General features: G+C 44.8%; 102 protein-coding genes and 4 pseudogenes (1 of these 106 running past the window's edge). 22 read left to right on the top strand and 84 right to left on the bottom strand.

The annotated features are described in order from the left end of the window. Positions 1-104 precede the first annotated feature (104 nt). The 5 genes from ACZQK9_RS06095 to pnuC form a co-directional block, all read right to left on the bottom strand. A complete protein-coding gene (locus tag ACZQK9_RS06095) occupies positions 105-398 on the bottom strand; it encodes a hypothetical protein (RefSeq protein ID WP_004853536.1) in 294 nt (97 codons plus the stop codon). A 192-nt stretch (positions 399-590) separates the two neighbouring features. Then, positions 591-1,358, bottom strand: a complete 768-nt coding sequence (locus ACZQK9_RS06100) for a CPBP family intramembrane glutamic endopeptidase (protein WP_483269988.1) — start codon at positions 1,356-1,358, stop codon at positions 591-593. A gap of 71 nt (positions 1,359-1,429) precedes the next feature. Beyond that, positions 1,430-1,879 (bottom strand): RhuM family protein, encoded by a 450-nt coding sequence (gene rhuM, locus ACZQK9_RS06105; protein WP_483269989.1) that lies wholly within the window; start codon positions 1,877-1,879, stop codon positions 1,430-1,432. A 92-nt stretch (positions 1,880-1,971) separates the two neighbouring features. Next, positions 1,972-2,274, bottom strand: coding sequence for a hypothetical protein (locus ACZQK9_RS06110; protein WP_483269990.1), 303 nt, complete (start codon positions 2,272-2,274; stop codon positions 1,972-1,974). 38 nt (positions 2,275-2,312) lie between these two features. Next, complete coding sequence (gene pnuC, locus ACZQK9_RS06115; protein WP_483269991.1) at positions 2,313-3,011, bottom strand: nicotinamide riboside transporter PnuC; 699 nt, start codon at positions 3,009-3,011, stop codon at positions 2,313-2,315. A 475-nt stretch (positions 3,012-3,486) separates the two neighbouring features. Here pnuC and ACZQK9_RS06120 point away from each other — a divergent pair, with 475 nt between their 5' ends. Continuing rightward, positions 3,487-3,681 carry a hypothetical protein gene (locus ACZQK9_RS06120; RefSeq protein WP_483269992.1) on the top strand — a complete coding sequence of 65 codons (195 nt, stop codon included), beginning with the start codon at positions 3,487-3,489 and terminating at the stop codon, positions 3,679-3,681. Positions 3,682-4,116: 435 nt separating this feature from the next. Here the strand turns inward: ACZQK9_RS06120 and ACZQK9_RS06125 are convergent. Together ACZQK9_RS06125 and ACZQK9_RS06130 are read right to left on the bottom strand one after the other, a co-directional pair. Next, positions 4,117-4,266, bottom strand: a pseudogene (locus ACZQK9_RS06125) (DapH/DapD/GlmU-related protein); the annotation flags it as partial. Positions 4,267-4,686: 420 nt separating this feature from the next. Next, the gene (locus tag ACZQK9_RS06130; RefSeq protein WP_483269993.1) at positions 4,687-6,033 is read right to left on the bottom strand and encodes an MATE family efflux transporter; all 1,347 of its coding nucleotides are present in this window, start codon (positions 6,031-6,033) and stop codon (positions 4,687-4,689) included. Positions 6,034-6,265: 232 nt separating this feature from the next. On the opposite strand from ACZQK9_RS06130, the gene ACZQK9_RS06135 reads away from it, so the two are divergent. The 3 genes from ACZQK9_RS06135 (at position 6,266) to ACZQK9_RS06145 (ending at position 8,127) form a co-directional block, all read left to right on the top strand. Then, a complete protein-coding gene (locus tag ACZQK9_RS06135) occupies positions 6,266-7,228 on the top strand; it encodes a helix-turn-helix transcriptional regulator (protein ID WP_483269994.1) in 963 nt (320 codons plus the stop codon). A gap of 113 nt (positions 7,229-7,341) precedes the next feature. Further along, positions 7,342-7,488: a hypothetical protein gene (locus tag ACZQK9_RS06140; protein ID WP_483269995.1), complete on the top strand. Its 147-nt coding sequence runs from the start codon at positions 7,342-7,344 to the stop codon at positions 7,486-7,488. A 147-nt stretch (positions 7,489-7,635) separates the two neighbouring features. Next, positions 7,636-8,127, top strand: coding sequence for a flavin reductase family protein (locus tag ACZQK9_RS06145; protein WP_483269996.1), 492 nt, complete (start codon positions 7,636-7,638; stop codon positions 8,125-8,127). Between the two features lie 222 nt (positions 8,128-8,349). Here the strand turns inward: ACZQK9_RS06145 and ACZQK9_RS06150 are convergent, their stop codons facing one another. From ACZQK9_RS06150 to ACZQK9_RS06230, 17 genes and pseudogenes are all read right to left on the bottom strand, one after another. Continuing rightward, positions 8,350-8,943 (bottom strand): DUF3267 domain-containing protein, encoded by a 594-nt coding sequence (locus ACZQK9_RS06150; RefSeq protein WP_117781736.1) that lies wholly within the window; start codon positions 8,941-8,943, stop codon positions 8,350-8,352. 133 nt (positions 8,944-9,076) lie between these two features. Next, a complete protein-coding gene (locus ACZQK9_RS06155; protein ID WP_483269997.1) occupies positions 9,077-9,481 on the bottom strand; it encodes an LptM family lipoprotein in 405 nt (134 codons plus the stop codon). Between the two features lie 254 nt (positions 9,482-9,735). Then, positions 9,736-12,306: a chitobiase/beta-hexosaminidase C-terminal domain-containing protein gene (locus tag ACZQK9_RS06160; protein WP_483269998.1), complete on the bottom strand. Its 2,571-nt coding sequence runs from the start codon at positions 12,304-12,306 to the stop codon at positions 9,736-9,738. Positions 12,307-12,922: 616 nt separating this feature from the next. Continuing rightward, complete coding sequence (locus ACZQK9_RS06165; protein WP_483270115.1) at positions 12,923-13,036, bottom strand: DUF4160 domain-containing protein; 114 nt, start codon at positions 13,034-13,036, stop codon at positions 12,923-12,925. A gap of 15 nt (positions 13,037-13,051) precedes the next feature. Next, on the bottom strand, positions 13,052-14,275 hold the full coding sequence (locus ACZQK9_RS06170; protein ID WP_483269999.1) for an ATP-binding protein: 1,224 nt from the start codon (positions 14,273-14,275) through the stop codon (positions 13,052-13,054). A 237-nt stretch (positions 14,276-14,512) separates the two neighbouring features. Continuing rightward, positions 14,513-14,872: pseudogene (locus ACZQK9_RS06175) on the bottom strand (PPC domain-containing DNA-binding protein); the annotation flags it as partial. Beyond that, positions 14,863-15,396 (bottom strand): nitroreductase family protein, encoded by a 534-nt coding sequence (locus tag ACZQK9_RS06180; protein ID WP_483270000.1) that lies wholly within the window; start codon positions 15,394-15,396, stop codon positions 14,863-14,865. The pseudogene ACZQK9_RS06175 and the gene ACZQK9_RS06180, both read right to left, overlap by 10 nt. A 32-nt stretch (positions 15,397-15,428) precedes the next feature. Continuing rightward, the gene (locus tag ACZQK9_RS06185; protein WP_181985551.1) at positions 15,429-15,590 is read right to left on the bottom strand and encodes a hypothetical protein; all 162 of its coding nucleotides are present in this window, start codon (positions 15,588-15,590) and stop codon (positions 15,429-15,431) included. Positions 15,591-15,699: 109 nt separating this feature from the next. Next, complete coding sequence (locus tag ACZQK9_RS06190) at positions 15,700-16,098, bottom strand: bacteriohemerythrin (RefSeq protein ID WP_216507567.1); 399 nt, start codon at positions 16,096-16,098, stop codon at positions 15,700-15,702. A 107-nt stretch (positions 16,099-16,205) separates the two neighbouring features. Further along, complete coding sequence (locus tag ACZQK9_RS06195) at positions 16,206-17,462, bottom strand: HD-GYP domain-containing protein (protein WP_483270001.1); 1,257 nt, start codon at positions 17,460-17,462, stop codon at positions 16,206-16,208. After that, complete coding sequence (locus ACZQK9_RS06200; protein WP_012740305.1) at positions 17,463-17,618, bottom strand: rubredoxin; 156 nt, start codon at positions 17,616-17,618, stop codon at positions 17,463-17,465. Between the two features lie 90 nt (positions 17,619-17,708). Then, positions 17,709-17,966: pseudogene (locus tag ACZQK9_RS06205) on the bottom strand (desulfoferrodoxin family protein); the annotation flags it as partial. Then, entirely contained in the window at positions 17,967-18,509 is a 543-nt protein-coding gene (gene rbr, locus ACZQK9_RS06210; RefSeq protein ID WP_117947600.1) for a rubrerythrin, read from the bottom strand. 18 nt (positions 18,510-18,527) lie between these two features. Further along, a pseudogene (locus ACZQK9_RS06215) lies at positions 18,528-19,148 on the bottom strand (flavin reductase family protein); the annotation flags it as partial. Positions 19,149-19,301: 153 nt separating this feature from the next. Beyond that, a complete protein-coding gene (gene cbiB, locus ACZQK9_RS06220; protein ID WP_483270002.1) occupies positions 19,302-20,291 on the bottom strand; it encodes an adenosylcobinamide-phosphate synthase CbiB in 990 nt (329 codons plus the stop codon). Between the two features lie 109 nt (positions 20,292-20,400). Then, positions 20,401-21,201, bottom strand: a complete 801-nt coding sequence (locus ACZQK9_RS06225; protein WP_483270003.1) for a histidine phosphatase family protein — start codon at positions 21,199-21,201, stop codon at positions 20,401-20,403. Position 21,202: 1 nt separating this feature from the next. Next, complete coding sequence (locus ACZQK9_RS06230; RefSeq protein ID WP_483270004.1) at positions 21,203-21,550, bottom strand: bifunctional adenosylcobinamide kinase/adenosylcobinamide-phosphate guanylyltransferase; 348 nt, start codon at positions 21,548-21,550, stop codon at positions 21,203-21,205. Positions 21,551-21,834: 284 nt separating this feature from the next. Here ACZQK9_RS06230 and ACZQK9_RS06235 point away from each other — a divergent pair, with 284 nt between their 5' ends. Further along, positions 21,835-23,202 (top strand): hypothetical protein, encoded by a 1,368-nt coding sequence (locus tag ACZQK9_RS06235; protein WP_483270005.1) that lies wholly within the window; start codon positions 21,835-21,837, stop codon positions 23,200-23,202. Here ACZQK9_RS06235 and ACZQK9_RS06240 read toward each other — a convergent pair. The 12 genes from ACZQK9_RS06240 to ACZQK9_RS06295 all read right to left on the bottom strand — a co-directional run bounded on the left by ACZQK9_RS06240 (position 23,195) and on the right by ACZQK9_RS06295 (position 39,043). After that, on the bottom strand, positions 23,195-24,052 hold the full coding sequence (locus ACZQK9_RS06240) for an adenosylcobinamide-GDP ribazoletransferase (RefSeq protein WP_483270006.1): 858 nt from the start codon (positions 24,050-24,052) through the stop codon (positions 23,195-23,197). The two genes, ACZQK9_RS06235 and ACZQK9_RS06240, sit on opposite strands and share 8 nt — an antisense overlap. A 247-nt stretch (positions 24,053-24,299) precedes the next feature. Continuing rightward, positions 24,300-25,028, bottom strand: coding sequence for a bifunctional adenosylcobinamide kinase/adenosylcobinamide-phosphate guanylyltransferase (locus ACZQK9_RS06245; RefSeq protein ID WP_483270007.1), 729 nt, complete (start codon positions 25,026-25,028; stop codon positions 24,300-24,302). A 56-nt stretch (positions 25,029-25,084) separates the two neighbouring features. Beyond that, entirely contained in the window at positions 25,085-25,858 is a 774-nt protein-coding gene (locus ACZQK9_RS06250) for a hypothetical protein (protein WP_483270008.1), read from the bottom strand. Positions 25,859-25,867: 9 nt separating this feature from the next. Then, positions 25,868-27,007 carry a nicotinate-nucleotide--dimethylbenzimidazole phosphoribosyltransferase gene (locus tag ACZQK9_RS06255; protein WP_483270009.1) on the bottom strand — a complete coding sequence of 380 codons (1,140 nt, stop codon included), beginning with the start codon at positions 27,005-27,007 and terminating at the stop codon, positions 25,868-25,870. A 6-nt stretch (positions 27,008-27,013) separates the two neighbouring features. Beyond that, positions 27,014-27,661, bottom strand: a complete 648-nt coding sequence (locus ACZQK9_RS06260) for a precorrin-8X methylmutase (RefSeq protein ID WP_177981300.1) — start codon at positions 27,659-27,661, stop codon at positions 27,014-27,016. 61 nt (positions 27,662-27,722) lie between these two features. After that, entirely contained in the window at positions 27,723-29,114 is a 1,392-nt protein-coding gene (locus tag ACZQK9_RS06265) for a cobyrinic acid a,c-diamide synthase CobB (RefSeq protein ID WP_483270010.1), read from the bottom strand. Between the two features lie 30 nt (positions 29,115-29,144). Further along, the gene (cbiE, locus tag ACZQK9_RS06270) at positions 29,145-30,449 is read right to left on the bottom strand and encodes a precorrin-6y C5,15-methyltransferase (decarboxylating) subunit CbiE (RefSeq protein WP_483270011.1); all 1,305 of its coding nucleotides are present in this window, start codon (positions 30,447-30,449) and stop codon (positions 29,145-29,147) included. A 160-nt stretch (positions 30,450-30,609) separates the two neighbouring features. Further along, a complete protein-coding gene (locus tag ACZQK9_RS06275) occupies positions 30,610-31,470 on the bottom strand; it encodes a precorrin-6A/cobalt-precorrin-6A reductase (RefSeq protein WP_483270012.1) in 861 nt (286 codons plus the stop codon). Beyond that, positions 31,467-32,219 (bottom strand): precorrin-3B C(17)-methyltransferase, encoded by a 753-nt coding sequence (gene cobJ, locus ACZQK9_RS06280; RefSeq protein WP_483270013.1) that lies wholly within the window; start codon positions 32,217-32,219, stop codon positions 31,467-31,469. The genes ACZQK9_RS06275 and cobJ overlap by 4 nt, the downstream gene beginning before the upstream one ends. A 150-nt stretch (positions 32,220-32,369) precedes the next feature. Beyond that, positions 32,370-34,361 carry a precorrin-4 C(11)-methyltransferase gene (gene cobM, locus ACZQK9_RS06285; protein WP_483270014.1) on the bottom strand — a complete coding sequence of 664 codons (1,992 nt, stop codon included), beginning with the start codon at positions 34,359-34,361 and terminating at the stop codon, positions 32,370-32,372. Positions 34,362-34,528: 167 nt separating this feature from the next. Then, the gene (cbiD, locus tag ACZQK9_RS06290; RefSeq protein ID WP_483270015.1) at positions 34,529-35,818 is read right to left on the bottom strand and encodes a cobalt-precorrin-5B (C(1))-methyltransferase CbiD; all 1,290 of its coding nucleotides are present in this window, start codon (positions 35,816-35,818) and stop codon (positions 34,529-34,531) included. 477 nt (positions 35,819-36,295) lie between these two features. Beyond that, positions 36,296-39,043, bottom strand: a complete 2,748-nt coding sequence (locus ACZQK9_RS06295) for an autotransporter outer membrane beta-barrel domain-containing protein (protein ID WP_483270016.1) — start codon at positions 39,041-39,043, stop codon at positions 36,296-36,298. A gap of 208 nt (positions 39,044-39,251) precedes the next feature. Here ACZQK9_RS06295 and ACZQK9_RS06300 point away from each other — a divergent pair, with 208 nt between their 5' ends. Genes ACZQK9_RS06300 through ACZQK9_RS06310 form a run of 3 tightly spaced genes read left to right on the top strand, consistent with a single transcriptional unit; the run spans position 39,252 to position 42,455 of the window. Beyond that, positions 39,252-39,998 carry a LytR/AlgR family response regulator transcription factor gene (locus tag ACZQK9_RS06300; protein WP_483270017.1) on the top strand — a complete coding sequence of 249 codons (747 nt, stop codon included), beginning with the start codon at positions 39,252-39,254 and terminating at the stop codon, positions 39,996-39,998. Beyond that, a complete protein-coding gene (locus ACZQK9_RS06305) occupies positions 39,995-41,368 on the top strand; it encodes a sensor histidine kinase (protein ID WP_483270018.1) in 1,374 nt (457 codons plus the stop codon). Before ACZQK9_RS06300 ends, ACZQK9_RS06305 begins: the two co-directional genes overlap by 4 nt. 22 nt (positions 41,369-41,390) lie before the next feature. Continuing rightward, positions 41,391-42,455 carry an asparaginase domain-containing protein gene (locus ACZQK9_RS06310; RefSeq protein ID WP_483270019.1) on the top strand — a complete coding sequence of 355 codons (1,065 nt, stop codon included), beginning with the start codon at positions 41,391-41,393 and terminating at the stop codon, positions 42,453-42,455. A gap of 112 nt (positions 42,456-42,567) precedes the next feature. On the opposite strand, the gene ACZQK9_RS06315 is transcribed toward ACZQK9_RS06310, so the two are convergent. The 7 genes from ACZQK9_RS06315 to ACZQK9_RS06345 form a co-directional block, all read right to left on the bottom strand. Next, on the bottom strand, positions 42,568-43,416 hold the full coding sequence (locus tag ACZQK9_RS06315) for a patatin-like phospholipase family protein (protein ID WP_483270020.1): 849 nt from the start codon (positions 43,414-43,416) through the stop codon (positions 42,568-42,570). 5 nt (positions 43,417-43,421) lie between these two features. Continuing rightward, positions 43,422-44,156 carry a lysophospholipid acyltransferase family protein gene (locus ACZQK9_RS06320; protein WP_253292221.1) on the bottom strand — a complete coding sequence of 245 codons (735 nt, stop codon included), beginning with the start codon at positions 44,154-44,156 and terminating at the stop codon, positions 43,422-43,424. Between the two features lie 67 nt (positions 44,157-44,223). After that, the gene (locus ACZQK9_RS06325) at positions 44,224-45,165 is read right to left on the bottom strand and encodes a magnesium transporter CorA family protein (protein WP_177971172.1); all 942 of its coding nucleotides are present in this window, start codon (positions 45,163-45,165) and stop codon (positions 44,224-44,226) included. Between the two features lie 86 nt (positions 45,166-45,251). After that, positions 45,252-46,010: a YlmH/Sll1252 family protein gene (locus ACZQK9_RS06330; RefSeq protein WP_483270021.1), complete on the bottom strand. Its 759-nt coding sequence runs from the start codon at positions 46,008-46,010 to the stop codon at positions 45,252-45,254. A gap of 89 nt (positions 46,011-46,099) precedes the next feature. Beyond that, complete coding sequence (locus tag ACZQK9_RS06335) at positions 46,100-46,894, bottom strand: ABC transporter ATP-binding protein (protein ID WP_021984572.1); 795 nt, start codon at positions 46,892-46,894, stop codon at positions 46,100-46,102. 5 nt (positions 46,895-46,899) lie between these two features. Continuing rightward, positions 46,900-47,835, bottom strand: a complete 936-nt coding sequence (locus tag ACZQK9_RS06340; RefSeq protein ID WP_178018222.1) for an ABC transporter permease — start codon at positions 47,833-47,835, stop codon at positions 46,900-46,902. 114 nt (positions 47,836-47,949) lie between these two features. Beyond that, entirely contained in the window at positions 47,950-48,918 is a 969-nt protein-coding gene (locus ACZQK9_RS06345) for an ABC transporter substrate-binding protein (protein ID WP_216507586.1), read from the bottom strand. Positions 48,919-49,148: 230 nt separating this feature from the next. On the opposite strand from ACZQK9_RS06345, the gene ACZQK9_RS06350 reads away from it, so the two are divergent. From ACZQK9_RS06350 to ACZQK9_RS06360, 3 genes are all read left to right on the top strand, one after another. Beyond that, positions 49,149-49,634 (top strand): RNA polymerase sigma factor, encoded by a 486-nt coding sequence (locus ACZQK9_RS06350; protein WP_483270022.1) that lies wholly within the window; start codon positions 49,149-49,151, stop codon positions 49,632-49,634. After that, entirely contained in the window at positions 49,618-50,295 is a 678-nt protein-coding gene (locus ACZQK9_RS06355; protein ID WP_483270023.1) for a hypothetical protein, read from the top strand. Before ACZQK9_RS06350 ends, ACZQK9_RS06355 begins: the two co-directional genes overlap by 17 nt. A 121-nt stretch (positions 50,296-50,416) precedes the next feature. Then, positions 50,417-51,217 carry a BspA family leucine-rich repeat surface protein gene (locus ACZQK9_RS06360; protein ID WP_216507589.1) on the top strand — a complete coding sequence of 267 codons (801 nt, stop codon included), beginning with the start codon at positions 50,417-50,419 and terminating at the stop codon, positions 51,215-51,217. A gap of 504 nt (positions 51,218-51,721) precedes the next feature. On the opposite strand, the gene ACZQK9_RS06365 is transcribed toward ACZQK9_RS06360, so the two are convergent. The 3 genes from ACZQK9_RS06365 to ACZQK9_RS06375 are packed head-to-tail and all read right to left on the bottom strand — an operon-like array spanning position 51,722 to position 54,978. After that, positions 51,722-53,374, bottom strand: a complete 1,653-nt coding sequence (locus ACZQK9_RS06365; protein WP_216507590.1) for an EAL domain-containing protein — start codon at positions 53,372-53,374, stop codon at positions 51,722-51,724. Between the two features lie 57 nt (positions 53,375-53,431). Continuing rightward, the gene (locus ACZQK9_RS06370) at positions 53,432-54,070 is read right to left on the bottom strand and encodes a zinc dependent phospholipase C family protein (RefSeq protein WP_483270024.1); all 639 of its coding nucleotides are present in this window, start codon (positions 54,068-54,070) and stop codon (positions 53,432-53,434) included. A gap of 11 nt (positions 54,071-54,081) precedes the next feature. Next, complete coding sequence (locus ACZQK9_RS06375; RefSeq protein ID WP_483270025.1) at positions 54,082-54,978, bottom strand: serine O-acetyltransferase; 897 nt, start codon at positions 54,976-54,978, stop codon at positions 54,082-54,084. Between the two features lie 217 nt (positions 54,979-55,195). Between ACZQK9_RS06375 and mnmA the strand changes: the two genes are divergently transcribed. Beyond that, on the top strand, positions 55,196-56,287 hold the full coding sequence (mnmA, locus tag ACZQK9_RS06380) for a tRNA 2-thiouridine(34) synthase MnmA (RefSeq protein ID WP_483270026.1): 1,092 nt from the start codon (positions 55,196-55,198) through the stop codon (positions 56,285-56,287). A 202-nt stretch (positions 56,288-56,489) separates the two neighbouring features. Here mnmA and ACZQK9_RS06385 read toward each other — a convergent pair whose 3' ends face one another. The 5 genes from ACZQK9_RS06385 to ACZQK9_RS06405 all read right to left on the bottom strand — a co-directional run bounded on the left by ACZQK9_RS06385 (position 56,490) and on the right by ACZQK9_RS06405 (position 62,369). Then, entirely contained in the window at positions 56,490-59,192 is a 2,703-nt protein-coding gene (locus tag ACZQK9_RS06385; RefSeq protein WP_483270027.1) for a DUF4125 family protein, read from the bottom strand. Between the two features lie 30 nt (positions 59,193-59,222). Beyond that, positions 59,223-59,939: a lysophospholipid acyltransferase family protein gene (locus ACZQK9_RS06390; protein WP_483270028.1), complete on the bottom strand. Its 717-nt coding sequence runs from the start codon at positions 59,937-59,939 to the stop codon at positions 59,223-59,225. Between the two features lie 91 nt (positions 59,940-60,030). Next, complete coding sequence (locus ACZQK9_RS06395; RefSeq protein ID WP_483270029.1) at positions 60,031-60,663, bottom strand: hypothetical protein; 633 nt, start codon at positions 60,661-60,663, stop codon at positions 60,031-60,033. Between the two features lie 133 nt (positions 60,664-60,796). Beyond that, the gene (locus ACZQK9_RS06400; RefSeq protein WP_483270030.1) at positions 60,797-61,426 is read right to left on the bottom strand and encodes a TIGR04100 family radical SAM protein; all 630 of its coding nucleotides are present in this window, start codon (positions 61,424-61,426) and stop codon (positions 60,797-60,799) included. A gap of 1 nt (position 61,427) precedes the next feature. Beyond that, a complete protein-coding gene (locus ACZQK9_RS06405) occupies positions 61,428-62,369 on the bottom strand; it encodes a 3'-5' exoribonuclease YhaM family protein (RefSeq protein WP_483270031.1) in 942 nt (313 codons plus the stop codon). Positions 62,370-62,519: 150 nt separating this feature from the next. On the opposite strand from ACZQK9_RS06405, the gene ACZQK9_RS06410 reads away from it, so the two are divergent. Genes ACZQK9_RS06410 through ACZQK9_RS06435 form a run of 6 tightly spaced genes read left to right on the top strand, consistent with a single transcriptional unit; the run spans position 62,520 to position 69,619 of the window. Continuing rightward, on the top strand, positions 62,520-63,230 hold the full coding sequence (locus ACZQK9_RS06410) for a zinc ribbon domain-containing protein (RefSeq protein ID WP_483270032.1): 711 nt from the start codon (positions 62,520-62,522) through the stop codon (positions 63,228-63,230). A gap of 24 nt (positions 63,231-63,254) precedes the next feature. Next, positions 63,255-65,690, top strand: a complete 2,436-nt coding sequence (locus tag ACZQK9_RS06415; protein WP_483270033.1) for an endonuclease MutS2 — start codon at positions 63,255-63,257, stop codon at positions 65,688-65,690. 42 nt (positions 65,691-65,732) lie between these two features. Continuing rightward, the gene (locus tag ACZQK9_RS06420) at positions 65,733-66,458 is read left to right on the top strand and encodes a response regulator transcription factor (RefSeq protein WP_178018236.1); all 726 of its coding nucleotides are present in this window, start codon (positions 65,733-65,735) and stop codon (positions 66,456-66,458) included. Position 66,459: 1 nt separating this feature from the next. Next, positions 66,460-67,896: a HAMP domain-containing sensor histidine kinase gene (locus ACZQK9_RS06425; RefSeq protein ID WP_483270034.1), complete on the top strand. Its 1,437-nt coding sequence runs from the start codon at positions 66,460-66,462 to the stop codon at positions 67,894-67,896. A 57-nt stretch (positions 67,897-67,953) separates the two neighbouring features. Beyond that, on the top strand, positions 67,954-68,706 hold the full coding sequence (locus ACZQK9_RS06430) for an AIM24 family protein (protein WP_483270035.1): 753 nt from the start codon (positions 67,954-67,956) through the stop codon (positions 68,704-68,706). Positions 68,707-68,722: 16 nt separating this feature from the next. Next, positions 68,723-69,619: an AIM24 family protein gene (locus ACZQK9_RS06435; protein WP_483270036.1), complete on the top strand. Its 897-nt coding sequence runs from the start codon at positions 68,723-68,725 to the stop codon at positions 69,617-69,619. A 451-nt stretch (positions 69,620-70,070) separates the two neighbouring features. On the opposite strand, the gene ACZQK9_RS06440 is transcribed toward ACZQK9_RS06435, so the two are convergent. From ACZQK9_RS06440 to ACZQK9_RS06490, 11 genes are all read right to left on the bottom strand, one after another. Further along, a complete protein-coding gene (locus ACZQK9_RS06440; protein WP_483270037.1) occupies positions 70,071-70,973 on the bottom strand; it encodes a DUF3137 domain-containing protein in 903 nt (300 codons plus the stop codon). 199 nt (positions 70,974-71,172) lie between these two features. After that, positions 71,173-71,574, bottom strand: a complete 402-nt coding sequence (gene atpC, locus ACZQK9_RS06445; protein WP_177981267.1) for an ATP synthase F1 subunit epsilon — start codon at positions 71,572-71,574, stop codon at positions 71,173-71,175. Between the two features lie 20 nt (positions 71,575-71,594). After that, positions 71,595-72,989 (bottom strand): F0F1 ATP synthase subunit beta, encoded by a 1,395-nt coding sequence (gene atpD, locus ACZQK9_RS06450; RefSeq protein WP_021984545.1) that lies wholly within the window; start codon positions 72,987-72,989, stop codon positions 71,595-71,597. Positions 72,990-73,003: 14 nt separating this feature from the next. Then, positions 73,004-73,867: an ATP synthase F1 subunit gamma gene (atpG, locus tag ACZQK9_RS06455; RefSeq protein ID WP_483270038.1), complete on the bottom strand. Its 864-nt coding sequence runs from the start codon at positions 73,865-73,867 to the stop codon at positions 73,004-73,006. A gap of 27 nt (positions 73,868-73,894) precedes the next feature. Next, positions 73,895-75,397, bottom strand: coding sequence for a F0F1 ATP synthase subunit alpha (gene atpA / locus ACZQK9_RS06460; RefSeq protein WP_483270039.1), 1,503 nt, complete (start codon positions 75,395-75,397; stop codon positions 73,895-73,897). A gap of 20 nt (positions 75,398-75,417) precedes the next feature. After that, positions 75,418-75,957 (bottom strand): ATP synthase F1 subunit delta, encoded by a 540-nt coding sequence (gene atpH, locus ACZQK9_RS06465; protein WP_483270040.1) that lies wholly within the window; start codon positions 75,955-75,957, stop codon positions 75,418-75,420. Beyond that, positions 75,942-76,499, bottom strand: coding sequence for a F0F1 ATP synthase subunit B (gene atpF, locus ACZQK9_RS06470; RefSeq protein WP_178018244.1), 558 nt, complete (start codon positions 76,497-76,499; stop codon positions 75,942-75,944). The genes atpH and atpF overlap by 16 nt, the downstream gene beginning before the upstream one ends. 24 nt (positions 76,500-76,523) lie before the next feature. Next, positions 76,524-76,781: an ATP synthase F0 subunit C gene (atpE, locus tag ACZQK9_RS06475; protein WP_177970481.1), complete on the bottom strand. Its 258-nt coding sequence runs from the start codon at positions 76,779-76,781 to the stop codon at positions 76,524-76,526. 37 nt (positions 76,782-76,818) lie between these two features. Continuing rightward, positions 76,819-77,562 (bottom strand): F0F1 ATP synthase subunit A, encoded by a 744-nt coding sequence (atpB, locus tag ACZQK9_RS06480; protein WP_021984539.1) that lies wholly within the window; start codon positions 77,560-77,562, stop codon positions 76,819-76,821. A 425-nt stretch (positions 77,563-77,987) separates the two neighbouring features. Next, the gene (locus tag ACZQK9_RS06485; RefSeq protein WP_483270041.1) at positions 77,988-78,461 is read right to left on the bottom strand and encodes a hypothetical protein; all 474 of its coding nucleotides are present in this window, start codon (positions 78,459-78,461) and stop codon (positions 77,988-77,990) included. A 61-nt stretch (positions 78,462-78,522) separates the two neighbouring features. After that, complete coding sequence (locus ACZQK9_RS06490; protein WP_216507611.1) at positions 78,523-78,756, bottom strand: AtpZ/AtpI family protein; 234 nt, start codon at positions 78,754-78,756, stop codon at positions 78,523-78,525. A 156-nt stretch (positions 78,757-78,912) separates the two neighbouring features. Between ACZQK9_RS06490 and ACZQK9_RS06495 the strand changes: the two genes are divergently transcribed. Together ACZQK9_RS06495 and rpiB are read left to right on the top strand one after the other, a co-directional pair. Then, positions 78,913-80,052: an L-threonylcarbamoyladenylate synthase gene (locus ACZQK9_RS06495; protein ID WP_483270042.1), complete on the top strand. Its 1,140-nt coding sequence runs from the start codon at positions 78,913-78,915 to the stop codon at positions 80,050-80,052. 230 nt (positions 80,053-80,282) lie between these two features. Continuing rightward, positions 80,283-80,711 (top strand): ribose 5-phosphate isomerase B, encoded by a 429-nt coding sequence (rpiB, locus tag ACZQK9_RS06500; RefSeq protein WP_021984535.1) that lies wholly within the window; start codon positions 80,283-80,285, stop codon positions 80,709-80,711. 149 nt (positions 80,712-80,860) lie between these two features. Here the strand turns inward: rpiB and ACZQK9_RS06505 are convergent, their stop codons facing one another. Next, complete coding sequence (locus ACZQK9_RS06505; RefSeq protein ID WP_483270043.1) at positions 80,861-81,292, bottom strand: zinc finger Ran-binding domain-containing protein; 432 nt, start codon at positions 81,290-81,292, stop codon at positions 80,861-80,863. A 15-nt stretch (positions 81,293-81,307) separates the two neighbouring features. After that, positions 81,308-82,387, bottom strand: a complete 1,080-nt coding sequence (locus tag ACZQK9_RS06510) for a tetratricopeptide repeat-containing glycosyltransferase family 2 protein (protein ID WP_483270044.1) — start codon at positions 82,385-82,387, stop codon at positions 81,308-81,310. A gap of 272 nt (positions 82,388-82,659) precedes the next feature. Here ACZQK9_RS06510 and trpS point away from each other — a divergent pair, with 272 nt between their 5' ends. Then, entirely contained in the window at positions 82,660-83,724 is a 1,065-nt protein-coding gene (gene trpS, locus ACZQK9_RS06515) for a tryptophan--tRNA ligase (protein WP_021984531.1), read from the top strand. A gap of 69 nt (positions 83,725-83,793) precedes the next feature. Here trpS and ACZQK9_RS06520 read toward each other — a convergent pair whose 3' ends face one another. The 10 genes from ACZQK9_RS06520 to ACZQK9_RS06565 all read right to left on the bottom strand — a co-directional run bounded on the left by ACZQK9_RS06520 (position 83,794) and on the right by ACZQK9_RS06565 (position 100,139). Beyond that, a complete protein-coding gene (locus ACZQK9_RS06520) occupies positions 83,794-84,981 on the bottom strand; it encodes a PDDEXK family nuclease (protein ID WP_483270045.1) in 1,188 nt (395 codons plus the stop codon). Positions 84,982-85,054: 73 nt separating this feature from the next. Then, positions 85,055-86,356: a hypothetical protein gene (locus ACZQK9_RS06525; protein WP_483270046.1), complete on the bottom strand. Its 1,302-nt coding sequence runs from the start codon at positions 86,354-86,356 to the stop codon at positions 85,055-85,057. Positions 86,357-86,390: 34 nt separating this feature from the next. Beyond that, positions 86,391-87,737 (bottom strand): replicative DNA helicase, encoded by a 1,347-nt coding sequence (gene dnaB / locus ACZQK9_RS06530; protein ID WP_021984528.1) that lies wholly within the window; start codon positions 87,735-87,737, stop codon positions 86,391-86,393. Positions 87,738-87,820: 83 nt separating this feature from the next. Continuing rightward, the gene (gene rplI, locus ACZQK9_RS06535; protein ID WP_178018253.1) at positions 87,821-88,267 is read right to left on the bottom strand and encodes a 50S ribosomal protein L9; all 447 of its coding nucleotides are present in this window, start codon (positions 88,265-88,267) and stop codon (positions 87,821-87,823) included. Between the two features lie 19 nt (positions 88,268-88,286). Then, on the bottom strand, positions 88,287-90,335 hold the full coding sequence (locus ACZQK9_RS06540; protein ID WP_178018254.1) for a DHH family phosphoesterase: 2,049 nt from the start codon (positions 90,333-90,335) through the stop codon (positions 88,287-88,289). 42 nt (positions 90,336-90,377) lie between these two features. Continuing rightward, positions 90,378-93,056 carry a valine--tRNA ligase gene (locus ACZQK9_RS06545; RefSeq protein WP_483270047.1) on the bottom strand — a complete coding sequence of 893 codons (2,679 nt, stop codon included), beginning with the start codon at positions 93,054-93,056 and terminating at the stop codon, positions 90,378-90,380. Positions 93,057-93,138: 82 nt separating this feature from the next. Next, positions 93,139-94,425, bottom strand: coding sequence for a hypothetical protein (locus ACZQK9_RS06550; protein ID WP_483270048.1), 1,287 nt, complete (start codon positions 94,423-94,425; stop codon positions 93,139-93,141). Beyond that, positions 94,425-95,258: a hypothetical protein gene (locus ACZQK9_RS06555; RefSeq protein ID WP_178018257.1), complete on the bottom strand. Its 834-nt coding sequence runs from the start codon at positions 95,256-95,258 to the stop codon at positions 94,425-94,427. The genes ACZQK9_RS06550 and ACZQK9_RS06555 overlap by 1 nt, the downstream gene beginning before the upstream one ends. After that, entirely contained in the window at positions 95,258-96,511 is a 1,254-nt protein-coding gene (locus ACZQK9_RS06560; RefSeq protein WP_178018258.1) for a DUF5716 family protein, read from the bottom strand. Before ACZQK9_RS06560 ends, ACZQK9_RS06555 begins: the two co-directional genes overlap by 1 nt. A gap of 61 nt (positions 96,512-96,572) precedes the next feature. Beyond that, entirely contained in the window at positions 96,573-100,139 is a 3,567-nt protein-coding gene (locus tag ACZQK9_RS06565; RefSeq protein WP_216507617.1) for a DUF5717 family protein, read from the bottom strand. A 194-nt stretch (positions 100,140-100,333) separates the two neighbouring features. Here ACZQK9_RS06565 and ACZQK9_RS06570 point away from each other — a divergent pair, with 194 nt between their 5' ends. Beyond that, a complete protein-coding gene (locus ACZQK9_RS06570; RefSeq protein ID WP_178018260.1) occupies positions 100,334-101,389 on the top strand; it encodes a pyridoxal phosphate-dependent aminotransferase in 1,056 nt (351 codons plus the stop codon). Between the two features lie 113 nt (positions 101,390-101,502). On the opposite strand, the gene glf is transcribed toward ACZQK9_RS06570, so the two are convergent. From glf to ACZQK9_RS06620, 10 genes are all read right to left on the bottom strand, one after another. Then, positions 101,503-102,624, bottom strand: a complete 1,122-nt coding sequence (glf, locus tag ACZQK9_RS06575) for a UDP-galactopyranose mutase (RefSeq protein ID WP_483270049.1) — start codon at positions 102,622-102,624, stop codon at positions 101,503-101,505. Positions 102,625-102,635: 11 nt separating this feature from the next. Next, complete coding sequence (locus ACZQK9_RS06580; RefSeq protein WP_483270050.1) at positions 102,636-103,892, bottom strand: nucleotide sugar dehydrogenase; 1,257 nt, start codon at positions 103,890-103,892, stop codon at positions 102,636-102,638. Between the two features lie 85 nt (positions 103,893-103,977). Beyond that, a complete protein-coding gene (locus ACZQK9_RS06585) occupies positions 103,978-106,677 on the bottom strand; it encodes an ABC transporter ATP-binding protein/permease (protein ID WP_483270051.1) in 2,700 nt (899 codons plus the stop codon). A 79-nt stretch (positions 106,678-106,756) separates the two neighbouring features. After that, complete coding sequence (locus tag ACZQK9_RS06590; RefSeq protein WP_483270052.1) at positions 106,757-108,484, bottom strand: phospho-sugar mutase; 1,728 nt, start codon at positions 108,482-108,484, stop codon at positions 106,757-106,759. Positions 108,485-108,507: 23 nt separating this feature from the next. Then, a complete protein-coding gene (locus ACZQK9_RS06595; protein WP_483270053.1) occupies positions 108,508-109,875 on the bottom strand; it encodes a PEGA domain-containing protein in 1,368 nt (455 codons plus the stop codon). Between the two features lie 59 nt (positions 109,876-109,934). Then, positions 109,935-110,924, bottom strand: coding sequence for a protein kinase family protein (locus ACZQK9_RS06600; RefSeq protein ID WP_178018265.1), 990 nt, complete (start codon positions 110,922-110,924; stop codon positions 109,935-109,937). A gap of 77 nt (positions 110,925-111,001) precedes the next feature. Beyond that, on the bottom strand, positions 111,002-112,387 hold the full coding sequence (locus ACZQK9_RS06605) for a CCA tRNA nucleotidyltransferase (RefSeq protein ID WP_216507621.1): 1,386 nt from the start codon (positions 112,385-112,387) through the stop codon (positions 111,002-111,004). A gap of 65 nt (positions 112,388-112,452) precedes the next feature. After that, a complete protein-coding gene (proS, locus tag ACZQK9_RS06610) occupies positions 112,453-113,889 on the bottom strand; it encodes a proline--tRNA ligase (RefSeq protein ID WP_178018267.1) in 1,437 nt (478 codons plus the stop codon). A gap of 32 nt (positions 113,890-113,921) precedes the next feature. Then, positions 113,922-114,632 (bottom strand): RluA family pseudouridine synthase, encoded by a 711-nt coding sequence (locus tag ACZQK9_RS06615; RefSeq protein WP_178018268.1) that lies wholly within the window; start codon positions 114,630-114,632, stop codon positions 113,922-113,924. A gap of 132 nt (positions 114,633-114,764) precedes the next feature. Next, positions 114,765-115,343 carry the 3' portion of a helix-turn-helix domain-containing protein gene (locus tag ACZQK9_RS06620; protein ID WP_483270054.1) on the bottom strand. The gene runs 147 nt beyond the window's last position, so 579 of the gene's 726 nt are visible here — the last part of the coding sequence; its start codon lies beyond the right edge, outside the window; it ends in the stop codon at positions 114,765-114,767.

The following is a 115,343-nucleotide window of genomic DNA, read 5'->3' on the forward strand; positions in this document are numbered from 1 at the left end:
TCAAAGGTGCATATATTTTTGCAAGTCGTTGCCAATAACCCTTGTTTGCCTTGTCTTTCATATCAAAATCTCCATTTTATTCAATAATACAACTTCAAATTTGCTTATTTTAACCAAATCGGACCGACAATAAATATTCCCCAAAAGAGAACTGTAATAATGACTAAGGCTTCAGATACAGACCAGTAAATGATTTTATATTTTTTTACCGTAAGAGGATATATAAAATATATCAGTACAACTAATAGCTGTAAAATGATAAATAGTATTGTTTCCTCAACCGTTGCAGATATGAAAAAGTCAGCAGCGCCCTTTGCTACACCCTTACCTATAAGCCAGATATTGACTGCCAAAAAAGAAACGATTGAAAGAATTAGCTTTACACCAAATCTATTCATGTTATTCCCCTCCAAATCCCGATTTTTCTCTTTAATCAACTATCCACAAAATATGAATTCGCCACTCTATTAGTGATTATATTTTGCTCCTACATAAATTAGCAATACCAAGTCCACAGCAAACCCAAATGCAAAAGCAATAAAACTTAACGCATATTCCGTTATTTCTATTATTACTGCTTTTAGAGTATTTTACTCTCTAACCGGTTTCTTATAAAGAAATACAATCGCCACTATCAGAATAATAGCCAACATCACCCACTGCACATAATTATCAAGAATTATAAAAAGTGGCGAATCATTCCAATCAGATATAAATATATGTATGTTTAAAAATATGTCTGTAAAGAAATGGATAAAGGCAGCTACAAGTATGTTATGTGTGTATAAATACACAGATGAAAATGCAAATCCCCATACTCCTGTCATAATAAATCTGTATATAGCTTGTTCCAAAGAATCACATTCAACGGCATGTGCTATACCAAATATCACCATGCTTATGCCCGCATATAAAAGCCTTCTCTTAAACGTGGCATTTGCTCCTTGATAATACCCTTCACAAACAAATGCTCTAAATGTAAGTTCTTCCCATAATCCTGTCGCAAGTTGCATAAAAATAAGACAGGACACAACTATAGGCATGGTTGTATTTAACCAACTCTTTGCCCCTATCACAACATATGTAATGACATCAAACACCACATAAATAAACATAGCAGAGCAAGCAGGAACAGCATCCTTAAAGCAGTTCATATTGACAATACTTCTCATACTGTCTTTCTTAAACAATTTTACAAATATAATAAGCTCAACAGCGAAAAATAGTATTCTTTGAACGCTTTTCATCATATATCCCAAAGCACCATCAAAGTTGTTATTTATCAGAGGTGATGTGTAGTAAAGCAATAATAAAAACAATATAGCCAGAATAATGCCTATCAACTTTTTGTTTTTCATAATGGTCTCCAATCTTTTTATTAACAATTCCGATTTACCAATTTCATTAAATAATAAATTTCACGAACTAACTACATTGTCAAAAAATTCATTACAAGATTCACCATTATATCTTTTTCTTCTGGTCTTGACTCTGCAATCATAAGTGTAATCGCAACCAATGCTCCATCACTGATTATCTTACTATCATCTGTATACGAGGTAACAGCCTTTAAAATGTCTGATTCTTCAACCTCCAATGTGCACGCAAGCATCTTTGTTTGAATATCAACGGTTCTTTCAAGCGCTTGCAATCGTTTTTCATTAATAGCATAGCCTTGAATCACATATTGCTTTAAAACAGAATTAGCCCATCTACGAAATGCGATGCCTCGTTTTGAATTAACACGATATCCCACGGATAATATCATATCAAGATTATATATCTTGGGTTTTCTTCCTCCAGAACTTTTGTCGGAAAAACCGACAGAAGTTCCATCTAATTCTCCTGAAGAAAGAATATTGGAAATATGCTCACTCACTGTAGCATGCTTAACATCAAATAATTAATCGCATCTTCAACAGTCATACATGTAACACACTCCTGCAAATTCTGATTTCATAGTCGTTAAAATCAAAGTATTACAAACACTGCTACCAAACATGCAACGAATCCCATGAACCAAGGTAATATAAAAGATAGAAAATTTGCCTTATTTTTTCGAAGCAGAATCATTGCGGTTATCATTATGGCTAACCATGCGAACATAATAAAATATCCAAATGGTACAAAAGACATATCCTCTACATAATCTTTTGTGCCGGGAGAAGTTTCAGGAAAAGCAAACGCCCACCCCAGTAATGCTAAGTAACTACCAAGCGTTCCTTGCAGAAGCCCTAGTATTACCAAGCATATTTTTTTGATTACATTGTTCAAAATAAACACCTCCAAGCAAAAGATAAACTTGAATTGTCTTAACACTGTGCTGTTTCTCTTTTCTTCCAACATATGAATCCATACATGTCATTAAGAAAAAATATCAAGAAATTTACAACCACTGGAATATACCCCGGGTCCTTAATTGATGCCAGTATCCATAAGATAATCAGCACGATGTCATTCGATGCATATCCCAAAGCATAATAGGAAGACCGTAACATAGTGAGTGATGCAGCAAAAAAACTTGTTACTACCGAAATGGTACTAAATATCAGATTCGGCGTGTTAAGTTTTTTTAGTAATATATAAAATGCAATTGTCACTGCCACATTGCAAAGAACAAGAACTGCTGCTCCTTTTCTTGTAATTTTTCGTATTTCTACTGTTCCATCACTACTGTTTCTCGCATTTTTCAGCCATGTCACAATCGACCAAACAGACATCGGAAGTGACATAAATAAGTAAGTAAACATCTCTCCCCAGTAGCGAAAACGGTATGATATTATCGCATACTGGATGCAGAAAATCGTCATCAATATCGGTGCCCATACATTTCCCTGTGCGGCAAATATCAGTGAAGTTACACCAATACAAGTTGCAGTAAGTGTCAAAGCATCTACTCTTCCTGCCATAATATTGGACATAACAACAATAGCAATAGACACGAACCAAAGTGCCCATTCTCTTTTGGTCATTCTTTTAAATGGATTATTCATTTTTCTAATTCCCTTCATACGTTGATTTGAGACACCAGGAAATTAGATATTTTTTATACCTGTTGTCTCTTAAAATTGGATACCCTTTATATGCTTCTCTTGCGAAGCAATGGCACCCTTCTGCATATGAAGGATTGCATAATTACTTTCGTGAAATTGATAATATCCCAAAAACATAATTTTATCCTCTATAACGCTCTGACAATTTCCGATTGAAATTTCACCTGGTTTAAGAGATTTAATAACTGTTATATTTTGTTATCAAATATCTCTCAAGCCTTTGAAAACACTAAGTTTGTGGCAGGTGAGCTTTCCCTTATTGTTTCCCTTGTGTTATATCTTCCCATAGGGCATTATGAACCCTGATAAGGGAAAAAACGAGGGAAACAAAATCACATAAAACATTATAACACAAAATAAAACTGACATGGTGAACTGATTGAAATGCTTCTGAATTTCTTATTTTGATTAATTGATTTGAAGGAGACACGATATGAATACCATTTACGCAGAATACAACATGTACCACAACAGCATTGACATTTATACATCTGCCGGATATATGCTTCGCATTAAATGCAATAAAGCCGAGGAAGGACTAAGAACTACACCTAATTCACAATGTTCATTAAATGCTCCTGCTAACACTTTTACATCTGCACCAAACCATACTTTATTTTCAATATGAACAGGTTTGCAAATACAGATTCCTTTTGCCCGTTCATCCGGAACAATCGCATGATTTACAGTATAAATACCTGCATTTGGTCCAATTAACACATCATCTCCAATAATGACTTCTGCATTATCCATTATGATGCTGTTAAAGTTGATTAATACATTATTGCCTATCATTATGTTATGACCATATTCGCAGTGGAAATTAGGCATAATTATTACATTTTCACCTACGTGTTTTAATAACTGCGATAGCAACAGTGACGACTTTTCTGTATCGTCATAGAAAGTTCTGTTATATTCGTCAGACAGCTTTGCTGCTTCATAATACATTCTGTTCATTGGTTCATCAAATATATGAGGTAAACCAAGTTGTGATTTTTCATATTCTGTCATTATCTTCATCCTTTTCTTTATTAGTTTCTAAAATATCATTCTCAACATCCTTAAGTTTCCGGGCTGGCACACCACCAATCACACAATTATCTGGCACATCTTTGGTAACAACAGCACCGGCTGCAATGACTACATTATTACCGATGGTTACTCCCGGCAGAATAGTTACATTTCCACCAATCCAGACATCATTACCAATCGTAACCGGTTTTCCAATGCCAAGATGTTCTCTGCGACCTTTCGGAGTTATCGGATGATTGACTGTGGTAATCAACGTATTTGGTCCAATCATCACATAATCGCCGATATGAACCAGCATAATATCCAGAATCGTCACATTGTAGTTCGCCAGAAACTGGTCTCCGACATGGATATTTTTCCCGCTATCACACATAAATCCGGGACATAAGCACACATCCCGTCCTACGGAGCCAAAATATTTTCCAATCAATACTGCCTGTTCTTCCTCTGTCGCATCAGCATCCTGCATCCGGCGAAGCTCCCTACAAAATTTGATCGCATTCAATTTTCTTCCATTTACACCGGCATCCCAGAAATCATAATAAAGTCCTGCATCTAATTTTTCTTCTTCCGTCATAGTAAACCTCCTGATTTTTGTTCATTCGATATTTGATAGTTTATTCATTTCTTTTACAAATCCACCTAAAACAATAGGAACACATACTGCCCACGTAATCGGTTCGGTCAGACAGATACCAAAATATCCAATTATTTTTGAAAGACAAAAAGCACCTGCAAATTTACCAATAAGCTCTACCATACTGGCTGCCACAGGCAATATTTTGTTTCCAAGTGCCTGTAAGCTATTTCGCATGATGAGCAGGATGTTCAATACTACATAAAATGGTACATTCCAATATAAATATTTCATGGAGACATTGATAACTGCCATATCATTGGAACCAGTCAATGCATGAATCAATTCGGAACCACAAATTAATACAATCATCAAAACCAGAATACTCCAGGCAGTTCCAAGAAAGATACTTGCTTTGATACCCTGATGAATGCGTTCTTTCTTTTTTGCACCATAGTTCTGACTAACAAATGTAGCACTTGATGTACAGATTGTTCCTAATGGCAGCATACAAAGATCATGAAATTTTCTCGCAGCCGTATGTCCGGTAATCGTCGCAGTTCCAAAAGAATTGATACTCCCCTGCAATATAACGCTTCCAACATTCGTTAAAACAAGCATCATTGCCATCGAAAATCCGGTCGTCAAAAGCTCCGATAATATCGTCCTGTCCATTTCAAATCTGCTAAAATCAATATGCAGCAGTGGACAACATTTTATTATATACAATACCAGAAAAAGTACCGAAAATCCTTGTGCTATAACGGTTGCAAACGCGGCACCTCTCACGCCCATATTCCATGTCTTAACAAAGACGATGTCCAAAATCACATTCAATACCGATGCAATCACCAGTGCATACAACGGAATATAGCTGTTTCCAATTGCCCGCAGCATGGAAGATAATAGATTGTACGCAAATGTAATACCGCAAAATAATAGTATAATCAAAATGTAACTCTGCGACAAATTCAAAATATCCATCGGTGTATGTAATAAAATCAGCAACGGCCGCAGAAACAGCAGCGATGCGACTGTCAAAACCAGTGTTGTAATAATCGCTAAACATGCAGACAAATACACAGCCTTACGAAAACGTTCCTGTTCATTTCCTCCAAAATAACGCGCAATCACCACGCAGAACCCATTCGACATTCCATTGATAAACCCTATGATCAAACCATAAATAGATGTAGTTGCGCCCACTGCAGCCAGAGCACGATCCCCTAAAACGTGACCGATAACCGCCACATCAACAACATTATACAATTGCTGGAACAGATTACTGATAAAAATAGGAACGGTAAATAATAAAAGTACACGCATTACATTTCCTTCCGTCATATTCCGTGTATTATTTTCTCTCATAAACGCCTCCTCTAAATCTCCAATGCTTCTCCACATTGTGTATGTTTTCAAGTATCTGTCCTTATTTTAGAGGCTGATTGTATATCGGTCACTATCATTTCTTAATAGTTATAGTGGCATTTTCTAATACATAGTTGTATAATCAAATGAGAATAAAAGTATTTGCCGGATTTTAGAAATCTCATAGCAAACAATAAATCTGCAATATCAGCTTACGAATAGGAGTTCTCTCATGCGAAATAAATATATTGATCTTGCTATTAACAAACTGGGAATCGCTTTTGATTCTCTTGATCTTACCTTTCATCAGATGGATACCGGTGTACCCGGCGATGTAACTTCTTACTGGCCTGGAGATGAAGACGAAGATGTCCTGATATGTGTATTTAAGGGAAAACAGATTCACGAACCATTTCACAGACAGGATTTTTTCTTTATCAATTACGCATACAGAAACAGCTATCAGGCATTATCAGAAAAATACAACAATCTCATCACTATAAATGAGGATGAATGTTATATTGGACAGCCATACAGCGGCTATGCCCTGCGTGCCGATAGCAGCAAAGATGTAGTAATCATCGGTGTACTCATCCGCAAGGATTCATTTTTTCGGGAATATCTGCCGACAGTTTATACCGATTCCGACCTGTTTCGTTTCTTTGTCGAGCCACAGACGAATAAATTTTCAGATGAATATATTCATCTGCCTGTTACCAAAGAGCATGCTATCCGTACGCTCCTTGAAATGATGGTAGTAGAATATGCTGACAAATGTGAAGATACCCAACGTATCTTAAAGTCCATGCTCCAAACACTTCTTCTTGAAATTGCCCGGAGATATCGGATTGAAAAAAGCGGAAGTGCCCCAAAAACACTTGCGGAACAGATTATAGATTATATGGGTGACCACTCCGATGTAGTTACGCTAAAAGATATTGCTGCACATTTTTCCTATCATCCGAATTATATTTCTGCACTCCTTCATAGGGAAACAGGCAGAAAATTTACTGAAATTTTGCTTGAAAAGAGAATGGAGCGTGCCGTTCTTCTGATGAAAAATACTTCACTGACAATCGAGGATATCTCTGTACTGCTTGGCTACAGCAATCATAGTAATTTTTATAAAGCTTTTAAAGAGTATTATCAAATGACTCCGAGAGAATATCTAAAACTCTCATGTAACAAATATTAGAAATCGCCACTAAAATTCTTAATATAGGATAGTGACCGCCATACCTCCTGATTATATAATCTAATCAAATTCAGAGGTAGATCTGAAAAGTCATAAAACAGGAGGTATAAACCATGTATAATTTTAATTTTTATATGCCTACTAAGGTATTGTTTGGTCCCGGTAAACTAAATGAATTACACAGTGAACAGCTTCCGGGTAAAAAAGCACTGATTGCAATCGGTGGTCAGTCTGTAAAGAAATATGGCTATCTTAAATGAGTGATGATGGTATTACCAAAGACGAATTAAAGTTATATCCTGCAAAGGTTCATGAAGTCTTAGGTGGTGATATTACCGCTGATCCACTAGCCATTATCTGATGATGACTATTTAACAATATTTGAAAACGCATGGAGGTAAAATTAAATGAAAAAATTAGCAACTAATACAGTACTTTGTGTACAGCCACTTCCTCAGACAATTGTTTCATGTCGGGACAAAGACGGAAAAAATAACGCTTTAGTGGTTGGATTTGTAGCAAATGTAAGCCTTGATCCTGTTATGGTCATGGTCGGTATCACACCTGAAAGATATTCGCACCATATCGTAAAAGAGTCCGGATGCTTTGTCATCAATTTTCCGAAAAAAAGTTATAAAAAAGAGTATGATTATCTTGGTTCCGCTTCTGGAAGAGATGAAGATAAATTTGAAAAGGCAGATATCAAATGGGAAGATGCAACCTATGTAGATGCACCAATTCTCACGGATTGCCCTGTAAGTATTGAATGCAGCGTTGTAGACAGCACAATGCCTGGTACCCACGAATTATTTATTGGAAAAGTGGAAGCTATTCATGTGGATGAAGAATACCTTGGTGACAACGGAAATATTCTTTGGGATAAAATTGATTTAATGTAATTACTCAAACTTCGCACTTGAATAACTATCGTTATCAATTCTATTCCAATCGAATATTACCCCTTGTAAGAATTGATCATTCATCAAATCACCTTCCTGTAAAGAAACTTTCTAATCTGCATCTCGATTTTCTTTTCTACTCAACTATGCGGCTTATTGAATTTCAAGAATTTCTAATCTTATTAACGTTTCGATTCATCAACTGTACAATCAACCAGAAATTTAAGAAATCTTATACATATCGTTCTTGTAGAACATTATTGAATCGCTTTTTTCAGAATTTCTTAGAACGGCAAGAACATTAAACACATCCGGAAATGGCGAAACCATACCCATACACGCCATACCAAAATTCAATCCATTAAATACTCTAAATTCAGCAGGACTAATTACAAATAATATAAATGGAACTAATCCAAGAACAAATGGCAACAGGCACATCAATATAAACCGATTTCGCTTCAATGGATATGATGCTAATGCGACAAATGTTGTCTTTCCTTTTATTCTTCCTATTGTTACATCTGCTTCCTTAGGATAAACAATTCCATGTAACCACTCATGAATTATTAACAATAAAAAACCGAAAGTAAATCCAACCAGAATAAATATTGGTGAGATTACAACTGTCTTGCATATAATCGTTTTACAAAGCATAGCAATAAAAAGAAAAACGCACAGAATTGCAGCAATCGGCACTGCTTTTTTCATCAGGTCACCAACACTCTGCGGTGTTTCTATCTTTACTGCGTCATCCGGCAAGCTTCCTGTTTGATATTTATTTATATCATTTATTGACCACACAATTTTTATCATATCTACTTCCTGTTCTTTCTGTATAATCCTTTGCATTTACAATATGTACCGTATTATAAAACAATTGCGCCAATTGCTCATAGTCAGTCGTTTTGTATTCTCTAAGTTTTATCCTCATAAGCTTGAATTTATTTTAATATCCATGGTCAACATGTTGCCATTGTCCGCCATTTGTTCTAACTAAAATCCACTTCCAATTATTGTATGTACTATTTGGATTCAGAGAACCATCTCCCCCAGATGAATCAACATCGAATGAAGATAGCAAAACAATGACTTCATCTGCATTGTTCCTATCTGCCCAATCTTGATAGTCTTTAGATCTGTCATCCCCTGCATAATAAATTTCTGTAAGAGTACATCCATTCCAGTTGCTCTTAAACTCTTTTTTTATGGTGTCAATAGCAGCTGCAATGTCCTCTTCAGAATATATTTCAGATTCTACATTATGCGTATTTACTTCATTAACATTTCCGCCACAAGCACCCAAACTAAATACAAGCAGAATACATAGCATTGCACATACAATCTTTTTCATAATTCACACTACCTCCATAAATTCCGAATGAGATTTCCCGTATATGTTCCCTTGTGTTATATCGTCCCACCAGTGTTTACGGACTCTGGTAAGGGAAAAAGTAAGGGCACCAAAATCTTATAAAACAGTATAACACAAAATAAAACTGACATAGTGAACTGATTGAAATGCTTCAATTTTTTGATTTTAAGGAGACACAACATGAATACCCTTTACTGAATATATATGCCTTGTCTAAAGGCGCATATTATTCATTATCCTTTTTTCTTTCTCATATATAACATTGCCAGTAATCCTATTAATGACGCTCCTAACAAAGAAATCCATAAAGTCGGATGACTATTATCTCCTGTCTGTGGGGAAGTTATATGCTGATTATCACCTGTCTGACTTCCGCTATCATCATTTTTGTTTTTGTCATCATCTTTTCGTGTTTCGCTACCGGAATTATTCTTACTTACTGTAAAGTTTGTACTGGCCGAACCATCTGTCCATACAATTTCAAATGTATGTGTTCCTATAGAAAGCGTCTTCAGGTAGTCTGTCGTTAAGGTAATAATTGTAGAGCCTTCCTTTGCGGTATAATTCTTAGCATCAATAGTGTTTCCATCTATTTTTACACCAACAAACTTGGAAAAATCACCATTTCCTCTGATTGTAATAGTTTCCTCAGTATTCTGCTTCCAATCACTGTTTGCGCCATCCAGAATCTTGTAAGATACAGGAGTTGGTACCGGAATCTGAATGGTATAGGTAAATGTCCCTACACTGCTATTCTGCATTATGTCCTTTACTGCAATTGCTTTGATGGTAGTTGTAATACTCTGTCCTTGTGTTCCTGTTACCGCTATCGGTGCTGTGTACTGTGCTGTTGTTCCGGCAGGTACACCACCGGTAATTGTTGGTTCACTTCCATCGGTAGTATAATAAATCGTTGCTCCTTCTGTGGAAGAAGTAAGTGTTACCGACTGATTCTCTGTATAAGTTCCGGCTGTCGGATTTGCTGTCGGTGCACCAACGATGCCTGCCGTACTGATGGTGATGGTAATGGTTGTGGTAAGCGGAATTCCATTATCATCAATACTGTCAGGACATGTTACCGTACCATTTAATTTTACAGTCTGCTCGGTTAATACAGACGGGGTATAACTACCACTTGCCGGTGTAGTGGTATTCCATGTGACCGATGCACTACTTACCGTATTACCCTCTGTCACAATATTTACCTGCTCCGGCAGATTCATGTCACTATAAGCAGTTCCGTTCACTACGGTTATCGCCTGTGGTGTCGTGATACTCATCAATCTATCCTTTGCTGTGGCAGGAAAATCATATGTTACTGTAAGTGCTCCGTCCGTATTCTTTGTAATGCTTGTTGCGTTATTACCTGATACGGTAGCTGTCGTGGAATCAATAAATTCGTAGCCTGTAGTTGCTGTAAGTGTAATACTTGCCGTGTAGCTTGTATTGTAACCTGCTGTGGTATCACTTGATGTCCATGTAATCTGTGGTGTGATACTGCTTACACCTATGGTTGTACATGATGCTTCGGTATCCAACGCAGTATTTGACACCGGAGTTTCAATATCTGTAATTGCTACTGAATGAATTATTTTAATTGTTGTCTCAGTTGCATTGACCGCATAAGTCAGATTTTCCGTACTGTCTGTAGCTTCCAGCCAGATTTTGCAGGCTGATAAATCGATTGATGCCGGTGTATTTGATTCTGCCACAATATCAGATACGTTCACAACATCTGTTCCTGTAATCTTCTTACTGTAATACCAGTTATTTGTTCCGTCATTGCCCTGCACGACAAGTGCCACGGTTTGTGAGGTAGTACCCTTCACCGCCTTAATATCACCTGTTGTGGTGTTATATGTTGCTGTACCAATATCCTTACCTGTTCCGTCCAGTCTTAAAGTCATCGCCGTACCGTCTGCGATTGTTCTTGCCTCTGCTGTATCAGATGATGCTGCTGTCGCAGCAGATGCGAAGAGCACAGATGACAGATTCAGATTGGAAGCGGGCTGAACTGCGAACTTGGTTCTGACAATGCTGCCGTAGACATGCTTGCCCGGATAAGCGAGCATCGCAATGTTATCACTACTATAGTCGCCGCTAGGCGAGCGCAGCCAGAAGAGCTCTCCGCTTCTCCAGTAACTACTCTCGGCAAGTACTGTATTGTTATCACTTCCTGCTTTTATGGTTGTATAGGGAGAACCGGTACCATCTGCCGTCAGTGCATACAGCTTGTCTGTGGTGGTATAGGTTGTACTATTCAGTATGTCATTTGTTCTCACTGTGGTAGGATTCATCAAGCCCTGCTCTGCTGTGGTGAAGTAAGATGTATTCGTAGCCATATTCTTCAACGCCACTCGAAGGTCACTTGCTCCGTAGTGGTTTGGATATACATCTGATGGATTGGTTTCATATACTCCAAAACTTGAAGCAAAAGTCTTATTGTTTGAATAATCATCAAACACCTGTCCTGTCGCTATCGGACTTGCGGCAAAGATGATGGTATTATCTCCTGATACGCCGGTATCCTTTCCTAAGATGTACCATTCCTGTGCATTACTACTGCTATTTTTACCAAATACCAGCTTGCCGATGGTCGTAGCATCACCATTAGAATCCGGATTAAATGCGGTCATTAACTGGTCCTTCGTGGCATATGCTGTCACGCTCGGTTCTGTTCCGGAACCGGTTGCAGCCTGCACCGTATTTGCTCCGCCAGACATAGCAAGAACCAGTCCTGCCACCATAGCAAGGGAAAGAACAAACGCCATGCCTTTCTTAAAATTATGCTTCCATCGTTTCATATCGCTCCTCCTGTGATTGTCCATATTTTTCATAAAAAAGCACCAGCAGATACATACCTAATCAGGCAACATATCTGCTGATGCTTTAAACTTCTTATGATGTAAACAGGAAAAAGGGCGCACTCAACACGCTGTTCTGTGCTGTTAAGATTATCTCTCTGACCGCCATGCCTGCCTACCTCCGTTTCAATATTTCTATAATAGAATAACAGAAAGGTCAGGATTTATCAATCATTTTAATCTGATATAATACCAATATTGACTGGACATAATTCCTGAAGAGGAGGAGTGTTATCTCATTTCTTTGTAAAATGTTCTCAAATCCATAGTTACGAACCATGTTTGAAAGTCCAAGGCATAACATTTTCTCCAATCGATTATATATTTCATATTCATATGATAACAAATCAGCGGTGTATTTTCAGGTTAACGGGGGATAATATTGCTTTTTTGTTTTTTTACGCCTTTAACTTATTGTTTATGCCTTTTTTTATCATTTTCGACATATCATAGCATACAATCTTTCCATCTTCAAAATATACATATACCAAATAATGGTTCATTGGTATTACCTGTACAACTTTTGGAACCATATAAACACATCCCTACATAATCCCTATACCAGCGGATTTATCCTATTCATAAGTTTTCCATCCTTAGATAATTCCCAATTCTGCATTAATTCATCCTGATGAAGTACGCACCAAGCTAATATCAATTTTAAATTTATTCTTAATTTGTGGCTTTATGATAAATTAATATCCTTCTTACCCAAAAGAAAATCAACAATATTAATATGTGCAATTCCATCTCTTGAATAATCAAACCGATCTAATGAAAATACATATTTCGGTGATGCATCACTAATTGGCTTAAACGCGCCAAACTCTCTTTCAATCGTTTCCTTGCCGGTCAAATAATATGCCACCTGAATAAAACATTTCTTTCTTCCATTTATTGCAACAAAATCAATTTCGCCCTTGTATGTTTTTCCTGTAAAGACTTCATAATCTCTTGCTTTTAGCTCGTTATAAATTATGTTTTCAAGAAAAAATGTATCCTCAAAATTCACTAAGTTTGTATTTATCATGCGAAAACCAGTATCTACCGCATACTGTTTCTCTATATACGACATTGCCTGTTTTCCTACAATATTAAATCTTTTTACACGATCAATTAGACAAGCCTTTTCCATTTTATCAAGATATCTGTATATAGTCTTTTTATCCAATGTATCTGCATTTTGATGTATAAAATAGTTCTCTATATTCTTACTGGAAAATTCATTTCCTGCATTTGCCATAATATATGTTGCTACTCTTTCAAAGTTTTGTCTATTAACCTTTGATCTGTCAGTAATAATATCCTTATCTAAGATACCTTCATATGTCTGCTCCAAATATCTCTTAATATCGCTTTCTTTTGTAAACGAAAAACGCAGAGGGAAACCACCCCAATTGATATAATCAATCATAAACTCATCCGGAGACATATTTCTTCCTATAGCGGTAGCGTATTCGTAGCTTTCGGCAAAGGAAAATGGCATTATTCTAAATTCAACACATCTTCCAACCAACAATGTTGCCATCTTGCCTGATAGCAATTTCGAATTACTTCCGGTGATAAAAATTGAGCAATTTAATGTCGCCCGAAAGGAAGCTAAAGCCTTTTCAAAGCTCCTGACATGCTGAATCTCATCTAAAAAAATCAAATATTTGTCATGGTCCTTGATTTGCTCATTCACATAGGAATTAAGTTTTTCTGCATTTCTTATTTTTTCAAATTGCAAATCTTCAAAATTAATGGTAATAATATGTGTTCTATCAAACCCATTTGCAATAAATTCTTCTTTAATCTGTTCTAACAATATAGATTTTCCACATCTTCTAACACCTGTCAGAACTTTAATTAAATCCACATCATAAAAAGGTCTTATTTTGCTTAGATATCTTTCACGCTTTATATACATAATATCATCTCCAAATCAAAATGTATGTTTATTATGCCACAAATCAAGATTTTTTCAAGATTTGTGGCATATGTTTAGAACATTATTGATAATTTTAACTGGTAACAGTCTGATGTCATATATTCTCGGAGTTGTATTTATTTCTACTCAAGTTAAAAAATTCTACTCTGTAAATCAACAATTTATCATTTCAATGTACCCTTTCAAATTCCGATTCATCACATATGTTCAACGCATCTAATCAAACTTAAATACATTAAGCCCTGTTTCTTCATCATAAACTCTGTCAACTTTTCCATCAATGACCGTAATTACCATCTCACAGGTTGCACTCACGACAGCGCTATTCAGATGCCCTCCAAACGCTTCACCTTTCTCATTTCCGACACTCATATGAAGATGCGCATAATATTCTCCATCCATTGTATTGATCGTACCTGTCAGTGATGCAATTTCATAATACCCTTTAAAACTGTTTGAGTAATATTTCTTCTCATCTGTCTTATATACTCCGATTGTGAAAGCATTGATAGCTCCAAGAGCACTGATACTCGCAAGCTTTATATTCTCATTTATAGCAATTGCTTTCAGTTGCTCTGATTGTATGAATTAAACCACGCTCTTTCTTCAAATGTTTTCTTTTGGGGATGTATCGGATTGCTTTCTGCTATACCAATAGGCAAAAAACAGACCAACTCATAGCCCTCAGGCACATTTAGTATCTGTGCCATTTTATCACAGATTTTGTCATCATCGGTTATGTGTCCTTCATACCAACAGCTTTGATAACCAAGCTCCACAATTGCAAGCAGCATATTCTGAATCGCAGCGGAATAATCCTGCACGGCGAAACATTTATCCCGATAAGCATTGACTCTCTGGGTCAAAACGCAGATAGCAGCGGGAGCAGTTTCTCCAACAGGTGGTTCTATCACACTATGGAGTTGCTTCAGTACGTCAGGATTATCAACAGCAATCAATGATGTAGTCTGTTTGTTGCATCCGGACGGAGCATCAAGACCAGCTTGCATGATTTTTATTAAATCTTCCTTTGGTACGGGAATATCCTTATATTTCCCCCTGTAACTATGTCTGTAATGAATAGCCTCTATAACATTCATAACGTTTCCTCCTAAATTCCTCCCCTAACGATTTATGCTTTTTCATTTTCCCGTGCTTCCAGCACTTCCGTTGTAATTGCATCCACATCATATTCTGGTGCATACTTCTTCACAATATCGTACATTGGCTGGATTATTTCAATGGATTCTTCAAGTTCATCTGCGATCTGGTCAAGTGTTTTGTTCTTCTGCATCTTAAATTAATGAATCGAATTTAAAAGCATGAATGTTCAAGAATAAATAATTTGACTATTCGTAGAAAAAAGCTGCTACTCACTAAAAATAACAGCCTTTCTTACTATATCAGCCTTTTGGAATTTGACCATCGACATACAGAATGTGATTAACTAACCACTCTGTGAGATATTTTAAAATTTCCATAATCTGTTCATCTTGATCTTCTACCTCATCATTGTGGTGTTCCATAAATTCATCAAGCTTATGTATAAATTCCTGATGTTGAACTTTCTGTGTAAATATCTTCTTATAATTAATAGATTCCATATACTGCTCTTCATCACTAAAGTGTTTTACTGTATAATTTCGGAGATTTTCTAATATTATATCAATCCTATCATATTTATCCGGTGTAAACTCATCATGAAGCAGTTCATATGCCTCATCTGCATATTTAAATAACTGCTTGTGTTCTTCGTCTATCATATCTATGCCGATATAATATTCTGGTTTCATTTCATACATAAATTAATCCTTCTTTCAGTTTTATTTGTTTTATGAACCTGTTCAATACTATTCATAATAGGCAAATGCATTTCTCATGAATTTCCTATATTTTCTCGTTTTTAATGTTAGATTCCACCAAAACATTCCCTAATTTTCTTGGAAATATCAGAATCAACAAAACCTTTCTGTGCCATGTCATCGAGTATCTCACACGTTTTTTCGTGCGATAAACCTTTCTTATATGGTCTGTCCTCGGTTAGTGCCTGATAAATATCAATACATGCCATAATACGTTCCGGCTCATTTAATTCATCCGCAGTTTTTCCAAAAGGATAGCCTTTCCCATTTAGTTTTTCATGATGGAAAGCTGCCCAGTCTCGTATTTCTTCAAAATCATTAACCTCTGATAATATAAGGTATGTATAGCCAGCATGATTCTTCATTTTTGAAAATTCATCATCCGTAAGCTTATCCGGTTTTTCCAAAATTTCATTGCCAACCGCCATTTTCCCAATATCATGCAGTGCACCAGCCAGATACATTTTTTGCACATTAATAGAATCATATCCGATATATTGAGCAAAAAAAGCTGCTTTTTCAGCCACTCCTATAGAATGTCTGCTTGTAAAAGAAGATTTATAATCTACAATCTTTGCAAAAAAATCTGCGACATTTTTACACGTTTTCCAATCAAAAACCTGTTTTTGTCTTGGGATAATCTCCCATAGCTTCATTTCAAAAGAATTATCACTTAAACATATAAATGATTCAGAATGTGTGAATGCATGAAAAAAGGCATTCACACATTCTGAATCGAATAATCCATCCCTATTTTTTAAAAGGTACTGACATATAAAATTCCAACTGTTATTTCCAGATCCCGTGTTATTTCCTATAATATCAATGGTATCTGCAAGATGAATAATCCTTGCAAACAATGGAATTTCATTCCACTTTTTTTGAAAAGGACCAGTTCCATCGGCATGTTCATGATGATACAAAATCACATTTGACACATCTGTTTTAAATGGAATTTTAGTAATATTTTTTTCACCATAAATACAATGAAGATTTGTTTTTTTCTCGGATAAATCTTTTTTACAATTAATGACGGAATCCTTTTTCAGTTCTTCCGAAATATATTGTGTCAAAGCATTATCATGCAGTAAAGCACACATAGCTAAATCTTGTAATTCATCACCTTGAATTTTCCAATATTCAGCCATGCATATACTTATATAAGCCACTCTTTTTCCATGTTTGTTTTTGATATTTACCAACTCTGCTTCTATACAGTCCAAAGCATAAGAACAGGCTCCTGCAAGTCCGATGATATCTATACTTAGTTCTTCTTTCATTGGTATAATCCTATCATAATACATTTATGCTTCTGAGAACTGGTCTTTTCCTACAGAGCATAACGGACATTCAAAATCTTCTGGAATATCCTCCCACTTTGTACCAGGTGCAATACCACCTTCTGGATAGCCTTTCTCCTCATCGTATTCCCATCCGCAAACATCACATACGTATTTCATTCGTTGTTCCTCCTTGTAAATATATTAATACACAGCCTATATTACTGTTATATTTGTGTTGTTCTGTAACCTTAATATGTATAAATGCTTTTAGCATTTCCATAATCCATGCAGGTTACAATATGCATATACTTCTTCTACCTGTTCACCATCGCAAAGACAAAAATCTGCTACCGGCTCCTGCCCTGGATTTAACTGTTTTCTGTATATTCCCTGGTTTGTATTTAATGTAATCCACTCAATGAAATGCTCTTCAAGCATTGGATGTTTTGTCTCTCCAACCACGACATGAACATGACTGCATTCCACTGTATATACAGGTATATGCTTCTCAACAGCAGCATCTCCTTAATAATTCTCTTCATGTACTTCAAAATAGCTCTGTGGATGATTACATACCGGACATACTTCAGGCGCCTTTGTTCCTACCACGATATGTCCGCAGTTACGGCATTCCCATACTTTGACTTCACTCTTTTCAAATACCTGTGCAGTTTCAATATTCTTAAGAAGTGCACGATATCTCTCCTCGTGATGCTTCTCAATTTCTCCTACTGCTCTGAATTTGGCTGCAAGTTCAGGGAAACCTTCTTCTTCGGCTGTTTTCGCAAAGCCTTCATACATATCTGTCCACTCATAATTCTCGCCTTCCGCAGCTGCTGCCAGATTTTCCTTTGTATCACCAATTCCTGCTAATTCCTTAAACCACATCTTTGCATGTTCTTTCTCATTATCTGCGGTCTTTAAAAATAATGCAGACATCTGCTCATAGCCTTCCTTTTTCGCTACAGATGCAAAATAGGTATACTTATTTCTTGCCTGAGACTCTCCCGCAAATGCCTCCTGTAAATTCTTCTCTGTCTGTGTTCCTGCATATTTGTTTGCTGCCATCTCTTTTACCTCCGTTTTTTTTACTACTTTTTCAAAATCTGATGCCGGGTGCTTGCACAAAGGACATATAAAGTCATCCGGTAATTCCTCGCCTACATATTCATATCCGCAAATTCTGCAACGCCATATTGTCTGACCATCCTCTGTTTTTCCAACTTCCTGTGGTTTAGGCTTAATATTATTCTGATAATAATCATATGTTACTGAAGGAACATTGCTTAAAACTTCCATATCGGTTATCTCACCGATAAACATCGTATGTGAACCCAAGTCCTCTGTTTTAGTAACTGTCACAGAAATGTATGCATTTGTACCTTCTGTAATATAATAAATACCATTTATTCCCCTGGAACACTTTTCAAATGTTTCAAACTTATTGGTATCCCTTCCTGATTGAAAGCCAAAATGCTTAAACAATTCAAACTCTGCATTCTGACTCAAGACTGATACTGTAAATTTTCCGGTTCTTTCAATCATATCATGCGTATAATTTGCCTTATTTACACAGATACTTAACTGGTTTGGTTCCGAAGCTGCCTGAATGGCTGTATTAATGATACATCCGTTATCTTTTTCTGCTTCTTTAGCGGTCAATATAAACAGTCCATAACTCAACTTATACATTGCTTTCCTATCCATATTTTTCTCCTTTACCTTCTCCCTGCATTTCGGGCAAATGCCTTTAAATGAAATCAAAAATTCAATTCCATGAGTGTTATAAATTCATACTATTCTTAATAAGGATTGTATCTCTCTTTTATTCTATTGTCAATATAATAATAGTAATTATTACTACGCGAAGCATCCGCATCCGATCAGCACGCCGACCCCCACGATCACCATCAACACTGCGGTTCCGTACATCAACCGGTTTGCCCGGCGGATATCCTTCGGCTCAATCTGCTTTTTCGCATCGCCAATCGTTGGTTTCTCATATAGCTTTCCAAAATAATATGCATTTCCGGCAAGCTGCAATCCAAGCGCACCCGCACACGCCGATTCCGTCTGTGCGGAGTTCGGACTTGCATGGTTTCGTCGATCCCGCAAATGAATCCGTGCCGCGCCAGCCATATCCATACCCAAAATGCCTGCCGCACCAACCATCAGCCACGCGGAAAGTCGTGCCGGAATGAAATTCACGACATCATCCACACGCGCCGCACACGTTCCAAAATACCGGTATTGGTCGTTCTTATATCCAAGCATGGAGTCCATCGTATTAATTGCTTTGTACACCCACGCACCGACCGGTCCGAACAAAAACATATAAAAAAGCGGGGCGATCACGCCGTCCGACGTATTTTCAGCGACCGTTTCCACCGCGGCCTTCGCGATGCCTTCCTCAGTGAGCGATGCTGTATCTCTGCCGACGATCATGGATACCGCCGTTCTCGCCTGTTCCACATCCCCGGCTTCAAGTGCCTTGCACACCTTCATACTCTCCCGACGAAGCGAGCAGGCTGCCAGCATCTGGTACGACATCCAGATTGCCACGACCAGATACAACGTATGATGAATCCGGTTGCACCCATATAGGATTCCTGCCGCCACAAGCAGTGACACCGTTATCACGATCACAACTGTAAATGTTCCTGCCACCTGTTTTTTACGAATATCCGCGTCGCGATCTTCCCGTATCCGAAACCGCTTGCGCATCCACGTCTCCACATGATCGATCAGCCAGCCCATCCCCTGTACCGGGTGCCACAGCCAGTGTGGATCACCGAATACCAGATCAAGCAAACATGCAATTATAATGATAAATATACGTTCCTGTAACACGGTCACTTTTCATTTCCTTTCATAGCTGCATTGCATATTTGTATTCCGTACTGTTAGTTACCTGACATACCTCACACGACCTTGCCTTTACATAGTGCCTCCATCACATCTATTTCATAGCATCTGGCACCGTTTTCATACCCTGCGGCAATTTCATTTTCTCATAAGATACAATCTGCATCCCATCCGCTGTCACTTCTAACCATCCTGCAATTCCCTCGCCCAGCTTCACCTGCCAGTCAAAATAATCCTTGTGTGGCTCTGACAACTGATCCATCAGTGCCATGATCGTACCTCCGTGTGCGACGATAATGATCGTGTCTGACAGGGATGTGTGCGCCGTCTCTATTCTCGATGAAACGTCACATCGTAACCGTTTTTGTCCTTCCCTGCTTTCCGCATCCACAAACACCTTCTCAAATCCCCGCATCACACGGTCTGTAAACTCCGCTTTCGTCTCACCGCCCGGAAACGCCGTCGTACCGCCACTGTCGATGTAGCGCTGGTAATCGGGATTGCCATTTAATTCCGCATAATTCATGTATTCAAATTCACCGAACCGGCACTCTGCAAGCTCCGGGATTTCCACCTTTCCTGCATCCGGGAACAGAATATCCGCCGTCTGCATTGCGCGCAGATACGGGCTGACGTAGACGATTTGCTCTTTACTGCCGTTTTTTTGACAGTGCTGGTCACATGTGATTTTCCCCGGTGCAATTTCGACTTCGTCATGTACACTATCTGTTGCGGTTCTACGATTCATCGACACCTGTTTCTGCCAGAACTTCTGCATGCCTCGCAGCTCTTCCACGCTCTCCGGAAGCAGCCCTTCATCCGTCGTACCGACATAGCGATGTTCTTGATTTCCCTTCGTCATGCCATGACGGATTAATACAATCTTTGCTTTCATATCACTTAATCCTCGTTCCGATTCCTGCCGTCACGCGGATAACCTGCTCCGCCTGGCTTGCCAGATAGCAGTTTACGCGTCCGTTCTTCTCGCGGAATTCCCGCTCAAATGCATCAATCGGCACAATTCCGCTTCCGACCTCATCGCTGACCAAAACGAGCTTGTCTGCATTTCCGGCGAGAATCGCTTTGTTCATAAGCTGCTTTGCCTCCAGCTCCGGGTCTTTGCCCTGCTGCATTGTCTTCCGCACATATTTATGAAAATTATTGATGATCTGATGTCCTTCTTTGAAATTTGCCTTGGCATACTCGAACTTTCCCTGGTATGCACCACCGATTATTAAGATCATAGCGTTCCCTCTTTATACTTTTTATATTTCTTTATACCTTTTTATACTTTTTCGATTATTTTATACTTCTTTATACTTTTTCTGCAAGATACATTTTCATATTGCATAATTTTTTTTATTTTTCCCAACCTTTTCCTCTTCTCGTCCGTCTATATATTGAACGGACGGATTGCAAAATTGTTCCGTATCATTTATATTCAATACATGATTATGTGCAGCAGACGATTCTGTCTGCGCATAACACGTATCTTATTAAATATTTACTTAAAGGAGAGACTATCAAAATGAAGAAAAAACTTACAAAGACACTGGCACTTGGACTGTCACTGGCAGCCGCCCTTACACTGACAACCGGTTGTGGCAAGAAAGAAGATACCACGTCGGACACTCCTGTTCCGGCAGTAACAAGCGAAAGCAGTTCCGATAATTCCGGAAGCGAAACAGCAGCCGGTACGATCGACTACACCATCTGCCCATGGGTGTTCAGCCGTGCGCTTTCCGATGAAGAGACATTGGAATTGCCAGAGGGTGCCGGTCTGTACGGAATGACATTCCCGGTTACGACGGATACGCTTTTTAACATGTCTTACAGCACATCCGACGTGCCACTTACGGATGCACTGGATGAATCCGCATATTCCGTATCTTTTTATGAGGATAATTACTCCCTTCCCCAGCTGTTGATAGACGAAGACGATATGACCATTGACGAAGCCCTTGACAAGAATCTCTGGTCACTGTTCAGTACATATTTAGATTACGATGCTTTCGGGGTTTCCGAGGATTCTTACAACGACGTCTACAACTTTTACGACGATTCGAATCCTGCATATATCTATATGGATATGCTGACAACCATGTTTGGTGCCCCAAATTATATCTGTTTCAGCAACGACTATGATGCAGAAAAGTCCGTCGAAGAAAATACCCAGTACTTTGTTGACACGTTCCTGCATCCGGAAAAATCGGATGACCAGTTCTCATCATATCTAATGTACATTGGCTGGCAATTTGAAGATTTTGGAATTGCGGTAGACTTCTTTGACACTTTTCGTTACAGTGAGACAAGCGGATATTACGTATATCCGGAGAATGAAGTTGGATTTACATACGTTCCAATCCAGAAAGGAACCCTGGAAGACTATTTCTTAGACACCTTTGATGGTCGCTATGGAACAAACATCGTGAAAGAACTGATGGCAGAGAAAACGGCTTTGTTCGGCGATGTCGAATACCTGACACCTGAGGACAAGATCGTGAACCTTGTCAAGTCTGCCAACAGCACCGCTTCCTCAACCGATGCAGAAACAACGGAAAGCACAACTGATTCTTCCAACTATGTGGATGTTGACCGTGATTTCAGTGAAGCTGCAAATGATGTCTATATGGCAATCACCGACTGCTTCAAGCTCGGCGGCGAAGATACACTCGTCTTAAATGGTACAACCAATAAGGGCATATTCAAGACAGGCGATCCTGTCTATGTACAGCTCACAAACGGCAAGGTTGTAGAAGGCACGATCAGCCGCATGGAGCAGCTCCGTCAGGATGTCACGGAATCTACCCTCGGCGAAAGCATTGGTATCATGGTCGATGGACTTAGCTTAAGCGATCGGGATTATGTGACTGGTGGTGTCATCGTTGTTAAATAACATGCACCAAAACGACGGTTCCAATTAACATCCAGAGTTCGCACATCTGCAGGAAATATCCAGCCAGATCGCCGGTGATCCCGCCAAAGGTGCGATACGACATGAACCGATAATAGAAAAACATCAGTATGGCGATGCCTGCGACCACAAGTGCTGCAACCGGCTGTATCACACAGCCTGCGGCAATGCAGGCAATGAGCCAAACGAACATGATCACCTTCGAGCGATTATTTACAAGGCGTGCGGTATCTGCCAGCATGCCTTCTTTTTTTGCTTTCTGAAATGTAAGTACCGAAAGTCCGGACAAGGTACGTTCCAAGATGAATCCGATGGCAAAGACCGCCAGCATCTGCATAGGATTTCCATCCTTCCCGATCGTTGTCAAGCTGCCATTCACAGCAGCCTCCCCCGTTCCTGCCGTCTGCACTCCGGCAGCAAGCTTTACAGAACTTGCAGCTACAAGCTCATACATGCATCCAAAATAAATCAGGAAATACAGACAGCCGCGGATAATTGCAAATGCCCCGGTATGCGGATCCTTCAGGATCTGCAGCTTCTCCTCCTTGGATTTATAAGAAGATTTCGCATCCACGGTATCTAAGAATCCATCCATGTGGATGCCGCCTGTGATCAGGATCGGGAATACCGTAAGAAGTGCCGCTGTGAAGACCTCCGACCACTGCAAGAGAAAGCCAAAGAGATACCAGATCGCAAACTCGCCCGCACCAATCACAGCCCCAACCAGCGGGAACGCACACATGCTGTACTGCAAGGCTTTCGGGTCCCATTTGAAATGCGGCATCGGTATCTTGGAATATGTCGAAAATGCAATTAAGATTGCTTTCATCATAGTTGCTTGTCTCCTCTGATCAATTTACTCGAACTTTTTGTTCTTATTTCTCCTACTTGCTGTTGTTCCTACATGGGGATTTTTTGATAATTCTAAACTTTTTACCCAATTTTGACTTACCCATTTCTCTGAAATTGGGGATGTTTTTCATATTCCAATTTTCTCCCCAATGATTTCTCATTTTTCTGCATTATGATTGGGGAATTTTCTTCCATTCACAATTTCTACCCAATTCCTACTCTTAACCTTACTTCCCCATTGGGTGATTTTTCTTGACTATGACCGGAATCCCACAGACAACCTCCGTTATGGTTGCCGCCTCCCATGCAAGCGCGCAGTTAATCTCTGCCAGATTCCTCACATACTCCCTCGTGCTTTCATCGTAGGTCAGGCTTCCGCCATCGGAGAACACATCATTGGTGACGATCACCACATCCTGCACGCGTGTAGATAAATCAACGAGCGCCTGTACGATTTTCTTGCTCACCGGTGACAGTGTCTTTGACATACCGGAACCGGCATTCGTATCGGTTCCAGCAGTTTCTGTATCCACCTCTGCTTTACCGGCCATTCCAGCCTTTTCTGTATCCACCTCTGCTTTACCGGCCATTCCAACCGTTTCTGTATTCACCTCTGCTTTACCGGCTATTCCTACCGCTTCTGCATCCGGTTCCAGATACATCTCATTGGCAAGCAGATTTGACATACATTCAAGCAGCAACACATCTTGTCGCTTCGCCACGATATGTTCCACATGCCGGTAACATTCGACCGTATCAAACCCTTTGTCGGCACGCATCGCACGGTGGCGCTCTATCCGCTGCATCGTCTCCGGATCAAGCTCCGTGGTATTCCATTTATACGGATACATCGTCGCAATGTAGAGCAACCGCCCATCGCCCTGCAAGGACAAGGCAAAACTTTCCGCATACGATGATTTCCCACTGGCACTTCCGCCATATACTATATGTAACATCGAGTATTTTCCTTTCTTTAACACTTGCACCATATACCATATGGATCTATTTCCCTTTAGAAGCCCATATCCGCAAGGTCACTGCTTGTAGCCGCCCGATCCGGATCATAGATTAAACCAATGTGTGAAACCGTCAGACTTTCATCAACCTGAACCATCAGATCATATGTATCAAAATTAATGATGTAATTGATCGTATTTCCTGTCTTCAAATATTCCTCTGGCGTCTTATATTTCTCCAGCTCCTGCAATCCGGTAAATGGTTCTTCGTGAAACGTGATCACGCCAAGGTTACTGTCACATGTGTAATATTTCCGGTTATTTTTCTCCTCCAGTTCTCCATATTTCTTGATCTCATCTACATGAAGATACTTGTATACCTGCTCCAGCGAATCCCCGATCTGAATCGGTCCCTTATAATATGTATCATACTCCGGCTGTGCCTGATCAATGCTCATGTAGATTCTTCTGTCATCTTCACTCTCTTTCGAGACAATATACACGGAAGCTCTGTAGTTTCTATCCCCGTCAATCTCATACGGACACATCAGAACCTGCGCCTTCATATTATCAGCATAGTACACAAAATAATCCCTTGTATCATTCACGCTGTTTGCCATGCCAATATTGTTCTCCATCATAATCGCACTCATTCTGTCACCCTCGGACAGCGTATGCTTCATAAATGTAAACTCATCAAATCCAAACGTAAATTCAATCGAATGCGGTCCCGTTTCCTTTGAATTCTGTCTTGTAAATACAAATCCAAGCACGCCCGCCGCAAGGATGACTACACATGCTATAATTATCCATATTGTTCTACGCTTCATCGTCCACTCCTATTCTTCCGGCTTTCCATCCCGGCTGTATGCTTCGATTGACAGATCATCAAACGTTCCCATGTTTTTATAGATGGATAATGTCATATCCAAAAGCGGAAATAACATCATTGCGCCGCTGCCTTCGCCCAGACACAGTTTGCCATGAATCACTGCCGGAAGTCCAAGCGCGTCCAGTGCCAGCCTGCCACTCGCTTCCTCCGATATATGCGATGCCAGAAGATAATCTACAATCTCGGCATCCATCCGCATCGCAGTGAGTGCTGCTACACAGGTGATCGCACCATCCAGCACAACCGGAATCTGATATTGTCTGGCTCCTAAAAATACACCAACCATTCCGGCGATCTCCAGCCCGCCAAGCTCGGCAAGCAACTGCTTCGTATCTGGAGTTCCCTGTACATCCGTCCTGCCACATTGCAGTTTCACGTCAGTCTGCTCCTGTCCAGCAGATTGCTTCGTATCGGGAGTTCCCTGCACACGCGCAAGTGCCTGCGTGATCACCTGCACCTTTCTTGCAAGTCCGGCATCATTGAGTCCGGCGCCGCGCCCGGTCACCGTCTCCGCCGGCAGATCAAGCAGTGCCGCAAGCAGCGCAGAGGTCGGAGTTGTATTTCCGATTCCCATCTCACCGACGGCTAATATCTCATAACCTTTTTCTTTGCATTCCCGCACAAGCTCTTTTCCGGTTTCAATTGCCCGGTCGCAAACCTCCATCGGCATCGCGGGTTCCTTCGCAAGATTCCCGGTTCCTGCCTGTACCTTCCGGTTTATCATATGTCCCATGCCAAATGACGCATCCGGATATAGTTCGCCCAGCATACCGATATCAACTGCATACACATCCACGCCTGCCATCTGCGCCATATAATTGACACCGGAACAGCCGTGTGCAATATTCTCCGCTACGACCTTTGTCACGCCGGAATCGGTCTGCGTCACGCCCTCTGCCACAACGCCGTGATCGGCACACAGCGTCAATAATGCCCGCCGCTTATAGTCTCCGGGATTCTCTGTCCCGGCAATCGCGCAAAGTCTGGCAACCATATCCTCGAACACGCCGAGACTGTCAATCGGCTTTGCGATTGCATCCCATCTTTCCTTCGCCTGTATATAGATTTTCTGCTGTGTTTTATTCATAGTTTCTTACTTCTCCATATCCCGCAGCTCATAGAGCAGTGCATTGCAGATTGCCGCGGCGATATTGCTGCCACCCTTCCTGCCGCGCGCCACAATATATGGCACAGGTGCCCGCATGATAAGCTCCTTCGCTTCCACCACGTTCACGAATCCAACCGGCACACCGATGATACCGCATGGATGCAGCTTTCCCTCGTCGATCAGCTCATACAGACGCACCAGCGCGGTCGGTGCATTTCCAATCGCAAAGATAAGCGGCTTGTCTAACGTACACGCCTTCTCCATACTTGCTACCGCCCGTGTCGAGCCCTGTTTCTTCGCGATTTCTGCCACGTCGTCATCACTCATGAAGCAGTAGACCTCGCCACCGTATTTCGCAAGTTCTTTCTTGTTGATACCGGATTTTGCCATCTGCGTATCCGTGACAATACAGGCACCATTTTTTATTGCATCATGGAATTTCAAAACCGCCTGTTCTGAAAATGTCAGATTCTCCAGATAATCAAAATCAGCCGACGTATGGATTGCCCGCTTGATGATCGGTGCCTGAAGCGGATCTAATTCGACATTTCCAAGCTCCTCTGTGATAATCTCGAAGCTTCGTTTCTCAATTTCCTGTGGCAGCACCTGCTGTAACTGTATCTCTTCTAACATAATACCCTCTTACTCTTCTCTTCCCTCATTACTAACCAAAAACTATATTATCTATTTTCATTTATCTTCGCGTCTTTGCACCATCTAAAAACAGATGATAGAAAAACGCCTCTGCGCCCGCATAATACAGATGCGGAAATCCCGCGAATGTCCCTTTCTTTTTCACCATGCATGGATATGTCTTCTGCTTGGAAAGCGGCTTCCACGCCAGACAGGCATCGCCACAATCCGTGCTGTCCCAGTAGTGAAACTCATGTCCGCGCAAAATCGTTTTCACGGCAAATGCATCCTCTTGCTGCGGTGCCAGCTCCACATACCCAAACCGCTGTAACCGCTCTGTCCGAAATCCCGCACCATCTAAGAAACCGACCATCTCATATACATTTCCTTCTGCATCGGCAAGCGACTTACCAAGATATAAGAATCCGCCGCATTCCGCATGGCACGGCATCCCGGATTCCAACGCCCGCCAGACAGATGCGCGCATCGACCGATTCTCATACAGCTGCTTTGCGTAAAGCTCCGGATACCCGCCGCCAAAGATCAACGCATCCACCTTAGGCACATGTGCATCTGCAAGCGGGGAAAAGTACACAAGCTCCGCTCCCATATCTTCTAACATGCGCAGATTCTCGCGATAGTAGAAAGAAAATGCCGCATCTCTTGCTACACCGATGCGATAACCGGACGGGAATTTGCAATCCTGTCTTACGTCAGCCGGCTTCTGTATCTGCAGCATCTCTGCCTGTGCCGCAATTTCAAAAATCCCATTGATATCGATCGTCTTCATAACAGCTTCCGCAACCGTTTCCACCCAGTCTCTCTGTTTCTGCATTTCGTCCGGTTGCAACAGCCCAAGATGTCTGGATGGCACTGCAAATGACGCATCTTCCGGCAGATATCCAAGCACCGGAATACCGCATTCCGTCTCAATTACCTGTTTGAGCCGGCTGTAAAACATCGGTGATACACGGTTTAAGATCACCCCTGCAATCCGGCTGTCCTTCTTATATTCCATAATTCCGCGGATCGTCGCCGCAAGCGTGACACTTGCGCCCTTCGCATCCACGATCAGAACGACCGGCGTCTTCGTAACCTTGCTTAATTCATAAGAGCTTGCCATCGTCGTTGTGCCGCCGACACCGTCGTAATATCCCATGACGCCTTCCATCACGCACATTTCTGCATCCCGCAGGTCACGCACCAAAATATGTCCAATCGCATCAGCCCCCGCGAAGAACGTATCCAGATTTCCGGTGTCGATTCCGAGCACCGTCCGGTGAAACATCGGATCGATATAATCCGGGCCACATTTATACGCCTGTACCTTTATATTCTGTTTTTTTAATGCTGCCAGCACACCACACGTCACGGTTGTTTTTCCGCTGCCACTCCGCATCGCTGCGAACATCACGCGTGGGATATTTACCTGGATATTATTCTTGTGTTCCATTGTTTCTCCCCGGTCGCTCCTGTGCATTTTCTATCCCATCGTCACAATCCACACCGGATTTTGTGCCTGCATCATATGATACGGACCAGCTGCGCGGCTGCGCGTCACCGCTATCTGTACCATATTAAAATCCACGTTACGCCACTTCGCTATATCTGCCAATGTAAGCATTTCTGCCTGCGTCTCCAATGTGACCGCAGTCAGAACAATGCGTGCGTTCGGATTTTTCGCATAGATCTGATCCATGATCTTGAACAGATTTCCGCCATTTCCTCCGATAAATACATGCGTTGGCGCAGGAAGCGACGGAATCACTTCTGACGCTTCCCCTTCGATAATCTCCATATTTCCCGCATGGAAGCGCCTGCGGTTCGCATACATCAGCTTCACTGCTTCCGGTTTTTTCTCGATTGCATACACTGTTCCACGCTCCGTCAGAAGTGCCAGTTCGATGGATACCGATCCTGTTCCGGCACCTATATCATAAATAACCGGCGTATAATCATTCGCCTGAAGCTTCGAGACCGCAACCATCCGCACTTCTTCCTTCGTCATCGGCACATTTCCACGGATGAACGCATTGTCCTTGATTCCCGGTGCCAGCCGTCTCGCCACCGGATATGGATTGATGAAGATTGCCACTGCCAGCTTGTCAAAGGTGTACGCACACAGATCCTTCGCATACCCCTTAATAATTTTCTCGTCCGGATATGACAGTCGTTCTCCGACAATGACCTGAATATCCTCCATCCCAACTTCCGTCAGCCGTCTGCAGATTGCCGCAACCTGATTTTCATCTCCAAGCAGCGTGCCGACCTTCGCATGGTGCCGCACCTTCGCCGGGATATTCGCATAGACGCCATGGTTACTGATAAGCTCTGCATCTTCCCATGTCTCACCCAGCCTGTCAAGTAAATATATCACCGAGGACAGTCCCGGAATATATTTGATCTGGTATTTGTAGCCTGCCTGATTCGTCTGTGCGATGCTTCCATCCTGACCTGCATCTGTACGATTCTCATTGCATAATACTTCAGAAAGCTTCTTCGCCCCGGAATAAAATCCAATATCCCCGGATACCAATACCGCAATGGTCTCTCCTTCATGACTCCGGATCAGTTCTGCTACTTCTTTGCCCCGATATTCATTATAAAATGTCTGCTCTACATCGCGTCCATCTTCTTCACAGAGGCTCTTCCAGATCGCAAGCATGCGGGGAGCGCCGATGCAGACGGTCGCATGTGCCAATGCCTGCACAGCCTCCCTGGTCAGGCAATCCGCATTTCCCGGTCCCATGCCGATCAAATATACGATTGTTTTTTCGTTATTCCCCATAATTTTGATTCTCCTTTCTGCCTCTTATCCTATCAGACAAATAAAATCCTGTCGTATATTTTCTATCAAATTTTAAAATATAAATACAGCCACCGCGAATTCAGATTATGTGTACATTTCTATCCCGTCTAACTGTGCCTCTGTTCCTACCTGGTTCAGATTATGCATCTGCTTTCTCCCGCAAATATTCTTCTGTCTGCGCGAGTGACATCACCGGTTCTACCTGCTCCTTCGGACGCCCGATCACGACAAGCTGCACGCCTGCGGCAAGCGCGGCCTCACATTTTTCATCATAGCCGCCATTCTTCCCACTTGCCTTTGTCACCATGAAATCCGCATCTGCATAACGCAAGGTTGCCAGATTCATCTCCAGATCAAAAGGTCCCTGCATACAGATCAGATGTTTCCCAGTAAATCCCAGCTCCGTACATGCCTCTACCACCGACCGGGTCGGAAGCACACGCGCCGTACAGCGCGATCCATAGTCCGGAATCTGCGTATACAAATGAAGCTCCTTACTGCCTGTTGTGATCAGAATATTTCCTGTCACACCCTTTAGATAATCTACCGCCGCCTGTATGTCCCCGACATAGATGCTATCCGATGTTTCATCGGTATACCGCTTCCCGTCCGCGTCACCAATATGTGTGCCGCTCATCTGCATGTCCGGATCTGCATTCTCCTGTTCTTCCTGCATGTCCCGCCGCACGCGGACATATGGGACGCCCACAACCTTACAAGCCTGATAGATATTCTGTGTCACAAGCACTGCATACGGATGTGTCGCGTCCACACAGATATCTGCCTGTACTGCCTGCAGGAATTCCTGCATATCTGCCTGCTCCAGCCGTCCGACATGCACTTTGAGTGCATCATCCTCCGGCAGCACCTGCGCTCCATACTCTGATGCTACGCAGACATGGACTTGTATATTTTGCATTTTTTGCTGCTTGTTTAATTGTATCAGATACCCGGCGAGCTGCCGCCCCTCCGTTGTACCTCCAAATATGACTACTTTCATATGTTATCTCTTCTATATCCGCGTGGTGTCACCATCGCATCACCGACTTTTCGTGTCCGGGAATTGCCGACAAATACTGTCGTGAACATATCAACCTGCGTTTCTGCCAGCTCGTTCAATGTCAGGATTTGCTGTTCTTCGCCGTCGCGCCCGATATTCCGGGTGATTCCACAGATTGTCTCCCCGGATTTTTTCTGCAAGAGGATCCGACATGCTTTCTGCAAGTAATCATGCCGCTTATGGCTGGACGGATTATACAGGCAGATTGCGAAATCTCCCTCAGCCGCTGCCGCAAGACGATGCTCGATCAACTCCCACGGTGTCAACAGATCACTCAGGCTAATCACAGCAAAATCATGACCAAGCGGTGCCCCAAGCAAGGCTGCCCCGGAAAGCGCAGCCGTTACCCCCGGAATCACATGGACATCCACCTCTGGAAATTCTACTGCCAGTTCCAGCGTGATTCCTGCCATGCCATACACGCCTGCATCACCACTGCACACAAGCGCTGTCTTCTTCCCACTCGCTGCGGTTCCCAGCGCCAACCGACATCGTTCCACCTCCTGCCGCATACCATTCACCAGATATTCCTTGTCCGGATAGTATGGTTTCAGGAGTTCGATGTATACCTTATATCCGGCAATCACCTCACAGGCTTCCACGACATCGATTGCTTCCTGTGTCATCTTCTGTCTTGCACCGGGTCCAAGCCCGACAATATATAATTCCTTCCTACTCTCTGCGCTCATGTTTCTCTCCATTGTTGCTCTATTGTCTTGTTTTTTATGTTCTTCCGGGATCGTATTGCTCTTCACTTTCTTGTTTCAGCTTCCGGTTTTGGGTTTTTTCGCTTGTTTTTCGGCTTTCAAACACACTTCGTGGGTTTTTCTGCTTGTTTTTCACTCGCTACACATATACGCCAGCGCAACCGTCACGCCCCCATACGCTTGCTTGCGAAGAAGCAATTCTCCATGCTTTGCCTGCCTGCCTAGTAACTGCTCTCCCTGATTCGTGGCATGCTCGCTTGCATACTTCACGGCACTACGCTCACAGACATTATCCACGCCGGTCACGCCAGACACAAATTCTGATGCCGAATATGTCCCCGGCACCGCCTGCAATTCTTCTGCTGCGTATGTCTTAAACGGCACATTCCGTGTCTCACAGAATTCAAGCAATCCCGCTTCTTTCTTCTTCAGATCGATACTTACCACCGCACATAATGCTTCCATCCGCAAGCCTGTTTTCGCAAATGCATCCTGCACCGCATGCTCGATTTTATCCACCGGTGTCCCTTTCTTACAACCGACGCCAGCTACAATACAACGTGGAATAAGTTGTAACGTTTGCGCATCCACAGAAACATCTTTTGGAGTTATAATAACCTGATGCGAACCTATCTGCAACCTTTGAACATTGATTCTGTTCCCGCATCCATCAACTCTGTTCTTGCATCCATCGATTCCATTCTCACATCCATCAACTTCATTCTTGCATCCATCATTTTCTATCTTACCCACATCAATACCGGTTGATTTCTGTTCCTTACGTATCTCACATGCGCGCTTCTCTTCTCCCTGTGTCACCGCAGGTTCCTCTATCCACACAGGCTCCGCCCCGGTCGCCAGCACCTCCGCGCTGATTGCCTTCGCCTTCGTCCAGTCCGTCACTACTAAATTATGTTCCCGCGCATAATCATCAATGGAGAACCGGCCTTCCACATCCGTCGCAGTCGTGATAACCGGTGTTGCCCACATCACATCCGCCAGCATCTGCGTGAGCACATTTGCGCCACCGGCATGTCCACTCACTAACGATATCACATGCTTCCCGCATTCATCCATGCACACAATGGCCGGATCTTTAGATTTATGTGTCAGATGCTCCGCCACACTCCGCACCGCAATTCCGCTTGCTGTCACGAACACAATGGCATCCACCTGCTCAAAATATGTATCAACACACGCCTTTACCGTTTCCCGCATTGAAACCTCTGGAAGCGCTTCGCATTTTACCTTCGTGATAATTTCTGCACCGGAAATGTTTTCCAGCTTCTTCGCCAGCTTCTGCATCGTTGCATACCCGCGCACACTGCATGTAATGAGCAGTACCCGTCGGATTCCTGCCGGAAACGCAATCTCCGTTGCACCGCGATACTCTGTCGCAAATGCCGCGTCATAAAGCCGGGATTTCTCATAGACACTTCCAAGTGCCGGAGATACGATAATGAGTGCCGTCTTCGTAATCCCTGCGGCTTCCATATCTTCCGGAAGCTTAGCCAGTGTCGTGCGGATAATCTTCTCTTCCGGCCAGGTAGCCTTATACACGACAGCAACCGGCGTGTCCTCCGCGTATCCACCAAGCAGCAAATCCTGCCGCACCTTTCGGGCAAGCCCGGATGAGAGATACAACACCAGACTGGCATGGTGTGCAGCCAGACTTCGCAGATTTTCCTTCTCCGGCACAGGGGTTTTCCCTTCCGCTCTTGTCAGAATCAAGGTCTGCGTCACATCCGGCAATGTATACTCACACGCCAGCGACGCCGCGGCACCGAACACCGCACTCACTCCCGGACACACATCATATGTGATTCCATATTCATCCAGCAGATCCATCTGCTCGCGGATTGCACCATACACAGACGGATCACCCGTATGCAGACGCACCGTCCCTTTGCCTGCCGCCTCTGCTTCCCGCATTACAGACACGACATCTTCAAGCGTCATATGCGCGCTATTGTAAATTTCGCAATCTGCCTTCGCATACGAAAGCAGCTCCGGATTTACAAGCGAACCTGCATAGATGATCACATCCGCTTCCTTGATTCGATTCATGCCCCGCACGGTAATCAGATCACACGCGCCGGGTCCCGCTCCTACGAAATGTACCATTTATCTTCTTCCTTTATCTATTATAATCTATCCTATTTTTGCTCAATAAAATTTCACTCGTCACACCCGCATATATTTCTCATCCTGTGTTCTATATCCCAGGTTTATCCACGCATCCATCTTACCCTCACAGTTCACATTCTGTGTTCAATATCCTGTAATCATTCTCACATCTGCAGCTTTCCGCGAAATACATCCAACACTGCTGTATCCGCTGTCTGTCCCAGATATCCGTACTTCTCGGAAAATACAATCACTCCAAACCGCATCGCATCCCCAATCCTGCCAGCCACATGTTTCTCGATTGCCGCAAGGATACTCTGCATCACAGCTTCCCGCAAGCCTTCTCGTTCCACAACATCCAACATCCGGTCGGTATTGATACAGTTATAAATTTCCTGTACCACATCCGCTCCTGCACCTGCCATCGCCGCATGCACCGCAAATATCTCTCCGCGTCCATCCGCGACCTTAGAATGCGTGTTGAAGATACCTGCCGCCAGCTTTACCAGCTTTCCGATATTTCCAACCAACAGGAAATCTTTCATGCAATACGAGATTGCAAGGTCGATCGTATCGCCGATATAATTGCTCGACTTGACACTCTTTGCAAGATCAAGCCCCAGATATTCAGATGCGTATGCCTGTCCGTAGTTTCCGGGTGTCACTAACACTTTCTCCTCGCCAACCGCATGTAACTGTCGGATTTCTGTCTCGATTGTCGCCACAATTGCCTGTTCGCTCATCGGCTCTAGGATTCCGCTTGTTCCAAGTATCGAAAGTCCACCCTCGATACCAAGCTTCGGATTAAATGTACGCTTCGCCAGAGTCTCTCCCTCCGGCATCCATACCGTGATGTGCAATGGCTCACAGACATTTGCTTTCTCACATACATCTGCCACAGCCGCAAATATCATCTGCCGCGGCACACGGTTGATGGCCGCTTGTCCGACCGCCTGCTCCAGGCCTTCTTTCGTGACACGCCCGATTCCGATTCCTCCATCCAGCGTCAGATACGGAAATGATTCGCTGGTAAATGCACAGGACCTGTCTTGGCTTCCATGGTTGTTGCACCGAAGTCCCATTTCCACGCGTCCACTGGACTTCTTGCTTCCCCTTATTCCCACACTTCCATCCAGTTCCGCACTTCCATCTGTCTGCTCACGCACACGCTGCTTCGCATACGCCACTGTCACGCACACATCCGTGCCATTCGTCACATCCGGATCATCGCCGCTATCCTTTACTACCTTATAGCTCGCTTTCCGGCTGTCTGATTCAAGCAGATACACCGGAACGGAAACCATCATCCCCTTCGGTGTGCGCAAGGTTACCGCATGGCTTTCTACGCCAAGCAGAAGCTGCATCGCAGCTGCCTGTGCCGCCGCTGCACTACACGTTCCTGTCGTGATGCCCAGCCGGAGCTTTTTTTGATTTTTGATTACATACTCTTCCATACGCATTTCCAATCTGTAAAATCTTCTTTATTTATACCATTTCATACGGAAATTGTAAATTTATTTCCGTTCCCGCCATGCACCTCTATTTCCAATCTGGGTTTTTCTGTTTTCTTTCTTCCTCCTACGCCCACCGCATGGGTTTTTCCGGTCTTATATTCTCTTCCGCACCCACTCCCCGCCACATTTCTCCACCTCCCGCTTCCAATCTGGGTTTTTCTGCTTACTTTCTTCCCCCTACACCCACCGCGTGGGTTTTTCCGGTCTTATATTCTCTTCCTCACCCACTCCTCGGCACATTTCTCCATCTCCCGCTTCCAATCTGGGTTTTTCTGCTTACTTTCTTCCTCCTACACCCACCGCATGGGGTTTTCCGGTCTTATATTCTCTTCCGCACCCACTTCACTATACCACATGATTTGCTTCCAAAAAAAGAGCAAGACTTTCATCCTGCTCCCATGTGAATTACACAATTAACTATTTTTCTTTTCTTCTTCGGATCATGCCTGTGATACCGACGCCCGCGCCAAGCATGAGCGTAATCATAATCGCTATCGGATATGCATCTCCGGTGGAAACCGCTTTATCCGTTTTCTTGTCTGCCTCTGTTGTCTTCGGGGCACCTGCCTGTGTAGTTGCTCCATCCGGCTGTTCCACGAATGTCTGCTGTGTGGTTGCCTGCTCACCTGTTGTTGTCGATTCTTCTGTCGTCGTCTGCTCGCCTGTTGTGGATGGAGCCACACCCTTTGCAACAACCACCTTGGTAGATGGCGATGCATAGTAATTGTTTGTTTCCTTATATCTTACGTAATAATCACCATCCGGAAGGTTCTCTAAAAGCTGTGTATTCGCATCAATCCATGTGTGGTTATCCACGCTATATTCCATCTTCACAGAGAGATTTGCTATCTTACCATCATTCTTTCCATCAATTGTTTCTGCAGTCGCAGCCAATCCGGTCGGTGCTGCCTGCGGAGCCTTTTGAATTGTAAAGAATATAGTTTTTGTTCCATAGTAGGCGCTGTCGACATCATTTCCCGTCAATGTGATTTTTGCCTGTGTTCCGGCATTCGTATTCTCAGAATAAGACGTTGAGAAATCTACATTTGCTTCCAATTCTTCTGTTCCATATTTAACCGTGAATGTCGGTTTCTTTGCATTGCCATCATAAACAATCGAGCTCGCGTCTACTGTTACATCCGCATCTGCAATATTCTTGTAGCAGAGAACCAGATTCTGAAGCGGCTGTTGTGTATTTTTATCCACAACCATCAGCCCATTATACACTTGTGGGTCATATGGATTTATCTGTTCCAGGATTTCACTTCCCTTTGGAAGCAGATTTTTGATTGAATACAACGTATATTCTTTCAGATCCTTTGTTGCATCTTTTCTGATCGAATATCCTGTTTCCAACCCTTGCGGCACCCCTGACAATTCAATTCTCGAATTTTTATCTCCAAAGGTTATCTTCTGTGTTTTAAAATCTGGAGGAATATAAGTGTTTGAATCTGGTGCTATTTTTACCTGACTTCCGTTTGTTACTACAATTCCATCCAAAGTAGCCCATTGCAGGCTAAGCGTCGATAAATTAACATTATCCAAGGTAAGCAAAGACTCATTTCCAAGGTTTGCCGTCCGCAACGATTTAACTATCAGAGTACCATTTTTTATTGTGGTCTTAGACATATTATCAAAACCGTCAATATTTAATTCATGGTTACATAAATCAATGTTTATCTCCTTGTAACTAGAATATGAATAACCAATCAAATATAATGTTTGATCCTTATAATCCCGCAATATTTGAATTGTATCTGTTGCATTTCTGTTTTGCGGTTCAAATGCCTGAACTAATGATGTATATGTATTTTTTACAGTTCCATTCGCATCCACGATTGCCGCTACCGGTGCCTGATAACCACACGCGATACAAGTTCCTGTACCATCCATTCTCGTATGTGGACAAGTTGCCGTTGGAGTCGCGCTTCCATTGGACATATAGGTTGTATTACTTCCGTTTTTCATAACAATGACATCTGAACTTGTAATCGTTCCGCCAACAAAATTGTTTGTAGAAGAAGTTGCTCTTTCCATCTTTGTAAGCTTTGGTGTGGATAACGCAAGATTGCCTGTTACCATTGGTACTGCACCTATTTGTTTTACCTTTATCTCGTCCTCAGCACTCTTTAAGACCGCATTTCCTGATATAGTAATACCGCTTCCACCATTTTGGATATCAATTTTACTTTTTGCCTGAATATCTGTATTTCCTATCAAGCTTCCGCCATTTATTGCACTTCCACTCACAAACACGTCCCCATTTGAAGCTCTTACAGTCAAATCTCCACTGACTACAGATGTATTTCCTGATGTGCTTAACGTCACATTCCCTTCTGTCGACTCAATATTTGCAGTTCCATTAACAGCCTGTAGAGATGCCTTGATCGTTACATCATTTTTTGCAGTCACATTCAAATTCCCATTTACTCCAAGGCTGCTTCCTGTTCCGGAATTATGAATTAACACACTACCATTTGGTGCTTTCAGCGTAAATACAGCTGTCGGTGTGTTTGTCAAAAACAACGGCTGGTTAAACGCTGCCTGAAATTCCAGATTTCCGCTTGTCGCCGTAATTTCTGCATTTCCAGTCGTTGTAATTGTCGGATTGTTGCTTAGTATTACCGAAGCCCCTTCTAATACTAAACTTCCTGTACTAATAGCATAGGAATTACTGCTCAACGATGATGCCGGTGATTCAATTACAATTGTACCAGTTGTACGGAGCTGCAGGCTATTCAACCCATTTACCGGAGTGGTCACCGGAGACCCAAACGTAATATTGCCCGTATAATCATCTGTTATAATACTCCCCGCTCCGGATAAATTTCCATAAAATGTTAAATTCAGGTTTCCATCTCCCTTCATTGTCAGCGTACCCACAGATACCTGCATTCCACCATACAATGTCCCGGTTACCGAACCATATATTGTCAATACACCATCCTGATATTGCATGTAATCAGAAATCGAGGACACATCAGAACATGGAACAAAATTTCCTGAACTATCAAAATAATAATAACCATTTGCCAGTACGGTTGATCCCATGGTAACACTTACATCTGCAGCTTCCGCATCCTTTCCATCCATCAAACCAAACACAATCGTTACCATCATAATCGCCACCAGTAATAGAAACGACAATCTTCCTTTTTGTTTCATACCTCTCTCCCTTTCCTCTTTATATCCTTTTTACATTTTTTACATTCTTTTTTATTACCATGTGCCACGTTCGCCGTCAACCCATCTGGGATGAAATGCCATTTTCTGGGATGAAATGTTGCAGATGCACATGGAAACTGCCGTCAAACTATGTTAAAATCTGTATAAATAAGTTAAAAATCGTAAATTGAGAAATAGGGGGATATCCATGCATATCGCAGTTGTCGATGACGATCCAAGAGAATTACAGATACTGAAGCAGACGATTCAGGACTATAGCCGCGCACACGATATCGCTGTCGTATGCGATTCCTACACTGCCTGCGCGGACTTTCTTGCTGCCTGTCCGGATACAACTTATGCATTTGTAATCTTTGATATCTATCTGCAGGATGTAACCGGCATTGATCTTGCTGTTTCCTTCCGCAAGGTAGCACCGCGGACACCGGTTATTTTTCTCACAAGCAGTCCGGAACACCGTGCTGATGCATTTCGTGTGCATGCCTTTGACTATCTGGAAAAGCCTGTCACGCCCGACATGATTGCCCGGCTGTTCGATGAGCTTGCTGTCACGCAGGAGAATTTCGCCGATGATACACCTGCGCTCCAGATCACGATTGACCGGAAAACCATCCCGGTTCTTTATTCCGACATCAGTTATATTACATCGGACTCGAATTACCTGCTTTTGCACGGGCGCGATACATACCGGTTCCGTATGCCATTTCGGGAAGCGGAATCAATCTTAACACAGGATACCCGTTTCCGTACGATCAACCGCGGGGTGCTTGTAAACTTCGATGCCGTCACACAGATGGAGGGTACTACGTGTACGATGGCAGATGGCACGCTCTTTACTATCCACCGGAAAAATGCATCTGCGATTACGCAGGCATATATCGCGCACCAGTTTGACCGCCGCACACGGGCATTATCCAAAGGAGGTATCCTATGAAGCTTTTCGACTTTTTCTTCCGCGCTGCCGAATATGGTGTTATCCTGCCCGGTGCCTTTCTATGTCTGATTCCGGTCGCAGACTGGCTTGTTATCCCGCCAAGGAAGCTGTACCCGGTGCTGGTTCCTGTCCTGGTCGCCATCTGTTTCCTGTTATCGTGGCTGGATACGATGGGCGATTATTATACGAACCTGTTCTTTTTCCCGTTGCTCGGTGTCTGTCTGATCGCATATTTTCTGATGGTGCGGCTGGAGAAGCTGAAGCTTGTGTATATGTTTGTATGCACAACCGCTGCGCTTTCCTTCGGCTGTATCCTGAACTACTATGTCATCGCACAGCTTGTTCCGGATTCCAACATTGACGACAACTCCATCCCGGGGCTTATTCTGCAGTACACAGTCAGCCTGGTCACAATGGGCATCCTGCTTGCCATGCGCAAGAAATTCCGATGGCTCTTTGAGAACTTCAACGCCCCTTCCTTCTGGCGGATTGCATGGCTGATGCCCGCCGTTATCACCTTCTGCAACATCTACATGATTCCGATTGATTATGCCAACATCCGGGTCGGCAGAGTTTTTCAGATTGCAATGGTGATCGAAGGTGTGCTGTTTTTGTTCTTCCTGCTGTTTCAGTTTCTGCTCTACACAATTGCGGTTACATCTGCCGAGAAGATCGAAGCATCAACCACTGCCCTGATGTATCAGCTGCAGGCAGATCAATATGAAAAAATGCAGACCTATCTGGATGAAACGCGGCGGATCCGTCATGATTTCAAACACACGATTGCCGTCTTAAATGAGCTTTCCCAGACCGGACAATTCGACAAACTAAGCGACTATATCTCGAACTATTCATCCGAGATTGCAAATGTACAGGCACCGATCGTCTATTGCGAAAACCCTGTTGTAAATGCCACAATCAACTACTATATTGAGCTTGCCAAAAGCTATGGCATACAGACGAAGCTTCTCGTGACACTCCCGGCAGAGCTGTCCATCTCGGATATTGATTTATGCCTGATCTTCGGAAATCTGCTGGAAAATGCGGTCACTGCCTGCAGACAGGTAAAACAAGCTTCCCGCTTTATCCGGCTGTCGGCAGACCTAAGCACTCCCGGCTGCCTGTACATCACGATGGTCAACAGCTTCTCCGGTGAAGTCCACAAGCAAAACGGGAAATATATGTCGACAAAAAAGAAAAAAAGCGGCATCGGTCTGACTTCGATACAGGCAACCACGCAAAAGCATCAGGGGTCATGCAGCTTTTATACAGAAGCAGATACATTTATTTCCAATGTCATGTTGAAGCTACAGACTGGCTCACCAGATAATGACAGTATCCGGCAAGCCGGATCGGTTCATACTAGATAGAAAAACAAGGATGGAACACTCTATGAATATCGCAGTTATTTTTACCGGCGGAACCATCGGTTCCACCATACAAGACCAATATGTATCCACAGACGCACAGGCACCGTACCATCTGCTTTCGATGTACGGGCAAAGCAGGAACTCATGCTTGTCAAAGGAAGCTGTAGATTTTACCACGTATGCCCCCTACACAACCTTGAGCGAATACTTAGATGGCTCCCATCTGAACAGGCTCATTGCATGCATTCGGAACGTACTTGTCACAGACACAGACGGCATCATCGTCACACACGGCACCGACACGCTGCCTTATACAGCAGCGGCACTTGGCATGATTTTCGCCTATGCGAAAGTTCCGATCATTCTCGTATCCAGCAACTATATCCTGGATGATACGCGTGCAAATGGACTCGTGAATTTCTCCGCTGCCGTTGATTATATCCGCGACTGGCAAACCGTATATCCGGCACCTGCCGATCACAAGACAGCCTCCATTCCTACACCGGTGTTTCAGCCGCTTCCAACCGCCGTCGGTATCTCCTACTGCAACACCGGAAGTACGCCGAAGATCTACAATGCGCTCGGTATCTACAACCATTATCCATTTGACGATAGCTTGTACGAACGTCCATATAACGAATATGCGTATGCCGTTGCATCGGTTCTAGAGGAATTTTCCGGTCAATGTCAGACAGTATCTGCAAATCAAAGCACGGACGATACTGCAACGGGTTCCCAAAATACTGTGGCAGCGACAGATTCATATGCATACTTCGATACCGCCAGCCCGGTCTGCTTCTTCCAGTCCATGCCGGGCATGCAGTACCATCTGCCGGATGATGCACGCGCTGTATTAATCCACGCCTACCACTCCGGTACGATTAACACGAAGAATCCATCCCTGCTTGCTCTCACCGAACGGGCGGCCCAAAAAAAGATTCCAGTCTACCTGACCGGAATCTCCACGGAATCCACGGATTACGACAGTAAGGCAGTGTATGAGTCACTTGGAATTATCCCGCTTCCGGAATACAGCCCGCTTGTCGCGTATATGTATCTGTGGTACAAATACAGCCGGGGAGACTAAACTATTCTCACCGTCATTGTTACTGCAGATATAATCCACCGTATTAGATTTATTTACTGAAAAAAAGTGTACGTCTTCATAACAACGTACACTTTTTATTATACAGATTCCGTTATCTTCCCTGCATGAATTCCCGCAGCTTCTGAAGATTCACTTCCATCTGACCGTAACCGTTCTGATAGAATGCTTCCTGCTTTTCTTTATCCTGTTCGAACTTGCTGATACTGTCTAACTCCGGACGAAGCACCAGAAGCTTTCCTTCCTTCTCGTAGCGGTCAATCCGGTCTAACTGCTTCGCGTACATCTCTCTCCTGCGCATCAGTGTATCATAGAACGCCGGATACTTCTTCTTATATGTCCGCATCAGTACACGCATCTTCCCATAGTTTGTCGGTGCTTCTTCCGGTTTTCTGGTCAGTATACAGACTACCCGGTCGCATCCAACCGTAAATGCCCGCTTCACCGGAATCGAATCTGCCAGACTTCCATCCATATAGTGAAACCCATCTAACTCGACCGGATTACACAGTACCGGAACAGAACACGATGCCTTCACTGCTGTCAGCATACGCTTCTCATCGTCTGTCTTCGCGATATATTCCGCTTTTCCGGTCTCACAGTTTGTCACCACAAGCTCCACTTCCGATGGGGACGCAAGGAATTTCTCAAAATCAAATGGGTACTGCTTGTGCGAAAACTCCATCACCATACGGTCTAAATCAAGCATCTTTTTGCTTTTGCGCATCTGTTTGACGCCATAATATGCATTTTCACCGCTTGCGGTAATTGTCCATTTGGTACGGCCTTTTTGCCCTGCCAGATAATTAACCGCGTTTCCAGCGCCGGCAGATACTCCTACCACATAATCAAATACTATCTGATTATCCATCAGGCAGTCCAATGCTCCTGCGGTAAAAAGCCCGCGGAACGCACCGCCCTCTAATACAATACCTGTCTTCACGTTTTTCATCTCCTCGGATCTGCTTCCTTTAATTCGTCCAGCTTCTCCTGTATTCTCTTCTTCACCAACTCACATACATCCGGTTTCCGCAGCTTCCCATATTCTTCATAAGGAATCTGTGGAAGAAAATGCACCTGTGTCCGGACCCTCTCGAAGGTGTTCGTATCCATCGACCGCCACGAATCGTAGATCACAACCGGTACGATCGGTGTCTTTGATTTTAATGAACACGCAAAACACCCGGACTTAAATTCCTGTAACTCATTTTTATTATCGGTGTAACCACCCTCCGGGAAAATCAAATATGGTTTTCCTTCCTTCACACGTTCGGAAATCGTCTTCAACGCCCCGATCTGCTGTTTCGGATCCTCAAACGATATCGTGGTTCCCTCCACCAGACCACATACCTGTCTTGCAACCAGACGGTCTGCGGATTTCTCTTCCCACAACATCGCACACGGCTTTGGATGTGCCAGCATGATCCCAAGTGCATCGTATTTGCCCTGATGGTTCGCATACATGATATAACCGCCATCCTGTGGCAGATTCTCCCTGCCATATACATCGGTTTTCGTACGGGCACGCCTGCGCATATGATTCTCGATTTTCATCGCATATGCATACCGTTGCTGTTCTGTGTATTTTTCTTTGTGTTTTATCATATAATTCGCACGCGGAATATGCGTGGCAACGAACAACGGACTCGTTGCAACAACGAATTTAAATCTCAAATTTTTCAATCTGTCTCAACCCTTATCTCCCCATGCCATCCTGCATAATTCTGTGTCTGCATGCAAACCGGAGCTATCACAACATCTTCTTTTTTCGCAGCACAATTGTCACAACAATGCAGATGACAAGCGTCAGCACACATATAATCATAAATCCCCATGGTTCCTTTGAAAATGGCATACCCTTGCCATTTACATTCATACCATATAATCCCGATATAATCGTCGGTATGGACATGACGATTGTAATCGCAGCAAGCAGCTTCATGATGTTGTTCAGACGGTTATCGATCACGGTTGACATCAGCTCCCGTGTACCCTTTAAGATATCCCGGTAGATCTGTGTCATCTCTATCGCCTGCAGATTCTCGACGATCACATCATCCAGCAATTCCTGATCCTCCGGGAATTTCCGGATTCCGCTATACCGTGTCAGACGGTCTACAACCATCCGGTTCGCACGTAACGATGTATCAAAATACACCAGGTTGGATTCCATCTCATGCAGGTTGACGATATCGGCATCCTCCGTTGCGCCTCCCATACGTTCCTCCATCTCAAGTCTGCGCCGGTCAATAATCCGAAGATACGACTGATATAACATGCTCGTCCGGTACATAATCTGATAAGTAAAACGCACCTGCTTCTTCGTTGTAAAATCCCGTATATTATTGACAATAAAATGCTTGAGCACCGGTGTCTCCGCCGAACACACCGTGATAATTGCATCGTCCGTCCATACAACCCCCAGCGGGATGGTTGTATATGCCTCCTGATTGTGTCGGATCTCAACCGAAGGAATATCAAATAATATCAAAACATAATCATCGTTGACATCCACACGAGATGACTCCTCATCATCGAGTGCAGCCCGGATATCTGCGAGATCTACATTATATCTTCTTGCAATCTCAAGACTCTCGTCCTGCGTTGGCGCTGTCAGATTGATCCATGTACCTGGCATAAACTCATCAATCTGTCTGAATTTTCCATTCTCTGTAATGTACTTACTGATCATATCCTTCTCGCCTCATTGTCTCCCTTTTTCATGGCAAAAGCCTCACTGTCACATATTTTATCACGACTTTTCCCATTCGGAAACCCCTAAATATATTTCTTTAAATAAATATTCACTCTGCCTTTTCGCGTCTCACTTCCGGCACCGCAATACCGGAACTTTCCGTACCCGCGGACCGAGAAACTATCGCCATCTTTTAAGACCAGACTGTTGCGCTCCTCGATTCTGCCATTCCGTGTAACTTTCTTCGACCGGAACATATCCAGCGTCTCGTTGCGGGAGCATTTCGTGACGGCTGCAACGATGGCATCAAACCTCGGTGCACTGACGATCACGTGTATATCCTCAAGTACAGGCTTCAGATCCTCGATTTCACCCTCCACGAGAGAGGTTTTCACGTTCGTATGTTTTATCTTTGTCAGTTGCTCCATAATATATGCAGCGATATTCTCCTGACAGAAAATATATGCCCGCTTTCCATCCTTTACCAGAATGTCTCCGAGCACAGACCGTTCAATCCCCAGATTCATAAGCGCGCCGAGAAAATCGCGATGGCTCAGATCTTCAGCGAATTTGTCCAGCAATGGTTCTACCAGAATAATCGAGATGGGAAACACTCCCGCATACCCAAACAATTCTTCCGAACCAAACTGCACCATCTGCCGTTCGCACTCCGGCGTTCCGCCGAAGCAGATCATCCCCACGAAGGAGAAATCCGCCTGCTTCTCATAGACCACCGCAAGCTCTGCAGGTGTCAGGAATCCGGTGTATGTATAAATATTTTGCCTGTATGCGCGCTTCGCCAGGTCCTGCAAACGCGCAATCAATACCTGTTCTTCATTCATAATTCTATCTTACCTGTCACCACGCCAAAACATGATGACCTGTACGCAACATCCACATCGCTCATTTGCAATCGTTCTGTCACGTTCGACTAGCCAAGAATCGCCTTATCGTTCGCAAATTCCTCGCCGCTTGCCTCTTCAAACTTGTGAAGCAGATCTGCAACCGTCAGCTTCTTCTTCTCTTCACCACGGATATCGAGAATGATATTGCCATCCATCATCATGATCAGACGGTTTCCGTGTGCGATTGCATCCTTCATATTATGTGTGATCATCAACGTGGTCAGATTATCGCGGTTGACGATCATATCGGTCGTCTGCAACACCTTCGCCGCAGTCTTTGGATCAAGAGCGGCTGTGTGCTCATCGAGGAGCAGGAGCTTCGGCTTCTTCAAGGTTGCCATGAGCAGTGTGAGTGCCTGTCTCTGACCACCGGACAGAAGTCCTACCTTCGATGTCATGCGATCTTCCAAACCAAGTCCCAGTGTAGCCAGCATCTCACGATACTTTGCATGCTCCTTCTTCGTGATTCCGGCTTTCAAAGTACGGCTGTCTCCCCGGCGGAGTGCCAGTGCCAGATTCTCCTGAATCTCCATTGTCGCTGCTGTTCCGGTCATTGGATCCTGGAACACACGACCGAGATATTTGGCACGCTTATATTCCGGAAGCTTTGTTACATCGGCATCCCCAATCAGAATCTGTCCCTGATCGACCGGCCATACACCTGCGATTGCATTTAACATCGTAGACTTACCGGCTCCGTTTCCACCGATGACAGTTACAAAATCACCATCCTCCAGTGTCAGATTCAGTCCTCTTAACGCCATTTTCTCATTGACCGTTCCCGCATTGAAGGTCTTATAAATATTCTTCAGCTCTAACATAGTATTTACGCCTCCTTCTTCTCTGCGGTTGCCGCAAGCTTCTTACCCTTGTTGAAATGCTTTCCCTTCCAGTAAGGCACTGCAAGGAATACCGCTACGATCAAAGCCTGGAACAGCTTCAACAGGTCTGTGTCGACGCCGAGCCAGATAACGATCTGCAGCACGATGAAGTAGATTACACCACCGATTCCGACCGACAGAAGCTTCAATGCGAAGTTCTTGAAGATACGGCTGAATATTGCCTCTCCGATGATAACCGATGCCAGACCGATGACGATCGCGCCTTTACCCATATTGATATCCGCAAATCCCTGATACTGTCCGAGACAAGCAGATGAAAATGCAACCAAACCATTTGAGATCATCAGACCGAGAACCTTGTTGAAGTTCGTGTTGATGCCCTGCGCACGTGCCATGTTCTCGTTACAACCCGTTGCACGAAGCGAGCTTCCAAGCTCTGTACCGAAGAACCAGTACAAAATTCCGATGACAACAATCATAAATATAAACACAACAAAGATAGAATTCTTATAGAATGCAACTCTCTTTATGTAACGCAGAGAAACTACCAGATCGTATTTGTCGACATTGATCGGCTGGTTTGCCTTTCCCATGATCTTCAGGTTCACACCCCACAGACCAAGCTGTGTCAGAATACCTGCTAAGATCGCTGGGATTCCCATCGTCGTATGGAACAAACCTGTTACAAGTCCCACGAGCATACCGGCAAGTGTCGCGATTGCCATCGCGGCTGCTACATGGTATCCCTTCTGCATCAACATAATACATACGGCTGCACCGGTACACATCGTTCCATCAACAGACAAATCGGCGATGTCCAGAATCCGGAACGTGATGTACACGCCAATCGCCATAATGCCCCAGATCAGGCCCTGGGCAATCGCGCCCGGCATGGCATTGAATAAAGCACTTACATCCATTTCTTTCTCTCCTTTATATAACAAAAATCGGGTAGAAAAACTCTACCCGACTACTATACTATAATAATACAGCAAAAATCAAGTAAATACGCTTGTTTTCGCTATGCTTTTCCATTACTCGTTTGCGATTGCCTCGTAATCGTCCGGTACGGTTATACCAAGCTCATCACAGATATCCTTATTGTATTTCTTCGTAAACTGTGGTGCATACTCGATCGGCATCTCCTCGATCTTAGACTCACCCTTCAGGATCTTCGCTGCCATCTTACCTGTTGCAACACCTAAATCATAGTAGCTGATAGAAAGTGTAGCGACACCGCATCCCTTACAGATACCTTCCTCACCTGCAACAACCGGAGTCTTTGCCGGCATGCAGATATTCTTGATGATCTCTGTATTGGCTGCAACTGTGTTGTCCGTTGGAACATAGATCACATCACTTGCGTTCGCTGCAGATGTAGTAACTGTCGAAAGGTCATTGGAATCTGAGAATGAATAATACTCACATGTATATCCAAGCTTCTCCAAAGCTGCCTTTACCGTATCTACCTGATACTGTGAATTTGCCTCTGCGGAACAATAAAGAAGACCAACCTTCTTTGCATCCGGGAACAGCTCCTTGATCATATCTGCCTGGCTCTCCAGTGGTGCAAGATCTGATGTACCGGAAATATTTCTGCCAACTGTACCGTTGAAATCAGAAAGCTCGAGTGCAACACCATATTCTGTTACAGATGTACCAAGAATCGGAATCGTGTCTGTACCGGCTGCGGCTGCCTGTAATGCAGGCGTTGCATTCGCAAGGATCAGATCTACATCGCTGCTCACAAAACCGTTGATGATCGTTGCACATGTATTAGCATCACCCTGTGCGTTCTGCTCATCAAACTTGATTCCGTCTTCACCAAACTCTTCTACCAAAGCATCCTTAAAGCCCTTTGTTGCGGCATCGAGTGCCTCATGCTGTACTAACTGACAAATACCTACGGTATAAGTATCATCCTTCTTGCCGCCACAGGCGCAAAGGGAAAGTGTCATTGCAGCAACAGATGCTACAGCAAGGAATTTCTTGAATTTTTTCATACTTCTCATCCTCCTCATCGACATGGGGTGTCTTTGTCCCATCTCTATCTTTTCGTTTCTTTGTTTCTTTCGCACTAATATGTTAACGAGTTAACGGTTTAGTGCAATAAAGTATTTCAGTAACCGATTAAACCACGATTTTTTTTATTTGTCAATATTTTGTAACCTTTTTCCTCTGCCATGTGTATAATCTTTGAAAGGCCTTTTGAAACAAACGGAGGATATGCTATATGAGAATACCAATACGCATATTGATTGACGAGTATCAATCTCATTTATACAGGATTGCCTTCAACATATGCAAGAACAAGGAAGATGCCGAGGATATCGTACAGGACACATTTGTGCAATACCATATCGCAAACAAGGAATACGATGACGAGTCTCACATCCGCGCCTGGCTGATGCGGGTTACGATCAACAAATCCAGGAACACACTCCGGTCGTTCTGGCGAAAGCACCGGCAATCCCTGGAATCCTATATGGAAGAGTTGAATTTTCCGGATTCACAGAGTGAAGAATTATTTGAAGCGGTTATGAAACTTCCTGAAAAACAACGCACCGTAATTCATCTCTTTTATTATGAGGATTATTCCATCAAAGAAATCGCAGATATCCTGAAGCTTAGCGAGAGCAATGTCAAAACCCGCTTAACCCGCGGACGGGCTATGCTGAAGGAACACTTAAAGGAGGCTTGGAATGATGAACAATCATGAGAATTATAAAAAAGCATTTGACGCACTACAGACGGATGCCGAGATCCATTTAAACCGGACAGCCATCCGGCACAGCCGCACCACACGTGTTGTCCGGCACATATGCTATACTGCCGCATGTCTGGTAATGCTTTTTGCCGCATCGAACGGCATCTGTTACGCAGCGACCGGGAAATCTCTCGTGCACACAATCATTGTTATGGCAGATGGCTCGAATGTGGAGATCTCCGAGGACGACAACTCGGTTACATTTACCATTGAAAAAACAGGGGATCTTTCTTACACGACCGCCGAGAACGGACGTCTGTATCTGAATCTGAATGATGAGAAAACAGACATTACCGATCAGTGCAGCGACACAGACTATTTCCGGAAGGATTACACTGATTCCGAAGGAAATAAGCATGTGCTCATCGCAGGCGGAACCGTGGAAAGCTACGGCTGGGCAGAGTATATCTTCAATGCAGAGGGAAAATATATTTTCAACACGATGAATATCCCAACTGACGAGGCGAATCCGGATGAGACGCCTGTATGGTTTGCGAAAGCTGAAAAAGACCTTGGAGTTGACGCAGACACCCTGTTAGAGCAGGGCGGTTCCTACAAAATAGATGAAACCGGCATCGAACAGACCGAAACCGTGACAGAATCTGCACAATAATTGATTTTGTCGTTGCAACTACCCCCTGTATCCGCTATAATCAATACAGACTGTTGTGCAAAATATGCAAATTATCATGCATTTTTTGTACGAATTGATTAGCAGCAGGGGGTATTTTTTTATGATAGCAGAAAAAGAAGAAATCGAACGTCAGAAAATATTCGGTCGTGACCATTTCGTATACGAAGAGAATTCTTATTTTATCGATGTCAATGATGACTCTGAGCGTATGTGGTTCCAGAACCGGATTGGTGTACCAAACTATAAATGGTTTCAGGAAGGTACCGGTGACAAGCACTGGGTATTGTATAACCCGGTCTGCTTCATGCCAACCAAGAACTGGAACGGTAAAAAGATTCTGAAATTTAACTACCGGGAATTCAAAGGGGGACGGCTGGAGGTTCCGATCAATGCAAGCAGCTGCTGCGGTATGTTCTCCTGGGTAACGCTTCCGGAGGGCTTCCAGATCGGCGGACTGTTCAATACGCGTGGCATCAAGGATATGAACCTGATGTTCGCAGGCTGTGTTATGCCGAAGGGCTTCTCGCTCGGTGACCATTTCCACACGAAGGAAGTCGAAGATATGCGCTATATGTTCTACCAGAGTTCTGTATCCGAAGCGTTTGATTTCGGTAAGATCTTTGATACATCGCATGTCACAAATATGGAATACATGTTCTCCGAATGCCGTATTCCGGATGGTCTGAAATTTCCGGAACGGTTCCTGACTGCGCAGGTAACGAACATGGATCACATGTTCTACGAAAGTATATTCCTGGGCAAAGCGGATTTCGGCGACGGATTCGTCGTATCGCCGGGCACGAACACGAACGATATGTTCACGGACTGCATGTTCGGGGACGAGAAGATTGATAACAAGTATAATCAGGATTTCAACTACGTGAAGTCCAGATTAAGTTGACGGTTAACGGAATTTGCATGTACACTAACTAAAAAGAAACCACATGGATACATTCTACGCAGACGCGCTCCCGCTCGGTTCAGCACGTAGCGGTACTAAATTCGCGCTTCGCACTCATTAAGTGCCGACGTGCTTCAACGGTCTGCTTTAGAATTGTATCCATGTGGTTTCTTTATTTACTTTATTGGTTTATGCAAATTCCTTACGCTTTACCTCAACCTTGCAAAGCGAAAGAAACACACCTGTCAAATGCACAGATATCCCGATCGGATTCGAGTAATATACATATGTTTGGAACTTAGAAGTTCTTAATGTTCTGTTCATACTCAGCAATGTTTGAACACGATGTTCAAACAAGCCGCCACTGAGCCACGGATGGCGAATTGGCGGCGGTTGCGTTCGGTATTATGGTGTAAATCAGAACATTTAGAACTTCTTAGTTTCAATACATCGTATTTACTCGAACCGATACTGGATATATGCAGTTGATATGGTGTGTTTCGTTTATTTCACATATTTCCGGTAGAACGTATCGAGTTCGAGCGGCTTGTCGTAGTAGTAGCCCTGGATGCATTCGACGCCTGCGTTTCGTACGATGGAGAGTGCTTCCACTTTTTCGACACCTTCCGCACAGACAGCGATACCAACCTTCTTGCAATATGTAACGATGAATTCGATCAGCGCTTTGTCCTTCGGTTTCTCCGTGATGCTCCGCGTCATCGTGTGGTCGAGCTTCACCATGTCGGCAGGAATGTCTTTGAGCACGGTCAGTGACGCATAGCCGGTTCCAAAGTCGTCAAGCGCAATGCTGACACCCGCATCCTTGAACGTCTGCAGGACGTCCGATAGAAATGACGTCTGCTCCACGCGGCAGCTCTCCGTCAATTCCAGCATAACTGCATCATGTGGAAGCTGATAGTGATCGAGCCGTTCCACGACATAACCTAAGAGCTCCGGATCTTTGAACTGTACATAAGACACATTGATCTGCAGGCGTTTCAGTGGCAAATGCCCGATCTGTTCCCGCCATTCGGCAAGTGTCTGCAGCGACCGGTCGATCACCCATTTTCCAACCCGGATGATCTCCTTGGAATTCTCCAGAATCGGAATAAAATCCATCGGACTGATCACACCAAATTCCGGATGGGTAAAGCGGAGTAATACTTCCGCTGCATCGCAGACCTCACTCTTCGTCTCCACGATCGGCTGCATTACAATACGGAAGCCCTTACAGTCTTCCTCCACGCACTCCCGGATTGCATCCTTCAGGCGTGTCATATATTTCTTCTGTGCGAACAGCTCCTTGCTGTAGAATACAACATCATCGGTATTCGTCAGTTTTGCATGATCAAGGGCGTAGAACAGATTACTCTGAATCTGGTCCAAGAACTCCCCATCCTCCGGGAAGAACGCTGCCGCTGCCTTAATCCGCAGGTGTACCACCTGACCGGATACAACCAGATTCCGCATAAAGTTGTCTACGAATTTCTTGTATTCTACAATACGCTCCACACCTGCATCCTGCATGACAATCGCAAAATTCGCCCCGTCCATCCGGAATACATGGCAGTTGTGGCGCACACCCTCACGCAGCTTGTCTCCGATCAGGGCAAGTACCTTGTCTCCATAATCATAACTGTATTCTGCATTGATCCGCTTGAAGTTCTCCAGTCCGATCATAAGGATTCCTCCCCGCACGCGGTCATCCAGTAAACAGTTTAGCTCACTCCGGAACTGATGAACAGTCCACAAATTCGTAACTGCATCGATTTTTGTCTGATAGCCCATATTCGTTACAATGCCACCAAACCATTCTGCTTTTCCATCCGCATCATAAGTCATGTATCCGCGGCAATTGACCCACACATACTCCCCTTGAGCGTTCTTGATACGATACTCACAGTTGTGATACGGCGTTACGCCATGGAGAAGCTCCATAAGACTATCTGTATATGCTTCCACATCCTCCGGATGAATCCGGCTGATCCATTCCCTCGTGGAATCTCCGAATATCTCCCCCGGCAATCCAAAATATTCCACTGCCGATGCAGACCAGCGTATCATGTCTTCTTTTAAATTGCCATAAAATAAAAATGTTTTGCCCGGTGCTTTGGATACCAGGTCAAAATAACGTGACTCAAATTCTGACTTGTCCACTCATACACGCTCCTTCCCTCATGCTTTTCATTCTCTTGTGTATGCATATCAGAATATTTACATTTTTTGCATATTCTTTCTTATTCCATTATATAGGATATTTTCCAAATAGGCAATACATACTGCCAGAATATGAAAACAATCGTGCAAAACCGTTCCATTTCCCTCCGATTCCTTCCGATACGAACGGTACAAACTGTTGAAGCTTGTCCGGGAAAAGCATTTATCTACCGCATCCCGCATATTCGGCAGGACTGCAAGCATATCCCGCATATAGATATGCAGTTGTTTCTCGTAGGCAATATGTGCAAAAAATCCCCCGGTGTACCGCATCGTATGTGGAAAAGTAAAACGATCCGCCAGATAATGTGTCGCCTTTCCAAGCCGGTAATAGTCATGCACCGACAGCTTCCCGCGCTTTTTTAGCTCATGGTACATCCGGTTGACAAAAAAACGGGAGCCTTCCGCCGTATGTCCACCGATCAGCATACGCCGGTGGTCATTTATCGACAAAGGTCCCGCATCTTTTTGTTGTCTATGGGCGCGTAGCAACTGAAAATATCCGTGGATGTATGAACATTTGTTAACATCCGGCATGATATTTCCAATTACAAATGCGTATTTTTTGGCTGGTTCTTCTATCTCAAATACACGTGCAAGATAATGCCCTAAGGCAAGGTGATCTTTGGTTTGCATAAATCGAATCCCTACTTCTGTTCTTTTATTTCCAGCTCCGGCTGCATCGAAGCGACCTTCGTGTTCGCCGGGATGGATGTTGTGACAAAAGAGTTTCCGGCTACAACAGAATTCTCACCGATCACAGTCTCGCCACCTAAGATAGTAGTATTCGCATAAATCACAACATTATTCTCGATCGTCGGATGACGCTTCACGCCGGAAAGCAGCTGTCCCTTCCGTGTGGAGAGCGCACCAAGCGTTACGCCCTGATAGATCTTCACATGATCGCCAATGGTCGTCGTCTCGCCGATGACGATTCCCGTACCATGATCGATACAGAAATATTCGCCGATCGTCGCACCCGGATTAATGTCGATTCCGGTCAGTCCGTGTGCATATTCCGTCATGATACGCGGAATATACGGTACATTTAACTCATACAGGACATGTGCATACCGATATACAAAAATCGTAAAAATCCCCGGATAAGAGAGGATGATATCCTGGTGATCCTTCGCCGCCGGATCGCCGTTAAACTCCGCATCCACGTCCTTTAGGATCATCGCCTGAATATCCGGAATCTTCGCGATAAATGTTGATGTATACTCCTCCGCTTTCGCACGGATCTCTGCATCAGCAAGCTCCTTGTTATCGAACTTTAACGCGACACGTACCTGCTTAAACAGCCGTTCATAGAGGATTGCCAGCGTGCTTCCCGCGAAATTATCCTTGGAAACATACGCCATATTTTCAGAGCCGAAAAATCCCGGAAATGTGACCGTGCGCAGCTCTTCTATGATTGAAATGATTGCGTCCCGGTTCGGTACACAATCACCGAGTGACATATCAAAAATCTTCTGTGCTTCGTAGTTTTCCTTCAGGCGCGCGGTTGCCTCCTGAATGGTTTTATTTACAATTGTTCCCATAATCTGCCTCCAATATCTATTCAAACCATAACCACCTCACACTATCAGATGCATATGCCGGCCTTGCATTTTATACCGGACGCATATATTGCATTTCTGTTCATACTATATTATGATATAGAAAAATTGCGCGGATGTGCAATGGTTATTTGTATTTTCAATATGTATACTATACTATTATAAAACAAAAAAGTCCAAGGAATTTTTCGGAGGAGCTATGAATAAGAAAGCATTGATTGCAATGAGCGGTGGTGTCGACAGCAGCGTGGCCGCCTTCCTTATGAAGGAGCAGGGCTACGAATGCATCGGTGCCACTATGAAATTATATCAAAACGATGACATCGTCATCAACAAGGAACATACCTGCTGTTCCCTAGATGACGTGGAAGATGCCCGCGCGATAGCACATTCGATGGGGATGGATCACTATGTCATGAACTTCAAGGAACATTTCAAGGAGCAGGTCATGGACAAGTTCGTGCACTGCTACGAATGTGGTATCACACCGAACCCCTGCATCGACTGTAACCGTTATCTAAAATTCGAATATCTGTACAAGCGGGCACAGGAGCTTGGAATGGATTATGTAGTTACCGGACATTATGCACAGATCGCTCAGGATGCGGCAACCGGTCGTTATCTCTTGAAGAAAGCGGTCGACCCGGGCAAAGATCAGAGCTATGTGCTTTATTCCCTGACGCAGGAGCAACTTGCACACACACAGTTTCCGCTCGGCGGCATGCCGAAAAGCGAGACACGTGCCATTGCGGAAGCACATGGATTTGTGAACGCAAAAAAACATGACAGCCAGGATATCTGCTTCGTGCCGGATGGAAACTATGCGAAATTCATCGAACAGCATGCGTGCAGGACGTATCCGGAAGGTGATTTCGTCGATGTCCACGGCAATGTCTTAGGGCGCCACAAGGGAATCATCCGCTACACGATCGGACAGCGCAAAGGACTTGGTCTGGCACTAAAGGAGCCGATGTATGTCATGGATGTTGACATCGAAAAAAATCAGGTTGTCCTCGGGAGAAACGAAGACCTCTTCTCGAAGCGTCTTGTCGCAGATGATGTGAATCTCATCTCAATCAACCATATCGATGCCCCAATCCGCGTCACGGCAAAGGTGCGTTATCGTCATACGGAAGCATCGGCAACCGTGAATCCACTTCCGGATGGAAAGATCGAAGTCATCTTCGACGAACCACAGCGCGCGATCACGAAAGGGCAGGCAGTTGTCCTCTATGATGGGGATATCGTCGTCGGTGGCGGCACGATCTGTGAGACAGAGAAATTATATTGACCTTATTCTCATATATGACGATCAACTACAAGAAAACACGGCAGTTTCCCGCCGTGTTTTCCTTTTATTCTTCAATTGTGATAACATCCTGCAGAATATAATCAAAGGTTGGTGCCGAGCAGTTCCATCAGCGGCAATAACCTCATTTAACTCAAACATCTGTACCCAGTCTTCGTCAATATATTTGAGGCGAAAAGCAACATTACAGCTGACGTTCTGCATCTTCTACTCCACCATACCCATACAGACATGCCATAGAATTCATGATGTCGTAGGTCAGATTGCCACCAGCCTGTGCAATATCGGTCACAAACTTTCCAAACAAGATAAACGTCCGGTCTCCATAAGCTGCAATATCCCTGCGCAATGCAGCCTCGATGGTTTCCTGTGCATCATTTGTATAGATAAACCGTACATAGCCTGCCATCTTCGGATAATTGTCGATAAATTTCTGTAACCAGTCTAACTGGATCTGCACCAGATCCTCCTCAATACCGATTCGTTTCTCACTTCGTTCTACCTGCAAAGCACTCCCCGCCTTGCAATCCTGTAGATAACTTACAAGCAGATCAGCCGACCATGCCAGGTACCGGCTCTTCCGCATAATAAAAAATGTATTCCAGTCATCCGGATAAATCGTACTTCCAAACAGCTTCCACTCCGCATCAATAATCGCTGCTATCGTCTCTTCGCGGTCGAACTGCGGTTCATTGCTCCATTCATGTGCCAGCCCCAGTTCTTCTTCAAGATCATATTTTGATTTCTCCGTTGTCTTTTCTCTTGCCGCCTGTTTTAAGTCGTTCACATACTCGCGGTAATTTGCCTCCATCTCAGCATCCTCCACCGCACCAAAATCACCACGATCCACACGCTGTACCAGGTCCTGCGCATAGACATCCAAAAACGTGTCCGTGCCCTTTACAACGCCCTGCATCTTAAGCTCCATCAACAGATATTCTGCGATATCTTCAAAGCATGACACGATTTCATCCTTATAATTTGTCTCGTAGGCACTGTACGAACGCCCTTCCCATGCCGCTGCCTGATTCGGAATCACCGCAATCCGGTCAAGAATCGGAGCCACACTGTCAATCAGCGACAGGCTCTGCAAGCCCTTTCGCATCCACTTATAATATGGCGCATATTTCTGATTCAGCAGATATATAATCTCCATTGTATACTGCATGCCCTTCGCCACACAGAGATTTGCTGTCACGTAATCCTGACGTGCCATCATACGTGCATAATTGGTCTGCGCCGTCTGCGCAAATCCATGCAGCTTCTCCGCCAGCCGCATCATCCATACCTTCGTCGGATAATATTCGAGCAGGCTTTCCCGAATCTTCGTAAATGCTCCCGCATCATCCCGGAATACCATACCATTCGTTGCAGCAGCAAGCTTCTCCTCTGATATCTGCTGCCAGCTATCCGGAAGAATATAGCCACCCTCTGCTGTTTTCTGTACCTTCACACCGAGCAGGTTCTCATAAAATTCCCGCACAGGCGAAACACCTCTTCTGTGCGACAACACTTTGTTTACGGAATTCGTCGGTGCTTCAATCCCATTTTCACGCAGGAATTCATCCCCGAAATCAATCAGAAGCTGCTCATAGGATTTCTGCAGCATACCGCCGATGCTCCGGTAATCTTCTTCCGATAACCAAAGGCAGAATCCTAGCGCAAAATCATGATCCCGCGAAATGGCATCATCATATCCAAAACATTCCGATCCTTCACCAACAAGACCGACTGCAATCCGCGCCTCATAATTCGGAAATTCCTCATGAATCATCTTCGCCCCATGCATCTCATAGAACCGCCTACAGATATGCAGCCAGTTATTCTCTGCATCCATCTGTATCGTATCCTCTGATAAGGTATCCACATAATCGGCTATTGTCTGTGCGTTTTCATCTGTTCCAATCTCCTGCGGAACATTTTCTGCCTGTGCCTCTCCCATATGAACAATATTTGTAAGATATTTGACGGAAGCGTTCGTTTTCATATCTGCGGTCAGAACCGCGGTCTGTTCTTCTTCCTCTTCTTTTTTCATCTGCTCTGCATAATACTTCGCCTGCTTGTAACGCTCTTCCATCTGTATATATGCATCAGATTTTCCGACATGCTTTTCAACTTCCTGCATTGCCTGCATATAATAATCGGCGCCCTGCACATACGCTTCCCGCATACAGAGTGCATCGCCCATTGCGGCAAGTGCCGTGCTGTAATGATAATCACGTTTTCCATCCCATTCAAAGATTCGAAGTGCACGTTCCAGACACTGCAAAGCTTCCTCATACATGGTAGATGCCGTTGTTCCATCCACACGCTGTCCATTTGCTCCCATCGCTGCCCCACCTGCCAGCTGTAACAACACCTGTGCCAGGTTACAGCGCGTTGTCGCCTGCTCCATCCACGCATTCTGCTGCATATCTACAACCGCGAGTGCGCGTCGGAATGTCTCCTCCGCTTTCTTCAGTTCTCCGCTGCCCTGATAGACAAACGCCCAGTTGTTGTAGAGTGTTGCAAAACGGTAATCTCCCGCCGAAAGCTTCTCCCGGTAGATGACTTCCACACGTTCAAACAGACTCTGTGCTTTCATATAATATCCAAAAATCCGGTACGCATTTGCAACATTTAACAGACTCGTTGCGTATTCTACCGTACCTTCCAGTCCCATCTTTACAAGCGTATCCTCAATATCTGCACAATAGCGAAGCCCTTTCGCATTCTGGTTCGTATCGCGGCATAATCCCATCATTTCATTCAGCAAAGAAAGTGCCGATGCATAATCCCGCTCATCCATCGCCACTTCAATATTGGTTGTCAGGAACTCCTCTATATCCTCCAGAGAATGTGTTCCAAACATATTATCATAATCCATCAACACCTGATTGATATCCATCGGTCGTACCTCCTCTTTTCCCGAATGTTCCTACGCACACGCCTTTAGCTGCATCGCATCGACAATGCGGCTTCGTACCAGCTTCGCAATCTGCTCCGTTGTAAGCCCCTCATATTCTTCCGGATAGATTGCTGGCAGAAAATGTACCTGTGTTCTGACACGCCGCAGTGAATTGATCTCAAATGGTTTATAGGAATCCACCAAAAGCACCGGAACTATCGGACAATTTGCGCGCACTGCACATTTGAACGCCCCCGGCATGAATTCCTTGATCGCATTCCGGTTATGAAAATATCCACCCTCCGGAAACACAATATATCTTCTACCCTTTTTTACTTCTTTTGTCACCTTCCGAACCGCCTCGACCTGACTTTTAATGTCCGTCTTATCAATCCGACAGCCATCAATCAATGTAATAAACTGATCGACAATAATCATCTTTGAACGCTTTGCGTCCATCATAACCGTGCAAGGCTTTTTATGTGCATCCATAATTCCAAGTGCATCATATTTTCCCTGATGGTTGGCATACAACACATAGCCACCCTCCGCTGGCAGGTTCTCCACGCCCGTCACGTTCGTCCGGATTCTGCCATTCCGTTTCATAACATGAATCACACGCAGTGCCACGCGATAGCGATCTGCCTCCGAATAGCGTTCCGCGTTCTTCTCTATATAACTCCCCTTCGCCAGATAATAAATAATATAAGGCAAAGAAATAATAATCACATACCAAAATCGCAGCATTTTCTCTCTCCGTCAAAAAAATAAAAGGATCTTGTCAAAGACCCTTTTATTTTAACACTGAATCGTTAGAAATAGCAAACCTTTTGTGCATTTATTCACTCTGTTTTGACTTGTAATATTCTTCAAACAGTTTATTTGCCGCATCCAATGTTTTGTTACTGATATCCGGCAGATCTCTGCCCCATGCGGAGGTTGCCTGCTTAAAGCCTTTCTCCATCGCGTGCTGCATCTGGCGCATCTTATCCTCATCGTCGCCGGCGAGAGCACTTGCAAAGTCAAACAATCTCTGTGAGGTCTGCTTGACACCCCAATATCCATCTTCAGAAACATCCTCCTGCGCTTGTGCCTTTGCAGCAGCATCCACAGTAAAGTTTCCATTTGCAAAGATCTTCCAGATAGAGTCGTCTCCGTTTGCAATTCCGTACGTTCCAGCCTGCTTACCAAGCATCTGTGATACGAGATTTGTGAAACTGGTCTGTCTGCTCTCCTGGTCCGCTTTGAGTTGCTTTACCAAAGCTGCGCGGTCTTCCTTGCTCATCTTGTTGATGGAATATGGTGCCTTGGCACTTTCCTGCGTGTTCTTCTCGTAAACCGCATCCTTCTTCTCTGTCTCAGCAGGAGCCTTCTTCTCAGATGTCTCCGCAGCCTTCGCTGTTACACTGTAATCAGAAATGTTCTCACTCGCAGCCTGCATACCTGCCATTGCGTTTACCGTCATTCCCATGTTCTTTTCTCTCCTTCCTTAGAATTGTGCGCACATCCTTGTGCTTTTGGAGATAATTCCCATCTCTATTTATACTATCGGTGATTTATCGTGTATAGTTAACCTGCCTGCCACAAATCATTTACCAGACACATTAATGAAATGGCCGAATCCGGTAAGTAACTCCCAATTCATCACAGATTGCCCGGCATTTTGCCTCTTCTTCCCTCGTGATCGTCGTCTCCACAGTACTTAAGATTACCTTTGGCACATAGCGCTTCACATCCTTTGCGAATTTCAACATTGCCTCAAAGGAACCATCCCCGAACTTGCTCCGAACGATCTCCTGATACCGCTTCGCATCCGGCGTGTTCAGACTGATAGAGATTGTGTCGATCAGACCTGCAAACTTCGGCGTGATATCTTCCTTCCAGATCAGGTTTCCAAGACCGTTTGTATTAATTCGGATCGGCTTATCGTAATGCGCCTTCAGATATTTTGCAATTTCAAGCAGTGCATCCAGTCGTTCGGTCGGCTCGCCAAATCCACAAAATACGATTTCTTCATACGGCGCAACATCTGTTTTCTTGAATTCCGCAATCACTTCCTCCACACTTGGCTCATGCTCCAGCCATAGAGGTGCATCATTCACCTCCGATACATGGTCACGGGTCTGTCTCTCGCAGAACGTACATACACACGGACAGCGGTTCGTCAGATTCACATACAGTCCATTATGCACTTTATATAATATTGTCATTGCTTTCCTTACTTCATTACCCATCTTACTCACCAGTCAATCTTACATTACTTTCAAACATCCGGTTAAATCCAAGCCATTCCGTCTTATCCGCATTCTCCCGGATAATCTCGGTAAATGTCTGCAATTTTGCATCCATATTGTCGGCATGTGCAAGTGCCATCGCCTCGATCAGTGCCGGCTTCTTCGGAGATCCATATTCCAGTTCTCCGTGATGCGCCAGGATGCAGTGCTTCAGCTCATTTGCAAGCTTCAACGGGAATCCCGGAATCTCACGAACCTTATCCGCAATCATCATGGTGCCCATCACGATATGTCCAACTAACTGTCCCTCGTCGGTGTAATCATTCTGTGGAAAATCGGAAATCTCATCAACCTTACCGATGTCGTGGCAGATTGCTGCTGTCACAAGCAGATCGTGATTGACAACCGGATAATTGGCGGCAATATACTCACATAATTTTGCAACCGACAATGAATGCTCCAGCAGACCTCCGATAAATCCATGATGGATGGATTTGGCTGCGGAATGCTTCTTGAATTTTTCCGCAAATGTCTTGTCCTCCACAAAGAACATTTCCAATAGTTTATGTAAATACTGATTTTTTACACCCTGAATCAGTCCCAGTAATTCCTGATACATCGTATCAATATCTTTGGTTGAACATGGCATATAATCTGCCACATTATATTCTCCCTCGTCAGCCACGCGCACACGTTTGACATTCAGCTGCAATGCGCCGTTAAAGCTTGTTACCTGTGCATCGACGCGGATGTAATTCATCGGTTCAAAATGTGCAATCGCATTTGAAAGCTCCCAGATCTTCGCGTCCACCGTTCCCGTCTTATCCTGAAGCTGCAAAGAGTAATATGTCTTTCCAGCCTTTGTCTTCGCTACCACTTTATTTTTACAGAGATAGATTTCCGATACCATCTCTCCATCACGCAATTCTTTGATATAATTCATGTTCTTCCTTCCTCCATCCTGCACTTTGCTCCTCCCTATTTATAACACTTATATGTGCTTTTCGCAAGCGTATATACATAGGATAATTCTTGTCAGTCCCCGAAATATATGCTATCTTAAATCTATACTATTTTTAAGGAGTGTGATTCTATGAATTGTCCAACTTGTGGAGCTGCTCTCGCAGACGGTACAACATCCTGCCCTGCTTGCGGTGCACCAATTATTCAACCAGCAAATACAAACAACATGCCATATCAACAACCGGATATAAACTACAATCAGGCGCAATACCAGCAGCCTCAGACAGACTATAATCAGTCGCAGTACCAGCAGCCTCAGGCAAACTATAATCAGGCGCAGTACCAGCAGCCTCAGGCAAACTATAATCAGCCAAATTACAATCAGATGCCATATGCAAATTCTGCTGCCTATGCACCAGCTGGCGCAAAGTTCAAGCGGAAATTCAATGCCGGACATTTTGCAGTGATGGGCGGAAGCCTGTTCTGTCTGATCTCCGTCTTTCTTCCGTTCCTGACTGTTTCCCTTTTTGGATACAGTGAATCCATGTCATTATTTAAGGACGGAGAAGATGGTGTCATCTTTTTAATAACGGCAATCGTGATCATTGCCCTGTCCATGCTACGGGTAAATACATTGAATATTATCCTGACCCTGATTCAGGGAATTTTTGCAGTTTATGAAACTATGAGCGCAAAAGACGAGCTTTCCGATTATGGTTCTATGGTTCAGTACGGCGCTGGTTTCTATCTGCTTCTGATTGGCGGTATTGTTGCATTTGTTGGTGCCATTATCGGGTTGGTGCTGCATATCAATGCAAAAAAATCGTTTAATCAGGTCTAATATACTTTTATAAAGGAAAGAACCATGAACAAACGAAGCTTACGAATCTTAGAGTTCACGAAAATATTATCAATGGTCAATGAGTACGCCGTATCCCCTATGGCGAAACGGCGTATCGACCGCATGAAACCACAGCGCGATATCGACGTTATCCGCAAACTACAGGAGGAGACAAATGACGCCCTGAATCGCCTGAATCGCCACGGAAATATCAGTTTCTCCGGTTTGCGCGACATTGGTGCATCCATCAAACGCCTGGAGGTACAGGGTACACTCACTTCCCAGGAGCTGCTTGACATCGCAGCTGTTCTGCAGGTCGCAAAAGCCGCCAAACAGTACGGCGATGGTTCCGATCTGACCGAGGCACTTGCAAGCCGCAATCAGGAACCGGTGTCACAGACAACCAGCGATTCCCTGACTGAGCGTTTCAACATGCTGCTGCCACTCGAGCATATCTCATCCGAAATCACGCGCTGTATCTTATCCGAAAATGAATACGCGGACGACGCAAGCTCCGAGCTGAAGAACATCCGACGGGAAATTCGTCTTACCAATGACAAGCTGCATCAGCAGTTAGATAAAATTATCAAAAGCGACACAAACCGTGATCAATTACAGGATTCTCTGATTACCATGCGAAATGGCAGATACTGTATTCCGGTCAAGCAGGAATACCGTTCGAAATTCCCGGGCATGATCCATGACCAGTCCTCGACCGGCTCCACGCTTTTCATCGAGCCCATGGCTGTCGTCAATCTGAACAACCAGATCAAGGAACTCGCGAACGAAGAATTACTAGAGATTGAGAAAATACTGGAGACTTTAAGTGCGCAGGCAGCTGCTTATGTCTCCGATATCGCCTATGATCTGGAATTATTGACCGATCTGGACTTTATATTTGCCAAAGCGAAATTCGCCCGCGCAACGAACAGCACAAGACCAATTTTCAATACCGACGGTATCATCGACATCCGGCAGGGACGCCATCCATTGCTGGAGAAGCACTCGGTTGTACCTGTTGATATCCGGCTTGGTGAGACATACAACCTGCTCATTATCACAGGTCCAAATACCGGTGGTAAAACCGTATCCCTAAAGACACTTGGACTGTTCTCCCTCATGGGGCAGGCCGGTCTGCATATCCCGGCGATGGAGGAATCCCGTCTGGCTGTCTTTGACGATATCTTCGCCGATATCGGTGATGAGCAGAGCATCGAGCAGAATCTGTCGACGTTCTCCTCACACATGAGCAACATCGTCTATATCGTACAACACGCAACACCTAACACGTTATGTCTGTTCGATGAACCGGGCGGAGGAACCGATCCGGTCGAAGGTGCGGCACTGGCTGTTTCCATCTTAAATTATCTGAAAAGCATGGGCGCCCGCTGCATGGCAACGACACATTACAGCGAATTAAAAACATACGCCCTTTCCACCGATGGTGTGGAAAATGCATCCTGTGAATTTGATGTGGCAACCCTGCGTCCGACCTATCGTCTGACAATCGGTATTCCGGGAAAATCGAACGCATTTGCCATCGCAAGTAAGCTTGGTCTGCCGGATTATATCATCAACTCCGCAAAAGAACAAATTGACAGCGATGCCATCGACATGGAAACTCTGCTCGCAGATCTCGAAACAAGCAAGCGTTCCATGCAGGAGGACGAAAAGGCAATTGAAGCTTACAAACAGGAAATTGAATCGCTGAAAGAATCGTTACAGAAAAAAGAAGAAAATCTCGATACGAAGAAAGCCGAGATTCTGAAAAAAGCAAGGGAAGAAGCCAGAGATATTATCGAAGAAGCCAAGGATGTGGCAGATCAGACGATACGAGATTACAACAAATGGCGCAACAACCCACATAAGGCAGACATGCGGACGATGGAAGAACAGCGAAGCAGGCTGCGGGGCAAGATCAAGGATTACGAGAAATCCGGAGCCTCTGAGACAAAGAAACAGACCTCGAATCACAAGGCATCTGATTTCCATATCGGTGACACAGTACAGGTACTCAGCATGGGGACGCGTGGCACAATTACAAAGCTGCCGGACAACAAGGGGATTGCAGGTGTACAGATGGGTATCTTAAATTCCATGTTACCAATCTCCGACCTGCTGATCATCCCGGAAAGCACCGTGTCAGTAAATGGAACCAAACAAAAATATGTCGGCAAGCGCGCCGGCGGGGATCATACATCTGTGGGCAAATCTATGACATTCTCACCGGAACTGAATGTCATGGGAAAAACCGTGGACGAAGCATGCTTTGAGATTGACAAATATCTGGATGATGCGGTTTTGGCACACATTTCCCGTGTCACGATCATCCACGGAAAAGGAACCGGAGCTTTGCGCAAGGGCATCTGGCAATATCTGAAGAAACATCCACTTGTACAGTCATATCGTTCTGGCGAATTCGGCGAGGGCGAATATGGTGTTACGATCGTCGAACTATAAACGATCTGCAATCACACAACAGTCTTTAATTTGGAGGGGAACATGGACAAACAACGAATCCTGATCGTCGATGACGACGAAAACATCGCAGAGCTTATCTCTCTGTATTTGCTAAAGGAATGCTTTGCAACTGAAATCGCATACACAGGCAGGGACGCGCTTGCACTTGCAGCAGCCTTCAACCCTGACCTTATTTTGCTCGATATCATGCTCCCGGATATTGATGGCTATGAAGTCTGCACGGAAATCCGCAGGACACGCCAGACACCGATCATCATGCTTTCTGCAAAGGGAGAAGTATTTGACAAAGTACTTGGCTTAAAGCTCGGTGCTGATGATTACATGATCAAACCGTTCGATTCCAACGAACTGGTAGCAAGAGTCAAGGCTGTTTTACGCCGTACTTCTATGACTCCTGTCGTAGCATCCACGGCACCTGCAAGCATCGCAGAAGTGACTGATCATCAGGGGGAATTTGTCGAATACGATGGACTGCTCATCAATATGACAAACTACACCGTAACCGTAGATGGCGAATCCGTGGAAATGCCTCCAAAGGAGCTGGAGCTTTTATATTTCCTTGCCAAGAGACCAAACCAGGTATTCACACGTGACCAGCTTCTGGATCGTCTATGGGATTATGAATATGCCGGTGACTCCCGAACCGTGGATGTACACATCAAACGTCTACGTGAAAAAATAAATGAAAACCACAACTGGTCCATCTCTACCGTCTGGGGCAAGGGATACAAATTTGAGGTAAAGTAACATGACATTACGACACTCTCTTTTTGATAAAATTTTTATGAGTTTTCTGGTGATCTTCACCGTATGTTTTGGATTTATTGTACTCTATGCCTCAAATGTCACAAAAAACATGCTGGTCGATGAGCGTACTGAAGTATTGACAAACGAAGCATTTTTGATTGCAGACCAGACCGTGACCGGATATATCCAGGGGATCTACACCGAAGACGATTTGCAAAAAAGTCTCCGTTATTACAGTGATACTTTAAATGCCAGTATCTGGGTTACAGACGAAAAGGGCATCATCTATGGTTTTGCCAATGCCAAAGGACATCCGGATAACCCAAAAAATATCTTTCTAATCAATCCGGATTTTGATATTGATACCGCACAATCCTTCAATGGTAGTTTTTTTGATACCTTTGATGGAGATGTTATCTCGGTTGCGATTCCAATCCGGACGAACAACCAACCAAACGGCATGCTGCTGATTCATTCTACCGTAGAACAGCTGCACATTATCCAGGAGAAGATCGTCAAACTGATTTATGCTCCATATCTCTTTATGATTATCATTTCCTTTGCTTTGCTTGGTATCATCTCGGGTAAAGTCATGCGTCCAATCCGGAAAATCAACTCCGTAGCAGAGCAATATTCAACCGGTAATTTTGATACGCCGATGGATATTCATTCTGCTGATGAGATCGGACAGCTTGCTTCCACACTGGAATATATGGCTTCCGAGCTGGAAAAGCTGGACGATTACCGAAAAGCGTTTATCTCCAATATATCCCACGATTTCCGCTCTCCGCTCACCTCGATCAAAGGCTATATCGAGGCAATTCAGGACGGAACAATCCCTCCGGAGAAACAAAGTCATTACCTGGATATCGTCGTACAGCAGACCAACCGATTGACGAAGCTTACCTCCAGCCTTTTGGAACTGAACAACTACGATTCCTATGGCATCTGGCTTGTATGCAAGGATTTTGACATCGTCGAGCTTGTTTTATCCGCGATTAATTCCTTCGAGGGACGCTGCATCGAAAAACAGATTGCAATCCGGCTGAATAATCACACGGAACATTCGGTTGTCCACGCGGACAAGACGAAGATCGAACAGGTTATCTATAATCTGCTTGATAACGCGATCAAATTTACGCCGAACGGTAAATCAATTTACGTGACATTATCGGAAAAACATAATAAAATTTTTGTATCTGTAAAGGATGAGGGATGTGGTATTCCGAAGGATTCCCTGAACCGTGTATGGGTTCGTTTTTACAAGGCGGACCGTTCCCGCGGCAAAGATAAGCAGGGCACCGGTCTCGGGCTTGCAATCACCAAGGAAATCATTAAGGCACACAACGAGAATATCAATGTCGTAAGCACGGAGGGTGTCGGCAGTGAATTTACGTTTTCACTGTCAAAGGCGACAACCGATTCTGAACAATCATAAGAATAACCGGTCCTGCGCAACGCGTAAATCTATAAGACCGGATAAGGGGAGGTATTTATGTTTAGTATCAACAATCTTTTCAACAACGCCAACATGCAGTGTATCAACCAGCTCGGACAGTATCGTGTCTTTGAACACCAGAAGGATCTGTCAGTTTCTCCATACAACGCAGAAACTGCATATTTTTCTGCAGAGATGAATGTACGCCGCCGCCAGGTTTTGGTCGAGCTGAACAACACATCCTGCAAATTACAGGCAGGTGCCATGCAGTGGATACTCGGAAATGTATCCATGCAATCCGGTGTAAGTGCTGGTAATTTCCTCGGCAAAGCACTCGGTGCAGCCGTAACCGGTGAGACAATGTCCAAACCGGAATACACCGGTCAGGGTTATGTTATGTTAGAGCCAACCTACAAGCACATCCTGCTTGTCGATGTGGCACAGTGGGGGCAGATCGTACTCGAGGATGGTTTGTTCCTTGCCTGCGACAGCACATTACAGCATAAGGTTGTCAGCCGTAAGACACTTTCCTCTGCTGCGCTCGGTGGAGAGGGCTTATTTAACCTGAGCCTTTCCGGACAGGGTATCGCTGTATTGGAAAGCCCGGTTCCACAGCAGGAGCTTATCATGTTCAATCTGCAGGATGACGAGGTTAAGATTGACGGAAATATGGCAATCGCATGGTCCGGCTCTTTGAATTTCACGGTTGAAAAATCTTCAAAATCGCTGATCGGTTCGGCTGTTTCCGGCGAAGGTCTGGTCAATGTATATCGTGGTACCGGTTCGATTCTGATGGCACCAACCGCATAAGAGGAGGGGGACATATATGGTAAGTCAAAGCTTATTAAATAACACAAATGTACAGGTTACCTCTGCTCTTGGCGGCATGCAGGTACTGGAATATGTGCAGGACATGAGTGTCAGCCCGTCTACCTCGAAGCTGCAGTACTACATGTCCCGCATGAATGTCAACAAGCGTCAGCTTCTGCTTAATCTCAACGGAAATGGTTACACCGTTCAAGCCGGTGCCATGCAGTGGATGGCAGGTCAGATACAGATGGAAAGCGGCGTCAAAGGCGTTGGAGGTTTCTTAAGTGGTATGGCAAAGGCTGCCGTCACAAAGGAGACGATTGCAAAGCCGATCTACACCGGCTATGGGCAGGTCATGTTAGAGCCAACTTATCGTCATATCCTGCTTACGAATCTGCAGGAATGGGGTGGCAGTGTTGTCCTGGATGACGGATTGTTTCTCGCCTGTGACAATACCATTACACAGAAGGTTGTCGCAAGAAGTAACCTCTCTTCTGCTGTATTCGGTGGTGAAGGATTATTCAATCTGAGTTTGAATGGTACAGGTATATGTGCTTTGGAAAGCATCGTTCCAAGAAATGAGATTATCGAGGTTGTACTCGACAATGATATGATGAAGATCGATGGAAATATGGCAATTGCATGGTCATCCTCTTTGGATTTTACAGTTGAGAAATCTTCCAAATCTTTGGTTGGCTCTGCTGTATCCGGTGAAGGTCTGGTTAATGTATATCGTGGTTCCGGCAAGATCTGGCTTGCACCGGTATTGGAGACAGGCGGTTCGGCTGGTGTCAGCAGCCCACAGAATGCAGGTGAGACAGCGTCCGAGGGAAAGACAGGTTCGGCAGCCGCCAGAAATGATACGATGAGTAAGATTGAGAAGTTCGGGAAACTGATGGATAAATTTAGTTGATGACGGACGATAATTGCGATTTTTAGAAGATGAAGAGTTTGGGAGTATACAATTTTCATATAGGGTATCATAGAAAAAGGTATTCATGAAGATATAATGTATTGCAGTTAAGAATTATTAAGTGCCCCTAATTTATATTTTAGTACTATACGCAACCGTTGCCAATTCGCCATCCATGGCTCAGTGGCAACTTGCTTGAACGTCCTGTTCAAGCATTGCTTATATTGAAGGGGCACTAATTAATTCTAAAACTGCAAACATATCATATCTTTCATGAGTACCTTTTTACTATCTGATACCCTATATGAAAATTATTGATCTGCAACCTTTATATTATTTTTTACATCGCAATTATCTGTCTGTCGACCTCCTGCTTATATGCATTACTTCGCCATGATTACACTAATCTTCTACTCTCCTTTTACTTCCGATAAAGACTGATATGTCATCTCTATATTATATCTATGAGATTATCGAATATCTGCAGCAGTTCTGCGAGTTCTTTGCGGCATTTCTCCCTATATTCGTCCATGCCATCGTTTACATTGATATCTTTCATTTCGAACAGGTCCTCATCATTGTATATTGCGGCAACGAGCTGATTTCCCGCGAATTCCAGATAGGTATCTTTCGGAAGCTGCAGTATGCTGAGGATTGCATCCGGTGGCAATATGCTTCCTGCAAGCTGTTCGTCAGTTGCCAAAGTCGTAAATCTCCGGTCAAAATCTGTATTTCCAAGCCGGATTGCTTCTGCCGGTTTCTTCCCGCCTTTCCGCTCAATGACATGAACGACACCGTCTATATTATGTGGAAGGACTATGGTCACAAACGGTCCCCGGAATCGCGTCACTGCAGAAGATGATCCCGGTCTGTCCGGATCCATGTTGTCGCTTCGCCACCTCAGGCAAAGATCGCAGTACGTGATCTCTGCACCTCTGTAGATCGCATGGAAGTAATCGGAGCCGGTCACTTCATTATATTCCGGCAGGAGCTTGCAGTTCTTCAGGAAATCTTCGTTCGTATGCCCGGTCGGCATATATTCCAGTACCTGCATCTGTTCTTCCAATACGCCCCGCACGGCACACTGTCCGATCAGCTCCTTCATCTGTTTCTCTATATTTGCAGCAATTAATGCTATGACAAATCCAATCATAATGGAAACAACCGCAATTCCAGTCAGCCGGTAGGTCCACGTCGAATCTTCCGCCCCGCAGAATGCAGGAATAAACGGTGCTGCCAGCATAGGCAGGAAAACCCAGCAAAGCTTTGTCAATATCTTGTACGTTCGTTGTTTGGATTTGAGCTTTGCTTCCAATTCATTCCTGTTTTGACCTTCATCCGTTTTCTCACTCATATCGTCTTCCTCCCATACTTGCTCCGCACACGCTAATTGGAGTTTTTCTCTTATTTTACTATTTTACCCCCAATCCGCTTGATTCTCAACCCTTTCCGATTGGAGCATCTCCCCTATTTTGCCACTCTTGCTCCTGGTCGCATGCAGACATAATAAAAAACGCATCTTTCGATGCGTTTTTTGTCTGACTAAGATTAAATTACACTTTCTTTGTCATCTCCAGACGAAGCATCGCACGCTTCAGTGCAAGTTCCGCCCGGTCGATATCCTGTGAGTTGTCATGGATGCGGCGCTCCGCACGAATCTTTGCTTCCTCGGCACGACGAATGTCGATTTCATCCGGCCATTCGACCGACTCAGCCAGAATCGTGACAGAATCGCCAAGGATCTCCGCGAAACCGGAATGCAAAGCCGCTTCCTTGTCACCACCATCTTCCCGAATCTTCAGGACACCCGGTGCAACAACCACCGTCATAGGTATATGTTTTGGGTACAGTCCGATGATGCCCTCAATCGTATTAAACTCAAGGAAAGAAGCTTCCCCTTCGTAAAATACCCGTTCCGGTGCGATCACACGAACCATCATTTTATTTTCTGCCATGTATACCACCTAATTTATTTCTACTTCTTGCACTTCGCAAGTACGTCGTCGATACTTCCGGCATTTAAGAAATAGCTCTCCGGAATATCGTCATGCTTACCTTCCAGAATCTCCTTAAAGCTCTGAATCGTATCAGACAGCGGAACGTATTTACCAGGAAGTCCTGTAAACTGCTCTGCTACATGGAATGGCTGTGACAGGAACTTCTGTACCTTTCTTGCTCTGGCAACAACGATCTTATCCTCCTCGGAAAGCTCATCCATACCAAGGATTGCGATGATATCCTGCAATTCCTTGTACTTCTGCAGAATCTCCTGTACACCACGTGCCACCTTGTAATGCTCCTCGCCAACCACTCTTGGATCGAGGATTCTGGAAGTAGACTCCAGAGGATCTACCGCTGGGTAGATACCAAGCTCTACGATGGAACGGGAAAGTACCGTTGTCGCATCCAGGTGTGCGAATGTAGTTGCAGGTGCAGGGTCTGTCAGGTCATCGGCTGGCACATAGACCGCCTGTACCGATGTGATAGAACCATTCTTTGTCGAAGTGATACGCTCCTGCAATGCGCCCATCTCTGTCTGCAGGGTTGGCTGGTAACCAACGGCAGAAGGCACACGTCCAAGCAGTGCGGATACCTCCGAACCAGCCTGTGTAAAACGGAAGATATTGTCGATGAACAACAATACATCCTTTCCAACCTGATCACGGAAATACTCTGCCATCGTAAGGCCTGTCAGACCAACACGCATTCTTGCTCCTGGCGGTTCATTCATCTGACCAAATACCATCGTTGTCTTCTCGATAACGCCGGATTCGATCATCTCGTAATACAGGTCATTTCCTTCTCTTGTTCGCTCACCAACACCGGTAAATACAGAATATCCACCGTGCTCTGTCGCGATATTTGTGATAAGCTCCTGAATCAATACTGTCTTACCAACACCGGCACCACCGAACAAGCCGATCTTACCACCCTTCTGATAAGGGCAAAGCAAATCAACGACCTTAATACCGGTTTCCAGAATCTCTGTCTCGGTTGACTGCTCTGAAAACTCTGGTGCTTTTCTATGGATTGGAAGGTAAGTATCTACCTTTGGAGCCGGTTTATTGTCAATCGGCTGTCCCAACACGTTGAACATACGTCCCAGTGTTGCTTCACCGACAGGTACAGTAATCGGCGCGCCGGTACCAACCGCTTCCATACCACGTACGAGACCATCTGTCGGTCCCATCGCGATACAACGAACGGTGTCATCCCCTAAGTGCTGGGATACTTCGGCGTACAGTGTGTCACCGCTCTTTGTGGCTATCGTTATCGCATCGTGAATCTCAGGCAGTTTACCTTCGGTAAACTTCGCATCGATAACGGCACCGACAATCTGGGTAACCTTACCTACATTTGTATCTGCCATTTCCTTAATCTCCTTTAACTTATTGCATCAGCTCCGGCAATAATCTCCGTAAGCTCCTGCGTGATTGCACTCTGTCTTGCTCTATTGTACTTGAGTGACAGGCTTCCGATCATATCCTCCGCATTGCTTGTCGCGGAATCCATCGCCTGCATTCTCGCACCATTCTCACTGGCTACCGCCTCTAACAGTGCACCGTAAATAATGTTGGACATGTATTTCGGCACGATCTGGTCTAAGACTTCCTCCTCCGACGGCTCGAAGTTCATCAGCAGCTTATCGTCACTGATCGGCTGCTCCGATGTGAAATCCTCCTCCCGGATCGGAAGCAGCTTCATAAGTTTTGCTTCCTGTGTCACGGTATTCTTGAAATTCGTATATGCGATGTACACCTCGCCGATCTCGCCCTTGGAATACTGCGTCAAAAGCTGCTTCGTAAGCTCGGTCGCATCGTCAAACAATGGTGCATTGATGACCTCTGATTCATCCTGATATATGCTGTAACCTTTTCTGGTCAAGCCCTCAATACCCTTTTTTCCGATACCATAGATATAGGTATCCTCCTTCGAAAATCCGGCTGCAACAATCTCCTTCACAACATTGTTGTTGTAACCACCGGCAAGTCCGCGGTTCGATGTGATCGCGATGACTGCCTTCTTGTCACTGCCGTTTTCCTTCAGGAATTTATGGTTTGGTTCTTTCGTCATTGCAAGGATGGAACATATCGTATCATAGAGCATATTAAAATATGGTTTGTTGCTCTCAGCTCTCCCGCGGGCTTTCTGAAGCTTAACTGTAGAGACAAGCTTCATCGCCTTGGTGATCTGCTGCGTGCTCTGGACGCTTTCTTTGCGCCGCTTAATGTCTCTCATGGATGCCAAGAAAGATCAACCTCCTCGCTCTATTTATTAGAATGTTTCCTTGAATTCCGTAATTGCCTTCTTCAAAGCGTCCTCTAATTCGTCGGACAGCTTCTTCTCCTCGCGAATCTTCTCGAAGATGTCCGGATAATTCGTGGAAATGTATTCGAACAATCCACTCTCAAACTCCAGAATCCGGTCTACCTCGATATCAAGCAGATACTTTCTTGTCGCAGCGTAGATGATAACAACCTGCTTTTCAACCGGCATTGGCTTATACTGTGGCTGCTTTAAGATCTCCTTGATTCTTTCACCCTGCGCAAGCTGGTTTCTCGTATCCTCATCAAGCTCGGAACCGAACTGGGAGAATGCTGCAAGCTCGCGATACTGTGCTAACTCCACACGAATTGGGGAAGCAAGCTTCTTCATGGCACCGATCTGTGCGGCACCACCAACACGTGATACAGAAAGACCTGCATTTACGGCTGGACGGAAACCGGAGTTGAACATCTCTGTCTCCAGATAGATCTGTCCGTCTGTGATGGAAATAACGTTTGTCGGGATATATGCAGATACATCACCTGCCTGTGTCTCGATGATCGGAAGGGCTGTAAGCGATCCTCCACCGAGTGCATCCGACAACTTCGCTGCACGCTCTAAGAGTCTGGAGTGCAGATAGAATACATCACCCGGATAAGCCTCACGGCCTGGCGGTCTACGGAGAAGCAGGGAAAGTGTACGGTAAGCAGTTGCATGCTTTGACAAGTCATCATATACAACCAATACATCCTTTCCATTTTCCATCCATTCCTCACCAATCGCACATCCGGCGTATGGTGCAATATACTGTAACGGAGCTAAGTCGCTGGCGGTACTTGCAACAACCGTTGTATATGCCATTGCGCCGTACTCTGTCAATGTCTTCACGATATTTGCTACGGTCGATGCCTTCTGACCGATTGCAACGTAGACACAGTTTACTCCCTGCCCCTTCTGATTGATGATCGTATCGATCGCGATTGCTGTCTTACCGGTCTGTCTGTCGCCAATAATCAGCTCACGCTGCCCTCTTCCGATCGGAACCATAGCGTCAATCGCCTTGATACCTGTCTGAAGCGGTGTGTCAACCGACTTACGGGAGATAACGCCCGATGCGACTCTCTCGATCTGTCTTGACTTCGTGGTTGCGATTGGTCCCTTGCCATCGATTGGCTGACCGAGCGCATTTACGACACGACCAAGCATCGCATCGCCAACAGGCACTTCCACCACGCGTCCTGTTGTCTTTACTATATCTCCCTCGTTGATATTTTTATGATCACCGAGAAGAACGGAACCTACATTGTCTTCTTCCAGGTTCATAACCATGCCGTATACTTCACCTGGGAATTCCAGAAGTTCGCCCTGCATCGCATTCTCAAGACCGTGAATACGTGCAATTCCGTCCGCTACCTGGATAACTGTTCCAACGTCGGATGTTTCCAGTTTTGTCTCATAGTTCTTAATCTGTTCTTTGATTACGGAACTAATCTCTTCCGGTTTTAAATTCATGGAACACGAACACCTCCTTCTTATGATTGTGCGAGTGCCTTTGACATCGTCTCAATCTTGGTTTTGATACTGCTGTCAACCACTCTGTCATCAATTCGAATCACAAGTCCGCCGATGATGGATGCATCTACCGTATAGGTTACTTCCATCGAAGCGAAATCTGTCGTCTCAAGCAGACGCTTCTCGATCGATGCCTTCTGTGCACCGGTAAGTGCAACCGCACTTGTCACACTTGCAACTCCTATATTTTTTACCCGTTTTACCTGTCTGATAAAATAGCGGAGCACATCTACAATCTTGCTGCCATGATCTTTCTCAACCATGATGCCGAACAATCCGACCATATCCTTTGATACGCGTCCTTTAAAAATGTTATCCACTATCTTCCGCTTCTCGTCCTTATCAATCTGTGGATGCTTGAGAATGCGGAGCAATTCTTCGTTTTCCTGTAACACTGTCACAAGAGCCTGCGCTTCTTCATAGAGCATATTCAGACTGCCTTCTTCTAAGGCAAGTTCCAAAAGTGCATCTCCATAGGTTGTTTCTACTTGTCTCGCCATGTATCATCACCCATCTCTTTCAGCGTCTCATCAATCAGAGAAGCCTGTGTGTTCTCATCAAGAGAGGATGCAACGAACTTTCCTGCCATCACGGTTGCCACGCCGATGATCTCCTGTTTCACCTCATCCTTCACACGTTCTTTTTCAAGCTCGGCTTCACTGTTTGCTCTGTCGATAATGCGTCCTGCCTCTTCCTTCGCCTCGGCAATGATGTTCTCCTCGTTCTTCACCGCACGTTTTCTTGCGGAAGAAAGGATCTCACCCGCTTCGCTGTTCGCATTTTTGATCTTCTCATCATACTCTGCACGAAGCTTCTCTGCCTCCGCGCGGTCTGTCGCCGCATGGGAAAGGTCATCCTTGATCTTGTTCTGTCTGTCCTCGAGCACCTTGCGCACCGGGTTGATCAGCACATAAGTCAGAAAGATGAAGAGCAGAAATACCGCAAGTCCCTGTATCAGAATATCGAACAGAAGCTGCGCATCCAGACCGAAGATACGGCCCGTCTCCTCTGACAGAAGCGCGATATTTGCAATTCCTGTCATATTTTACTCCTCCTAATTTTGTTCTTACTTGAAAGGCTTAACGAACATCAGAAGAAGTGATACAACCAGACCATACAGACCAGTTGTCTCGGCTACCGCCTGTCCAAGAAGCATCGTTGACATGATGTCACCCTTTGCACCTGGGTTACGTCCAACTGCAGAAGCACCATAACCGGCTGCGATACCCTGACCAATACCAGGACCAATACCGGAACAAACCGCAATACCTGCTCCGATTGCGGATGCAGCGTTGATAATTGTTTCACCTGTAATAGTATTCATGAAATAATTCCTCCGTTTTTCTAAATATTAAATCTTATTACCCTTCTACATTTCGCTTATTTGCAACAAATGTCATCGTCAGCATACAGAATACATACGCCTGGATCACACCTGAGAACAAATCGAAGTACACATGCAGTGCCGATGGAATACCAATCTTTACAAATATCGGCAGCATGCCATAGTAAAGTGCCATCATAACGGTTCCTGCCAGAATATTACCGAACAAACGCAGCGACAGTGATACCGGTGTGGCAAACTCACTGATCACGTTGATCGGGAAGAACAGGAATATCGGATCGAACAGACTCTTGAATGCACCCCATTTCTGGTAACGAATGGATGCGTACTGTATCATGACAAATGATACAAGTGCGATACAGAGCGTCGTTCCGTAATCCGCGGTCGGCGGCCGAAGCATAAATAAGCCGGATATGTTCGAAAAAAGTACAAATATGAACAAGGTTCCGATGTAATTGATATAATGCTTACCAGCTTCTTTTCCCATCGTGCTGTTGACGAACTTGATCAGTGATTCGATGGCTAGCTCGACTCCAGTGGCGAATTTACTTGGGTTATCCCGCGTCTTCAGCACACTTCTTCTGGCACAGATTGCTAAGATCGCAATCACCAGCAGTACAATGAAGGTGCAGACATGGGTGGTGGTAATATATACCGTCGTGCCAAAGAAATGAATCGGATACAGTTCGTGGATATAGAAATCTACATCTTCGGAGCTGTTACTGATTACTTGTATTCCAGTGGCAAACCCACTCCTCATACGCTTTTCCTCCTTTTTTATTTTATGTTAGTCGATTGCAAAACCAGTTAATATCCACCATGTATTTCAATATGATTTATTCTATATACAATGTATTGAAGCCAAGAAGTTCTAAATGTTCTGATTCAATTGTTCTATCCATACGCCACCGACGCCCCGGGTATCACCACTTCACATTCGTTCAGTGGTAGGTCGTTGTGACGCATCCTAAATACGAACCGTAGGTTCGTATGCGTCACAACTCTCGCCATCCATGGCTCAGTGGCGTCTTGTTTGAACATCGTGTTCAAACATGGCTATTTATCTGCAGAACATCAAGAACTTCTAAGCTTCAAACATATCGTATATTCAGAATAAAACCATATTGAAATACACGGTTCATGTTATCCTACTATGTTTTGCAACCTCCTAATTACTACCTTGTGTTACTCCTCTGTCGAGAAGTGTGACTGATCTGATTCGTCATCATCTTCCTGACTGGGTTGTTCCGGCCCGACCGGTTCTTCCGGTTCTTCCAATCCGAGGCGGATCAGGATGCGGCGGATTTTAGGCTGCAGGTAGGCGCAGATCTTCGGTTCGATCATGCCAAGTGCTACGCCTGCAAATGCTGTGATTCCAAGATAGATAGAACCTACCAGCAAAGCAAGTGTCACAACCATACGCAGCAGGCTGTTTACAATCACTTTTTTCTTCGCGCCTGCTTCTCCCATATCGAGTGCCTGATCGAGCACATCATAGATATGATAGATGCGCAGCGCACCACCAAGATTGCCCACGAATAAAGCGATTGCGAACATGTAATACGGACGCGCAAAAAATGCGCCAAGCGCCAAAAATATGATCATGCATGCCGCCATGCCGATATACAGTTCCTTCAATATTCTGTGAACCTCTGTCATGTCGTAACTGTCCTGTCTTTCGATACACCACACCGGCAAAAACTTGCCGTGCATCCGTTATTTACCTGTGTTTTTTATCTGAATCATTCAGGAATTTCCGTATAAGAATATATACGGAGCGAAAACCTGCCAGCACACCGATCACGATAAACCATACCATAAAATCCTTCCCAAATATACGCTTTATCAGATATGCGATGCCCATGCTTATAAAGATCGTAACCACCATCGTAAACCCAATCTGCGTGATGAGATACAGCATCTTTAAGACCTGGCTTCTTTCTTTGTTATTCATTAAAACCCTTCCAATACAATCAGATATACACAAAGCTTATTATATAAGATTTTTCCTTATTTTTCAATCATTTATACACCGAATTAAACAGTATTTCAGAATTGTATTTTTCGCGAAAAGGTTGTCATTCCCTAACGATTGATGTAAAATAGCGGCATGGAAACGAAACTATTAAATGGAACTAACAAAGAAGCAATTGCAGAGGCATCGAAAATCCTGCAGAACGGCGGCTTGGTCGCATTTCCAACAGAGACGGTCTACGGATTAGGTGCTGACGCATTAAATGCAGATGCAGCCGCAAAGATCTACGCTGCCAAGGGACGTCCAAGCGACAATCCGCTGATTGTCCACATCGCAGATACCGATGCGGTAGAGAAACTGGCAGATCTAGAGACGATGAACCGGACGCACCCGGACATGGTGAAGAAAGCGTACATGCTGATGGAAGCTTTCTGGCCGGGACCGCTGACGATCATCTTTCCGAAGCTTGCCATCGTCCCAGACGGAACGACCGGCGGACTGCCGACCGTTGCGATCCGGATGCCATCCCACCCGATCGCACAGGAGCTGATTCGCACAAGCGGGGTCTCCATCGCAGCCCCATCTGCAAACACTTCCGGCAGACCATCACCGACGACCGCGCAGCATGTATGGGAGGACATGGACGGCCGCATCGAGATGATATTAGATGGTGGTGCCGTCGGAATCGGAATTGAATCGACGATCGTCGATATGACAGGCACGATCCCAACGATTCTTCGACCGGGCTTTATCACGAAGGCGATGCTCTCCGAGATCGTCGGCGATGTGACGATTGATCCAGCCATTATCGAGCCGGATCCGAATCTTCGCCCGAAAGCACCCGGCATGAAATATACGCACTACGCGCCACACGGAACGCTCAGTATCGTGGAGGCTGCCGCAGACGAATCGGCAAACCGGGCGAGTCTGCATTCCGGTGTCAAGGTCTCTTATAACGCGACCGAAGCAGAAACATTGCGCGTTGCGGAGAAGATCAAGGCACTTGTAAACGAAAAGGAAGCACAGGGCTACAAGGTTGCGATTCTCACAACCAAGGAGCATGCATCCTTATATAAGAACTATTCGCATGTACTGATCGTCGGCGAAGGAAGCAAAGGACAGACGATCTCTGCACGGCTTTATGCCGCCCTGCGTGAATGTGACAGTGAGCAGATGGAATATATGTACAGCGAAGCATTTGACCAGAACGAACTCGGTGGTGCCATCATGAACCGGCTGCTGAAGGCGGCAGGACACAGAGTCATCACCGTGTAGATACCATACATGCAAACCACCTTAATATATATGATGTACATAATTACAATTCTAAAGCAGACCATCGAAGCACGCCGGCACTTAATGAGCGACTGATTTTGTCGCGAATTTAGTACCGCTGCGTGATGAGCTGAGCGGAAGCGCGTCTGCGTAGAATTCGTAATTATGTACATTCTTATATTTATATATGGTTTGCATGTATTTCATAAAATTACAGGAGGATTTAAGATATGACAATCGCAATTGGAAGTGACCACGGCGGATATGAACTCAAGCTGGAGGTTATCAAGCATTTGAAGGATCGCGGATTTGAAGTGACGGATTACGGCTGTGACAGCACAGCATCCTGTGACTACCCAATCTATGGAAAGGCTGTTGCAGAGGCAATCGCCGCTGGCAAGCAGGATCTGGGTATTCTCATCTGCGGTACCGGTATCGGTATGAGCATGGTTGCAAATAAGGTCGAAGGTGTCCGCGCCGCACTCTGCAGTGACTGCTTCTCTGCACAGGCAACCCGCGAGCACAACAACGCCAATGTACTCTGCATGGGTGCACGTACGATCGGACCTGGTCTTGCACTTATGATCGTGGACAAATTCGTGGATACACCATTTTCTAATGATGAAAGACATGTGAGAAGAATCAAGATGTTCTCATAAAACTGCTCAAATCACATTACACCGTTGTAATCCACAAACCTGTGATCATTGAATCGCAGACAATTCAGGAATAAGGCAGCACGAATATACAGACGATTGCACAGAAAAAGCGGGTATGCATTGGCATACCCGCTTCTTTTTATCTTTTCTTATTTTGCTGGCTTCGGCGTTCCACAGGTACAGGTTGTGACGTATTTTTCATTTTTCTTCCTGCATTTTGAACAGATCCAGATTCTTCCAAACTTCACATCCTGACGGTAATCGCGTTTGTTCTGTGCCAGAAGGGATTCTGTAATCTGTTTTTGTCTCCGTTCTTCTGCCAGTTCTTCCCGCTCCTGCTGTTCAACCAGATCCATAGCCACATCCACTACCATCGGAGGCGGATCTATACGCAATGGTTCCGGTATAAACAAATGCGCAATCTTATCATCCAATGTTGTCTCTGTCTTGTACATGTAATGAGACGGTCTCTTCAAATTTCCTTTTTCGATTGGTTCCTTCGGTTTCGCCTTAATATTCACAATCGTTGCAATCAACGAAAGAACAACAAAAATTGCTATCACAATTAAAACATCTGACATATCTTATCCCCCCTGTTACTGTTCCGGCATGTGCCAGTCTGCCAGTGCCTCCCGGTACACTGCAAGCTGCTGTTCATATATTTCTATGGACTGCTTTTTCTGTTCCGATGATGTCTGTAATTCTGCTTTTTTCGCCTGCGCAAGCAAAGCCTCGTAACAGGCAACCAAACCCTGCAGGCTCTTCCTTCCACCTGCCTCTACATCCAGAATACATTCCGTCTCAGAAACGGCATTCTGATACCAGACGATTGCCTCATCATAATCTTTCATTTCCTGATAATAGCTTCCAAGCTCATAGCAGATCTCCGCACACGGCGTATCTAACATATCCCGAAGTGCGTATTTCATAAGTTTGGCACCATTTCCCTGCTGTCTTGCCAGATGTGCCAGCACGCAGGCTGCCTCTCTGCCCGCTTCCGCCATCGGATTTTTCTCCCATTCCATCGTGAAGAACTCCTCTGCCCGCTCAAAATCTGTCAATTCGCCACATTTTAACAATTCCTTCGCATACATCTTTCGAAGTTTCGGCGATAGCTTCCCATCCCGCGCATACATCCGTTCGCAGATCTCGAAATCTCTGCCTCCATGCACCGCTAACGGCTTGTGCTGGATCTCAATATCACTGTCGAACACAACCGGATCTAATCGCACCGTCTCATGCACCGGATCGATCCATGTAAACGTCCGGAGCCGCTTAAAAAGCTTCGGACGTAACTCCCGCTTCACATTCATAACTGTATTGAACGCTTCTGTCACATACCACATCTGCACGATCTCAATCTCCGAAAGCAGGCAGTTCTTCAGATCAAGGAAACGCGCCCGGTTCTCCGCATCAAGCACCTCATCCGCATCCGGTGCATAGATATATTCCATCGTTGCCTTGGAGAATGAGAAATTCCGTGCCGCCGAGAAATCGCCAATCCATGTGAAATCATAGATCTGATCGGTATAGCGTGCCGCGATCTCCTTCGTGCGGTCGGTGGAACCCGTATCCACGATGATGATTTCGTCCATCAGGTCTGCGACACTGTCTAAACAGCGTGCAAGTACCTGTTCTTCATTTTTCACAATCATACATAAGCTGATGGTTGCCATGCCTGCACCTCCATATTCCATCCCCATACATGTCTTTTACATAATCTGTCCGTTCGTACATAATTTTCTTCCATTATACCTATTTCCCACTCCTTAGACAAGTAAGATTCCTGCCCCTTTTTCGCAAATTCGCTTGACCTGCCGCAGTAAAATGGGTATTCTATAGGGTGTGGGATTTTATATCACATGCACATGATTTCAGATGTAAGAAATAATGAAGCCGGCTGATGCAGGCGCTATCAAGCAATATAAGTATAAGAGAGGACATTTCTATGAAACAGATTATTTTAACCGGTGACCGCCCAACCGGACGGTTACATGTCGGACATTATGTAGGCTCTTTGAAAGAGCGTGTTAAATTGCAGAATTCCGGTGTCTATGATGAGATCTACATCATGATCGCGGATGCACAGGCACTCACAGATAATGCAGAGCACCCGGAGAAGGTACGTCAGAACATCATGCAGGTTGCACTCGATTACCTCGCATGCGGACTTGACCCGGAGAAGGCAACGATCTTCATCCAGTCCATGATTCCGGAGCTGACCGAGCTTACATTCTATTATATGAACCTCGTTACCGTTTCCCGTGTACAGCGTAACCCGACTGTAAAGGCTGAGATTCAGATGCGTAACTTCGAAGCAAGCATCCCGGTTGGTTTCTTCTGCTACCCGATCAGCCAGGCAGCTGATATCACAGCATTCCGTGCAACCCACGTACCGGTTGGTGAGGATCAGATGCCAATGATCGAGCAGTGTAAGGAAATCGTACACAAATTCAATACGGTATACGGCGAGACACTGACGGATCCAAAGATCGTGCTCCCAGAAAACAGCGCATGTCTGCGTCTGCCAGGTATCGATGGTAAGGCAAAGATGAGTAAGTCTCTTGGCAACTGCATCTATCTTGCAGAGGAGCCAGAGGATATCAAGAAAAAGGTTATGTCGATGTTCACCGATCCGAACCATCTGCGTGTCGAAGATCCGGGACAGGTAGAAGGCAACCCGGTATTTATCTACCTCGATGCATTCAGCAAGCCTGAGTATTTCGCAGAATTCCTTCCAGAGTATTCTGGTATGGACGAGCTGAAGGAGCATTACACACGTGGCGGTCTTGGCGATGTGAAGGTGAAGAAGTTCCTGAACAATGTACTTCAGGCAGAGCTTGCTCCAATCCGTGAGCGTCGTAAAATGTGGGAGCAGAAGCTTCCAGATGTCTATGATATCCTGAAGGCTGGCAGCAAGAAAGCCAGAGAGACTGCAGGCAAGACACTCGAAGATGTCCGCCGCTCTATGAAGATTGATTACTTTGATAATGATAATCTGTTGAAGATGTAATTTTTATATAAATTAGTGCATTATGCAAAATGCAAAAAGGGGCGTTATAAAACGCCCCTTTTATTATCTTTATATCCTCTTTAATTTATTGAGCAGCTGCTCATCACTCATCCGAAATACATCATCGATGATCCAGATATGCATATCTCTTGCACGCTGTTTAAAATATAGCGTTCCGGTCGTATTGTCACAGGCGCGTGCTAAAACAAGTGCCTTTCTGGCGTATTTGCCGCCAAATTTCCGCGATACAGTCTCTAACTCATGCAGTGCCAATCCACCTGCCTTGCCACTCTTGCAGGAAATAAAAATCGGGCATACCTGTTTCATTAGGATCACGTCAATCTCGTTCATTGTATCATAACCGGGATTTTCCGGATCGTATGCCTCCCCATCCCAATCAATGTGTGCCCCAATAACCGCATCTGAAAAAAGATAGCTTTCTCTTGTTGCCACCTCATATACATGCAGTTCAAGCAGATTTCCCGCTTTCGCAATGATCTTTTTTATCTGGTTATTCTTAAACCGGAACAGTACCTTTTTCCCGTGTTCCTCATAATCCTTTACCATACCGATCTCATACAGATCTCTCAACAACCGTAATGCGTCCCCTAGCTGATTGACGTACAGTTCCTCCCAGCCTTCCCGCTGATTTGGTGTATTCTTTCGAAGTTCATCGATAATTCCGCAATGTTTGTTCCAGTCACCCCGGTATCTGCGGCACAGATCCCACATGATACGGATATCCTCACGAAACTGGTCTGTAAACTTCCACTCTGAAACACTTCCGGTTTCTTTTGTAAGAAGGCCTCCATGCAGCAGGATATCTTCGGCAATACTGATATTAAAATGATAATCTGATGTAATTACCCTGGACCCACGGATATCGATTTCTTTTCCGGTAAAAGGATCAATACGCAGCTTGCTTACCTCCATCCGCGCCGAGATACATCCAAGCGCGATCAGCAACATCTCACTACCCCCGGTCAATCCAAACCGGATTCCAGGATATTCCCGGATAATCCCTGCCAGCGTTCCAATAATACTGTCCAGATCATCCTTCGGAACTTCCAAAAACTCCAGCTCCACATCCGGACATTTGTGATCCCGGAATCGTTCGATATCACGAATCTGCTTTGTAATCATATTATCCTTATGTCCAAGGAAGATTACACGTTCCGGCAAATATTTCATCATCACCATCACATTCTCGATTGGTTCCTGCGAGAAGAATTTCACGATTGCTTTTGTTCTCTCCATGTATTTCCCTCCTATAAAAGAATTGCAAAAGTATCCACCCCTGATACTTTTGCAATGATTTCTTCTCTATCTGTTACTGCATTGATGCAAATAACGCCGCAATCTCCTCCGGCGACAGCGTCCGGTTTGGATTATCATTTACCGGTGTCTGCGCAACCGAAATGCTATCCGTATGATCCTCTTCCTCCTCTGTCGCTGCCTCGGCAGATTCTATCTCATGTTCCATCTCACTGACAGCTTCTGCCACTTCTTCCGCATGTGTCTCTTCCTTAGATACATCCATCTGTTCCTGCTGTGGGAACGGAATCACATCCGCTGGTTTTGTGTTATCGGCAGATTTATTCCCCGATGCCAGATTTCCAAGTAATGCATCAATCATACTCTGATCCATCATGCCTGCATTTGTCGTATCTTCCTTGAACTGAGCCTCTTCTTTCAGAGTCTGATCCTCGCTGCCACCAAACTGGGAGAAGAAATCCTCCGTGTTAAATGTAGACTCTGGTTCTTCTGTTGGTGTGGCTTCTTCCGCAACCATTTCTGGTTCTGTTGTTGATGTATCTGTTACCTCCAAAATGGAGTTCGTTATATCTTGCTCCGCATCTTCTGTTATATCGTTCTCAATTCCATCGGAAATCATTAATTCCGGTACTACAGACTCAATCGTATTCTCCTCAGTTAGCTCATCTTCCGGCATTCGTTCTTCCACATCTGCGTCAACTGCTGTCGATGCAGCCTCTACCGGCGATGCCTCCACATACTTCGGCATCTCGATGGCATCCACTGCCTCACGCAATGCGGTAAGCTGTGCCGTCACCTGCTGTAACTGGGCAACCACTGCCTGTACATCGCCTGCCAGCTTGCCAAACTCTTCCAACACCAGTGCAGTATGATCCGGTTCTTTCTGTGCCTGCAATGCAGCCTGCATTTCCAGTTCCTTCTGCATCTGCTCCGCCTTCTGCGCGGCTTCCTCTTCCTTCTTCCGGTCATAGCCAATCAGCAGTTTCGCCGTCTTCTTGACAGCTGCATCCAGCTGTTCTTCCTGTGAAGAAAGATACGTTGCCATCTTTCTCTGCTGTACATAGGAAGCCTTTGCCAGACGTTCCATATCATTCAGGCAATCTACCACCTCAGAATTATCCTGCTTCATGCTCTCCTGCAGCGTCTTTGCAATATAATCCTGCATCTGCCGTTCTTTCTCTTCCCGTATGTCAACAAGTGACAACAGAAAGGCGTAGATACTGGCAATCAACACCAACGAGATAATCGCGATATAGGCCGTCTCTGTGCGGTAAGTGAGTATACAATACACCCACGCCAGAATCGCCGTGAAACTTACCATGCCCAATGTCACCATTCTTTTATACCGATTCCCCATCTGTTTTCTGCCTCCCTGTTTTCATTGCAAATTCTTATCCTTTATAATGTTTCTCCGGATCTGCAAACTTCGTATATTTTCCAATCCATCGAAGATCCACACTGCCCGTCTCACCACTACGCTGCTTGGCAATGATGATCTCCGCGGTCTGCGGCTTTGTCGTTGTCTCTGGATTGTAATATTCGTCTCGATAAATAAACATAACCACATCGGCATCCTGCTCGATTGATCCGGACTCTCGCAAATCCGAAAGCACTGGTTTGTGATCCGGTCTTGCATCTACCGCACGGGAAAGCTGCGACAATGCAATGATCGGAATTTTTAATTCCTTCGCTAAGTTCTTCAACGCACGGGAAACCTCCGCAATGAACTGTTGCCGGCTCTCCACCGCCCGGCTTGGGCTCATCAACTGCAGGTAGTCGATCATGATAACCTGCACTCCGTAATTCTGCTTCCATTTTCTTGCGATTGAACGAAGCTCCGAGATTGTAACCGACGAATTTTCCTCTATATATAACGGCGAATTGGCAACTGCCTCCGTACTCTCGATTACCTTGTCCCAATCATCATCTGACAGATCGCCGACCTTCATACTCTTGGAATCGACCATTGCATCGACTGCCAGAATACGGCTTGCCAGCTGTTCCTTGCTCATCTCCAGTGAGAAAAATCCAACCGGAATATGTTTCATAACGGCCAGATGATGCGCAATATTCAGGACAAACGCGGTCTTTCCCATTGCAGGTCTGGCTGCCACCAGCAAAAGCTCTCCGGCATGCATACCGGTCAGCATATTATCCAGATCACGAAATCCTGTCGGAACACCGGTAACCTTACCATCGTTTCTTGCCGCTTCCTCCATCTCGCGAATGACATTCATCACAATCTCCCGGATCGGCACCGTATCCTCAGAACCGTTTCGGTTCTGCACGAGCTTGAAGATACTCTGTTCTGCGCGCTCCATGATTACTTCTACCGGCTCCTGCGACTGATACCCATCCTTCTCGGTATTTTCGCAAAGCTTGATCAACTGCCGGAGTGCCGCCTTATCCTTGACAATCTTCGCATAGTCCTTCACCGGAGCATATAACGGAGCAGACTGTACTAACTGTGCCAGCGTCACTGTGTTTGCCACTTCTTCTGGGATATCCTTCATCCGCAGCCGTTCTACCAACGTGATCGGATCTACACTTGCTCCCTCTGAATACAGCTCGACCATATTATCGAAGAGAATCCCATACTGCTTATTGTAGAAATCCTCTCCTGTCAGCATATCCACCAGATCAGAAATCGCATCCCGGTTTACAAGCATGGTTCCCACAATGCCCTGTTCCGCTTTTTCATTATGCGGTTGTACGCGTCTTATCGTATTTTCATCCATAAAAATTACTCTAATCTATTCTTTCTGAGCTCACAGCATCCCACAAGCCCAGACATTACATTCTTCCCTGTATCTACTATAATTTAAGCTTCCTCAATCTTCACCGTGAGATCAGCGGTTACCTTTGTGTGCAGCTTGATACCAACCGTTCGGGTACCCGGTGCCTTAATGGCATCCTTCATAACGATCTTCTTTTTGTCGATATCATGTCCAAGCTGTGACTTGATTGCCTCTGCAATTTCCTTGGAGGAAATCGAACCAAAGGTCCTTCCGTTTTCACCCATCTTGATGGAAAGCGTGATACTCTCCTTCTCAATCTGTGCGGCAAGTGCCTGTGCATCTGCCAGAACCTCTGCGGCAACCTTATCCTCATGTGCCTTCTTCAGTTTTAAATCATTCAGGTTCTTTGATGATGCTTCCATACCAAGCTTCTTCGGAAGCAGCATATTTCTTGCGTATCCGTCGGATACTTCTACGATCTGATCTTTTTTTCCGAGGCTTTTTACATCCTGCAATAAAATAACTTTCATGTCTGGTTCCTCCCTAATTCTAAATATCGCCTTCCCGATACATCTCATCTAAAAGCGTCTTTAATTGAATCAATACCAATTCATTTGTACTATTTGTAAACTGGGCTCCGGCGATATTTGCATGTCCACCGCCACCCATTTTTTCCATGATAATCTGCACGTTCACATCGTCGACCGACCGTGCACTCATATAAACCGTGCCATCCTTCTCTGTCGTAACAAACGACGCACGGATACCTTCGATGTTGAGCAGGTCGTTCGCAACCTTCGCAGCAACTACCGTCGGTGCATCGGATTCCTTCGGATCAACCGTAGAAATCGCAAATGTATCCATATAAATCTCCGAATTGATGACACCCTCTGCCAGCTGGCGGTACGTGTACATATCACTGCGGAACATCTTTCTGACACGGACGACATCCGCACCGCTCCGGCGCAGGTACGATGCTGCATCAAATGTACGCACACCTGTCTTGGTCAGGAAATTATCTGTATCAATCACAATACCTGCATACATGGCATCCGCTTCAATTGGACGAAGCTTCACCTTGCCCTCGATGTACTGTAGGATCTCCGCGATCATCTCACATGCCGAGCTTGCATATGGCTCGATATACGAAAGTGTCGCATTCTCGATCACTTCGTCGGACTGTCTGTGGTGGTCAAATACCACGATAGACTTTGCCAGGCTGAGCAGTTCCTCGCACTCGGTCATGCTCGGTTTATTCACATCGGTTACGACAACCAGTGTATTCGGAGTTACCCGGCTGATTGCCTGTTCACTGTTGATGATCATATCATCGCCATAAACGCTGTTCCCCATGAATCCGCTGATGATCGGCCGGATAGCCGAGGTTACCTCGTTCACTACGATGTATGCCTTTTTATTTAATGTCTTAACCAGACGATACACGCCCACTGCCGAACCAAATGCATCCGCATCCGGCCGCTTATGTGCCATGATGATAACACTGTCTTTGCTTGTCAGAAGCTCCTGGAACGCCTGTGCCTTAACACGTGCCTTAACGGTTGCTGACTTCTCGGTTCCTGCACTCTTTCCTCCAAAATACGTCGTCTTATCGCCGTACTTGACTACTGCCTGATCGCCACCTCGCCCAAGCGCCAGTCCGATTGCGGTACGCGCCCGCTCATATGCCTGCGCAAAACTGTCTGTTCCGGCGCCAACGCCGATACTCAGGGTAACCGGAATCTCGTTTCCGACATTGATACTCTTTACCTCATCCAGAATCGCAAACTTCGTCTCACGTAGCTGTGGCAGATACTGCTGCCGGAATACGAAGAAATATTTATCCTTCTCCAGCTTCTTTCCAATTGCGTCAATCGTGGAAAGATACATGTTGATTCGTCGGTCAACCAGTGCTTCCACCAGGGAATGACGAACCTCTTCGGTATTCTCCATAACCTCATCGTAATTATCAATATACAGAAGTCCTGCGACAAGCTTCTGGTCTTCATTTTCCTTCTTGTAAATCCGAAGTTCCGTTTCATCGTACAGATACAAAGTGATCATAGCATCTGCCTGATGATCAACCATCGCATCCTCATCCGGATCCACCAACGCCTCTGAAAAGTCGATCCGACGCAGCAATGCACGATAGACGCGATCATTGTACTCCAGATCCATCTGCATTTCCTCGGACGATAACACATCTGTATCCACTGCCGGGAAAAATGATGCGATATTCTTGCGAATCCGCTTTTTAGAGCCAACTCCAATCTCCTCGATAAATTTCGCGTTGCCCCACAAAATCTTTCCATCCGTATCCAGCAACGCATATGGAATATCCAGCTCTTTTAAAAGCTCTTTCTGTATCTGCCCCTGTTCCAGTGCAAACCGAAAGACAACCGGCATAATCGCTGCTTTCATCACAATAAAAACTGCAATCTCACATACAACAAAGATAAAGACCGCCGCAGCTGCAATCGCACCGCTCTTTTTGTCGTGTACATACAGCACGATCACCATGCCGACCAGAAGCACGGTCAGCGCCAGCGGCATCAGCAGATATTGTTGTATTTTCTTTTTTAAGATCTTTTCGCTATTCATTGATTCTCACCTGTTGCTGTATCCAACAGCCTCTCCCAGTGACTACTTTGCTATATTCGCAAGTCTATCCTTTACCTGCTCCAATGTCTCTGTATACTTCTGGAGCTTTGCACGCTCTTCCTCAACCTTTGCTGCAGGTGCCTTATCCACAAACTTAGGATTCGCAAGCATACCGGATGCACGCTTGATCTCTGCTTCTAACTTTGTCTGTTCCTTCGTCAGACGCTCGATCTCCTTCTCGATATCCACAAGCTCTGCAAATGGAATGTAGATGGCTGCATCATGAATCACAACGGAAACTGCATCGTCTGCGATTCCACTCTTATCTTCCTGTACATGTACCTCGTTTGCATAACCAAGCATCGCGAAGAAGTTCTTGCTTGCCGTAAAGATCGCACGGATGTCTTCCTTCGGAGATACGACGTAAACGCTTGCCTTTCTGCTCGGTGCAACGTTCATCTCTGTACGCACGTTACGGATGCCGCGTACAGCTTCCTTGATCTTATCCACAGCAGCCTCATCTGCCTTGAAATCAAATGCCTTGTCATATTCCGGCCACTTAGAGATCATGATAGATTCCTCGTCGGTCAGTGTACAGAAGATCTCCTCTGTTACAAATGGCATATATGGATGCAACAGCTTCAGACCGGTTGTAAGAACGGTCTTCAATGTCCAGAGTGCTGCTGCCTTTGTCTCATCGGCATCATCCCAGAGTCTTGGTTTAACCATCTCGATATACCAGTCACAGAACTCCTCCCACAGGAAATCATAAAGCTTTGATACCGCGATACCAAGCTCGAACTTCTCCATGTTATCTGTCACTTCCTGTACGAGATCATTCATCTTCGACAGAATCCACTTATCCGCAAGTGTAAAGCCATACTGCTTCATTGCCGCGTCGACATCGGCTGTCATAGCTGCATCAATCCCTGTGATATCTGCCTTCTCAATATTCATCATGATAAATCTGGATGCGTTCCAGATCTTATTTGCAAAGTTACGGCTTGCTTCCACTCTCTCCCAGTAGAAACGCATGTCGTTACCCGGTGCATTTCCGGTAATCAATGTGAATCGGAGTGCATCAGCGCCATACTTGTCGATAACCTCCAGCGGATCGATACCATTTCCAAGAGATTTACTCATCTTACGTCCCTGATCGTCTCTGACCAGACCGTGGAAGAGTACCGTGTGGAACGGAAGCTTACCTGTCTGCTCGATGGATGAGAATACCATACGGATTACCCAGAAAAAGATAATGTCGTATCCGGTTACAAGTACATCTGTCGGGAAGAAGTAGTCCAAATCTTCCGTCTTGTCCGGCCAGCCAAGTGTAGAGAATGGCCAGAGTGCAGATGAGAACCATGTATCCAGTGTGTCTTCGTCCTGCTTTACATGGTTACTTCCACATTTTGGACAGGTGCAGACGGTCTCCTTCGATACGATCGTCTCGCCACAGTCCTGACAGTAATATGCAGGGATACGATGTCCCCACCAGAGCTGTCTGGATACACACCAGTCACGGATATTATCCAGCCAGTTGTAATATGTCTTATCCATACGCTCCGGAATCAGCTTCAGTTTGCCACTTACAACTGCTTCCTTCGCCGGCTTTGCCATCTCACTCATCTTGACGAACCACTGTGGCTTTACAAGCGGCTCTACGGTTGTCTTACAACGATCGTGTGTACCAACCATATGCTTATATGGCACAACCTTCACGAGAAGTCCGAGAGCCTTCAGGTCATCAACCATTGCCTTTCTTGCCTCGTAGCGGTCCATGCCTGCATACTTGCCACCAAGCTTGTTGATTGTGGCATCATCATTCATAATATTGATCTCTTCGAGATTATGACGCTTTCCAACCTCAAAATCGTTCGGATCATGCGCCGGTGTGATCTTTACACAGCCGGTTCCGAAATCTTTATCTACATACTCATCCGCGATTACCGGAATCTCTCGATCGGTCAGCGGCAGCTTCAGCATCTTGCCAATAATATCCTTGTATCGTTCATCCTCTGGATTGACAGCAACAGCGGTATCACCAATCATAGTCTCCGGACGTGTCGTAGCAATCTCTACGAATCTTCCTTCCTCGCCAACAACCGGATAATTGATATGCCAGAAGAAACCATCCTGCTCCTCATGTACAACCTCTGCATCAGAAATCGATGTCTGGCAGACCGGACACCAGTTTACGATACGGGAGCCACGATACATATATCCCTTTTCATACAGCTTGCAGAATACTTCTGTAACCGCCTTGTTATTTCCTTCATCCATTGTGAAACGTTCACGATCCCAGTCTGCGGATGAACCCATCTTCTTCAGCTGGTTTACAATCTTTCCGCCATATTCTCTACGCCAGTCCCAGACACGCTCTAAGAACTTCTCACGTCCGAGGTCTTCCTTGTCGATGCCTTCCTTTTTAAGTGCCTCGATCACCTTAACCTCTGTTGCAATCGCAGCATGATCCGTTCCCGGCTGCCACAATGCATTGTAGCCCTGCATACGCTTGAATCGAATCAGAATATCCTGCATGGTATTATCGAGCGCATGTCCCATGTGCAGCTGTCCCGTGATGTTTGGTGGTGGCATCACAATTGTGAACGGCTTTTTGCTCCGGTCTACCTCCGCATGAAAATATTTGTTTGCAACCCATTTTTCATACAGACGCGGTTCAATCTCCGCCGGGTTGTAGTTCTTCTCTAATTCCTTAGCCATGTCTTTCTTCCTCCATATATGAATGATATCGTGCACTCATAGTACACAATCAAACTTCTCTTTCCTCTTTATCTGCATGTCCTTATAATTCCAGATTATAAGTTGCCAGCAGCTCCCGGATATAGCTTTCAATGCCCGGATTCGCCGCAATACTTGCTTTTAATGCAGACGTAGCATTCTGCCGGATCTTCTCACAGCTTGCCATCTTCTCACGGATTTTCTGCCGTCGTACATTTAAACCATGCTTGATCTCCACCATCTCCCGACGATCAATCAGCGCATTTGTCTGATTCTTCCAGACCATCGGATCGGCAATACCAACATCTGCGAGCTGTTTTACCAGCCTGTCACAGGCGAGATAATAGCTCTCGCTTGCCTGCGAATATTTTTTCGCATCCCTCTGCATCTGATTGTATAGATCCCAGAGGTACATTAATTCCTTGCCGGAATTGACACCATATTTTTCATAAATATAATCCAGTGTATTGGTATTATTAACATATTTTGCTTTTACTTTATTGAGCAGCGATACGGCTCTTTGCAGCTTCGCATCAGTCTCCCTGACTCGTCGGCTGATATTGGCATACTGTATGTAACAGACAACAAAACAGATCACCGCAACGGTTCCCTCGATTGCCGCCGGCAATGTCACATCTTTCTTCGCGAGCAGTGCCACTGCAAACAAGGTAATACTGATAAGCAGGAACAACACCAACACCACGATCAATGCGCCCCGGATACGATACGCATTGTCTGTATCCTCCACGCGTGCATACTTCAGATCTTCCTTTTCTCCTTCGAGATATCCCATGTCGTTTTTCAACATGGAATCCCGCATTTCCATATCATTCAAATTCCGAATCATATCCGGAATATCTGCTTCTAACCGCTGCATCGTATGATACTGCTCTGTTGTAAGCAGATTCTCTGATTGCTGGTATTTGTTCCGATTACCATCAAGCTTCTCAATCTGCTTTGCCGTATCCACGATATCTTCTGCCAGATTCACCGGCAGTTCCTCGATTCTCTGGATATCCACAAGATAATCTGTCACAAGCTTGTACTCCTGCTTCATATCTTCCATGTGGTACTTCGTATCGACCAGCTGCTCACAAAAATCACCAACCGTCTTGCGCTCCCGATTTGAGGATACTGTCTCCCGGACTTCCTTCCGAAGTTCCGGATCCACGCGTTCTTTCAATACTGCTTTCTCAGCAGCCCGCTTCGCTTTTTCCTTATTCCGTTCCGCCCTAGACTGATTTCTGCGCTTTCTGCGTTCCTCCCGCAAGCGTTCCTGTTCTTCAATCAAGGCGTCATATTCGGCATCGTCTTCATTCAAGTATGCCTTGATCTTCTGAAACATTCCCATTAAATCGCCTGCTCTCTGAATTCATCCTTCAATTGTCCGAGTATAATATCCATTCGCTTATCATAGTCAATCATGTCCTTGTTCATACGGTTATATACCGCACGCTGCAACATGGAGAAGATCGTCATCTCCCGGACATCCTCGTTGGAATCCCCGATTTCAATCATCAGATTCTCAAAATTATCATCATCGAGGTCAAATTTCCGCATTTCCTGCTTCAGTGTCGTCGCATCATTCCCAGCCGAAAATACAATCAGGTAACTGCGAAGACTTTCCTCGTTGCCATTCAATTCATACGCTTTCATAAAATAGCGTTTTGCATCCTCCACATCCATGTTGTTCGCTGCTGCCACACCACGGTTGTGATAGACATTTCCAAGAAATACCTTATCTGTAATGTCCTGCTGGTTGTCCAGAATCTCATCGTAAATCGATGCTGCCTTAATGTATCTGCGATAGCCAAGATAACTATCCGCCTTAAGCTTCTTACGCTGGCTGGACGTCAATCTGCGATATTTCTGCCATGCTTCCACATAAGTTTCGATTTCCTCAGGTGTATAGTAATCTCCGGCATTCAGGATTTCTACCAGCAGATCCTGTGCAAATGTCGCCTTGTTGGAAAGTGCCACCAGCTTGGCTGCCAGCTCCGGCATATCTAATTCATCCCGGATCCAGTCAAACAACTTCTCTGAAAGAGAAGATTTTGAGATCAGAACAGTATTGTTATAAATATAAAAGCAAAGCTCCTCGTAGGTATTGATTTCCACCTTCGTATTCAGGAAAATAAATGGATGCGATGCTTCTTTTCTTGTACATAAGATAATTTTTGACATTAAACATCAAACTCCTTACGATAAATCTTGTTCGTGGTCGGAAATAATTTTCCAAATCCAACATCCTTAATAATAAATGCGCCATGATGCGGATTCTCAAACTCCACCTCCACAGAAAACTTTGATGTCTTGTTTGGTCGTTTCGGAATTCCGTGCAGTTTCACGACCTCACGCTCCTCCTCCCCGGTTTTCCGGTTCCGGTAAACAAGTACCAAAGACTCTGTGTCATCCAATATAATGCTGATCTTTCCGTGGATATTATACCACTGTCTGCCACCCAGGGCGATTGGAATAAACCGATCCTCCTCATCTTCCGATGAGATTCCGACATCAAAGATCACATTTTCCTTTGTCTCCACAAAATACTTTTTATAGAATTCGCCATATTCACCGCCGACTGCCTTGTAGCAGGCCCCCTTCGTATAGATATTCTGACCGGCAAACACGCGTCTGCCCTGTGTCAGAAGCTCCCGCGATTTGTTCAGCCATTTCTCGGAAAATCCCAGTCCGGTCAGATAAATAGACGAGATGTATGTTTTCTTTGTCTCATTTGCCACGATCTTTGCAAAGGTAATATCCATCAGTATATTATCTCCGCCAAATGCCGCCAGATTGAAATTCTCAGAGTAGTCCTCATGCGTGACACTGATCGTATTCAGTTCATGGCCATGAGAGATATCGATTCTGTAATAATGCAGGCCGTCGGTATTATAATCAAATAATCCCACACTGTTCGTGCGCAGACTTTCATCCTGATTAAAAATATAATATAATCCACTGTCCAGATGGCTTGTAATCTCCACCTGTTCCTTCTCTACACCCAGTTCTTTATAGAACGTCGACAGCACCCGGAACAAATCTTTATTATACTCCGGAATCGTGATGACCAGTTTTTTCACTGATGATCCTTCATAACGATATAAGAACGAATCTACATGCATTTTCAGCATCATCAGGAACAGTTTCCGATAGCTGTAGCGCGTATTGTGTACCTCTACTGTCTCCTCGCTGCGCGCATTCTGAAACAGCTCGTCCAGCACAATGCCCTGCTCCTTAAAACGTGCCTCAGAAGCCTCGGAACCAACATACCACTCCCCTGTTTCCAGGCCAAAAAAGAGGATGTTTGGCATCATATACGTTTCCTTGTTATTCAATTGGTTGACCGTCTCTGGTTCCCGTGAGATGTCGTTATAAAAACTAATCTGCGTAGAATCCGAGCACAGATCCATGCCTATATAATACGCCTCTGACATGTCTTTTTCCTTTCGTACTCTTTTTCAATTCTATATACGTAATTCACGCATTGTTCCGTTTTTACAGGATACTTAAATTCTCCTCAAACAGATGTACCGTATTCAGATACACATCTAACGTCTCCAGCAGTTCATTATCCTCACGCATTTCCTGATTGACAAGCATACTGTTGATGATTTCAAAACGATTCCGGTCTTTGCGGTTAAATGCTTTGGACTTCAAGGACTCACTTTCTACCACATAAGAATTACCCTGTGTATCATCTGAAATCTCGTAGACGAGACGCTCGCCATGGAATACAACGTATTCTTTCACATACATGCCCGGAATCATCTCATCCAGAAGCTCTGTCTTATAAATCAGATTCTGTCTGGATCCGGTATCAAATGCATATTTTACAGTTATCTGCTTTCCCGGCTCGCTCTTGTAGATCAGATAAGTCTTGAGCATGACGTCCTGTGGCAGCTTGATAAAGGACCGGAAGCTCTTATAGAACGGAAGCAGCTTGCCTGCATCCATGAACTTACCAACTGCATCCTTGATCCACGTCTTCTGTTCTGCCGTGTAACGATCCAGCTTTGAAAAATGATGCAGCATGGACATACGGGAAATCTCATCCTCGATATTCCCCTTCTGAATCTCCTGATACAGACAGTCAAAAACACCACTCGGAATCTGTGCATCCTTGATCAGATAATTATAGCACGCAAACCGCAGGAACGCCTTTACAACCAGTCCACGGTTTCTGCCTGCATAATATGCCGTAAATATATCATAGATATATTCTACATTTCCCATTGCAAACATCATCTGGGCCAATGTATTTTCTGCCAGCAGCGAAATATCTCTGACACGGTTGCGTACCGTCTTGAAAATACCTGCCAGTTCTTCGAGATCCCCCTTATAATGATTGATAATATATATCAGAATCCGTTCATTGACCTTTCCGGATTTGTATAAGTGGATACAAATGGAAAGCAGATCCTCATTCAAAAATCCGTTACTGTCCTCCACTCCATAATCCGCCAGCCGATACAGTTCCTCACTATCGATCTCATCAAATCCATACAGCTTCACTGCCTGAAACGCCTTGTCAAACATGTTCATATCAACCATGTAGGCAATCATCACGCGTGCATTCGCATGATTCAGATACTCAATATCAAGTTTTTCCAGATATTTTGAAAGAACCTCGTTATCCAGATTCTCATGGTAGTACTCAATTATATTCAGGTATGCCTGCTGCTTATAATCATAGGAGATCTCATCACAGTTTACGATATCTCGCGCAGCATTGACCTCAATTGCCTTCTTGAATGTAAAATCACCGAGCTGCTCATAATTGTGCAGCAGCACCCGATAATCCCGTGGGCTGTACTTGCAGCAGATATCCATATATGCATTCTCATCTACAATACGCTCCAGACGATACGGAATAGATCCCGCATACCGGTTTCCCGCACTATCCTCGAAGATGATAGATGCCGTATTCGACAGAATCTCCACATACGCCTCACCGTTTATGATTGGCACACGCTGCACTTCCTCCAGCTCCTGATGTGTGACAATCACGGCACGCACGCCCTTATTGAAGCAGACAAGTTTTCTGCGGAAAATGATATTGATCAGCTTGCTCGCATAGAGCGGACTGACTGTCTCCGGCTCCAGAAACTCGTCATACAGAACCGTCAGATCATCACTGACCTTGCCACTGATAATCATATTCTCCATGAAATCCTGCATCGTTGTCGCATATTCATGGTACACTTTCATATGCTGGGACTTGTTGTAAATTACATTTGCATACAGATACGCCAGTTCCTTTTCCGAAAGTGTATTTTTATAATTCAGATACATTAAAACTGACTGTGGAATCAAATCGTATCTGGAGAAATTCATACTCTTGACAAAGCACTCATTCAGTCCGATAAATTTCAGGTTACGATCGACTGCATCCCGATAGAACCGATGGTACTTATTGTCCAGTTTTCCTGCACTGATCAGCATTGAACAGATACTTGACAGCACTTCATCACTCTTTTTTTTCGAGTAAATACTATCCATGATCTCAAAGATCTTCGCGTCAAACTGCCGGAACGATGCTGCAAGCTGGATAAATGCCTCAATGACTTCATCCGACAAATACTTATGACGCAGCCCCCATCGGATCGTTGTGACTTCCAAATCCGTAATGTGCTTGAGCAGCAGCGGGTTATTGTTCAGGACCTCGCATAGCTCCATATACATAAGCGGGCTGTTATATCCATGTTCATACAGGTTTCTGATCTCACGATATAAGGCAGTCTGGTCATTGTTATATGTTTCATCAACGAACAGCAGCAACCAAAAATAAAAAATCTTATCATCCTCTGTGCGGTAATTTCTGCGAATCAGTTCTTTCGCCTGTTCTGTCGCACGTCCGTCCTTACTTACCATCGCTTTCAGATAAGCATAATAGCAGCTCTGCTTGTTATTCATTCCGGAATTATCTACATCCGCCTCGATTCGCAGGAACTCCTGCTCGACCTTCTCGGTCTCACCCTGCATGATGTTCATATGCATGGTTCCCAGTCGATACAGATCCTCCTCCGGTACATACCGCGCCAGGTTGTTAAACGCAAACAGCGTCGTACTGATATACTCCCGAAGCTGGATTCTTCCCATCCGGTAATCCATGTAGGTACTGATCAGCCGGACCTGATTACTTTTGATCAGATGTGTCTTGCTTCCCGGTTTTGCGACCTTAATCTCCTTCTCTGCAGGTTTGGAAAGATTAATCTCAATCTCAATCGTCTGATATACATTCTCGATTATAATTTTACCCGATGTTACACCATCCGGAATATTCTCCGGTGAAATCAGTACGTCGAGTGAAAACAGATTGCCATAAAAATCTGCACTGGTTATCACTTTTCTCGCAGGGATAATGAAGTCTTCCGTGGAACGCACAGTCGAACTGCTATATCCCCATGTATTTTTACTGATATTGATTGATATCTTGGACAGCTCCTCCGGAAATTCCAGATTTACCTTTGCCTTTGATACGGACAATGTCAGCGCACGTTTCTTGTGTACATAGACAAGGAACTCCTCCAGCGCCTGATTTACCGACTGGCTTTCCATCAGACTGTTATAAATCTGCTTGATTACCGGATCCCGATTAATAAACGTACGCTTAAAATCATCGCGCACAAACACACGCGCCGCCTCTGCCCAATTGCTCTCAGCAAGTGTTGCAAATTTAAAGAGATCATCGATTTTCTGATCTCCATATTTTACATATGGTGTCGTGATATCAATGTCATATAGAATCTTAAATTCACCGCCATCGGTAATGACACTGATATGTCCCTTGTAATTTTTTCCTGCCTCCAGACAGGTTGCATCAAACGTAAATCCTACATCAAAATTCTTCGCAATAAATGTGTGCTGATTAAAGCGAAGCATATAACGGCTGTCATACACCATCGCCTTGATTACATGATCATTCGTACTGTTTACCGTGAAGACGCCTTCGTACAAAGTTCCCGATTCAATATTCAGTTTTAAAAACTTCTCCGATATAGCCACCTCAGGTCTGTCTACCTGAAATTCGCCTTTTGCGTAATGTTCTACTATCGCCTTCATGGTATCTCCTTTATTTCTCGGCTTTGAGCTGAAATCCTACTTGTCTTTCGTCTGTTTAATAGGTATAATTAGTGTTATGAGGGTATAGTTCACCCACTATCCCCTTTTAACACATATCACATTATAACAAACCCCCTTTCTTTTTTCAAGACAGGGTTATAAATGGTTTTGTTTCAATTGTATAGGAGGAAAATATGAATAATGGTCCACTTCGCATCGAGCAGTATGAGACTGTCCGATATGACATAAATTGTAATCCGCTTGGTGTCCCGGAAAGCGTTACACGTGCAATCATAGAAAACATCGAATCCGTTGGCTGCTATCCGGATTCATATTATGAACCGTTAAAAAATTCTATCGCTTCTTATGCCGGCTGTTCCCCGGAACATCTGGTGCTTGGCAGCGGCAGTTCTGATCTGCTGCGGCTGTTTGTCGCATTGCTCGCGCCAAAGAAAGCCCTGCTCCTGATCCCGTCTGCAACGGATTATGAGCATGTATTATCCGTATATGGCTGTGAAACCGACTTTTATGAACTGGATATCAATCAGGACTACAGGCTGGATATGGATGATTTTATTGCCCAGTTGTCCGATGCATACGACATGGTAATTCTCGGCAATCCAAACAACCCAACTTCACAGGCCATCTCCAAAGAGGATATCGAAAAACTTGCAGCCACTTGCAGTAAGTTTGGGATTTCCCTTCTGGTAGATGAAATGTATATCGAATTTACAGAAAACTACCAGAGCCGGACAGCGATTTCCCTTGTAAACACCTATGAGAATCTGATTATTCTCCGCAGCGTGTCAAAATTCTTCTCTGTTCCGGGACTCCGGCTTGCTTATGCGATCATGAATAACGAGATGAACATGACCATCATCAATATGACCGCAACACCAAACAGCATTTCCTGTCTGACTGCCGCTGCATGTACGGCGATGCTGGAAGATAAATCCTACATACGCGAATCGCATTCCCGCATCTTTACCGAGCGCAATCTGATCTACTCGGCAATGAGCACAAACAAAAATCTACGGTTGTTTAAACCAAGCGCAAATTTTGTGTTAATGCAGATTCTAAAAGAGGATATAACCGCAAAATCCCTACTGGCACATTGTAATCTGAAGGGCATTGTACTTCGAAACTGTGAAGATTTCCACGGATTAGATTCTCATTTCGTGCGGTTTTCCATCATGAACCCGATGCAAAACGACCTTATGGTAAATACAATTCTGGAATTGCTTCGATAACTATATATGAAAAAGCCTAGAAACTGTTCAAAGCAGAGATCTATATGCAGAAAAAGCGGTTGGAACAGCTTATCTGTTTCCAACCGCCTTTTATCATCGCAATCTCTATGTATTTATGCGAGTTCTTTCTCACTCATTGCAAGTGCGGATGCAATTACGGCATCCATATCATAATACTTGTACTCACCAAGGCGTCCACCAAAGATCACGTGTGACTCCTTCTCACCAAGGTTCTTGTACTGCTGATATAATGCACTATTCTTCTCATCATTTACCGGATAATACGGCTCATCTCCCACCTTCCACTCAGAAGAGTATTCACGAGAGATAACCGTCTTCGGCAGATCATTGCCCGCATCATCCTTGCCAAACTCAAACCATTTGTGTTCAATGATACGCGTCCAAGGTGTATCTGCATCAGTATAGTTCACGGCTGCATTCCCCTGGAAGTTTGACTTATCCAGCAGTTCTGTCTCAAACCGGACAGAACGATATTCGAGCGCACCAAGCTTATAATCAAAATAAGCATCAATCGCACCTGTGTAGACAACTTTCTCTGCCATTGCATCATACTCTGGCTTATGTGCCAAATAATCCGTTCCAAGCTTCACTTCGATTCCGTCAAGAAGGTTCGCAACCATCTTCGTGTAACCTCCCATCGGAATTCCCTGATACAACGCATTGAAATAATTGTTATCAAATGTCAGGCGCACCGGCAGACGTTTGATGATAAATGCCGGAAGCTCTGTACATGGGCGTCCCCACTGCTTCTCTGTATATCCCTTGACCAGCTTCTCATAAATATCTGTTCCAACCAGGCTGATTGCCTGTTCCTCCAGATTCTTAGGCTCCGTGATACCTGCTGCCTGCTTCTGTTCCTCAATCTTCGCTGTCGCTTCGTCCGGTGTCACCACGCCCCACATCTTATTGAATGTATACATGTTAAATGGCAGGCTGTACAACTCGCCCTTGTAATTTGCTACCGGCGAATTTGTAAACCGGTTAAACTCCGCAAATTTTGTAATATACTCCCATACCTGTTTGTTGTTCGTATGGAAAATATGCGCACCGTATTTATGTACATGGATGCCCTCCACGTCCTCCGTATACACATTGCCGGCAATCTGCGGGCGTTTGTCGATCACGAGCACTTTCTTTCCTTTTTCCTTTGCCTGCTGTGCAAATACAGCTCCATACAAACCTGCTCCAACCACTAAATAATCATACTGTTTCATACCTTGTCTCCTTAATCTCTCCGAAATATGTCTCTTGTATATACCTTATCCTGCACATCGTCCAGTTCCGCATTGTAACGGTTTGCAAGAATTGCATCGCTCTGTTGCTTAAACGGTTCCAGATCATTCACTACCTTAGATCCAAAAAATGTTGTTCCCTCCGGCAGCGTCGGCTCATAAATGATCACCTTTGCTCCCTTTGCTTTGACACGTTTCATAACTCCCTGAATGGAGCTTTGCCGAAAGTTGTCCGAATTCGACTTCATCGTCAGGCGGTAGACACCAATCGTCACATCCTTCTCACTTGCAGCATTCCACTCGTTATTCGCACCATAACTGTAATAGCCTGCCTTCTCAAGCACCCGGCTCGCAATAAAATCCTTCCGCGTGCGGTTGCTTTCCACGATTGCCGTCATCATATTCTGCGGTACACTGTCATAATTGGCAAGCAGCTGTTTCGTATCCTTCGGAAGACAGTAACCGCCATAACCGAAGCTCGGATTGTTGTACTGCGTCCCGATTCTCGGATCTAAGCACACGCCATCAATAATCGCCTGCGTGTCAAGCCCCTTCATCTCTGCATATGTATCCAGTTCGTTAAAATACGACACTCTTAACGCGAGATACGTGTTTGCAAACAGTTTGACTGCCTCTGCCTCGGTAAATCCCATGAACAGCGTGTCGATATCTTCCTTTTCCGCGCCCTCCTGCAACAACCGCGCAAATGTATGCGCCGCAGCGTCCACCTCTGCATCGCCCTTATCCGTACCGATAATGATACGGCTTGGATATAGGTTGTCATACAGTGCCTTGGATTCCCGCAGGAACTCCGGACTAAACAGAATCCGGCTTGTCTGATATTTCTTTCTTACCAACTCGGTATAACCAACCGGGATCGTCGATTTGATCACCATAAACGCTTCCGGATTCACCTTCAGTACAAGCTCAATCACCGCTTCTACCGCCGTCGTATCAAAGAAGTTCTTCTGGCTGTCATAGTTTGTCGGTGCTGCAATGATGACAAAATCTGCGTCATGATAAGCTGCCTCACCATCTAAGGTTGCTGTCAGATGCAAGTCCTTCTCTGCCAGGTATTTCTCAATATAATCATCCTGGATTGGTGAGACCTTATGGTTGATCTGCTCCACCTTCTCCGGGACGATATCGACTGCCGTCACCCTATGATTCTGGGACAGCAGAGTTGCAAGTGACAACCCAACATAACCGGTTCCTGCAACCGCAATCTTCAAATCTTCAAATACTCTCATACTTCATTCCTCCCATATGCCCGTCCAAAATGCTCATTCATAATCAAGCATCTATCCTTCCAGCTTCTTTGTTCTCTGCTATTCCTTACTCACTCCGCAAAGCCTCAACCGGATCCTTCTTCGATGCCACACGCGATGGAATCAGTCCACCAATCATTGTCAACACAACACTGATTGCTACTAAGATTACACCTCCGGCAGCTGGTAGTTTAGCCACACCGGTAAGTCCTGCCAGGTGATGAATCACTGCATTGATCGGAATATTCAGGATCACCGTAACACCAATACCGATCAGTCCTGCTACAAATCCGATGATAATCGTTTCTGCATTAAATACACGCGAGATATCCTTCTTTGATGCGCCAATGCTTCGCAGTACACCAATCTCCTTCGTCCGCTCCAATACGGAAATATACGTGATAATACCGATCATAATCGAGCTTACCACGAGAGAAATTGCCACGAATGCCATCAGCACATACGAGATTGCATTAATAATCGTACTGATGGAGGACATCATCGTGCCTACCATATCCGTATAAGAGATTTCCTTCTCATCTTCACCGTTCGCTTTCACCATGTCGTTATATTCTTCAATCACATCGATAATCTTTTCTTTCGACTCAAAATCAATCGGATAGATGCGGATCACCTTCGGATCATTCTCATAGGCAATACCAAGTGTGACGAGATTGTCATCATAGGTCGCACTTTCCGCCGACTTCAGATCAGAAAGTGACATACTGTTCGACACACTCTGTGTCTGTTCCGTCATCGTCTGCATAAACTGTTTTAACTGGTCTGCCGGAAGGCTTGCCATATATTCATACAGTTGATCCTCTGTCATATCCGCGATTCCCATCTCGCTCATCGCGTCCTGCGCCTGCTGCTCGGCTTCCTTCTGTGCCTCTTCATTCAGATCGGCCCCAAATTCATAGCCGGTAAATACATTCTTGTCCGGATCCGCAAGCTGTGCCTTGCCTGCTTCACTGTCTCTCGACAGCTCCATCAGCTTCTCCACAAGCGCGTGAGTATATCCAATTGTTGTTGTGATTGAATGTACGGTTGCATCCTCATTTGGACGGACAATTCCGACGATCTTGATATCCAGCCCATTTTTGATCTTATCTTTCAGATAATCTGCATCATCGCTCTTATCGACATAGCATTTCTCTGCTTCATCGTATTCATAAAAATCCGAAGACGGAATTACCTTATAGGTGAGGCTCAGCAGATCATCGTAGGTGTATGACGTGTTCGGATAGGTCTTTGTCTCACCCTTCAATGCCGCACGCATCATCTCCTGCATCTCGCTGACATCCCGGATTCCAAGCGAATACAACTCATAATCGCTGATTTCGTTATCCTTCGTCACAACCATGACAACCTCATCATAATTCTCCGGCCAGCGTCCGGCTACGACATCATACTGGTTTTCAAGCAGTTCCTGATTGCTGATCATCTCGGACCAGACATTCGTCGTACTCTGTGTCCCTGTCATGCCAAGGTTGTCCATCTCTGACATCGAACCGAAACCGATACTGTCAAACACAGTACTCGGATTTACCTGATAGACTTCCTTATCTACATCACTTTTGTAGGCATTGATCGTAATACCATACGTATACATGATATCACTGGTGTAGTCTTTCATCTTCTGACCGTCCCCTTCTTCGATATAATCCTTGAAGGATACCATGTCGTTGACCTTGACCTCGCCAAGCATATTCTTCATATAATTTCCGACAAAGTTGTTCGAATATACCTTGTCCATATCATGTTCTTCTTCGCTCTTCATCTCAGTGCCAAGCATAAGGTTCATCATCGCCGACATATCAATCGACTCATCTGTGATTTCCAGCGGGTAGGTGGAAAGCGTATCCTCCTCCACATTTTTGATATAATTCCGGAAACCATCCGATAACGATAAGATCAGAGCGATACCGATGATGCCGATACTACCTGCAAATGCGGTAAGCAGGGTACGTCCCTTCTTCGTAAGCAGATTGTTAAAAGACAGATTCAGTGCCGTAAAATACGACATCCGCTTATGCTTTAAGTCCTTCCTGCTTAATTCCTCATACGTTTCCTTTCCCGCTTCCTCGTCAGAATACGGCATACTGTCATCCGTGATCTCGCCATCTAACAGCTTGACGATTCTTGTACTGTACTGTTCTGCAAGCTCCGGGTTATGTGTGACCATAATAACGAGACGATCCTTTGCAATCTCCTTTAAGAGATCCATGATCTGTACGCTTGTCTCTGTATCAAGTGCACCGGTCGGTTCATCCGCAAGCAAGATCTCCGGATCATTGATCAGTGCACGCGCGATTGCCACACGCTGCATCTGGCCTCCGGACATCTGGTTTGGTTTCTTATGAATCTGATTGCCAAGACCAACCTTCTCTAATACCTCTTTCGCCCGTCGTCTGCGCTCACTCTTCGAGACACCCGACAAAGTCAGAGCCAGCTCCACATTCTGCAGCACCGTCTGGTGCATAATCAGATTGTAGCTTTGGAATACAAAACCAACACTGTGATTCCGGTAGGTATCCCAGTCTTTATCCTTATATTTCTTCGTTGATTTTCCTTTGATAATCAGATCACCATCCGTATACTGATCAAGTCCTCCAACGATATTTAAAAGCGTTGTCTTTCCACAGCCGGAATGTCCAAGAATGGATACAAACTCATTTGCCCGAAAATTAATACTGACACCCTTTAATGCCTGTACTTTCGAATCGCCCTCTCCATAGTTTTTAACGATATTCTTTAGTTGTAGCATGTCATCTTCCTTCCATAAAAGCGACAAATACCCACAGTATATCTGTTTACAGATAATGCTGTGGGTGCCTGCCGCCTTATTACATCATATATTCAATCATCTTATTGACTGCTTCACCAAATTCCTCTGACTTCTGCTGTGCATCCTCAAAATCCTTACCGATGACACCATAATAGAACTTGATCTTTGGCTCTGTACCGGACGGACGGACGCAAAGCCATGCGCCACCTTCCAGCTCGTAATATACAACGTTTGACTTTGGAAGACCAGTCGGAATAACCGCCTTATTCTTCATATTTGTCGCTGTATCGTTGTCATAATTACGTGCCCAGAGTACTTGTAAGCCTGCGATCTCCTTTGGTGTATGAGACTTCAGCTGCTCCATGATGTTCTTGATCTTCTCAAGACCTTCGATACCCTTTAAAGTAAGTGTATGGATTGCATCCACATGATAACCATACTTCTCATAGATATCAATCATCGCATCCCATAAGGTCTTGCCCTGTGAACGATAATACGCAGCTGCCTCGCAGAGTGCCATCGTAGCAACGATTGCATCCTTATCTCTGGCATGTGTACCAATCAGACATCCGTAGCTTTCCTCAAATCCAAAGAGATATGTGCCTGTATGCTTTGTCTCGAACTCTAACATCTTCTGACCAATAAACTTAAATCCTGTCAGAACCTCAACGAGCTTCACGCCGTAGCTCTTTGCCATCTCATTTACAAGGTTTGTTGTAACGATAGACTTGATCAGTGCGCCATCCTTCGGCAGACCTCTTGTCGCCTTGATCTGGCTGAGCTCATATTCCGCAAGCAGACTTCCCGACATATTTCCGGTCAGGCAGTGATACTCACCTTCCTTATCCTTCACATACACACCGAGACGGTCTGCATCCGGATCCGTCGCGAGAACAAGATCTGCATCATGCTGCTTTGCAAGTGCAAGTGCAAGCTCAAACGCCTCTGCTGCCTCCGGGTTCGGATAGCTTACGGTCGGGAAATCACCATCCGGCAATTCCTGCTCGGGAACCACATATACGTTCTCAAATCCAAGCTCACGAAGAATTCTTCTTGCCGGAATATTTCCTGTACCATGTAATGGTGTATATACAATCTTTAATTCTTTTCCGTATTTGTCGATGCACTCCTGATGCAGAACAAGCTTTTTGAGCTCTGCCATGTATGCATCGTCAATTTCCTTACCGATTACTTCATATAAGCCCTCATGGATGGCTTCCTGCTTCGGCATTGTGACTGCATCCTGTACAGAGATTGCCTTTACCTCTCGCATGATTCCTGCATCGTGCGGAGGTGTGATCTGTGCGCCATCCTCCCAATATACTTTGTATCCGTTATACTCTGGTGGATTATGACTGGCTGTTACATTGATACCTGCCACACAGTCAAGGTAACGAACAGCAAACGAAAGCTCCGGTGTTGGACGGAGAGACTCAAACACATATGCCTTAATTCCATTTGCCGCAAGGCACAATGCTGCTACATCTGCAAACTCTGGCGAACAATGTCTGGAATCGTATGCAATCGCAACACCCTTCGCCTGCTTCTTACGTTGCTTAATATAATTCGCAAGTCCCTGTGTTGCTTTCGCAACAATATAATTATTCATACGGTTTGTACCGGCACCGATGATGCCACGCAATCCGGCTGTACCAAACTCAAGATCCATGTAAAAACGCTCTTTGATCTCTTTTTCATCGTCTTTAATTGCAGCCAATTCCTGTCTTGTAGCCTCATCGAAAAATGGGTTTGTCAGCCATTCTTCATAAACCTTTTTGTAATCCATGTCCATGATGTTCCTCCTACTATTTAGTCCAACACGGATATCAGATCCGCGTAGCTATATTCATCGTCTTTGCCGTCATCCTCGGCTTGTATAGTATAACTTTTTATCAAATAACCGGCCTTATATAAGGTAATGGTATGTGTTCCCGCCGTCTTTTTTATAGACACCGGTGCGATTCCAACGTAATCTCCATCGAAATATACGCCAACACCTTCCGGTTTTTTAATCGTAATCTTATTTCCCTGCTCTGCCGACTCTGTCGTCTGTCCACTCTGCGTCGTGGCAGATGTAGTCTGCGGATTTTGTGTCGCTTCCGTCGTCTGGGTCGTCTGCCCTGACGTGGTAGTCTGTGCTTCCTGCGTTGTTGCCTCGGTCGTTTCTTCCGTTGACTCTTCTGTTGTTTCCTGCTGCAGGGTTACATGCAGGTTCTTCATTGTATCTGTTATTTTAAAGCTGCCCCGGAAGCTGTCATAGCCCTCCGCTGTAATGCTTAATTCATGATCACCGTACAACCCCGTATATGTTCGGTTTGCAATAATCTCTCCGTCAACTTTAATCACTTCGCCGGCATCTTCTGGCGTCACAGCAAAAGTAACCGTTCCTGACGGAATCGCAATATCTGAAATATCCACGTTCAATTCGCGGTCCTTCATCACCCGGATACTTTTTTCTCCGAAATATCCATTCTTATTAATACGAAGTGTATAATCGCCCTCTCCGACCGCCACCAGCATATCCGTTGTCACTGGTACGATCACATCTTTTCCAATCTCCACAAAACCGCCAACATACGTTCCCTGATTCAGCAGACGGACATAGCCATGTCCCTTCGTAATGACCACAGATACCAGATTTCCATTCCACACGGACAACGTCACTTCATCCTCTGTGTTCACATCCACAAGAGATAACACCTGATTTCCATCAAACACCTGTGCATAATCAGACACCTTATAGCTGGTTCCATTACAAGACGCCGTATGTTCTTCCTGCCGGTACAAAAATTTCTTGACCTGCGTATACGTCTTAACCTTGGCATTCTTTGCTATACTGACCAGTTTCTCCGTATCTGCATAATAAACGATATCCACAACATTTCCGCAGACAACACTGTCAATGCCGATATCCGTGCCTTTCGTATCACTCACACGCACACCGCCATGATATTGCAGGGTTATATCCGTACCATCCAGCACCGATACAAAATGCATCTGATTATTTTCCATGTCCATGCTCGTTATGATCGCTGTCATAGAGGTCTCTTCATGCCTGACAGAAACCTCCTCCGTATTCTCATAGACCTTGATGTCATTGTTCTTCTGACCGCAGCCTGTCAATACGAATGCAAGCATCAGCACAACGAATCCATATTGTATCATCCGCTTATTCATAAAACCACCTTAACTTCTGTATTATACAAGATTATTTTGCAAATGTGAAGATTATATATTCATTTTTTCGAGATATTATAGCCAGATAATTTTTCAAGCAGCGCCTGTTTCTTTTCTTCCTCCTCGATAATGCGGTTCAATTTTTCAACCATTTTCGGAGAAATCCTTGTTTTTGCTCCATTCATATACTGATTGGACAGCTTGTAGAATTTTTCCGGATACCGATAAAGGCCACAGATGTATTCTACATCCGCCTGTCGTAACGGGATTCCAAGCTGATACTGTTCCAGAATTGTAGTGAGAAGCGCATATGTGTATCCGTTTTTTTCAACCGTTTTCCGGATAAAATAATACAAATCCTGTAACTGGTTTCCGATATGATATTTCTCAAAATTTATCGTTGCAATATAGCGGTTGTCCGCAGACCCGCACACTAACACACTATGGTGATTATAAGTTCCATGACAATATCCCATATGCGTATCCTCGGTTATCTCCGCCTTTGCCTGCTCACATCGCAGTCCCTGCGCATAAAAATACGGAAACGCCTGCATGAATAACGCTTCAAACTCCCGTTTTGGGCTTTGTCTTGCAATATAATTATGTACCCGTTTCATTTCCCGGTTGCGCCGCTTGACATCATTTCGTTCCCGGATCTGCATATCCCGGTCAATCTCCTGCCATACCTTCCGGCCTGCCCGGTGTAGTGCAACCAGATTATCAACTGCAAGCAGAATTTCGTTTTTATTGTTGACATTCATTTCACGGCCATCAAAATACATCCGCATCACAAACGGATTCCCATAACGGTCATACGTGATAAGCTCTTCTTCCACGTTTTTTACCAGACGATCGATATGCCAAAAACCCGCCTGATACATATGCTCCTTAAATTCATACTCCGCCTGCAGGCGCTTTTCCCCCACAGTCGTTGCACGCAGCTGTCTTACCCCCTTGTCCGTGTGCAGCAGCATAGCTCCCCGTCCCCGTCCTATGTGATCCAAACTCACATCGTACATCTCGAATACTTCCGACATTTTTTCAGCCACAAAAAATCCCCTCCCAACATCAGTCTTGTTAATTGTATGCCGGGAAAGGGGGATTCATTCCGATTGATTGTCCGCATCTATAGATACGATTCTTTTACAATCGCCAATAATTGTTCACTTGTATTTAATTCCGGTTCTTCCAAAACCCGGTCGAACAGATCTCGCAAAATATGTCCCATATCCGGCCCAGGTTTTACGCCAATTGTAATCAGATCTTTTCCGCTGATTGCCATATCTGACAATTTCAGACATTGCTTCTCTTCTATGATCTGTGCAAACATCTCCTCCATATGTGCGATCACCTGCCTGCGCTGTTCCAGATGGTAGTCACTCTGTCCCGCCATATCTCCTTTACGGATTTGCAGGAAATCCGCAAAATACTCTGCTCCAAGCTGTGCTACAAACCGACGGAAGCTCTTCATACCCGGTCCATCCCCGGCAAGCCCGTAATCATGATTTTTCACCAGTCTGCAAACCTGATCGATTGTATCGTTATCCAGCTTTAAGCGACGTAGAATTGCACGCGCCATCTTCGCCGAAATCTCCTGATGTCCATAAAAATGATCGACGCCTGCTTCGTCCGTCGTTTTACATTCCGGTTTTCCGACATCATGTAACAACGCCGCATAGCGAAGTACCGCGGTATCAGATACCGCCTGCATGACCTTCAGGGTATGATGTCCAACATCGTACAGATGGTAGGGGTTGTTCTGCAGCGTCTGCATCATCCGGTCGAACTCTGGCAGAAATACTTCGGTCAATCCCAGCTCATATGCCTCCTCCAGCCGTTCCGGATGTCTCGACACAAGCATCTTTGTAAGCTCCGTACAAATCCGTTCTGCACTAATATCCCTCAGATACTTTGCCTGTTCCCGCATGGCTGTACGCGTTGCTTCCTCGATTGCAAAATCAAGCTGCGCAGCAAACCGAACCGCCCGCAGAATACGAAGTGCATCCTCGTCAAACCGTTCTGACGCCTCACCCACACAGCGGATGATTCCCTCCTTCAGATCGTCCTGTCCACCGAAGATGTCAATCACACCCTGCTCCGGATTGTACGCCATCGCATTGATCGTAAAATCCCGGCGTTTCAGATCTTCTTCCAGGCTCGCTGTAAAACACACGGATTCCGGCCGGCGATGATCAGTATAAACGCCATCCACCCGATACGTCGTCACCTCAAACGCATAATCCGTATGGCTTGCAGGTGCTCCGCTTCCATCATCCAGAATTTCACGGTTTACCAAAACCGTCACAGTTCCATGCTGGATTCCTGTGTCGATCGTGCGTCGGAAAATCGCTTTGACCTCCTCCGGTTTCGCTGAAGTCGTAATATCCCAGTCATTCGGTTTCTTACCGAGCAGACTGTCCCGCACGCATCCACCAACAATATACGCCTCGTATCCATGCCTGTTCAATTGTCGTAAAATATATGCCGCCCCTGTCGGAATCTCTATTTTCATGTATTTCACCCGAATAAACAACTACCCTGCTGATACCAGCAGGGTAAATGTTCTGATTTCTATTTTTAGTATGCCCTTCCAAAATAAACCATATGCTTTGCAGGCTTGCCACAATGTACACATACATCGCCAAGCTTCTCCTGTGCAAACGGAATACATCTTGTTGTTGCTCCTGTCTCATCCTTGATGGCTGTCTCACAGGCTTCCTCGCCACACCACATCGCCTTGATGAATCCCTGCTTCTTCTCCAGAATATCTGTGAACTCATCCCAGTTTGTTGCTACATGTGTATTCGCATCACGGTGTGCCTTTGCCTTTGCATACATATCGTCATGCATCTGTGCAAGCAGCGCCTCACAGGTCTCTGTCAGCTTATCAAATGGCACGATGGTCTTCTCTCTTGTATCACGACGGACAACAACTGCCTGTCCTGCCTCGATATCCTTTGGTCCAACCTCAACACGAAGAGGAATACCCTTTACTTCCTGCTCTGCAAACTTGAATCCAGGACTCTTGTCAGAATCGTCAACCTTTACACGGAAGTTTGAAGCAAGCACACCACGAAGTTCTTCTGCCTTCTCCAGCACGCCCTCTTTCTTCTGCATAATCGGAACAATCATGATCTGTGTCGGAGCTACCTTCGGAGGAAGCACCAGTCCGCTGTCATCACCATGTACCATAATGATAGCACCGATCATTCTTGTTGTCATACCCCAGGATGTCTGATGTACATACTGCAGTTTATTGTCTTTATCTGTATATTGAACACCAAATGCTCTTGCAAATCCATCCCCGAAATTGTGGCTCGTCCCGGACTGCAACGCCTTACCATCGTGCATCAGCGATTCGATTGTATAAGTTGCCTCAGCACCTGCGAATTTCTCTTTGTCTGTCTTACGTCCCTTGATAACCGGAATTGCAAGCACCTCCTCACAGAAGTCCGCATAGACATTCAGCATCTGGATCGTTCTTGCCTCTGCTTCCTCAGCTGTCGCGTGTGCCGTATGGCCTTCCTGCCACAGGAACTCTCTGGAACGAAGGAACGGTCTTGTCTCTTTCTCCCAACGGACAACGGAACACCACTGGTTATATACCTTCGGAAGATCACGATAACTCTCGATTTCCTTGGAATAGAAATCACAGAACAATGTCTCAGATGTCGGTCTGACACACAAGCGTTCCTGCAATTCATTCAATCCACCATGTGTTACCCATGCGACCTCCGGTGCGAATCCCTCAACATGATCCTTTTCCTTCTCCAATAGGCTCTCCGGAATAAACATCGGAAGGTATACATTCTCTACACCAGTTGCTTTGAATCTCTCATCAAGATTCTTCTGAATCAACTCCCAAATGGCATAGCCTGCCGGTTTGAAAACCATACAACCCTTTACGCTTGTGTAATCACACAGCTCTGCCTTACGGACAACGTCCGTATACCACTGCGCAAAATCCTCATCCATTGCTGTAATATGCTCTACTAATTTCTTGTCCTTTGCCATTTCTCTTTTCCTTTCTATCTCATATCTCTATATTATTCAAATTCATCCAGATCAAGCACCTCGAAGGCTTCGCCCTCCGGCTCTTTCTTGATCACGATCTCCTCTCCGGTAATCGGGTGCGTAAATTCCATCCGTGAGGAGAACAATCCGATCTGCTTATACTTGCGTTTTGTCTTTGCAAATTTCGGGTTATATTTCGTATCACCCCAGATGCCACAACCCCGGCTTGCAAACTGTACTCGAATCTGATGATGTCTGCCTGTTCCAAGCTCGATCAGCACATAACTTAAGGTTCCATCATCGGTATCCATGACATCGAGTACATCGTAGAAAAGTTCTGCGCGTTTAGCACCTTTCTCGCCTTTTTTCACAACCTTCGTTGTGTTCGTTTTTCCGTCTCGCAGAAGATAGTCCACCATCTCACCCTCAAAATCGGGAAGCTCGCCGGTAATCACTGCCTGATAATATTTCGTAATCTCGCCATCCTGCTGCATGTCCGAAAGTTTCGCCGCCATATCCGGGGTCTTTGCAAATACCATCACACCCCCTACGGGTCGGTCAAGCCGGTGAATCGCTGCCACATATGGCTCTTCCGCCTGCTCCGATGTATCCTGATCATACAGATAATGTTTGACTTTTGTGATCATATCTTCATCATTACCCTTATCTCCCTGCGACAATACACCATATGGTTTCACACAGGCGATCAGATATGCATCCTCATATAAAATCTCTAATTTCATAATTCCTGTCCATTTCTGATATGTTTCCCATACCCCAGCTATATTTGCACATAACTAAAAAGAATTATACAAGAATTGCCATCTTTTTGCAACAAGCGGACACAGAAAGTTTTTGAGCACAAAGTTTTGTTCTTACCGGTGTTTTTTAAAGATTCCTTTTTTTGTTTTTGTTGCAGCCACCTCCGCATTTGCCTGCTGGATTTCCCGCAGCACAGTATCCAGTCTCCGGTATCTGGCTTCTTCCCGTTCGTCTTTTTCCCTCATAACCGCATCAAACTGCCGCATGACATCCGCCGTTACTTCTTCTTTAATTGACGTTGTGATAATATCTTTATTTTCCCGCAGTGCAGTCGCAATCACCCGGTTCATCACACTTTGAAGCTGTGCCTGCTTAAAGTCAACAACCTTATCTTCGTCACCCACCGTTTTCTGCATCCGCTCCAGCATCGAATCCTTGTCCTCATCCATCCGTATATGAATCGGACGAAGCTCCACCGACGATGTGTGCTTCATGTTCACTTCTGGTTTACACGATTTATCATCATTATCTGTTTCTTCCTGTGCTATTTTTGTGCATTCGACGGGCTGTACATTCTCCTTACTTTTTTCTTCTGGCAAGTCTGATACATCTTCCCCAGCTTTCACACGTTTTGCACGGATGATCGCGTTTCGGATATCCTTGAGCATCAGTCCCTCTTCTTTCATTGCCTT

The sequence above is a fragment of the Wujia sp. genome, assembly GCF_056872695.1.

Excerpts from the sequence above, each read along its gene's own strand:
- ACZQK9_RS06095 (WP_004853536.1), bottom strand. The coding sequence starts at position 398 with ATGAATAGATTTGGTGTAAAGCTAATTCTTTCAATCGTTTCTTTTTTG.
- ACZQK9_RS06100 (WP_483269988.1), bottom strand. The coding sequence starts at position 1,358 with ATGAAAAACAAAAAGTTGATAGGCATTATTCTGGCTATATTGTTTTTA.
- pnuC (WP_483269991.1), bottom strand. The coding sequence starts at position 3,011 with ATGAAGGGAATTAGAAAAATGAATAATCCATTTAAAAGAATGACCAAA.
- ACZQK9_RS06120 (WP_483269992.1), top strand. The coding sequence starts at position 3,487 with ATGAATACCATTTACGCAGAATACAACATGTACCACAACAGCATTGAC.
- ACZQK9_RS06130 (WP_483269993.1), bottom strand. The coding sequence starts at position 6,033 with ATGAGAGAAAATAATACACGGAATATGACGGAAGGAAATGTAATGCGT.
- ACZQK9_RS06135 (WP_483269994.1), top strand. The coding sequence starts at position 6,266 with ATGCGAAATAAATATATTGATCTTGCTATTAACAAACTGGGAATCGCT.
- ACZQK9_RS06140 (WP_483269995.1), top strand. The coding sequence starts at position 7,342 with ATGTATAATTTTAATTTTTATATGCCTACTAAGGTATTGTTTGGTCCC.
- ACZQK9_RS06145 (WP_483269996.1), top strand. The coding sequence starts at position 7,636 with ATGAAAAAATTAGCAACTAATACAGTACTTTGTGTACAGCCACTTCCT.
- ACZQK9_RS06150 (WP_117781736.1), bottom strand. The coding sequence starts at position 8,943 with ATGATAAAAATTGTGTGGTCAATAAATGATATAAATAAATATCAAACA.
- ACZQK9_RS06155 (WP_483269997.1), bottom strand. The coding sequence starts at position 9,481 with ATGAAAAAGATTGTATGTGCAATGCTATGTATTCTGCTTGTATTTAGT.
- ACZQK9_RS06160 (WP_483269998.1), bottom strand. The coding sequence starts at position 12,306 with ATGAAACGATGGAAGCATAATTTTAAGAAAGGCATGGCGTTTGTTCTT.
- ACZQK9_RS06170 (WP_483269999.1), bottom strand. The coding sequence starts at position 14,275 with ATGTATATAAAGCGTGAAAGATATCTAAGCAAAATAAGACCTTTTTAT.
- ACZQK9_RS06180 (WP_483270000.1), bottom strand. The coding sequence starts at position 15,396 with ATGAATGTTATAGAGGCTATTCATTACAGACATAGTTACAGGGGGAAA.
- ACZQK9_RS06185 (WP_181985551.1), bottom strand. The coding sequence starts at position 15,590 with ATGCAGAAGAACAAAACACTTGACCAGATCGCAGATGAACTTGAAGAA.
- ACZQK9_RS06190 (WP_216507567.1), bottom strand. The coding sequence starts at position 16,098 with ATGTATGAAATGAAACCAGAATATTATATCGGCATAGATATGATAGAC.
- ACZQK9_RS06195 (WP_483270001.1), bottom strand. The coding sequence starts at position 17,462 with ATGTATTATGATAGGATTATACCAATGAAAGAAGAACTAAGTATAGAT.
- ACZQK9_RS06200 (WP_012740305.1), bottom strand. The coding sequence starts at position 17,618 with ATGAAATACGTATGTGATGTTTGCGGATGGGAATACGATGAGGAGAAA.
- rbr (WP_117947600.1), bottom strand. The coding sequence starts at position 18,509 with ATGGCAGCAAACAAATATGCAGGAACACAGACAGAGAAGAATTTACAG.
- ACZQK9_RS06225 (WP_483270003.1), bottom strand. The coding sequence starts at position 21,201 with ATGAAAGCAAAGATTGTATTAATCCGTCATGGCATGACGAAGGGAAAT.
- ACZQK9_RS06230 (WP_483270004.1), bottom strand. The coding sequence starts at position 21,550 with ATGATCTTAATAATCGGTGGTGCATACCAGGGAAAGTTCGAGTATGCC.
- ACZQK9_RS06235 (WP_483270005.1), top strand. The coding sequence starts at position 21,835 with ATGAAGAAAAAACTTACAAAGACACTGGCACTTGGACTGTCACTGGCA.
- ACZQK9_RS06240 (WP_483270006.1), bottom strand. The coding sequence starts at position 24,052 with ATGATGAAAGCAATCTTAATTGCATTTTCGACATATTCCAAGATACCG.
- ACZQK9_RS06245 (WP_483270007.1), bottom strand. The coding sequence starts at position 25,028 with ATGTTACATATAGTATATGGCGGAAGTGCCAGTGGGAAATCATCGTAT.
- ACZQK9_RS06250 (WP_483270008.1), bottom strand. The coding sequence starts at position 25,858 with ATGAAGCGTAGAACAATATGGATAATTATAGCATGTGTAGTCATCCTT.
- ACZQK9_RS06255 (WP_483270009.1), bottom strand. The coding sequence starts at position 27,007 with ATGAATAAAACACAGCAGAAAATCTATATACAGGCGAAGGAAAGATGG.
- ACZQK9_RS06260 (WP_177981300.1), bottom strand. The coding sequence starts at position 27,661 with ATGTTAGAAGAGATACAGTTACAGCAGGTGCTGCCACAGGAAATTGAG.
- ACZQK9_RS06265 (WP_483270010.1), bottom strand. The coding sequence starts at position 29,114 with ATGGAACACAAGAATAATATCCAGGTAAATATCCCACGCGTGATGTTC.
- cbiE (WP_483270011.1), bottom strand. The coding sequence starts at position 30,449 with ATGGGGAATAACGAAAAAACAATCGTATATTTGATCGGCATGGGACCG.
- ACZQK9_RS06275 (WP_483270012.1), bottom strand. The coding sequence starts at position 31,470 with ATGAAAGTAGTCATATTTGGAGGTACAACGGAGGGGCGGCAGCTCGCC.
- cobJ (WP_483270013.1), bottom strand. The coding sequence starts at position 32,219 with ATGAGCGCAGAGAGTAGGAAGGAATTATATATTGTCGGGCTTGGACCC.
- cobM (WP_483270014.1), bottom strand. The coding sequence starts at position 34,361 with ATGGTACATTTCGTAGGAGCGGGACCCGGCGCGTGTGATCTGATTACC.
- cbiD (WP_483270015.1), bottom strand. The coding sequence starts at position 35,818 with ATGGAAGAGTATGTAATCAAAAATCAAAAAAAGCTCCGGCTGGGCATC.
- ACZQK9_RS06295 (WP_483270016.1), bottom strand. The coding sequence starts at position 39,043 with ATGAAACAAAAAGGAAGATTGTCGTTTCTATTACTGGTGGCGATTATG.
- ACZQK9_RS06300 (WP_483270017.1), top strand. The coding sequence starts at position 39,252 with ATGCATATCGCAGTTGTCGATGACGATCCAAGAGAATTACAGATACTG.
- ACZQK9_RS06305 (WP_483270018.1), top strand. The coding sequence starts at position 39,995 with ATGAAGCTTTTCGACTTTTTCTTCCGCGCTGCCGAATATGGTGTTATC.
- ACZQK9_RS06310 (WP_483270019.1), top strand. The coding sequence starts at position 41,391 with ATGAATATCGCAGTTATTTTTACCGGCGGAACCATCGGTTCCACCATA.
- ACZQK9_RS06325 (WP_177971172.1), bottom strand. The coding sequence starts at position 45,165 with ATGATCAGTAAGTACATTACAGAGAATGGAAAATTCAGACAGATTGAT.
- ACZQK9_RS06330 (WP_483270021.1), bottom strand. The coding sequence starts at position 46,010 with ATGAATGAAGAACAGGTATTGATTGCGCGTTTGCAGGACCTGGCGAAG.
- ACZQK9_RS06335 (WP_021984572.1), bottom strand. The coding sequence starts at position 46,894 with ATGTTAGAGCTGAAGAATATTTATAAGACCTTCAATGCGGGAACGGTC.
- ACZQK9_RS06340 (WP_178018222.1), bottom strand. The coding sequence starts at position 47,835 with ATGGATGTAAGTGCTTTATTCAATGCCATGCCGGGCGCGATTGCCCAG.
- ACZQK9_RS06345 (WP_216507586.1), bottom strand. The coding sequence starts at position 48,918 with ATGAAAAAATTCAAGAAATTCCTTGCTGTAGCATCTGTTGCTGCAATG.
- ACZQK9_RS06350 (WP_483270022.1), top strand. The coding sequence starts at position 49,149 with ATGAGAATACCAATACGCATATTGATTGACGAGTATCAATCTCATTTA.
- ACZQK9_RS06355 (WP_483270023.1), top strand. The coding sequence starts at position 49,618 with ATGATGAACAATCATGAGAATTATAAAAAAGCATTTGACGCACTACAG.
- ACZQK9_RS06360 (WP_216507589.1), top strand. The coding sequence starts at position 50,417 with ATGATAGCAGAAAAAGAAGAAATCGAACGTCAGAAAATATTCGGTCGT.
- ACZQK9_RS06370 (WP_483270024.1), bottom strand. The coding sequence starts at position 54,070 with ATGCAAACCAAAGATCACCTTGCCTTAGGGCATTATCTTGCACGTGTA.
- ACZQK9_RS06375 (WP_483270025.1), bottom strand. The coding sequence starts at position 54,978 with ATGGGAACAATTGTAAATAAAACCATTCAGGAGGCAACCGCGCGCCTG.
- mnmA (WP_483270026.1), top strand. The coding sequence starts at position 55,196 with ATGAATAAGAAAGCATTGATTGCAATGAGCGGTGGTGTCGACAGCAGC.
- ACZQK9_RS06385 (WP_483270027.1), bottom strand. The coding sequence starts at position 59,192 with ATGGATATCAATCAGGTGTTGATGGATTATGATAATATGTTTGGAACA.
- ACZQK9_RS06390 (WP_483270028.1), bottom strand. The coding sequence starts at position 59,939 with ATGCTGCGATTTTGGTATGTGATTATTATTTCTTTGCCTTATATTATT.
- ACZQK9_RS06395 (WP_483270029.1), bottom strand. The coding sequence starts at position 60,663 with ATGGGAATGACGGTAAACGCAATGGCAGGTATGCAGGCTGCGAGTGAG.
- ACZQK9_RS06400 (WP_483270030.1), bottom strand. The coding sequence starts at position 61,426 with ATGGGTAATGAAGTAAGGAAAGCAATGACAATATTATATAAAGTGCAT.
- ACZQK9_RS06405 (WP_483270031.1), bottom strand. The coding sequence starts at position 62,369 with ATGAATTATATCAAAGAATTGCGTGATGGAGAGATGGTATCGGAAATC.
- ACZQK9_RS06410 (WP_483270032.1), top strand. The coding sequence starts at position 62,520 with ATGAATTGTCCAACTTGTGGAGCTGCTCTCGCAGACGGTACAACATCC.
- ACZQK9_RS06415 (WP_483270033.1), top strand. The coding sequence starts at position 63,255 with ATGAACAAACGAAGCTTACGAATCTTAGAGTTCACGAAAATATTATCA.
- ACZQK9_RS06420 (WP_178018236.1), top strand. The coding sequence starts at position 65,733 with ATGGACAAACAACGAATCCTGATCGTCGATGACGACGAAAACATCGCA.
- ACZQK9_RS06425 (WP_483270034.1), top strand. The coding sequence starts at position 66,460 with ATGACATTACGACACTCTCTTTTTGATAAAATTTTTATGAGTTTTCTG.
- ACZQK9_RS06430 (WP_483270035.1), top strand. The coding sequence starts at position 67,954 with ATGTTTAGTATCAACAATCTTTTCAACAACGCCAACATGCAGTGTATC.
- ACZQK9_RS06435 (WP_483270036.1), top strand. The coding sequence starts at position 68,723 with ATGGTAAGTCAAAGCTTATTAAATAACACAAATGTACAGGTTACCTCT.
- ACZQK9_RS06440 (WP_483270037.1), bottom strand. The coding sequence starts at position 70,973 with ATGAGTGAGAAAACGGATGAAGGTCAAAACAGGAATGAATTGGAAGCA.
- atpC (WP_177981267.1), bottom strand. The coding sequence starts at position 71,574 with ATGGCAGAAAATAAAATGATGGTTCGTGTGATCGCACCGGAACGGGTA.
- atpD (WP_021984545.1), bottom strand. The coding sequence starts at position 72,989 with ATGGCAGATACAAATGTAGGTAAGGTTACCCAGATTGTCGGTGCCGTT.
- atpA (WP_483270039.1), bottom strand. The coding sequence starts at position 75,397 with ATGAATTTAAAACCGGAAGAGATTAGTTCCGTAATCAAAGAACAGATT.
- atpH (WP_483270040.1), bottom strand. The coding sequence starts at position 75,957 with ATGGCGAGACAAGTAGAAACAACCTATGGAGATGCACTTTTGGAACTT.
- atpF (WP_178018244.1), bottom strand. The coding sequence starts at position 76,499 with ATGACAGGAATTGCAAATATCGCGCTTCTGTCAGAGGAGACGGGCCGT.
- atpE (WP_177970481.1), bottom strand. The coding sequence starts at position 76,781 with ATGAATACTATTACAGGTGAAACAATTATCAACGCTGCATCCGCAATC.
- atpB (WP_021984539.1), bottom strand. The coding sequence starts at position 77,562 with ATGAGGAGTGGGTTTGCCACTGGAATACAAGTAATCAGTAACAGCTCC.
- ACZQK9_RS06485 (WP_483270041.1), bottom strand. The coding sequence starts at position 78,461 with ATGACAGAGGTTCACAGAATATTGAAGGAACTGTATATCGGCATGGCG.
- ACZQK9_RS06490 (WP_216507611.1), bottom strand. The coding sequence starts at position 78,756 with ATGAATAACAAAGAAAGAAGCCAGGTCTTAAAGATGCTGTATCTCATC.
- ACZQK9_RS06495 (WP_483270042.1), top strand. The coding sequence starts at position 78,913 with ATGGAAACGAAACTATTAAATGGAACTAACAAAGAAGCAATTGCAGAG.
- rpiB (WP_021984535.1), top strand. The coding sequence starts at position 80,283 with ATGACAATCGCAATTGGAAGTGACCACGGCGGATATGAACTCAAGCTG.
- ACZQK9_RS06505 (WP_483270043.1), bottom strand. The coding sequence starts at position 81,292 with ATGTCAGATGTTTTAATTGTGATAGCAATTTTTGTTGTTCTTTCGTTG.
- ACZQK9_RS06510 (WP_483270044.1), bottom strand. The coding sequence starts at position 82,387 with ATGGCAACCATCAGCTTATGTATGATTGTGAAAAATGAAGAACAGGTA.
- trpS (WP_021984531.1), top strand. The coding sequence starts at position 82,660 with ATGAAACAGATTATTTTAACCGGTGACCGCCCAACCGGACGGTTACAT.
- ACZQK9_RS06520 (WP_483270045.1), bottom strand. The coding sequence starts at position 84,981 with ATGGAGAGAACAAAAGCAATCGTGAAATTCTTCTCGCAGGAACCAATC.
- ACZQK9_RS06525 (WP_483270046.1), bottom strand. The coding sequence starts at position 86,356 with ATGGGGAATCGGTATAAAAGAATGGTGACATTGGGCATGGTAAGTTTC.
- dnaB (WP_021984528.1), bottom strand. The coding sequence starts at position 87,737 with ATGGATGAAAATACGATAAGACGCGTACAACCGCATAATGAAAAAGCG.
- rplI (WP_178018253.1), bottom strand. The coding sequence starts at position 88,267 with ATGAAAGTTATTTTATTGCAGGATGTAAAAAGCCTCGGAAAAAAAGAT.
- ACZQK9_RS06540 (WP_178018254.1), bottom strand. The coding sequence starts at position 90,335 with ATGAATAGCGAAAAGATCTTAAAAAAGAAAATACAACAATATCTGCTG.
- ACZQK9_RS06545 (WP_483270047.1), bottom strand. The coding sequence starts at position 93,056 with ATGGCTAAGGAATTAGAGAAGAACTACAACCCGGCGGAGATTGAACCG.
- ACZQK9_RS06550 (WP_483270048.1), bottom strand. The coding sequence starts at position 94,425 with ATGGGAATGTTTCAGAAGATCAAGGCATACTTGAATGAAGACGATGCC.
- ACZQK9_RS06555 (WP_178018257.1), bottom strand. The coding sequence starts at position 95,258 with ATGTCAAAAATTATCTTATGTACAAGAAAAGAAGCATCGCATCCATTT.
- ACZQK9_RS06560 (WP_178018258.1), bottom strand. The coding sequence starts at position 96,511 with ATGTCAGAGGCGTATTATATAGGCATGGATCTGTGCTCGGATTCTACG.
- ACZQK9_RS06565 (WP_216507617.1), bottom strand. The coding sequence starts at position 100,139 with ATGAAGGCGATAGTAGAACATTACGCAAAAGGCGAATTTCAGGTAGAC.
- ACZQK9_RS06570 (WP_178018260.1), top strand. The coding sequence starts at position 100,334 with ATGAATAATGGTCCACTTCGCATCGAGCAGTATGAGACTGTCCGATAT.
- glf (WP_483270049.1), bottom strand. The coding sequence starts at position 102,624 with ATGAAACAGTATGATTATTTAGTGGTTGGAGCAGGTTTGTATGGAGCT.
- ACZQK9_RS06580 (WP_483270050.1), bottom strand. The coding sequence starts at position 103,892 with ATGAGAGTATTTGAAGATTTGAAGATTGCGGTTGCAGGAACCGGTTAT.
- ACZQK9_RS06585 (WP_483270051.1), bottom strand. The coding sequence starts at position 106,677 with ATGCTACAACTAAAGAATATCGTTAAAAACTATGGAGAGGGCGATTCG.
- ACZQK9_RS06590 (WP_483270052.1), bottom strand. The coding sequence starts at position 108,484 with ATGGATTACAAAAAGGTTTATGAAGAATGGCTGACAAACCCATTTTTC.
- ACZQK9_RS06595 (WP_483270053.1), bottom strand. The coding sequence starts at position 109,875 with ATGAATAAGCGGATGATACAATATGGATTCGTTGTGCTGATGCTTGCA.
- ACZQK9_RS06605 (WP_216507621.1), bottom strand. The coding sequence starts at position 112,387 with ATGAAAATAGAGATTCCGACAGGGGCGGCATATATTTTACGACAATTG.
- proS (WP_178018267.1), bottom strand. The coding sequence starts at position 113,889 with ATGGCAAAGGACAAGAAATTAGTAGAGCATATTACAGCAATGGATGAG.
- ACZQK9_RS06615 (WP_178018268.1), bottom strand. The coding sequence starts at position 114,632 with ATGAAATTAGAGATTTTATATGAGGATGCATATCTGATCGCCTGTGTG.